Here is a 115,343-nt window from a genome sequence, read left to right on the forward strand (position 1 = left end):
GGAAGAGACGCCGCTGATCCTCAAACAAGCGACAGACTGTGATGTGCTTTTATTTACAGGAATGTTGCCTTATTTTTTCGCAAAGCAAACCATTCGAGAAGTGGACATTCCGGCAGTTTCCATTCCGTTTCACGAAACGATGGTCACGTTGTCGCTATTCCACATTTATTACCACAAACGCGTACCGCTTGCAAGAATTTCCATCGATATACCAGACCGACAGTACGTCGATCGCGTGTTGGCTGAACTTGATATACAGGAAACACCCTTACATGTACAAGATTACAAGTGGATTTTTGACGACCGTGCGACAGGGCGATTGTTCGACGTGGATCAGTTTGTGGCCGTCCACGAACGGTTGTGGCAAGCGCACAAAGTGGATGTCGTGCTAACGAGTATCCACGCCGTGTACGACCGACTTAAAGCAAAAGGTGTCGACTGTGTGCGCATGATCGACTCCGAGGAAAACATGATGGCAAGTTTAAAGCGAGCAAAAGCGGTCGGACAGCTAGAAAAAAGTAAACGGGCGCAAATTGCGGTCGGCATCGTCGCGCTCGATCGGACGGCACGTCAGACTGACGACGGTACACAAGCTCATAAAGATACACTAATTAACGACGATATACAATCTCATGACGATACGAAAACTGCCATACATAAAATGCGGCGTGCCCTGGCTCAGTTTGCGAACCGAATGAACGCTTCGGTGCAATATGTCGACGAAGAGAAAGGGAAAATGATGTTGTACAGTACGCGGGGCGGGGTTGAACATGTGACGAACCGCTTTCGCGACATGCGCTTTTTGTACGCGCTAGAGGAAGCGTTGCAAATGACAGTACGTGCCGGGTTCGGCTTCGGGGTGACGGCGAAGGACGCCGAAGAGCACGCGCAAATTGCGCTAGCTCACGCGAGACAGACAGAAGGTATGAGCAGCGCCTTTATCGTGACGGAAGAGCAACTCGTCATCGGGCCACTCAATGTCACACGCGAGGTGGATCGAAAAAAATATCACTTGCGCACCGTAGACAAACACATCCAGCGCATCGCGCAACAGACGCGGTTAAGTGTGTCCAATGTGACGAAAGTGTTAGCGTTCAACCGCGCGCGGGGCGGGGAGCGCTTTACATCCCATCAGTTAGCCGATTATTTAGGCGTCAGCCGGCGGACGGCAGAACGTATCCTAAAAAAGTTACACGAAGAGCGGTTCGTTCACGTCGTCGGGGAGGAGCAACCGTACCAGCACGGCCGACCGCGCGCTGTCTACGAGCTAGCCGATGACACGATGGCTTAAAACGTATGTGCGGCAAGCGAGACTTCAGACAGCAGATTGACCGGGGGAAGTTTTCAGATGAAGTTTTCAGATGGCGACAGCGGCCATGGACAGGATCGCCATGGCCGCATCATTGTCGTTTGATTTTGTATATTGACTTGAGACCAATATTCGCTATATTATAGAAGACAATTAGCGACTATAAAGCGACAACTATTAAACGTATGGGAAGGATGAAGTTGTTTTGCACATTACTGCAGTTAGTATTTTTGGTATCCGCTTACCGTTAAAAATTCCGTTCGTCGTCAGTTATGAGTCGTATGACGTTATGCCGTCGCTCATTGTCAAAGTCGAAACAAACACCGGCTTGTATGGGTACGGAGAAGCCGTTCCCGACGAACACGTTACCGGGGAGACGTGGGAAGGGACGTATGAAGTGATTCGCCACACCCTCGCGCCAGCCGTCCTCGGCAAAAACCCGTTTGACATCGAAAAAATTCACGCGACGATGGACAGCTGCATTTACAGCGCCCCTGCAGCAAAAGCGGCGATCGATATCGCCTGTTACGACTTAATGGGTAAGGCGGTTGGACAACCTGTGTACAATTTAATCGGTGGCCAATACCGCCAGCGGTTGGCGGTGGCGAAAGTGCTCTCCATTCAAGAGCCGCACGAGATGGCGGAAGAAGCGACGGCGGCACTCGCCTCAGGTTACCGGGTGTTAAAATTAAAAGTCGGTACGGACAAAGTGAAAGATATCGCCCGCATTAAGGCGGTACGGCAGGCGGTCGGCACAGATGTCCCGCTGCGCGTCGACGCCAATCAAGGATGGGAAAACAGTGCCGACGCGCTGTACGCGCTCGCGCGCATCAAAGCGTGCGACATTGCATGGATTGAACAGCCGGTCGCCGCGGACGACCTCGATGCGCTCCGCGAAGTGAAACAGCAGACGACGGTGCCGGTAATGGTCGACGAAGGGGTGCGCGGCTCGCGCGACATGCGGGAAGTGATCGCGAAGCGCGCCGCAGACAAAGTGAACATTAAGTTGATGAAGTGTGGCGGCATTTTTCGGGCCGTACAGCTGACACACCAAGCGGAAATGGCCGGGATGACGTGCCAAATCGGATCGATGGTCGAGTCTTCGATCGGTTCAGCGGCTGGCTTGCACGTGGCGACTGCGAAGAAAAATATTCGCAGCAGTGAGTTAACCGGGCCGCTTCTGTTTAGTCGCGACGTCGGCAATTTGACGTACGAGCTTCCATACGTGCAAATGCGGGAAAAGCCGGGCTTAGGCGTGGATGTTGACAAGGGTGTGTTGGATGAGTTAACAGTGATGCGTGCGACAGTGGGTAGCTAAGCGAATCGTTTTAAGCGAATAGTCTAGAACCAACCAATAAGATCGAGGTGACGTTATGCAAACGACTGCGCAAACTAAACAGGCAACTACAAAAAAGAGATTCAAAATTCCGCACACGTATGCGATTTTGTTCATCATTATTGTGTTAGCGACGGTCGCGACGTATGTCGTTCCCGCCGGTGAATACGAGCGGGTTGAAGAAGATGGCAAAACAGTCGTCGTCGGCGATAGCTACCACGCGGTGGACAGTTCCCCTGTCGGCTTGTTTGACTTGTTTAAAGCGATTCCACAAGGGATGGAAAAAGGGGCAACGATTATTTTTTACATTTTTCTCGTCGGTGGGGCTTTCGGTATTATTCGGGAAACGGGGGCCATCGAAGCGGGAATTCAAAAAGCTGTCCACCGCTTGGAGAATCGGGAGAAGTTACTCATTCCGGCGACGATGTTCGTCTTTTCGATTGGTGGCGCCACGATGGGGATGTCCGAGGAGTCGATCATTTTTGTGCCGATTGGGATCGCTGTCGCACGGGCGATGGGGTTTGATGCAGTGACCGGCACGGCGATGGTCAGCTTAGGGGCTGCGAGCGGATTTATCGGCGGGATGATGAATCCGTTTACTGTCGGCGTGGCTCAATCGATCGCTGAAGTGCAGCTTTTTTCCGGGATCGGCTTCCGTTTTTGTGCCTATATCGTTTTTTTATCGTTCGGCATGTGGTACGTGACGCGTTATGCAATTAAGGTGAAACAGAACCCGTCGCGGAGCGTTGTTTACGACATCGAACAGGCCTATAGAAGCGAGCGGGAAACGAGTACCGCTACAGCAGTTGCCACTAAGCTCAATTATCGCCACATCGGCGTATTTTTGGTGATCGTTGCCGGTTTGGCCTTTAACATGTACGGAGTGTTTGAGTGGGATTGGTTTTTGACGGAGTTGACCGCTTCTTTCATTATAATGGGCTTCGTGTCGGGACTCATCGGCGGCCTCGGCGTCAACCGTCTGTTTGAGTCTTTCGTCAGCGGGATGCGTCTCGTGGCATTCGGCGCCTTAATTGTCGGCTTCGCGCGAGCGATTCTCGTTGTATTGGAGCAAGGGAATATTATCGATACGATTGTGTACTCGCTCGCTTCGACAATTAGTCATCTACCGGGGACACTTAACGTGATCGGCATGTACGTCGTACAGACGCTGATTAACTTTTTCATCCCTTCCGGTAGTGGGCAGGCGGCAACGACGATGCCGATCATGACCCCACTCGCAGACTTGCTCAACATTGAGCGCCAAGTGGCCGTATTAGCGTTTCAGTACGGCGATGCGATTACGAACTCGATTATTCCAACCTCGGCGGCGTTAATGGGCTATTTGGCCGTTGCCGGAATTCCGTATGAGCGCTGGGTAAAGTTCGTGTGGAAGTTAATTGCTGGTTGGATCGGGATCGCGACGGTGTTTCTCGTGGCGGCTGTTTTGCTCGGCCTATCGTAAGCCGTTGTCAGTTCCTCCGTGTCATGGTATTCTTATTGAGGTAGTTTCCATATTTTGTGGAGAAACAGAAAGATACTTTTGAGAGGGGAAGTTGCTAGTTTATGAGTAAGTTACGTCGCATCGCGTTGACAGCATTGTGCTGCTGTGCGGTCGTCGGGATGACTGCGTGCAATACCGATTCCGAGACGAAAGGTGGAGACGGTGGCAAAGCGGCGCAAGCGAATGAAAAAAGCGGGCAAACTGCCAAGGGGACAAAACAAGATAAAAACAACGGCGCCATAAAAGGCGATAACGAAGACAAAGCGAACGAAGGTAAGCAGCAAGAGGCAAGCGGTCGCGGAGGGAAGAGTGCGGATTACCTTGCGGAGACCATCGATAAAGACGGCGTCGTCACGAACCCTGACGACTTGTTGGTCGTGATGAACAAGAAGCGCAGCCTCCCGGCAGACTACGAGCCGAAAGACCTCGTCGTCCCGAATGTGCGTTTTCCGTTCGAGGAAGACTTGCCGCAGAAAAAAATGCGCGCCGAAGCAGCAAAAGCTTTGGAAAAACTTTTTGCAGCGGCTGAGAAAGACGGGATCGCCCTATTCGCTGTCTCGGGGTATCGGTCATACGAATACCAAGAGTCTATTTTCGCTTTTAACGTCGAGCAAAAAGGAGAAGAAGAGGCCAACCGCGTCAGTGCGCGTCCCGGGCAAAGTGAACACCAGACCGGATTGACGATGGACGTGTCGTCGGAATCGGCCGGTTTTGACTTGATCGAGGCGTTCGGTGAAACGCCAGAAGGAAAATGGATTGCCGAAAACGCGGCTGATTTCGGTTTTATTTTGCGCTACCCGAAAGGGAAAGAAGACATTACGGGGTATGTGTATGAACCGTGGCACCTTCGCTACGTCGGCAACAAAGAAGTGGCAAAAGAAGTGATGAGCGAAGGGTTGACGTTGGAGGAGTATTTTTCGGGAGAGTAACGATTTCTGACGGGAATGAAAGTACTTGTTATCGGTTGTGGTCGGAACGATCGGAGCGAGTAGGTGAATAGTTCCCGTTTACTGATAGCGAGCGGGGAAGTTGACGCGGACGATTCCCAGTGAGGGAAGTCGTCCGCGTTTGTATATGTGCTTAGGAAGTAGGAAGTGTCGTTGCTGGTGTGACTGGGCGTGGTGTAACGATTTTTTGTTAGAAGGGAAGATGTGATCATGCCCTTTTTTTATTGCAAAAAAGACGAAAAATAGGCTATAATCCCGGTAATTAATGTAATTTTATCTTAGCAATACAGGGGAGCTAACAATTGTGAAGAAATGATTTTGACTCTTATAAGGCTACGATTTATGTGATTAGAAACGACGGCATGGTTGATCAGTCCAATAGGCTTTGAACAATCACCTTCACAGTCATTCTAGCGCTTCAGATACAGCTATATTCTAATACACTTAACTCGATCGTTAACTTCACGATGCATCTGCTTTTCGGAAAATAAACATTGTAGTCAACGATACGCTATAATAGCATTACGATGATGATAGATTACAGCGGGGGATTTTGTGTGAAAACGAAGATCGGAGTCATTTCGCCCTCTCCACAGTTTACGGCGCTTGCTCGGAAGGTGTCGGCGCAGCTCGGCATATCCGTGTTAATCGAGGAGGGGGCGCTAACGCGTGGCCTAACGCGCGCAAAAAAAATGATTGCCGTAGACGACGTCAACACGATCGTCGCACGCGGTAGCACGGCGACGCTGTTAAAAGAACATCTCGACATTCCCGTCGTCAAAGTAAACGTCACAAACTTCGACCTATTGAAAGCGCTACGCCAGGCGAAGAAAGACGCGGACGAAGTCGTGTTGCTCGACCACGTCAGCCACTGCCACTTGTACGATTTGCCCTTTATCGAAGAATTGCTTTCCATGCGCATCGTGCACGAGTCGTTTCACGATGAAAAAGAGATCGTATACATCATTAAACAGCTGGCGCTCGATCAGGCGAAAGATATGATTGTCGGGACGGCGCAATGTTTGGCCAACACGGCAATCAACCGAGGCATTCGCTCCCTCGTCGTTCCTTCTTCGCCGGAGGCGATCGTGGAGGCGTTACAGCGTGCTCAGGAGATATCTGCTGTTTACGAGGAAGAAAAATTGCGGCAGCACCATTTGGAAACGATCATCTCCTATGTGTTTGACGGTGTCATCGCTACCGACCAAGCCGGAAAGGTGACGGTGTTTAATGACTTAGCGGCAAAAATGCTCGGTGTACACCGGGAAAGTGTGCGCGGCGAGTACCTCCACAACGCACAATTTCCACAAATAAAGAAGTTGTTAGGCGATGGTTCGGAAGCGCGGGAGAAAATTGTGTCGTTAGGTCGCAGTCAATTAGTCGTCAATCGGATCAAGCTAAAAGGGCAAGGTGACAGTGCGGTCATTACGTTCCAAGAAGTGGACGAGGTGATGCAGCAAAACGCCATTTTGCGGAGTGAACTGTACAAACGGCGGTTTTACGCTAAGTATACGTTTGACGACATTCGCTGTGCGAGCGGGGCGATGCAAGGTGTGATCGCGATGGCAAAAAAATATGCGCAAAGCGACAGTAACGTGCTCGTCACCGGTGAAAGTGGCACCGGAAAAGAGCTGATGGCGCAAAGCATCCACAGTGCGAGTGCCCGCCAGGCCAAGCCGTTCATCGCTGTCAACTGTGCGGCCCTTCCCGAAAACCTACTAGAGAGTGAACTGTTTGGCTATGAGGAGGGGGCATTTACCGGGGCAAAAAAAGGTGGCAAACCAGGTCTGTTCGAGATGGCGCACGGCGGTACCGTCTTTTTGGATGAAATCGGCGATTTGCCGCTCGCCCTCCAAGCGCGTTTGTTACGCGTGTTGCAAGAAAAAGAAGTGATGCGTATCGGCGGCGACCGCATCGTCCCGGTTGACGTGCGCGTCATCTCGGCGACGAATAAAGATCTTATCGAAAGTATGCAGCAGGGTAACTTTCGTGTTGACCTGTTTTACCGACTCAACATTTTACAAATTCATGTGCCGCCGCTACGCGAGCGCAAGGACGACATTCCGCTACTCGTGCAGCAATTTCTCGCTAAAAATGGGGCTCAAGGCGATGTCGTCGACGAAAAGCTTATGCAGGTGTTTACGCGCTACGATTGGCCGGGGAACGTACGGGAGCTGGAAAACGTCGTCGAGCGACTCGTCGCACTAGACGGGACGGCGGTGCCGGACATGGAGAAGATGTTGTTTCCCTGGGAGATCGCCCTGACGGAAGGACGGGTAAGTAACGGAATAGCGACCGAGGAACGGGTGAGCAAAGAAATAGCGCGTGAAGAACGGGCGAGAGAGGATGGTGCGGAAAGTGAATACCCGGGACGTGAGCGGGGAGTATCGGAGAAACCGATGAATGCCGAAGAGATTACAGTAAAAATCGGCACGCTTAAGGAGATGGAGCAGCAAATCATTCGCCATTTGGTCGCGCGGTTCGGACAAAACCGGCAAGTGCTAGCCGATCAACTGGGGATCAGCCGCACGACGTTGTGGAAGAAAGTAAAGACGAACGCCTGAGCGTAGCAGTGTAATCGTCGCACCACCTCAAAAAACGCCTAGGTTCATCTGCTACTGTATCCTGTGAACCATAAATCATTAGGTTCACAACTTAACTATCATGTTTAAATATTAAACAATCTATGTTTAAAAATCGAACAATGCCTTGTCGTTCCGATCTTCCGTCCGTTGTGAACAGCGGCGCGTTGTTCACTGTAGCGCTTTATTCGCCTATACCGCTATATACATGAAAAACCTTACAGTGTACGAAGCTTTGCCATCTCTCCTTACTGGAGATGGGGGAGCTTCTTTTTTTGTACGTGCACTTATTTGTGGCAGTTGGCACAGTTGTTGCTTATTGAGAAAGGGGGAATGGACAAAACAGTTTTGGAGGGAGCGCAGGTGGATCATTATTTGCAACCGACACGGCCACACTTTCAATACGTGACCTATGAAAAAAACGCTCACATCTGCACGATTACAATCAACCGACCGGAAGTGTACAATTGCTTAAACTTCCACACGTTGCGGGAAATGACGCGCGCCTTTGAATTGGCGTCGTGGGACGACGACATCGGAGTCGTCGTATTGACCGGTGCGGGGGACAAGGCGTTTTGCACGGGCGCTGACTTGAAGGAGCAAAACAACGAAGTGATCGATCGCCCGCGCAACTACTGGAAATGGATGGGTGCCTTCATCGAGGCGCACGAGAAGTTGTTAAACATCGGCAAGCCGACGATTGCCCGTTTGAACGGCATCGTCGTCGGCGGAGGCAACGAGTTTAACATGAACTGTGATTTGGCGATTATGGCAGACCACGGGTACATCCAGCAAGTGGGCAATTCCCACGGCAGCGTCGCCGCGGGTGGGGCGACGCAGTGGCTACCGATTACGGTCGGCGACCGGCGGGCGCGGGAAATTTTGTGGCTTAACGAAGAAATTAGCCCACAGCAGGCACTCGACTGGGGACTCGTGAACGAAGTCGTCCCGCTGAATGAACTCGATCAAGCGGTGCAGCGTATGGCGGAAAAGCTGCTCAATAAGCTGCCCGAGTGTATGCGCTATACGAAGGAACAGACCAACTTCTGGAAAAAGTTTTCCTTAAACATGACCGTCGGCCATGCGCGCGACTGGCTCACTGTGCACAGTGGTGCCTATGAGACGTATGAAGCGATGCGCGCGTTTAACGAGAAGCGGAAGCCGGACTATGCCGCCCTGCGCCAGCGGATGGCGACAGGTGGCTCCTATGAACACTTGTGGGGGGCGCCAATGCTCGACTGCCAGCAGTGTGGGGCGAAAGATTTACCGGAGCACTTCACCCATTGCGGTGTGTGCGGGGCACCGCTAGCTAAGTAGACAGTTCTTCACTATGCTGACAGATCGCTTTCGTTGCGTTGGCGGAGATGCTAATCACGCGGATCCCGCCAATACGGAATAACATTGTTGCGCAAAAGTGGCAGATTGTTAAACGAAACGAGAAACGGAGGCTAAATTGAATGAAAGACGTTAAACAGTTATTAATCGTCGGCTCCGGCGTTATGGGGCGGGGGATTGCATACGCCAGTGCGCTGGGCTGTTTTCAGACGACGGTGCAAGACGTGTCCGAGAAGGCACTTAAAAAGGCGCAAGCAGAAATCGAGCGGTATGCGGCAAACGGCGTGTCGCGCGGGAAAATGACGGCGGAAGAAGCAGAACAACTCAAAGCGCGCATAGCGTATACGCGCGACTTGGCAGAGAGTGCCGCAGCAGCCGACTTTGTTATTGAAGCAGTGCCGGAAGTGATTGACATTAAGCGCGATGTGTTTGAGACGTTAGATGCGCATGCGCGTCCAGAAGTCATCTTGGCGACGAACACGTCGACGATGAGCCCGACGGAAATTGGCTCTTTCACGAAGCGCCCGGAGCGCGTCATTGCGATGCACTTTTTTAACCCGGTGCCGAAGATGAAACTGGTGGAAATTATTCGCGGTCTGGAAACGAGCGATGACACGAGTGCCGTCGTTAAGCAGGTCGCTGAAGCGATGCAAAAAGAAACAGTCGTCGTGAACGAATTTCCCGGGTTTGTGACGAGCCGCGTAAGCGCCTTAGTCGGTAACGAGGCGTTCCACATGTTGATGGAAGGCGTCGGCACACCGGAAGAGATCGACAAAGCGATCGAACTCGGACTGAACTATCCGATGGGGCCGTTTAAGCTGGGCGACCTCGTCGGGTTGGACACGCGGCTTAATAACTTACAGTACTTGCACGAGACGCTCGGGGAGCGCTTCCGCCCGAGTCCGCTACTCGTGAAATATGTCAAAGCGGGTCGTTTAGGGCGGAAGACGGGGAAAGGTGTTTACGACTATACAAAGCAGGAAGAGGGGTAGGGCAAACTGGATCGGCAGGAGAGAGCCATCGCGGGAGTCGTGCGGGGGCACACGAGAACACGTACCGTGTGATCACGCGCCCCCTACTGTGTACGCCCACTGCACGACGCACCATCGACACGAGTGAATGTATACGGAGTGCAGATTAAGTGGCAAAGCAAAAAGCAAATTGAAGGAAATCGATTGAGGAGGAGACGCCAATGACTTTTAACTATTTAAGAGTTGACATAAAAGATTGGATCGCGACGGTGACGATTAACCGTCCGGAAAAAAACAATGCGATGAACCCGGACAGCTGGGCCGAACTAGGGGAGGCGATTAAGCAACTAAACGCAGCCGACGATGTGCGGGTCATCGTCATTACCGGTGCCGGAGAAAAAGCATTCGTCGCCGGAGCCGACATTCAGTGGCTACACGAACGAAAGCCACTCGACATTTACGGACTCGCGGTGCAGGATGTGCTGCAAAGTGTGTTTCGTTCGTACAAGCCCGTCATCGCGGCGGTTAACGGCTACGCCTTAGGCGGTGGCTGTGAACTCGCCCTCGCCTGCGACATTCGCCTTGCGAGTGACAATGCGAAAATGGGGCAGACGGAAATTAAATTAGGTATTTTACCAGCGGGCGGCGGCACACAGCAACTGACGAAAATTGTCGGTTTGGCCAAAGCGAAGGAACTGATCTTGACCGGGGATATCGTCGACGCGGCAGAGGCAAAGGCGCTCGGTTTGGTCAACCACGTGTATCCGCAAGAGGAATTAATGGATCGCGTGTACGAGTTTGCGCAAAAAATCGCTAGCCGACCGCCCGTGGCGGTGCGCATGGCGAAAATTGCCTTAAACGAAAGTGCCACTGCCGATTTGGCGAGTGGTCTCGCCTTGGAAAAGTCGTTGCAGGCTTATCTTTTCAGTACAGCAGATAAACAGGAAGGTACGAAAGCGTTTTTAGAAAAAAGAAAACCGAACTTTACGGGAGAGTGACACACATGATGCGGAAGGAAGTTGTCATTGTCGACGCGGTGCGGACGCCGATCGGCCGCTACCGGGGGGCGCTGAAAAGCGTACGGCCAGACGATTTGGCGGCGCTCGTCATCCGCGAGCTGCTGAAGCGCCAGCCGGAGGTAGAGCCGGCAGACGTGGAAGATGTCATTTTTGGCTGTGCGAACCAGGCGGGAGAAGATAACCGCAACGTGGCGCGCATGGCGGGACTGTTAGCTGGGTTACCACTTGCAACGGGGGGCGTTACCGTCAATCGGCTGTGCGGATCGGGCCTCGACGCCGTCAACCAAGCGTATCGCGCGCTCGCGCTCGGCGAAGGTGACGTGTATATCGGCGGTGGCACGGAAAGTATGACGCGGGCGCCCTTCGTCATGGGAAAGGCGGAAGCGGCCTTTCCGCGCGGCGATGCACACCTATTTGACACGACGATCGGTTGGCGCTTCATTAACCCGCGCTTGGCGGACATGTACGGCACGTTGAGCATGCCGGAGACGGCGGAGGAAGTGGCGCAGCGGTTTGGCGTGTCCCGGGAAGCACAAGATCAGTTCGCCTTCGCCAGTCAGCAAAAAACGGCCCGGGCGATGGCGAGTGGTCGCTTTGCCGACGAAATCGTCCCGGTCGAAATTCGCGACCGCAAAGGCGAAGTGCGTGTCGTCGACGAAGACGAGCACCCGCGTCCCGAGACGACGCTAGAAAAGCTCGCGTCGTTAAAACCGCTCTTTCCGGATGGGACAGTGACGGCGGGGAACGCCTCAGGCATTAACGACGGGGCATCTGCCGTGTTGCTCATGACGGAACAAAAAGCAGCAGCGCTAGGCGTGAAGCCGCTTGCCCGCATCGTGACGACAGCGGTGCAAGGGATAGAACCGAACATCATGGGGTTAGGTCCGGTCGGAGCGACGCGTAAGGCGTTAGCTCGCGCCGGGTTGACGGTGGACGACCTCGGGTTGGTCGAACTGAACGAGGCGTTTGCCTCCCAGTCTCTCGCTTGCATCGAACAGTTGGAACTAAATTCAGAGAAGGTGAATGTGAACGGCGGGGCGATTGCCCTCGGTCACCCGCTCGGCGCCAGCGGGGCGCGCCTATTGACGACACTCGTGCACGAAATGAAGAAGCAGGGCGTTCGCTACGGGTTGGCGACGATGTGTATCGGCGTCGGCCAAGGCATTGCGACGATTGTGGAAAAAGTGTAGCCGTAGCGTGGGGTATACGTATGTCTATCGTTAGTATACGCTGGTTTCCGCGGATCCCCTACAAGGGCTTCAGTGATCGGCAGCAATGGCCAAGGCCATCGCGCAATCGCGTATAACTAACGGCACGAGGGAATACACCTTTATTTGCAAGGGATACAGTGTATTCCCTCTTTTGCTGAACGAGATAAAGTTCTGTATTGCAATCTATATAACGTTATAATATAATAACGTTAAAATAACGTCATATATTTTAAGGTGGTGTTAGACGGTGGCACAAGTGACACAAGCGGCACAAGTGGCAGAAGTGCCGTTGACGACAGAAGAAAAAAAGGCGCAGTTTTTGGCGCGTATTGACCGCGGCGAAAAAATCGAAGCGAACGATTGGATGCCCGACGACTACAGGCAGGCACTCATCCGGTTGATCGCCATGCACGGCATTAGCGAAATTATGGGAGCGTTTCCGGAGAAAGAGTGGGTGCCGAAGGCGCCGACGTTGCACCGCAAACTCGCGATTATGGCGAAGGTGCAAGATGAGATGGGGCACGGGCAACTGCTCATCCGCGTGGCGGAAGACTTGATGAGGCCGCTCGGGAAAACGCGAGAACACATTATGCAAGATTTGTTCGCCAAAAGGCAGCGGTTTCACAACGTGTTCCATATGGAGGCGCCGACATGGGCCGATGCGGCAGTGATCGCGTGGCTCGTCGACGGGGCAGCGATTCTCACCCAGACGATGTTACTTGAAGGGTCTTACGCACCGTATGCCCGCGCACTGAAGCGCGTTGTGCAAGAAGAGTCGTTTCACGCCAAACACGGGGAAAGCCTCGTCTTAGCGTTGGCGGAAGGGAATGAGGAACAGCGAGCCATGCTACAAGAGTCGATCAACCGCTGGTGGGAACCGTTGTTAATGTTTTTCGGACCAGCCTCGAAAAAAGAAGTCGGGACGACGCACCAAGACATTAACACCCGCTACAAACTGCGCAGTAAGTCCAATGAAGAGCTAAGGCAGGAGTTTTTGTCGAAGTATGTCCCCCACATTTGGCAAATGGGGATGACCGTTCCTGACGAGGCTCTCCGTTACGACGAGAAAGAAGGCGCTTGGCATTACGCGCAGCCGGATTGGGGAAAATTCCGGCAAATCATCGACGGCAATGGCCCGTGTTCTGAAGAGAGAATCCGCCTGCGGCAAGCGTCTTACGAATACAACTGCTGGGTGCGGGAGGCACTCGGAGCGGAAGCAGACGTCAGTTGAGTGAGTGGAAAGGAGTAGTCGCGATGAGCACAAACGCAGAGAAGTTTTACGAGGTGTTCGAAGTGTTTGCACGCCGCGAGCCGACAGCCCCGATGCGTCATTATTTTAGTTTATTGGCACCGAACCACGATATGGCTGTCGTGATGGCGAAGGAAAACTTTTTTCGCCGCGAAAAGATTTTCGACATTTGGGTCGTCAAACGTAGGGACATCCGCATGTTGACGGAAGAGGAACGGCACATGTTGCCACGTTTGGACAAGCGGTACCGCGAGGCGGGCGGTTACTCGGGCCATGCGAAGCGGTGGCGGGCACTCGCAGCAGAGACGGCGGGCGAAGGAGGTCAGAAGAATGGGAGCTAATTTAACGGAAGCGACGGCGCTTACCGACTTGCTGTTCCAGTTAGCCGACGACGACTTTATTAACGCGTACCGCGGCTCGGAATGGCTCGGATTAGCCCCGCACATTGAAGAAGACGTGGCGCTTTCGTCAATTAGTCAAGACACGATGGGGCACGCCGCACTTTATTACGGCTTGCTGGAGAAGTTGGGGCTCGGGAACGCCGACGATCTTAGCCACTTGCGAGAGGAGGCTCAGTTCAAGAACGCGATCGTGTTGGAGTGGAAAAACGGGCCGGGGAAGTACAACGACCAGCCCCAGTACGACTGGGCATTAACCGTCGTTAGGCAGCTTATGTACAACATCGTAAAAAAGATAAGGCTTCGCGCATTGCGACAATCGTCGTACGAACCGCTCGTACACGCAGCAGTGAAAATAGCGACGGAGCATACGTACCATCTGATGCATTGGGAATTGTGGTTTAAGCAGTTGATGACGAGCACGCGTCAGGCGCGCCAGCGCATGGAACAAGCTCTTGCCCGCGTCTGGCCTGAAGTCGGCGGCCTGTTGACCCTCGGGCCAAAAGGCGAGGAGATGGTGAGCGCCGGGCTAATCGAGAGCGAAGCAATGATGAAACAGCGCTTTATGAAGGAAATCGAGGCAGTTTTTAGTAACGTCAACTATACGCCCGACGGCGAACCGGGCTTCTCTTCCGGAGACGGGCGCCGTGGGGAGCATACAGACGATTTAACGGAGGCGTTACAAACACTTTCGGAAGTGTATCGCATCCGTCCACTAGCGGCGAGTTGGTAATGGGAGTCGAATCGTCTGCGTATTAATAGTGACGATCACTGCTGGAATTGTCACGACACGATAAAAGTCGGCTATTAAAGGGGGTGGTCGCGGTGACCGTGCAACAGCCAGCTGGAAACATGGCGATGAAAGCCACTGTAGAAAAAGCTATTGCGGAAAAAGTCGGCGAGTCACTTAACGACGTGAAAGACCCGGAGATCCCTTCCGTCAGTATCGCTGAGCTCGGGATGGTTCACCGTGTCGACGTGCGGGACGGTGTCGCCTATGTCGAACTACTACCGACGTTTAGCGGTTGCCCCGCGTTAGGGATCATCGAGCAAGATGTGAAAGATGCCGTCGGTTGCGTCGACGGGGTGTGCGATGTCACTGTGCGCTTCGTGTTCCACCCGCCGTGGACGACGGACCGCATTACCCCGGAGGGACGGGAAAACCTGAAAGCGTACGGCATTTCTCCCCCGACGGCTACGCAGCGAGAAGGGGAACCGTGGACCGTCGACTGTCCGTACTGCGGTTCACCGTACACGACGCTGGAAAACATTTTCGGTCCGACCGCCTGTCGCAGTTTGCTCTACTGCACAAATTGCAAAAATCCGTTTGAAGCGATGAAACCGGTCGCAACTTGGCATGCACACAAATAAGGATTGTCACGCATCAAGACTAGCATGCACTCAAATAAGGATTGGCACGGATCAAGTATTGTCATGCACTCATTGGGACTCATCAAGTATTGACCCGCGCGAATAGATCGGAATAGGCATTGCAAGTACTCAAAATGAGGAGAGGATGGTTGAAATGGTAAAATTGATTGCCCTGTACAAACAGCCGGAGGACAAGGAAGCGTTTGACAAGCACTATTACGGCCCACACACGGAGGTCACGAAGAAAATTCCTGGCCTGCGCAAAATGAAAGTGACGAAAGTGATCGGCTCGCCAATGGGAAAAAGCGACTATTATTTGATGTGTGAAATGTATTACGACAGCCTTGAAGCGTTTAAGGAAGCAATGAAGACAGACGAGGCAAAAGCATCGGGCAAAGACCTCATGTCCTTCGCCGGAAATCTGGTCACGTTGATGATCGGGGAAGAAGTCGATGACGAAGCCTAACTTTATTAAAACGTCGGTAGATGGCGGGATCGGGCGGGTTGTCCTTAACCGCCCGGAAGTGCTCAACGCGCTCAACCGGGGGATGGTGACGGAAATTGTCACTGCGTTGGAAGCGTTTGACCAGAATGACGACGTGCGCGTCATTGTGCTGTCGGGAGAAGGACGCGCCTTTGCCGCCGGGGCAGACATCGCGGAGATGGCGGCGGAGGATCCGCTCGATTTGGAACTGGCCGATCCGTTTGCGGTGTGGGACCGCATCGGCAAGGTGAAAAAGCCGCTCATTGCCGCAGTGCACGGTTTAGCTTACGGCGGCGGCTTTGAACTCGCCTTAGCATGTGACCTCATTTTTGCTGCACACGACGCCAAATTTGCTTTTCCGGAAGTGAAGCTCGGCGTCATGCCCGGCGCCGGAGGAACGCAGCGGTTAACGAAAGTGATGGGTAAAGCGAAAGCGTTGGAATGGCTCTGGTTAGGTGAACCGATGTCTGCAAAAGAGGCGTGTCATTTCGGGGTCGTCACTCGTGTCGTCGCGGCCGAAGGGCTCATGGACGAAGTGCACGACTTTGTCCGCCGTTTAACGCAGCAAGCGCCTTTGTCGTTACGCTTAATTAAGGAAGCGGTACATAAGGCGATCGACTACCCCCTCGACGAAGGGATGCAGTTTGAACGGAAAAACTTTTACCTCCTCTTTGCTTCTGCGGATCAAAAGGAAGGCATGCGCGCCTTTCTCGAGAAGCGCAAGCCGCTGTTTAAAGGGGAATGAGCCGGTTAACGTTAGCTTCCTCCTCCGCAGCGGTACGATTTTTTTAAAATGGGCATCTTGCAGGAAAAGAGGGAGAGGATGATAGAGGCGTTGAAGGGGAGCAGATAGCAGTTCGTGAAATGGAAAAGAGGGAGGGGGGAATAACATGTTTGCAACGATCCGCTATACGGTCGATAACAACGTTGCCTGGATCGCGCTTAACCGTCCGGAGACGTTGAATGCGTTCACGGCCGAGATGAATCGCGAGATGACGGCAGCACTAAAACAGGCGGGTAAAGACAGAACGGTACGCGGCGTCGTCCTTACGGGTGAAGGGCGAGGGTTTTGTTCGGGCCAAGACCTCGCCGACGTGCAAGATGTGGACGATTATGCCGTCGTGTTGCGCGAGCGATACAACCCGATGATGACGGCGCTGGCGGCTCTAGAGAAACCCGTCGTCGCCGCCGTCAACGGAACGGCGGCAGGGGCGGGCATGAGTCTCGCACTCGCCTGTGATTTTCGCTTGCTGTCGGAACGAGCGAGCTTTATTAACGCGTTTATTCACGTTGGGCTCATCCCCGATTCGGGCAACCTGTACTACTTGACCCGATTAGTCGGACAGGCGAAGGCACTTGAGTTAGCAATGCTCGGCGAGAAGGTGAACGCGGAAGAAGCGCTGGCATTGGGGCTCGCGACGCGCGTCGTCCCTGCCGAAACGTGGGAAGCGGACGTACGTGCATTTGCGGAGCGACTGGCGAGGATGCCGACTAAAGCACTCGGCCTCATTAAGCGCTATGTGCGGCTAAGTTGGGAATCCGATTTCACGGAAATGCTCGTTCATGAAGCAGAGGCACAGCGCATTGCCGGACGCTCGGCTGATCACAAGGAAGGCATCCAAGCGTTTCTGGAAAAGCGCAAGCCGCAGTTTAGCGGCAACTAGCTTTTTTCAGTAAAGATTTTGTAGAGGACGTAGTAAAAGACTTATAGGTTACGAGAATAGTTGTTAAACATCATCATCACCATCTATAGGAGTGAATCCATTGAATGAAGTAGTAGAAAAAGCACCTGACGTACAACCGATGAAACGCGACGCGTACAAAATGATCATCGGCGGGGAATCAGTCGACGCGATCTCCGGCGAGACGTTTACGACGTACAATCCCGCTACAGGGAAGGCTCTCGCACAAGTTCCACGTGCAGACAAAGAAGATGTCGACCGCGCAGTGAAAGCGGCGCGCGACGCGTTCGAAAATGGCAAGTGGCGCCGTTACCCCGTTGGGAAGCGGGCGCGCGTCATGAACAAAATCGCCGCGATGATGCGCGCCCGTTTCGATGAACTCGTCGAACTGGAAGTGTTGAACAGCGGCAAAACAGTGACAGCGGCACAAGGGCAAGTCATGCAGGCGATTGAGAATTTCGAGTTTTTCGCAGGAGCAATCGTCGGCTTTCGCGGGCACGTCAACAACATGCCGGGTCCTTTTCACAACTATACGTTAAAAGAGCCGATCGGCGTCGCGGGGCAAATTATTCCGTGGAACTATCCGTTCATGATGGCGGCGTGGAAAGTGGCGCCAGCGATCGCTGTCGGCTGTTCCGTCGTGTTAAAGCCAGCTAGCCTGACTCCGATTACAGCGATCGTAATGACGGAAATATGCCATGAAGCCGGCGTGCCGGCGGGGGTCGTCAACATCGTCACCGGGCCAGGTTCTAGTATCGGTTCGTACCTCGTCGAACACGAAGGAATTGATAAAATCGCCTTTACCGGGGAAACGGAAACCGGTAAGGACATTATGGCACGCGCCTCTAACACCCTTAAGCGCGTCACGCTCGAACTCGGCGGCAAGTCGCCGAACCTCATTTTCCCGGACGCCGATTTGGACGGCGCCGTCGACGGGTCGATCTTCGGCATTTACTACAACACGGGGCAGTCGTGTGAAGCGCGTTCCCGCTTACTCGTGCACGAAAGTATTTACGACGAATTTGTCGAGAAGTTCATCGCCAAGACGAAAAAGTTAACACTCGGGAACCCGCTAGCGAAAGAAACGCACGTCGGGGCAGTGATTAGTCAAGGGCAACTCGACGTCATCGACGGCTATGTGCAATCGGCGAAAGAGGAAGGAGCGACGGTTGCCGTAGGCGGTCGCACGGTGAAAGTGGACGGATTTGAAGGTGGCTACTGGTATGCCCCGACGGTCATTACGAACGTGACGCGTGACATGAAAGTCGTTCAAGAGGAAATCTTCGGGCCGGTCGTCGTCGTCATGCCGTTTAAAGATGAGCGCGAAGCGATTGCATTGGCGAATGACACGAAGTACGGATTAGCTGCCGCGATTTGGGCCAAAGACCAGGGGCTCATCCACCGCGTCGCCGGTGGGATTCAGGCGGGCACGATTATGGTCAACTCCCCGTTCTCTGCGTTCCCGGGCACGCCCTTCGGCGGGTATAAACAGTCGGGCTTTGGTCGCGAGCTATCGATCGAAGCGCTCGAGTTGTATACGGAAACGAAGAGCATCCTCTCCTACACGGGGCGGCGCCCGCTCAATCCGTTCGGCATTGAGTGAGTGGGTCGCGCGCCGTAATAACGATCCGAAGCAGGTGAATCGTGTGGATAAGTTAACAACAATTTTCCAGCGGGACCCGTATGCGCAGTTACTGCGTATGGAACTCGTCCGCTGTGAACCCGGCTATGCAATGACGCGTGTGACAATTACAGATGACATGCTGAACTTCCACGGTACGGCAAACGGCGGGCTCATTTTTTCGCTCGCCGACTATGCCTTTGCCGCTGCGAGTAACGCATACGGGCAAACTGCGGTCGGCATTAACACACACATGTCTTATCACGCTGCGGGAAAGGTAGGCGACGTACTTACGTGCGCCGCCCATGAAGTGAAGCGGAGTCGCCGCCTCGCCGTATATGACATGCGTACGATCAACGCAAAGGGTGAACTCGTCTCGACAATGGAGGGCACGGTTTATATAAAAAATGAACGCGTGACAGGCGAGACGTAGGCAGTATGTGACAGTCGATGTAGGCCGTGTGATGCAGTCGATTATAATAGGTGAAGGAAAGTAACGACCTACGGCATGAGCTGTAAAGTAGGGGGTTGAAGGAGGCGCGCATGCTAAAAAAATTTACTGTTACCGATTTACAAAATGTCGCGAGGGGGGGAATGGCGCCTCCACCTTGCGACGACACGATGCAGCTTACTGTCCACAGCGCGGAAAACGGCGTTGCGAAAGGGACTTGGTGCGTCGATCGGAAGTACATCAACGGATTAGGCGTCGCGATGGGCGGGTTTTTATCCGCAGCTGCCGACATTATGATGGCCTACGCCATCTCGTCGATGCTAAAGGAACCGGAAGGGTTTGCCTCGATCGACCTAGATACGACGTTCCACCGCCCGACGTTCGAAGGAGAAGTAGCGATTGAGGCAGTCGTAGAAAAGCGCGGCCGGAAATTGGCCTATGTCGTCGCCGACTTGACGCAGAACGATAAGTTGGTAGCTACGTGTGTGTCGTCGATCCTTATTCATGGCGGATGATCACGTGGCAAATTGATTCTGGACAAGTTGAATGTGCGATGTCCGGCGGTTAACCGTAGCGGTTCTGCACGGATGTGCAGCATACTTTTTTTACAGTTCAATTTCAGACTTTATGAACAAAAAAGTTTTGTTAGTTAACGTGTGTAAGGGGATTCGTTAAATTAAATGACTATTTTTATACAAGGAGTGACGAAAAGTGATTTTCAATGAAACGATCGAGACGATGTCACCAGAGGAGATGAAAGCGCTACAGACCGAGCGTCTGAAAAAAACAGTGGCTACAGTCTATGAACGCGTCCCTTTTTACAAGCAGTTGTTCGATGAGTTAGAAGTTAAGCCAGAACATATTCGTTCGCTGGACGACATTCAAAAGCTGCCGTTCACGACAAAAAAAGACTTGCACGCCAATTATCCGTTTGGGTTGTTTTCGGCGTCGATGAATGAAATTGTCCGTGTGCACGCCTCGTCGGGAACGAGCGGTAAGCCGACCGTCGTCGGTTATACGCGCCACGACCTCGACGTGTGGGCAGAAGTAACTGCGCGGGCGATCGTCGCTGCAGGTGGTCGGCCCGGAAACGTGCTCCACAACGCTTACGGTTACGGCTTGTTCACAGGAGGCATGGGTTTGCACTACGGGTCGGAAAAATTAGGCATGGTCACGGTGCCAGTATCGGGTGGGAATACGGAGCGACAAATGTTACTCATCGAAGACTTCAAACCACAAGTCATTTGCGGGACGCCCTCGTACATATTGAATATCGCAGAAACGATGGAAAGTCGTGGGAAAGATCCGCGCGACACGAGTTTGCAGTACGGCATCTTCGGAGCGGAACCGTGGTCGGAGGAACTGCGTCGCACATTGGAAGAACGGTTCGCGATTAAAGCTGTCGACATTTACGGTTTAAGTGAAGTGATGGGGCCCGGCGTCTCGATCGAATGTCACGAAGTGCAAGACGGGTTACACATCGCGGAAGACCACTTTTACGTGGAAGTGATCGATCCGGAGACGCTGGAACACGTACCGGAAGGGGAAGACGGAGAACTCGTATTTACGAGCCTGACGAAAGAAGGCTTCCCGATCCTTCGTTACCGGACGGGCGATTTGGCGTCGATTACGCGAGGTAAGTGCGCGTGCGGACGGACGACGGTGAAAATGTCGCGCGTCAAAGGCAGAATTGACGACATGCTCATCATTCGCGGGGTGAACGTATTCCCGTCGGAAATTGAAAACCACTTGCTCACTGTGGAAGAAATTGAACCGTTTTATCAAATTGTGTTGAGCAAAAAAGGGCCACTCGACCAAGTGGAATTGAAGGTCGAATTGAAGGAGCTGTTCTTCCAACAAATCGGACAGTCGCTCACTTCCGATGCAGTCATCGCATTGCAGCGTAAAGTGGGGCGCATCATTCAATCGAAATGTCTCGTCTCGATGCGCATAAGCATTAACACGCCAAAGTCGCTCCCACGCTCTGAAGGTAAAGCGGTGCGCATCGTCGACTTGCGCAATACGGCCGCGATGTAAGCATAAACTCTTTTCGGGTGTACGGATCAGCGGGGGACTATGCGCGTCGATGGAGACGACCGGTTAAGCAATGGTGGGCGCGTGCTCGTCGATAGAGACGTGCGGCTAATCAATGGTGGTGATCACTGATTAATGTGACGAACTGCAAAATGTCCCCCGCCTGCGGCGCATGCCGGTTGATTAACCGTTGTGCCGGGGCGCGGCTTTGGTATACTAGATGGCAGGTGTCGTCAAAAACGATACGGGTGCACAGTATGAGATGCCTTAAAACGACTCACTGTGCGCAAAGAAATACCTTCTAAAAAAAGGGATGTGACGTATGCCTGCAAAGAGTTTAAACACGCGATCGATGATTTTTACGCTTTACGGCGATTATATTCGGCACTACGGGAACGAAATATGGGTCGGTAGTTTGATTCGGCTACTCGAACCGTTCGGCCACAATGAACAGTCGGTGCGTGCAGCCGTTTCACGTATGAGCAAGCAAGGGTGGATCGCCGCGCGGCGCGAAGGGAACAAAAGCTACTACTATTTGACGGATATTGGGGTCAAACGGATTGACGAAGCAGGAAAGCGCATTTTTAAACTGCGACCGACGCATTGGGACGGCAAGTGGCGCATGTTGATTTACACGATTCCGGAAGAGAAGCGGCACATACGCGACGAATTGCGGCAGGAACTCGTTTGGAGCGGGTTTGGCATGTTGGAGAGCAGCATATGGATTACGCCTAATGCGTTAGAAAAAGAGACACAGGCGATCATCGACCGTTACGAGATTGAACCGTATGTCCACTTTTTCCAAGCGGCGTACAACGGGCCGTTATCGAACGAGCAACTCGTGCAAAGTTGTTGGAATATTGACGACATTAGTGCTCGCTACAATGCATTTATTCAAGCGTACAGCAAGAAGTATGTCGTCGATAAAGAAAAACTGAAAAATCACGTGATGAGTGACGAAGACTGTTTTGTCGAGCGGACGAAGTTAGTACACGAGTACCGCAAGTTTTTGTTCGTCGATCCCGGCTTGCCGGAAGAGTTGTTACCGGAAGAGTGGATGGGTAAACACGCCGCCGCCCTTTTTGCCGACTATTACCGACTGTTGGCGGGTCCGGCCAACCGCTTTTTTGAGAAAACTTTTGCCTCTGAGAACGATTTGTCCCACCGCAGTGAGGCGTACGACGAGTTGGACCATCCGTATATGGTTTGAACGGTATTGTCCGTGACAATCGGGGGATTTTGCTTCAGCGAGGCAACCTCATTTTTGCGGAAAAGGGTGCGTGATGAGTGGCATACCTTCTTTCGGCAGTGGAAACGCGCGGTCGATCTCGGCAGCATCGGCCGCGCGCAGTTCAAAGTCCACGGCAGTTGCGTTCGCGGCGAGGTGGGCTCTCGTCCCAGCTTTCGGGATGGCGATGAGAGACGGTTGCCTGAGCAACCAATTGAGAGCGACTTGGTGTACCGTTTTGTCATATTTGTCGCCAATCGTTTGCAACAGCTTGCGTGCGTGTGCACTGATATCATTGAACGTGCCTTGCGCGAAGGGCGAGTAGCCGATCACAGAGATGTCGTGTGCGGCACAGTAAGGGATGACGTTATTCTCGATGGCGCGTTTTTGTAAGCTGTAAGAGACTTGATTCGCCACGATGACGTTGTCTTGTAAGTAATTGGCCGCCTTAGTGAGTAACTCCGGCGTAAAATTGCTAACGCCGATATAGCGAGTGAAGCCTTCGCGCACAACGGCGTCCATGGCGCGCATCGTCTCTTGGAGCGGATGCACACTACTCGGCCAGTGCACGAGGTAAAGATCCGCCGGCGTGCCGCCTAGGCGCTTCACACTGCGCTCGGCTGCCCGCAGCACGTTGTCGTATGCACTGTTCGTCGGCCACACTTTCGTCACGACGAACACGTCGTCTCGGCAGTCGCTAATCGCCTCTCCGACAATTTCTTCCGCCTTTCCGTCGGCGTACATTTCGGCCGTATCGATTAACGTCATCCCTTGCGCGATGCCGTAGCGGATCGCTTCTACTTCTTCCGCAGCGCGAGAAGGGTCTTGTCCGAAACCGTATGTGCCTTGTCCGACCGCAGGCACTTGCACACCCGTATTTCCTAACGTCCGATACTTCATCGTAATCACCTCTTCGCTAAGTTACTTGGTACTGTTATAAAAAAACCGTATTTTTACAAGCTAGTGGATGTCATTTATTACAAACGCCGTTCATTACAATGGATAACGACATTACGATGATTTAAGTTTTATACTTTTTTCGCCTGCGTGCGCATGAAGGCATAGACGCCGATGAGAATAAGGGTGCCCCCGATCCACTGACTCGTAGTGAGCGTTTCGTCGAGTATATAATACGCTAAAACGGCTGCGCCGATCGGTTCGAGTAAAATGCTAACCGAAACGGTAGCAGCACCGACCCACTTTAGTGACCAGTTGAGCACCGTATGGCCGAGCAACGTTGGAAAGACGGCTAAGCCGACAAACACCCACCAGTCCTTTGCGGCGTAGTTTGTGAACGAGGCACCCTCTACAAGGTTGTACGCGAATAGCGTGACTGTGCTCGCGGCGTAGACGACAAAGGTGTACACCGCTAGGGACATCGTTTTGCGCATTTGTTGCCCGAACAGCCAGTAAACCGTTACTAACGCGGCAGCGAGCAAGGCGAGTGCGTCGCCAAAGAAGGCCATACCGCCGATGTGGAAATCGCCCCAGCCGATAATCGCGCTGCCGCCGACAGCGATCGCTGTGCCGATTAACGCGTGTAACTTCGTGCGTTCCTTAAAAAAATAGTAAGCGCCGACGAAGGCGAACAGCGGTTGCAAGGCGACGAGCACGACCGAGCTGGCGACTGAGGTGTAATTTAACGAAGCAAACCACAAGATGAAGTGGAAAGCTAAAAATACGCCGGAACAGACCGCGAAGAGCCAGTCTTTTGCGCGCAAACTGATTAACTCGCGCCAGTAGTAGACGGCGATCCACGGCGACATCGCCAAAACAGAGAAAAGCAACCGATAAAAAGCGGAAATACCGACGGGCGCATCGGTCAATTTAACGAATATGGCCGAAGAAGAGATAGCGATGTTTCCGAGAATTAAAGCGATGTAAGGTTTTACAGAGCGGGTTTCTACCCCAGTCTGTGGCATCGCCGTTTGCACGCGCTCCATTCCTTTCATTATAATTTCCTTTCATTATAAGAAGTCATAACGGTGACAGCTGAAGTCAGAGGGGGATCGCCGTGAGGCGTTGGCGCGGGTAACGTGGAATGCGCTCTTCCCTCATGATACAATAACATAGATTACGTTCCTTTCGTGCGATTATGTCGTTCTTTGCACGTAAAAAAGTTGTGCGCCACGACTATCCCTAAACGTTCTCTTTCGTTCGCACGCGTGAAACATTTTGCCGATAGCGTGCGATTTTTATAAGTGGAGGCTAATAATTGATGAACAAACTGATGTTAATCGACGGGAGCAGTATTGCGTACCGGGCGTTTTACGCTTTGCCGATGTTGACGAATGCTAGCGGCGTGCCGACGAATGCGGTATACGGTTTTTCACTCATGTTATTGAAGCTATTAGAAGAGGAACAGCCGACTCACCTACTCGTCGCCTTCGACGCAAGTGCGAAAACGTTCCGGCACGACGACTACAAAGACTATAAAAGTACGCGCATGAAGACACCGAGCGAACTTTCCGGCCAGTTTCCGCTCATTCGCGAACTGCTCGACGCGGCGAGCGTACCTTTTTTTGAATTGGAAAATTACGAAGCCGACGACATTATCGGTACGTTGGCTAAACAGGCGCAAGCCGCCAACTTGTCGACGCGCATCGTCACCGGAGATAAAGACTTACTGCAGCTCGTGGCTCCGGGAGTGGAAGTACTGCTCACGCGCAAAGGGGTAACAGAAGTCGACGCGTACACGGTAGACGCTGTGCAGGAAAAGTACGGCATCACCCCGTTGCAAATTATAGACTTAAAAGGGTTGATGGGTGACAACTCCGACAACATCCCCGGTATTCCCGGCGTCGGGGAAAAGACGGCGCTAAAGCTGCTGAAACAGTTCGCCTCGGTGGAAGAAGTGCTCGAAAACGTCGACAAACTATCTGGTAAAAAACTACAGCAGAACGTCCGCGAGCACGCTGACATCGCCCGACTCAGTAAACAGTTAGCGACGATTTACCGCGACGTGCCGATGGACATGGCGGTGAGTAACTTAGCGTACGACGGGTTTGAGCGGGAGACGCTGGCTCAGTTTTTTAAAAAATGGTCGTTTAAAACGTTGGAGCAGCGGATTATGGGCGATGAGGCCACCCAGTCGACGGAGACAGAAGCGATTGAAGCGACAATCGTCACGGTAGACACGGTGGACAAATGGGCGCGAACGCTAGGCGAGTTGAAAACTCCGCTCGCTGTTTACGTCGAAACGGAAACCGGTCCATATTTCGACGCGGAGGTGCTCGGGATCGCTGTATCGGACGGCAAGCAGCACACGTACGTGCCGTTTGCGCTTGTACGGGAGAGCGAAGCGCTGTTAACGTGGCTCGCCGACGACAGCCGTGAAAAGCTCGGTTACGATGTGAAAAAAGCGACGGTCGTCTTGGAAAAAAGCGGCGTACCCATGCGAGGCTTTACTTTTGACGTCATGCTTGCCTCTTATTTGCTCAACCCGACAGAAACGGATCACGCGTTAAGTGAGATTGCGCAGCGGGAGATCGCCTATCCGTTGCCGCACGACGACGAAGTGTACGGTAAGGGGGCGAAGCGCAAACAGCTTACCGGTCAGCCGCTGGCTGAACATTTGGCGCGCAAAACGGAAGCGATGCACCGCTTGCGCGAGAAGTTGGACGAAGCGCTAACGGACAGCGGCATGCACAGTTTGTATTACGACTTGGAGTTGCCACTAGCGCTCGTGCTCTCCGACATGGAACTGGCAGGCGTAAAGGTTGACCCCTCGCGCCTAAAGGCGTTAGGCGATCAGTTAGAAGCGCAACTCGCACAGTTGACGGCTGACATTTACGAACTAGCTGGTACACAGTTTAACATCAATTCGCCGAAACAGTTAGGCGAAATTTTGTTCGACAAGTTAAACCTCCCAGTCATTAAAAAGACGAAGACGGGTTATTCGACGAGTGCCGACGTGCTAGAGAAGTTAGAACCACAGCACGAGATCGTCGGAAAAATTTTACACTACCGGCAAGTCGGTAAACTGCTTTCGACGTACGTCGAAGGGTTGTTAAAAGTGATTCAGCCGGAGACGGGTAAAATCCATACGAACTTTCAACAGACGGTGACAGCGACGGGACGGCTTAGCAGCACCGATCCGAACTTGCAAAACATCCCGATTCGCCTCGAAGAAGGGCGGCGCATTCGCGAAGTGTTCGTGCCGTCGCATACCGGGTGGAAGATCCTTGCAGCGGACTACTCCCAGATCGAATTGCGCGTGCTCGCTCATTATTCCAGAGACGAGGCGTTGCTCAAGGCGTTCCACGACGGCATGGACATCCATACGCGGACGGCAATGGATGTATTCGGCGTAGAGGCCGTAGAAGTCACGCCGCTCATGCGCCGTACGGCAAAGGCGGTCAACTTCGGAATCGTCTACGGGATAAGCGATTACGGTTTATCGCAAAACTTGAACATCACGCGCAAGGAGGCGGCACAATTTATTGCGAAGTATTTTACCAGCTTCCCCGGTGTGAAGCGGTACATGGAAGAGATCGTCCAAATGGCGAAAAAACAAGGTTACGTTTCGACACTGTTACAGCGGCGGCGTTATTTGCCAGACATTAACAGTAAAAACTTCAACCGCCGCAGTTTTGCTGAACGGACAGCGATGAACACGCCGATTCAAGGGTCGGCAGCCGACATTATTAAACGGGCGATGGTGCAACTTGCGGACAAGTTAGCGGCGCAAAAGCTTCAGAGCAAGATGATATTACAAGTGCACGACGAACTCATCTTTGAAGTGCCGCCGGAAGAGCTCGCTGTGCTCGAGACACTTGTCACCGAGACGATGGAACAGGCATTGGCGCTCGACGTCCCGCTGAAAGTGGATGTGAATGTCGGCGATACGTGGTATAGTGCTAAGTAGTTATTACTACTCGAAGTCACGTCATTCGTTCGTCGAATATCGTTTACTCGCTTATAGTGCATAAAGGTAGAAAGAGGAGAAGGCTTTGCCGGAATTACCAGAAGTAGAAACTGTCCGCCGTACGTTAGAAAAACTCGTCGTAGGCAAGAGGATTGCCCGCGTATCGGTGCACTTGCCGCGCATCGTACGCGAGCCGGCGGACAGTGCCCAATTTGCGCTCATGTTGCAAGACGAGACTATTCGCGCCGTGAGGCGTCGGGGGAAGTTTTTGCAGTTTTACTTTGACAATTACGTCCTCGTTTCCCACTTGCGCATGGAGGGACGCTACAGTGTCGCTCCGGCGGAAGAGGAGATGGAAAAGCACACGCACGTCGTGTTTCACTTTAATGACGGGGAAGAGCTGCGCTACCGCGACGTGCGCCAGTTTGGCACGATGCAGCTCGTGCGGCAGGACGAGATCGAGACGAAGACGTCGATCGGCAAACTCGGTCCCGAACCGCTGACAGACGACTTTCACCCGGATTGGTTGACGACCGAACTCGGGCGGCGGAAGAGTCGGTTAAAGCCGCTGCTGCTCAATCAAGAATTTATTGCCGGACTGGGGAATATTTATGTAGATGAGGCGCTGTTTACGGCGCGGTTGCATCCGGAGCGTCGAGCTGATAGCTTGACTAAGGCGGAAGCAGAGCGTTTGTACGAAGCAATTAACAAGGTGATTGCACGGGGGATTGCAGCAGGTGGGGCATCTGTCCGTTCCTATGTAAACGGCGAAGGGGAAATGGGCATGTTCCAACTGCAGATTCAAGTATACGGGAAAAAAGAGGAACCTTGTCCGGCTTGCGGGGAACCGATTGTGCGAACCGTCGTGGCGGGACGAGGCACTCACCTTTGCGAGCAGTGTCAAAAGTAGCTTCGTCACTTACAGGTGCACGTAAAAGTAAGGTAACCGAAGTAAGGGAAATCGCAGCGAGTATCAATAAATAAATATCAATAAATAAAAGGAGGCGTCAGTGTGCGCGTCGGTTTGACGGGGGGGATCGCCTCCGGAAAAAGCACTGTCCTCGCCCACTTTAAAAAGTGTGGCGCTGCCGTGATCGATGCAGACGTTATCGCACGGCAAGTGGTGGAGCCGGGGACAGAAGGGTTACAGCGGATTGTGGAAGCGTTCGGTGCAGCGTACGTGCGTGGTGACGGCACACTCGACCGCGCCAAGCTAGGGCAACTCATTTTTGCTGACGAGGCGAAGCGCAAGGCCTTAAACGCGCTGTTGCACCCGCTTATTAACGCGGACATGCGTCGGCAGATGGTAGCCCACGAACAAGCGGCTCCGCACGTTCCCGTTCTCGTCGACATTCCACTCTTGATCGAAAACGACTTAATGCACCTTTTTGAACGTATCGTGTTAGTGTACGTACCTCTCCACGTACAGCTTGAGCGTTTAATGGCACGCAACGCGCTTAGCGAAACGGAAGCAAGGCAGCGCATCGCGGCACAAATGTCGCTCGACGAGAAAAAACCGTACGCCGATTACGTCGTGGACAACTCAGCAAACATAGCCAATACGAAACGACAGGTGGAAGCGATATGGGATTTTTTGTGCCGAGAAAGCGGACAAGTCGAGTAACGTTCAAATGGTCGTGGAGAACTGCCTTTCTTCTGCTCGTCGTCATGTTGTTCCTGCTTTTTTTGCTCATTCAATCCCCGTTTGTCCAAAAGACGATGTATCCTGTCGAATATACGGAAGAGGTCGAAATTAGTGCACGCGCCTTCGACGTCGATCCGTTCCTCATTTTGGCGATCATCCGCGTTGAAAGCAATTTTAGTCCGGATGTGAGCTCGCATAAAGGCGCACACGGGCTCATGCAGCTTATGCCCGAGACCGTGGAGTGGATGGTTAGCGACGGGCACTTCGAGCGTTCGTTTTTGGATCGCATCGGGGAACCGGCCGCCAACATTCATATGGGCAGTTGGTATATCGGGCAATTAATGCACCAGTTTAAGGGGAAGCCGATCGCAGCGATTGCTGCGTATAACGCCGGTCCCGGGCGTGTGGCGACGTGGCTGAAAGAGAAGCGATGGGACGGCGAGGAAGAGAGCATTAAGGCGATTCCGTTCGGCGAAACGCGTAAATACGTGAAGAAGGTGTTGTACTATTACGAGAAGTATCGCGAGATACACCATGAACTGGAAATAGACTAGCGACGGGAACTGTATAAATTAAGTCATATAATGGTACCCGTTAAGGATCGAATGTGTTATACTAATTGTGATGATACGCGTATTAGTGTATGACATTCGGGAAGGTGACAATAAATGACAGTACGTGTGGCCATTAACGGGTTTGGCCGAATTGGAAGAATGGTATTTAGACGGTTATGCGAACAAACTGTGTCCGAAGTTGTTGCGATTAACGCGAGCTATCCCGTCGAAACGTTAGCCCACCTAACACAGTACGACACGGTGCACGGTACGTTTCGCCATCCGGTCACTGCCGACGGCGAATTTCTGTGTGCAGGTGGGCAACGTGCGCGCATCGTGAACGAACGCGAACCGGATCGATTGCCGTGGAAAGCGTTAGGCGTCGACGTCGTGATCGAGGCGACTGGACAATTTCGCACGCGTCAAGGCGCAGCTCGTCACCTCGCCGCCGGAGCAAAAAAGGTGCTCATTACAGCACCGGGGAAAGAGGAAGACCTAACCGTTGTCGTGGGGGTGAACGACCACGCATACGACGACAGTAAACACCACATCGTTTCGAACGCCTCGTGCACGACGAACTGCTTAGCGCCAGCTGTGAAAGTGTTACACGATTCGTTCGGCGTCGAACAATTAATGATGACAACTGTGCATGCGTTTACGAGCGACCAACGCAGTTTAGATAATCCGCACAAAGACTTGCGCCGTGCCCGAGCCGCGACACAAGCGATCGTCCCGACGTCCACTGGAGCGGCTGAGGCTGTAGCGAAAGTGTTGCCGGAACTCGAGGGGCGTTTAACTGGAATGGCGCTGCGCGTACCGACCCCCAACGTGTCAGTCGTCGACGTCGTCGCCGATTTGAAGCGCGACACCGACCTTACGGAAATCGTAAACGTTTATAAACAGGCGAGTGCAGGCGAAATGAAAGGGATCGTCGATGTATGTGAAGCGCCGCTCGTTTCGACCGATTTTGTCGGCAACGACCATTCGGCCATTTTAGACGCTGGTGCCAGCATGATGTTAGGCAAGCGCAAAGTAAAGTTACTCCTTTGGTACGACAACGAATGGGGCTACTCTTGTCGCGTCGTCGACATGGTACAGCGCATGGCCGGCAACTGGAGCAGCCATTCGGCTAGTTCGACCAGCTCAATAGGTTCGAGCGACACTTCCGATTCAATCGACTCGACTGACCGTGCATCCGGTACGTGCTGCCAGCAAGCGCAGCGCGAAGAAAAGGTGCCCGTCACGACGTGAGGCGAATAAGAGGATTAGTCACTTCGTAACCGCTCTCCAAAACAGTTTCTGATCGTTTTTCGTATAGCTAAAGTTAAAAAAAGCCGTCCGTGCCTATAAGACTGCAGGGGCGGCTTTTTTCCTTTTCTTAACTACTTCTCAATATTCGCCGAGCACGGACTGGGCGATATTCATGGCGTGGTCACCGATCCGTTCCAAGTTACTGATAAAGTCTAAAAAGATGACGCCGGCACTGCCGTTGCACAGTCCTCGTTCCAAGCGACAAATGTGCGATTTGCGAAATTCCCGTTCCATTTTATCGATTTGTTCTTCGTTTTCTACGACGCGGCGAGCGAGCCCTTCATCGAGTGTATGCAGGGCTTGTAGTGACATTTGAAAGGTTTCCATCGTCACTTGAAACATGTTGCTAAGTTCGTTCGTCGCCTCTTCAGAAAAGGCGACTTTATGCCGTTTGCGATGGTCGCCGAGCTCTTTAATGTTGGTGGCGTGATCGCCGACGCGTTCAATATCGTTGATCGTTTGCATCAGCGTCGTATGTTTTCGCGATTCGACGGGAGAAAAGTTACTCGTGGAAATATTTGTTAAATAATCGGTGATTTTTTCTTCTAAGTCGTTAACAACTTGTTCACACTTGGCAACCATTTCCGCCTTTTTGCTGTTGCCTTCGAAAAAATACGTGGTCGCATAATCAAACGCCTGTTGTGACAAGTTGCCCATGCGGTCTAATTCTTTACTCGCTTGTCCGAGGGCGACCGAAGAGTTGGCCAAGAGGCGCACGTCCAAGTTTTTGGCGCCGTAAGTGATCGCCGGTTCCTCACCGGGCATAATTTTTGTCACGAGTAGCGCCAGTAGGGAGACGAAGGGCAGTTGAATGAGTGCATTGCCAACGTTAAAGAACCCGTGGGCATAAGCGATTTGCATGCGTATATCGGCACCAGTCGCGTCCCCTAACCAAGTGACGCCGATCGCGACGAGTGGCAAGGCGAGCATAAAAATAACTGTCCCGATGACGTTAAAGATGACGTGAGCACACGCGGCGCGGCGGGCGGCGAGGGAAGCGCCAATCGACGCGATGACCGCGGTTATCGTCGTCCCGATGTTGTCCCCAAACAAAATCGGCAGTGCCGTGTGTAAATCGATGCCGCCGTTTTCCGCTAACTGCTGCAAAACGCCAATCGTTGCACTACTACTTTGTACGACGACGGTGAACAGCGTCCCGGCGAGCACCCCTAAAATCGGCTGCTGCCCGAGCGTCGTCATCATATCGTGAAAAAAGGATAAGTCTTTCAACGGTTTAAGACCGGATCCCATCGTCTGTAACCCTAAAAAAAGTACCCCGAAGCCGAAAATGATTTGTCCGACGTTTTTGACGCGCGGTTGTTTTATAAAAAAGAGAATGATTGCCCCACAAGCAATAATTGGTAAGGAATATTCCTCAATTTTCACCCCAATAATAAACGACGTTACCGTGGTGCCGATATTTGCCCCCATGATGACGCCAATCGCTTGTCGCAGCGACATGAGACCAGCGTTGACGAAACCGATGACCATGACCGTCGTGCCGGAGCTCGACTGAATAATTCCAGTAACAAAGATGCCGACGAGTACGCCCATGACGGGATTTTTCGTCAAGCGGTCAAGAATTTGGCGAAGCCGATCGCCCGCCGCTTTTTCTAGTCCGTCCCCCATGTACTTGATGCCAAATAAAAAAAGACCTAAGCCACCGAGGAATAGAAAAATGACTTCGCGTATGGAAATGCCGTCCATTACGATCCTCCCGTTCATTCATAAAATAGTTAGAGAACTAACGGTACACATAAATAAGTAAAGAACAAACCGAATTAATTATACCTGTTACAAGGTGTAAATGAAACAAGCATTCGATGATGTTTATGGCCATTTTTTATTATTTTCTTGCAAAACGCTTACATTTCCTTTTTGTGGAATATACCGTGCTGTTTTTGTGGAAAAGCCGCTAGTTTTTCGATACAATAGAGAGAAATCCTAAAGTCTAAGAGACTCCTATGAATGGATGTGTTTCGAGTGCGATGCCCTTATTGTGACCACAACGGGTCGCGAGTGCTCGACTCGCGGCCGGCTCACGAAGGCAAATCGATCCGCAGACGGCGCGAGTGCGAAGCGTGTAACCGACGGTTTACCACTTTTGAGATGGTGGAACAGAAGCCGTTAATCGTCATTAAAAAAGACAACTCGCGGGAAGAGTTCAGTCAGGAAAAGTTGTTGCGCGGCCTCGTGCGCGCGTGTGAAAAACGACCGGTGCCGTTCGCCGAGTTGGAAAATCTCGTGTCGCGCATCGTCCGCGACTTGCAAGGATCGTCAGAACAAGAAATTTCCAGTCGGAAAATTGGCGAGATGGCGATGGAAGGACTGTACCCGTTGGACGAAGTCGCGTACGTCCGCTTTGCGTCAGTGTACCGCCAGTTTAAAGATATTAGTGTGTTTATGAAAGAGTTGACGGACTTACTCGATAAAGCGAACGGACAGTAGCGGGACAGATGCTACTAAATCGTTTCAGGGACGCTTTCTAGGTGGTTAACGTCTGTCATTTTCAACTAACGTTTCAAATGTGGAGGGCAGCAATTGATGAGTTGGGCATGGCAAGAATTGAGCCCGGGCGACAGTTGGACCGTGAAAACGCACCGTCCGCTGCAAGCTGCGGAGATCAGTGCGCTGATGCATTTGTACCAACCGATCATCGGGGTCGAAGCGGCCGCCCTATACATTACGCTTGCACTGCAGGGCAGTTTTTACGTTGCCGCGGAATCGCCTGCGCATACACACCGTTTTTTGCTAGGACTGCTAGCATTGCCCCTAGACCGCATCCTCGCAGCACGCCACAAATTAGAAGCAGTCGGCTTACTCAAAACGTTCAAACGGGGTGAGGAATTAGGCAATCACTACCGTTATGTCGTGATGCCACCGCTCGAACCGAGCACTTTTTTTAAGACAGACGTGTTAAGTATTACGTTGTTGAACCGGTTAGGCAAAGAACGTTTTCGCTTTTTGCGGGAGCAGTTCACAGCGGGGGAGCAAGCGGAAGGGGAAACAGAGGCACAAGAAGTAACGAAAAAATTTGGCGAAGTGTTTACGAGCATTACGCCGTCCGAATTAACCGTCGGCGAGGACAGCGAGTTACAGCCGCTCGTCGCGCAGTTGGAAACGGCCGCCGCTACAGACGTTGAAACGGGGCCGAATTTTACAGGGGATACGCTAGACTGGTCGTTTTTAGAGGCACACGCCGCTGCCGTCGGGTCGCTTGAGGCATTGACGGCGGAAGAGCGAGACATCATCGCCGGGTGGGCTTTTTTTTATCAGTTGGAGGAAATAGAACTGGCTAAGGCACTGCAAAATCCACGCCTATACGATGAAGCAAACACGCTTAAGCTAGACCGCCTACACGCATTCATTAAGCAGGAGTATCGGTTTCGTTACGGCGTGGCGCCCGATTTACGCGTGAAGCAACCGATGGTGCCCGCTGTAGAGCCGTTGCCTGGGCCTACCGCTGATCGATCGACTGATCAAACGAAGAATCAATCGGCTGCCTCCCATCCAGCGAATCAACCCGCTGCTTCTCATCCAGCGAATCAAGCGGCAGCTTCTCCCGACAGCCAAGCGGACGGCGGGCGCGGGACGGGTGAAGGTGCGCAAGGCGGGGAGCGACAGCCGCGGGAACAACAGAGCGTGGAAGACATGCACCGTCAGTGGTTGTCCAAACTGTCGCCACTGGAATTGTTGGAACGATATCAGCGCGGAGGAAAAATCCCCGAAGCAGACATCGAACTCGTCGAAGCGCTGTACGAACAGTATGGCTTACCGACGGGTGTCATTAACGTGCTCATCGAGTACGTGCTCTTGACCAACGAGTATAAACTACCGCGTCCGCTCGTAGAAAAAATGGCGGGACATTGGCGCCGCGCCAACGTAAAGACGGTGGAAGAAGCGCAGGCATTAGCGCTACGGCAGCAACAACAGCCGCGGACTCGCGCAGGGCGGGACCCGTACACAAAGGCGCGGAAAGGGCCGTATGCGACAAAGGCAAAATCGCGCGGTACCTCCTCCGCCAGCCGCTCAACCGGGTCGCGGCGTGAACAGGCGCGCAATCCCGCGCGGAACGAAACGGAAGAAGTGACCGCAGAGGATGAGGCGCAGTTTGCGGCCATTTTGCAAAAGCTGCGGAAAAACAGAGGGGGGTAGAAACCGATGCATTCGTTTCAAGATGCGGTGCGTTCACTGGCCGAACAATTGCCGCGTAAGCGAGGGGACAGTGCGGAGGCGCATTTACAAACATTGTTGCGCCACCCGCTCGTGCAACAGTTTCGGCGCGAGCACCCGGAACTTACGCGCGACGCATTCGAGCGCTCGCTCAACAGGATTGCGCAGTATGTACGAGAGCGGGATCATTGTGATCGCTGTCCAGGGCTAACGCAATGTCCGAATGTCGTTTCGGGGCACCAGCCTACTCTCGTGCCGTATGCCGGGTACATCGACTTACACGTGCAGCCTTGTGCACTCAAACGGCAAGAAGAGCAGGAAAAAAAGCGCCGGGCGCGCATTCGCAGTCACTACGTACCGGCAGACGTCTTGGCCGTAACGTTTGAAACGCTCGATTTTGACGGCGCGCGCAAGGAGGCGATCATCGCCGCATCGACGTTCGCGGCGAGTTTTCAACCGTCAGAGCACGCACGCGGTCTTTACTTGTACGGCGACTTCGGCGTCGGAAAAAGCTGTATCGCCGCAGCAATGGCGCACGAGCTAGCGCAACGGGACATTTCTGTATTTATGGTTTACGTGCCCGAGTTTTTTCGCGAGCTCAAAGAATCGCTACAAGATGGGTCCTCTGCGCACAAAATTGAGGCAGTCAAAACGGTCGACGTGCTCATTCTCGACGATCTCGGAGCAGAAGTGATTTCCCCGTGGGTTCGCGACGAAGTGTTGGGCAGTATTTTGCAATATCGCGTAGCCAATAAGTTGGCGACGGTGTACACGTCTAATTTGTCTTACGAAGAACTGGAAGAGCATTTGGCGTATTCGCAAAAAAATGGGTTCGAGGCGTTGAAGGCGAAGCGCATCATGGAACGCATTCGCCACGAAACGGACGCGTACTACGTCGGTGGTCCTAACCGTCGCGGCGGCGCATAGCGGCGCGCAAAGAAAAAAAGATTGTCCTGTCGTAGCAGATGGTTATGCAAAGTAGATCTGGTATACGCCGATGGCGATAAGCAAGACGCCGGCAACGAGGTTTGAATAACTACCGAACAACGTCTTGACTACCTTATTGCCGAGACTGGCGCCACCACCGAGAGCAAGCAATGAGAAAGCACCGGCTGCTAGCGTCGTCCAAAGCGGGGAAAGGCCTGCGGCCCCGGCGCCGATTCCCATGGCAACATTGTTTAAAGCGAGTGCTGTACCGAGCAAAAACGATTCTTTCCAAGAAATAACGGCGTTCGCGTCGCGGTCGGCAGTCGCGGGGTTGCGCAGCACGCTTGACAGTGAAGCTGGGACGTGGCTTACTGTTAAGGCGGTCATTTTTTTGTGCACGTTACTAATGATCGACCAGAGCCCGATCGCGACGATGAACGTTCCGCCAGCGGTCTGAGCCCACCTCTCCGGAAGCAAATGGGTGAAAGTGTTCCCCGCCACTAGGGCGACGTAAGTGACCGTCATCGTAATCGCGGCAATAATCGCGTTGGACAAGAGCGGAATGTGCGTGCGGCGGATGCCGAAGGAGATGCCGACAGCTAAGTTGTCTAAACTGGCGGCGGCAGCAAATAATAAAATGGTTAACGCGTTCACCGGGAAGACCCCCTCCGCAAGCCGTCAATCTCGTTACGCACCTAGAATATGCGGTAAAGACGCGATGCGTTCGCTGAAATCGCGTCACGTGGGGGACACGGTGGCTTACAACACTTGGCGTATTGATTACTAAATGAGGGCAGAGGTGAGCGCGCAATGTGTCCCGAGCAAAGTGAGCAGCGCAACATCGATCAAAGTGAGAAGTGGTCGCCGTTATTAAAAGGCGATATTGGCAAAATTGCCGCTATGACCGCTCTGTTGCTGGGCGGCAACAACGAGCAACAGTTAATTGACGCTGTTAGAAAAAAAGGTTATTTAATTGTTACCGGCCATGTCGGCGCGATGGAATCACAAAAAGTCGTCGGCGCGATCGAGTCGGCGGCAAAGCGTTCGGCTCTCGTCGACAGTGACTTGTACCGGGAGCAACACGCGCTATACCACGCCTTGATGGAGGCGCTCTCCGGCATTAGTCGCGGGCAAATTTCGTTTGGCGGCGTCCTTCGTACAGTCGGTTTACGCTATACCGTCGTGCGCGGTTTAAAGTCGCCTGCTGCGCGTGCGGAAGGTGAGTGGATTGCCGTCGCTCTTTACGGCACAATCGGCGCGCCGATTAAAGGCGCAGAGCACGAAGTGCTCGGCCTCGGCATCAACCACATTTGAATAAAAGAAAACCTCCAACTCCGGGCAAACGGAATTGAAGGTTTTGTGCGGGTACTTGCCACAACTGTCGCTACATCACGATCGGATAAGCTTCGCCGAACAAATAATCGGGAGTCCGCAGCACGAACAGAATAGCGGTCACGATACCCACTAACATATTCGCCATTAAACGATACCTCCTTCCAGTAAGCTTTCTTTTTCAATCGTGTAAAGTTCATCCGTATACTTGCGGAACTTCTCCTTATCGCTTTTCTCGTACAGTTGGGCCAACCAGACAGTCGCTTCCCGCAGCTCTTTTGTAAAGGAGTGCCTTTTCGCAAAACTGTAGGCGGTTTCCAAGACGTCTTTGGCATTGTCTGTCTCTTTACACGTCAAATAAACTTTCGTCAAAGACAATAGCGACTCCACTAAATACTTTTGGTTACCTGCCTTTTTGGAGAGAGCGATCGCCTCATGCAAGTACGTTTTCGCTTGGCTGTAATTGCCCCGCTTGGCGCAAATTTGTCCGAGAAACATATAGGATCGAATGAGAAACTCGTCTTCCAAATGTTTTTGCTTGATCGCGACCGACGTTTCAAAGCACAGTTCCGCCATGTCGTAGTTGCCGAGCAAGAAATAGTTCTCCCCGAGGTTGTTCCACACGATACCCGTCAGTTTTGGGTCATTCGTCAAGTGCAAAAACTTTTGCGCTTCCTTGAGGGATTCGAGTGCGTCGTTAATGTTGAAGTAGTTTTGTTGAATGATCGACTTTAAAATGTACACGTTAATCATGCTGGAATAGTCGCCGTTTTCTTTAGCGATGGCGAGTGCTTGCGACGTTAATCCGTACGCTTTATTCGCTTTCCCCATGCTTTCGTAAAACAACGCTAAATTGTACAGTTGACGCCCTTTTAAATAGCGCCGTTCCCCGGTCGCCTCGAAGGTGTGTAACGCTTTGTTCGTGTGCTTAATGGCGTTGTTGTAGTTGCCTTGGTGGTAAGCGATGTAACCTAAGTTACCATAAGCTTCGGACACGAGGTTACTGTCCGACGGTACGTCGAACTCTTCGCAGCGGCGGATGACATTGTGAAATTCCCACTCAGCGCGGTCAAACTTTTTTTCGTACATAAACAGTTTGCCGCGGTACAGACTGAGGCGGCACGTATGCACGGCATTGCTCATTTTCTTCACTTCTTGCTCCAATGCTTTCAGACGCTCGTCGGCCTCGTCAAAACAGTTGTTCAAAATTAGGGCGTTCACTTGATTTAGTTTAACGGTAAAAAAGTCTTCGAGCTCGGATTCCTCCTGCTCGACATCGAGCAACTCAGCTAAATTTATGCCAAGTTTGTGCAAAATGTAATCCAGCTTTTTTTGCGAGACGTTGCGGGTGATCCCGCGTTCGATATTGCTGATCGTCGGTACGGACAACGTCGGACCAGCTATATCTTGCAACGTTAACCCGAGTTCTTTTCGCTTCCGTCGAATGAGTTCTCCTACATGGTGCTTCACCGCATATCTCCCCCTAAGCAATTGTTTTTTCCTGAGCAGCGACTACCGAAACATTCCGCTATTTATAAACAATTATAAAGAGAGATGCACCGTTTTGTAAACTAAATTTTTAGCTAAATTAAAAGTGTCGCTGTGCTGAGGAGAGGGTTAGCCAATACTGACAAAAGATTGTATCCGTTTACAAGGCAGGTCGCGGCGTTACCCGTCTCGTAAACGAGCGACAATTCGCGCTGTACCTTTACAGTATGGCGGCTTCTTGTCATTTATTCCGATTTGTCGCTATCATTTTATAGATGGACAGAAAATAATTGTCTTAACAGAGCACTTGCCTCATTAAACGAAAATAATTAAAACCTAATGAGTAGGATTAATTGTAACGAGGCAATTAAATACGGTACGTTAAATTTGTCTAAATGGTGACAATGAGTCGTCGTGGCGAGTTAAACTACAAAGCTGTCTGTTTTTTTGATAGGATAGTAATATATATGGAAAGTATGAGTTCGTGTGGAGGAGGATCATCAGTGCGGAAAATCGCCCTAATGTCTTTATTGCTACTTTTGCTTGCGACCCCCGTGTTTGCCGCCGAACAGAAAGCTTCGCAGCAGCAGGCGCAAGACTGGAACAAATTAGTGAAGGGGCAGTACACGAGTAAGTACAAGGGAGACGACAGCTACGACGAAAAATACGTTAGCATTAGCAATTGGACGCTCATCGATGTCGATGCGTCGCCGTTAAAGGCAGACGATCAGGAGCAAATTGAAAAATTAAACGGCGAAATAGAGAAGGAGCGGCCAAAGGAAGAAGTGGCTCAGAAAAAAGTCGACGACCTGAAGGAGCTCGCCCGGAAAAGCTCTGACGACAACGCAAAAAAAGACGTCGAGTCGCTCTTGAAGAAGACGGAGAAAGATTTAGAGAAAGTCCAAAAAGAAATTAAAGGGAAAGAAGATCAAGTGAAAGAACTAGCGGAAAAGGAATATCCGCAGCAAGTTGCCGTGGCAGTCGCCGATGTTAACTTCGGGGGGAACACGCTCGGCACGATGACGAAAAGCGAGTACGTGTTCGTCAGCCCAGCCGACAACCAACAGTTAGAAGATTCCGCGGGACAACAGTTCGCTGAAGTCGCCGACTTCTTGAAGAAAAACCCGATCGAGGCGCAACAGTACCACCACGAAACGTTAGGATTTGGGATGCTCGTGCTCGCGCTCGGCGGCTGGTGGGTCGTCAACCGCAAGTTGTAAGTGGAAGTGACTGTGTCATCACATCCAGCATGTGGTTTGGCATGTTGTTTAGTATCCAGTTTAGTATCCGGGCGAAAGTTCTTTTCGGATGAAGGCGACGATTAGTTTGTAGGCGAAGATGAGCCCGTCGTCATCTGTATGAGCTGTACGGCTAATGTTAATAATTAGTCTTACAGAACGAAGGTTGACGGAAGGAATAGACCTTCGTTACAATAGTGACTAATATGAAGAGCGATAGATGTAAGCGATGAGAAGGACAACGGTGTGGAAGCTCCGGTTGCCAGAGAGAGGGATCGCGGCTGCAAGTCCCTTAACACGGTTCCCACACTTACCCCCTTGGAGCTGCAGTAGGAAAAACTATGGCACTTCGCGTGAACGACTGCGCGGGGAGTCGCCTCGGCTCATGCGATCTGTCGCATTGGTACGGGTGACTGTCCGCTTTGGCAGACGGTGCCGGTCGCATCGACAGACAGACGGTGCGATGAAGGTGGGGCGATGCACGTGGATCGTGCATGTAGTCTTGGCCAGCGACGCGCAAGTGCTTTCGATAGTGAGTAACTGCTGCCGGTGTAAACCGTTAGAGACGATTAGAGGGCTTGCCTGACCGTGACCGATGACGGTATGTTAGGCATGCTGAATAAGGGTGGAACCGCGACGCACACGTCCCTTGCCGGGATGTGGTGCGTTTTTTTATTTTTGAATCTAACGATCGTTTAAGGAGTGGAAAGACGAATGAGTATTGATATACAACTGCCAGACGGTTCAGTCAAACAGTATGACTCCACGGTAACCGTCGCCGATGTGGCAGCTTCGATTAGTAAAAGCTTGGAAAAAAACGCGGTGGCCGGGGTCGTCGACGGAAAAGTGGTCGATTTATCCCGCACGATTGACGCGGATGCCGCCGTCAAAATAGTGACGACGAACGACGAAGAAGGGCTCGAAGTGCTCCGGCACAGCTGCGCCCACTTGATGGCGCAAGCGATTAAGCGGCTCTATCCCGAGGTGAAACTCGGCATCGGTCCGGTGATCGAGAACGGATTTTATTACGACATCGCTTTGCCGGAACGACTGACGCCGGAAGACTTGCCGAAGATCGAAAAAGAGATGCACAAAATCGTGAAAGAAAATTTGCGGATTACGCGTAAAGTCGTCTCGCGGGAAGAAGCGCTCGCGCTGTACGAGGAAGCGGGCGATGAGCTTAAATTGGAACTCATTCGCGAATTGCCGGACGAGGAAGAGATTACGATTTACGAGCAAGGCGAGTTTTACGATTTGTGCCGCGGGCCACACGTGCCGTCGACGGGTAAGTTCAAGGCGTTTAAGTTACTCAGTATCGCTGGCGCGTACTGGCGCGGTGACAGCGACCGACAAATGCTCACGCGCATCTACGGGACCGTCTGGCCGAAAAAATCACAGTTGGACGAGTACCTAAAACAACTAGAAGAGGCGAAAAAACGGGATCACCGCAAACTCGGTAAGCAGTTAGGCATTTTTACGCTGTCGCAAGAAGTCGGGCAAGGATTGCCGCTCTGGTTGCCGAACGGGGCGACGGTTAGACGAGAGATCGAGCGGTACATCGTCGATTTGGAAGAGCGGCTCGGCTATAAGCACGTATATACGCCGCACTTGGCGAGTGTCGAATTGTACAAAATCTCCGGACACTGGGATCATTATCAAGACGATATGTACCCGCCGATGAAGATGGACAACGAAGAGCTCGTACTGCGCCCGATGAACTGTCCACACCATATGATGATTTACCGTAACGACATGCGCAGCTACCGCGATTTGCCGTTGCGCATCGCCGAGCTGGGGATGATGCACCGCCACGAAATGTCCGGTGCGCTCACTGGTTTGCAGCGCGTGCGGGCGATGACGCTCAACGATGCCCACATCTTTTGCCGTACGGAACAGTTAAAGGATGAATTCAAGCGCGTCGTGGAATTGATTGCGCACGTGTATCGCGATTTCGGCATCGAGGATTACTATTTCCGCTTGTCTTATCGCGATCCGGAGGATAAGGAAAAGTACGTACAAAACGACGAGATGTGGGAAAAGGCACAAGCGATGTTGAAGGAAACGATGGACGAGATGGCGCTCGAGTACGTCGAGGCAGAAGGGGAAGCTGCTTTCTACGGGCCGAAACTCGATGTGCAAGTGCGGACGGCGCTCGGGAAAGACGAGACGCTGTCGACCGTGCAGTTGGACTTCCACTTGCCGAACAAGTTTGATCTCGAATATATCGGCGAAGACGGACAACCGCACCGCCCGGTCGTCATTCACCGCGGCATCGTCGGCACGATGGAACGGTTTGTCGCGTTTCTGCTCGAATATTACATCGGCAACTTACCCGTGTGGCTGTCGCCTGAACAAGCGCGCGTTATTCCGGTCTCCGACCAATTTCTCGACTATGCGAACGGAGTGGAAGATTATTTGCGCGAAAAAGGCATTCGCGTCACGGTCGACCGCCGCGATGAAAAAATGGGGTATAAAATTCGCGAAGCGCAAATACAAAAAATCCCCTACATGTTGATCGTCGGCGGGGAAGAAGTGAAAAACCGTACGGTTGCGGTGCGGGAACGGTCGGAAGGGGACGTGGGGGCAAAAGCGTTGGAGCAGTTTGCCGCAGAAGTTGCGGCACAAATCGCACGGCACGAATAAGTGATTGAATAAGTAGAACTATAACCGGCACCAATAACAACTTAAGATGATCGCGCGATGAAAAGGACACGAGGACCAATGGATGGTTAGCAGAGAGAGGGTTCACCGGCTGCGAGACCCTTAATGAGAAATTGGCCCTTACCACCTTGGAGCTGCAGCAGGGAAAGCGTGAAAGTGCACACTTAGTGTACGGGGAAGTTGCACAGGGAAGGACCGTACGGGAAGGATGGCACAGACAGGATCGCACAGGGAAGTATCGGACGGGTGATCTATGCGCGAGTATGTGACCTACGCGAATTTTCCTTACACCCGCAAGTAACTGCTGCCGGTTAAAGACCGTTAACCTTGTCAATGAAGGGCCTCCCATTCATACGATCGATATTAGGTTCACGATCTATATCAGGTTCACTGTACAAAAATACGACCTGTATGAGGTTCGTCTACCGTACGAAAGTGAGATCCGTACGCTGTTAGTCGACTGTACGAATGTACGATTCGTATGAATGACCTGACCGTACGTATGCGTGATCTGTATTGAATGCTCCTACCGGTACGTAAGCGAAGTGCGAGTATTGGTAAGGGTGGCCGAATTAGGGTGGAACCACGACGCTCACTCGTCCCTAGAGGATGGTGGGCGTTTTTGTATGTTTTTAGACATGTTTTTAGGAACCGATTATTAAGACCCGTATGACTAACTATTTGTGAAACAGGAGTGATGGCACCATGTATGTACACGTTACGTTGCCGGATGGGGCAGTTAAACAGTTTCGCTCCGGCACGACGGCAGGAGAAGTCGCTGCAGCGATCAGTAAAAGTTTGTCCAAGGTGGCAGTAGCGGCCAAAGTTAACGGCGAACTCGTCGATTTACAGACGAAGCTTACCCAAGATGCACACGTAGCGATTTTGACGCTCAAAGACGAAGAAGGGTTGGAAGTGTACCGACATAGTACGACCCACTTGATGGCGCAAGCAGTGAAACGGCTGTACCCTGGGGCGAAGTTAGGTGTCGGTCCGGTCATCGCTGACGGTTTTTACTACGACATTGAGCTGCCACAGCATGTGACCGAGGAGGATTTACCGAAGATTGAACAGGAAATGGCAAACATTGTCCAAGAAGATTTGCCGATTGAGCGGCACGTCGTTTCCCGGGAGGAAGCACTCTGTTTGTACGAAGAAGCCGGTGATCCGCTCAAGCTGGAACTCATTCGCGACTTACCGGAAAAAGCGGTCATTACGATTTACCGGCAGGGAGAGTTTTTTGACTTGTGTCGCGGGCCGCATGTGCCGTCGACGGGGCGGATCAAGGCGTTTAAGCTGCTCAGTATTGCCGGTGCCTACTGGCGCGGCGACAGCGAGCGGCAAATGCTCACGCGCATCTACGGCACAGTCTGGCCGAAAAAAACGGATTTAGACGCGTATTTACAGCGACGGGAAGAGGTGAAAAAGCGCGACCACCGCAAACTCAGCCGTCAACTAAAGTTATTTATGTTTTCCGACCAGGCGCCGGGCATGCCGTTCTACTTGCCCAACGGGATGGTCTTGCGCAATGAGTTGGAACAATTATCTCGCGAACGACAAGCGCGTGTCGGATACGAGGAAGTGCTTACGCCCGTCATGATGAACCGCGGCCTGTGGGAGCAGTCGGGGCACTGGGACCACTACCGGGAAAATATGTATTTTACGGAAGTGGATGCGACAGCTTTTGCACTGAAGCCGATGAACTGTCCGGGGCATATGCTCATTTTTAAAAATGAGCGGCGTTCGTACCGGGATTTGCCGCTGCGCTTGTCCGAGTTTGGCCACGTGCACCGGCACGAACTGTCCGGGTCGCTCAACGGGATGCTGCGGGTACGCGGCTTTACGCAGGACGACGCGCACATTTTCGTCCGTCCGGATCAAATTGAGGCAGAAGTGGCCCACGCGATGGCGCTCGTCGACGATATTTACCGTGTGTTCGGCTTTCCGTACGCGATCGAACTGTCGACGCGGCCGGAAGATTCGATGGGCGACGATGCGCTCTGGGAACAGGCGGAAACAGCCCTACAGCGCGTACTCGAGGCGCGCGGGGTCCTGTATCGCGTCAACGAAGGAGACGGTGCCTTCTACGGTCCGAAGATCGACTTTCATATCGAAGATGCGATCGGGCGTAGCCACCAATGTGCGACGATCCAGCTCGACTTCCAAATGCCGCAGAAGTTTGACCTCACATACGTCGGGGAAGACAACGACCGCCACCGTCCCGTCGTCATTCACCGCGCCATTTTTGGCTCGCTTGACCGCTTTATCGGCATTTTGGTCGAGCATTACGGTGGGGCGTTTCCGACGTGGCTCGCACCGGTGCAAGTGAAAGCTTTGCCGATTGCCGACAACTACGCCGGTTTTGGGCAGGACGTTGTCAATGAGTTAACAGCGGCAGGCATACGCGCCGAGTTGGATGCGCGTGACGAGAAGATCGGGTACAAAGTGCGCGAAGCAGAAATGCAAAAAGTGCCGTACATGCTCATCGTCGGCCAAGCGGAAGCGGCGAGCGGCACGGTCGCGGTACGGAAGCGCGGTGTCGGCGATCAGGGGGCGCTGCCGGTGGCTCAATTTGTCGCTGATGTGCGGGCGGAAGTTGCTACGCGGGGTGCAGTTGGCGTGAGCGTGACTGATGCTTAAACCAGGGATTTATGAAATAGCATGTCCATGAAGACGGTAAATAGTAGGACTTGATCAAATAGTATTGCATCTACTTAATATTTCCGTTACAATACTCACAAAGACTGTCCGTCACTTTTTCACTGCAGGGTGACAAGACGACAATATGACAATATCTCTAACGAACAACACTTTTTTTCTTTCCACGAGTTCATCCCTTGACAGCTGCCACCCCGTATGATACATTTAATCAGGTGACTATGGTTGTCTAGGGGCGATTGATTCGCTCGTTGCAAAAAAAGTCGCCATAATAGTTGAATACAGGACTGGTTTTAAGTAGAAGCGCCCGCTTCTCACCTTGTCGACGCTGTTTAAGCACCCCTCGATTTGACGTGCTTTAAGGTTGTTGGCAGGTTACGAGTAATAATTTTTCACTGCATATGTGTGAGGAGACGTGTGGGCGATTTCGTCCGCACTTTTTTATTTTTCTAAAAAAACGATCAAGCCAATGTGGAGGTGGCGCACTATTAGCAAGGATATGTTAGTTAACGAGAACATACGGGCGCGGGAAGTGCGGTTAATTGGTCCGAAAGGTGACCAGTTGGGGATCCGGTCGTTGCGCGATGCGCTGCAACTGGCACGGGAGTCAAACTTAGATTTGGTCAATGTCGCACCGAATGCGAGGCCACCTGTATGTCGGGTAATGGATTACGGGAAGTACCGCTACGAACAATCCAAGCGGGAAAAAGAAGCGCGTAAAAAACAAAAGGTGATTTCCCTTAAAGAGGTTCGCCTCAGTTCAACAATCGAGGAACACGACTTTCAGACGAAACTCCGCAACGCGAAGAAGTTCATCAAAGCTGGGGACAAAGTGAAATGCTCCATCCGCTTCCGCGGGCGGGAAATTACGCACCAAGACATTGGGCGCGAAATTTTGGGCCGCATTGCGGAAGAGTTGAAAGATGAGGCGGAAGTCGAGCGCCGTCCGAAACTCGAAGGGCGGAGCATGATTATGATTTTAGTTCCTAAAACACCAAAACAGTAGGAGGGCGTTCGTTATGCCAAAAATGAAAACACACAGCGGTGCAGCAAAACGATTCCGCAAAACCGCAACGGGGAAAATTAAACGTTTCAAAGCATACAGCAACCACAATTTCGGTTGCAAAACGGCCAAGCAAAAGCGCAGTTTGCGCAGTTCGGCGATTATGGCCAGCGGCGATGTGAAACGTACGAAGCAATTGATCGCATATAAATAATTATTTTTGCGTAATTTTTTAGGAGGGAACGACTATGCCGAGAGTAAAAGGTGGCCCGGTGACGCGTCAGCGCCGCAAACGGGTATTAAAGCTTGCAAAAGGATATTACGGTTCAAAACATAGCTTGTTTAAAACAGCAAAGCAACAAGTGATGAAATCTCACATGTACGCATACCGCGATCGTCGGGTGCGCAAGCGCGAATTCCGCAAGTTGTGGATTACGCGTATTAATGCAGCTGCGCGTTCGAACGGATTGTCGTACAACAAATTAATGCACGGTTTGAAAGTGGCTGGCGTCGACATTAACCGCAAAATGCTGGCGGACTTAGCCGTGTACGATGAAAAGGCGTTTTCTGAACTCGTCAATCTTGCAAAAGCGCAAGGTAACGCGTAAGTAGGCTGACTGTGAACGTGGTTTGTGACACAGTGAACTAGTAGGCTGTCGCCGTGTACCACTACGACGTGTGGCTGGCCTTCGGCATGAAGCAGTAGAAGTGTACGACTACGGGATGTGGGCACCGAACGATATATGACGTATGAAACAGTGAAACTAGTCACGCATTCACTGGACGTTCACCAGTGTTTACTGGACGTTTATGCTGATGCGGACGCCTTCGCGTGTCGATTTGTTGCATGGTGATATTTCTAATGTTTTTTAGATAATTTTACTGACGGGTATGTCAGTGAAAAAAGAGCTAGGTGGGACATTGCGGAACATATGTTTCGCAACGCGTCCTGCTTGGCTTTTTATGTTTATACAACCCTTTTTACGTTTATTATTCATTTTTTCCCCGTTTCCCTCTTCTTTTCTCTGTTTTCCTCCTTTTTCCTCTGCTTTCCCCATTTTCCTCCGTTTTCCCTCGTTTTCTCCCCCAATTCCCCCCTACTTAATGACAGAAACGCTTTTTTGCGTTAAACTAGCATATAACCTTTTTACGTCTTTTTTTGGTACGATGAATGGTCATCTTTGTACGGTCAAAAAAGCGACTATTTTAAACAGAAAGGAAACGAGGCGGATGTCAGACACAAAAGAGACGAAAGATTTGCGAATCAAAAGCCGCGTCATTAGTGAAGGGGAGCAGCGCACGCCGAACCGCGCCTACTTACGCGCTGTCGGTTTTAGTGACGACGATTTTAAAAAACCGATGATCGGCGTCGCCAGTACGTGGAGCGAAGTGACGCCTTGCAACATGCACATCGACAAGTTAGCGCTCGAGGCGAAGGCCGGTGCGCGCGACGCGGGTGGGGCGCCGCTCGTCTTTAACACGATTACAGTATCAGACGGGATTTCGATGGGGACGGAAGGGATGCGTTACTCGCTCCCGAGCCGCGAAGTGATCGCCGACTCGATCGAAACGGTCGTCGGCGGGGAGCGGCTGGACGGGTTTGTCGCCATCGGCGGTTGCGACAAAAACATGCCCGGCTGTATGATTGCCATCGGCCGTTTGAACTTGCCGGCCGTGTTCGTGTACGGCGGGACGATTAAACCCGGAAAGTTGCACGGTAAAGACATCGACATCGTTTCTGCTTTTGAGGGAGTCGGGCAGTACAACAGCGGACAGATCGACCGTGCCGAATTGCACCAGATCGAGTGTCACGCTTGCCCAGGCGCCGGTTCGTGCGGCGGGATGTATACGGCGAATACGATGGCGTCGGCGATTGAGGCGATGGGGATGAGCTTGCCGAGCAGTGCCTCTAACCCTGCCGAATCAGCGGAGAAGGTGGACGACTGCCGCAAGGCGGGCGAAGCAGTGCTCGAGCTGTTGCGCAAAAGGATTACGCCCCGGGATATCATGACGAAAGAGGCGTTTGAGAACGCGATTACGGTCGTCATGGCGCTCGGCGGGTCGACGAATGCGATTTTGCACTTAATGGCGATGGCACACGCTGTCGACGTCGACCTGCAATTGGAAGATTTTGAGCGCATTCAAAAACGGGTACCACACCTCGCCGACTTAAAACCGAGCGGCCGCTATGTGATGCAAAACTTGCACGAAGTAGGTGGCGTGCCTGCGGTAATGAAGCTATTGCTTGCAGAAGGGCTGCTACACGGCGATTGCTTGACGGTCACCGGCAAGACGTTGGCAGAAAACTTACAGGGGCAGCCGTCACTCAGTAAAGGGCAAGATGTCATTCGTTCACTGGACAACCCGATGCGGGAAGATGGGCCACTCGTCGTTTTGCGCGGGAATTTGGCACCGGAAGGCGCCGTCGCCAAAGTGTCGGGTTTGAAGGTGCCATCGATCACCGGACCGGCGAAAGTGTTTGACACCGAGGAAGCGGCGACCGAGGCGGTTGTGAATGACCGCGTCCAAGCGGGGGATGTCGTCGTCATTCGCTACGAAGGGCCGAAAGGCGGTCCCGGTATGCCGGAAATGTTGTCACTGACGGCGATTCTCGTCGGCAAAGGGTTAGGGGAGAAGGTTGGCTTAATTACGGACGGTCGTTTTTCCGGCGGTACGCACGGCCTCGTCGTCGGTCACGTCGCGCCGGAAGCGCAAGTCGGTGGGCCGATTGCGCTCCTCCGCGACGGCGATCTCGTGACGATCGACAGCGACAAACAACAACTGTCCGTTGCCCTAAGCGAGGAGGAGCTCGCCGCGCGGCGGAAAGAGTGGCAAGCGCCGCCGCTGCGCTACGAGAAAGGCGTGCTGTACAAGTATGCGACTCTCGTCTCTTCCGCGTCGAAAGGAGCCATTACGGATTAAGACGTTCGACGGATCGCACGCGTGCGTCGCATGTTTATAGTGCATGTTTATAGTGCATGTTTATCACGCGGATTGGAGGGCATGTCTTCGCCCTCCAATCCCACGTGTAAGTTTTTCGTTTTCGTTGTGAACTCGTGAGCGTGTGAAGCCCCTTCTGCACTAGCCTCTTTTTACAGAAAGCGCCAGATGTGTTCGTGTATCTTTATACAATTATATGCATATATTCCAATGATAACGTTTCCACCCAGGAGCGAAATTTTCCCGTCGTTATTGCGATTGTGCCTAATTCCGCATGTAAGCGCTTATACAAAATTTATTTATAAAAACCTATTGACACAAGTGGTGGATACCGCCTATAATAGCATCTAAATAAATTCAAAAGGTAATTGTTTTCAGACAACACACGTTCGCACTTTAATGCGTGTTTGTAACAAAGCGAATGTGTTCGTGAAAAAATAATATCGGGTTGGAAAAGAGTCGCACCGCCGATACCGGAGGTTATGGATTAACCTGTAGCTGACTAAGGCGTAAACGGCGCTCACGTTATCGCCTAGACTTCAGAAAATTCCAACCCAAGGAAAAAACGCGATGATGGGGACATAGACATTGGAATGCCGGTGCAACAGAGAATCCTGGATGCTGAGAACAGGATCACCGCTTCAATGATCTGCTCACCTCGGAGCATTCCGCTGAACCGATAGGACGAAGTAGGCTGTGAACGGGTCGTTCCCGATATGAACGAAAAGTGCGAGATTGCACTTACCGAGGTCACGTCCGCAAGGGTGTGGCGAAATTGGGTGGTACCGCGAAATCCTTCGCCCCAATCCGGAAACGTATGCTGTTTTCCGGAGGGCGTAGGATTTTTTTATTGGCATTGCAAGTCTGGGATCACGTGAACGTAAAGGAGGAGACGAACATGAGTGCACAGGCTATGCCAGCCGAAAATTTTTTGGAACGGATTAAGGAGGAACAGGGAGAGGAGCTAAGCGGAGCGGAAATTTTACTGCGCTGTCTCATACAAGAGGGCGTGGAGCACATTTTCGGATATCCGGGTGGGGCGGTTCTGCCGATTTACGATTCGCTGTACGCAAGTGCACTAAACCACCTCCTCACTCGGCACGAACAAGGCGCCGTGCACGCTGCCGACGGTTACGCGCGCGCCTCGGGTAAGCCGGGGGTCGTCATTGCGACATCGGGTCCGGGGGCGACTAACTTAGTGACGGGCATCGCCACGGCGCATATGGATTCGATTCCGCTCGTCTGTATAACCGGGAACGTGGCGACGACGGCAATTGGCACGGACGCGTTTCAGGAGGCGGACATTACGGGTATTACGATGCCGATTACGAAACACAGCTATTTGGTGCGCGACACGCGCGACTTACCGCGCATCGTGAAGGAAGCTTTTCACATTGCGACGACAGGAAGGCCCGGTCCGGTGTTGATTGACATTCCGAAAGACGTCGCCAACAATAAAATTCGCTTCCAGATGGAGGAGCGCGTCTCGCTCCGCGGATACAATCCGACGACGAAGCCGCACCCGCTTCAAGTCGAGCGGTTGCGCCAAGCGGTTGCTGAGGCGAAACGGCCAGTCATTTTGGCTGGAGGCGGCGTCATCACTGCCGGCGCCGATGCGGAGTTGGTCGCTTTTGCCGAAGCGGCGCACATTCCGGTGACGACGTCGTTAATGGGGCTCGGCGGCTTTCCCGGGCAGCACCCGCTATTTTTAGGGATGCCGGGGATGCACGGCACGTACGCGGCGAACCAAGCGCTACTCAACTGCGATTTGCTCATAGGCATCGGGGCGCGCTTCGACGATCGAATTACGATGGGGCGTCTCGACAAATTTGCGACTAAGGCAAAAATTGTCCACATCGATATCGATCCGGCGGAAATCGGCAAAGTCGTCGAGACATACATCCCGCTTGTCGGCGATGTGAAACGCGTCTTGCAAGCTGTGAACGAGCGCGTACCGCAAACTGAGTCGGAGGACTGGCACGCCCAGATTAACGCGTGGAAGCGAGAGTATCCCCTTTCGTACAAAAAGCATCCGAATACGTTGATGCCGCAGTGGGTGATTGAGCATTTGTATGAATCGACAGGTGGCGACGCGATTGTAGCGGTCGACGTCGGGCAGCACCAAATGTGGGTCGCGCAGTACTTTCATTTTGCCAAAACGCGTTCGCTATTATCCTCTAGCGGCCTAGGGACGATGGGCTTCGGCTTTCCGGCAGCAATCGGTGCGCAAATGGCAAACCCCGGGAAAACAGTTATTGCCGTAACCGGAGACGGCGGTTTTCAAATGAACGCCCAAGAGTTGGCTATCTGCGCAATTCACAATATACCGGTAAAAGTGGCAATTATTAATAACCAATGTCTCGGGATGGTGCGGCAGTGGCAAGAGTTGTTCTATGAAAATCGGTACAGTCAGATCGATTTGTCCGGTAGCCCCGACTTCGTTAAGTTGGCCGAAGCGCACGGCGTACGCGGCTTCCGGGCGACGACGGAGGAAGAAGCGGCCGACGTGTGGCGGCAAGCGCTCGCCTTTCCGGGACCAGCCGTCGTCGACTTCCACGTCCGTCCGGAAGAAAACGTGTATCCAATGGTGGCGGCGGGCACCGGCCTCGACGAGATGATCATGGGGGAGGATGACGAATGAAACACGTGTTATCCGTACTCGTCAACAACACACCTGGGGTGTTAGCACGGGTCGCCAGCTTGTTTGGCCGGCGCAACTTCAACATCGACAGCATCAGTGTCGGCGAGTCAGAAGAATCCGGACTGTCGCGTATGATCATCGTCTCCGACGGGGACGACCAGACGATGGAGCAAGTGAAAAAGCAGCTACACAAGCTCGTCGACGTCATTAAAGTGCTCGATTTAAGTGAAAACCCGATGGTGGCGCGTGAGTTGATGTTGCTGAAAGTGGACGTCGCACCGGCGCAGCGCACCGAGGTGAACGGCATTTTAGAACCGTTCCGCGCCGCTGTCGTCGATGTCGGGGCTCATTCGCTTGTCATCCAAGCGACTGGCGAAAGGCAGAAACTCGATGCCCTCGTCGAATTAATGGCTCCGTACGGGGTGAAAGAAATTTGCCGTACAGGCGTGACAGCAATGGCGCGAGCGCCGCTAAGTCGGTAACTCGTGCGGCAGGCAGAGTGCAAAAGGCGACATCAGACATTATGCGGTAGAACCCGTCCAGCGCTGTCGCCATTGACACGAGACATTATTACCTTGCGTCAGTCACACGATGCAACCTCAAAGGCGTTATTTTGATTTTTAACTAACTTTTCTTAATTACAGGAGGCACACACAATGGTAAAAATGTACTACGAAAACGATGCAGATTTGAATGTATTGCAAGGGAAGACGGTCGCGGTCGTCGGTTACGGGAGCCAAGGACACGCGCACGCACAAAATTTGCGCGACAGCGGGGTGCAAGTGATCATCGGCGCGCGTCCCGGAAAATCGTGGAAACAGGCGGAAAAAGACGGCTTTACCGTTAAAACGGTGGCAGAGGCGACCGAAGCGAGTGACGTCATTCAACTGTTGTTGCCGGACGAAGTGCAACCCGACACGTACAAAGAAGCGATCGAACCGCATTTACAGCCAGGAAAAATGCTCATGTTCGCGCACGGCTTTAACATTCACTTCCAACAAATCGTGCCGCCGGAAAACGTCGACGTCGTACTCATCGCGCCGAAAGGTCCGGGTCACTTAGTGCGTCGCGTGTACGAAGAAGGGTTTGGCGTGCCAGCGTTAATCGCGGTTGAACAAAATGCGAGTGGGCAGGCGTTCGAGATCGGTATGGCTTATGCGAAAGGGATCGGGGCGACGAAAGCGGGCGTTTTGGAAACGACGTTTAAAGAAGAGACGGAAACAGACTTGTTCGGCGAGCAAACAGTGCTGTGCGGCGGTGTGACCGAACTCGTCAAAGCCGGGTTCAAAACGTTAGTCGACGCCGGTTACCAACCGGAAATCGCCTATTTCGAATGTTTCCACGAGTTAAAGCTCATCGTTGACCTCATGTACGAGGGCGGACTGAGCGGGATGCGCTACTCCATTAGCGATACGGCCGAGTTCGGCGACTACTCGAGCGGCAAGCGCGTCATCGGGGAAGCGTCGAAGCAAGCGATGGAAGACGTATTGAAAGACATTCAAAACGGGACGTTCGCCAAAAAGTGGATCGAGGAACATAAGAGTGGTCGGCCAAACTTTAACCGCATGAGACAAGAGGATCAAGATAGCCAATTAGAACAAGTAGGGAAAGAGTTGCGCGACATGATGTCGTGGATCGAGAAGTAACGGACACACATAAAGTCGCAAATGGTCGGCGTCCCCGGCGAGGCGTTGAGGGAGTTGAGGGATTAAGGAAGGCATTAACGGTGGACCCGGGGACGCCGCAGCAAGTGGATACAAGGCAAGTAATCATACGGAGGAGGTAACAACGTGCGAACGATAAAAATATTTGATACGACATTGCGCGACGGTGAGCAGTCCCCAGGGGTCAACTTAAGCCAAAAAGAAAAGGTGGAGATTGCGCTCCAACTCGAGCGTTTAGGCGTCGATCTCATCGAAGCGGGGTTCGCGGCGGCCTCACCCGGTGACTTCGCCTCGGTTCAAGCGGTCGCCAAAGCTGTGAAAAACTCGAGCGTCGTCAGTCTCGCCCGCTCGGTAAAAAAAGATATCGACGCGGCGCGAGAGGCGCTTAAAGATGCCGAACACCCTTGTTTGCACATCTTTCTCGCGACGTCGCCGATTCACCGCGAGTACAAGCTTTGCATGACGAAGGAGCAGGTGCTGGAACAAGCAGCCGAAGCGATTGCGTACGGAAAGAAGTTTTTCTCAGAAATTGAGTTTTCCGCCGAAGACGCGGGACGTACCGAATTGGATTTTTTAGTCGAAGTGGCGCAAATGGCTGTTAAGAACGGTGCGACCGTCCTTAACTTGCCTGACACCGTCGGCTACTTAACACCGGCAGAGTACGCGCACATTTTTAAATATGTCGCCGAACAAGTGCCAGACCTCGGTAAGTTGCGCCTCAGCGCCCACTGTCACGACGACTTAGGGATGGCGGTTGCTAATAGCTTAGCCGCGGTTGAAGCGGGCGTGGGGCAAATCGAAGGGACGATTAACGGCATCGGTGAGCGAGCCGGTAACGCGGCGATCGAAGAAGTAGCCGTTGCGATAGAGACGCGCAAAGATTTTTATCCGGCTGCAACTAGGCTCAATTTAAGGGAAATTGCCCGCACGAGCCGCTTAGTGAGTAAGTTGACGGGGATGTTCGTCCCCGGGAACAAAGCGGTCGTCGGTGCGAACGCATTTGCCCACGAATCGGGTATCCACCAAGACGGCATGTTGAAAAACGAAGCGACGTACGAAATTATGCGTCCGGAATTGGTCGGACACGATCGGACGAATTTGGTACTCGGAAAACACTCGGGACGGCACGCCTTCCGCGAACGGTTAAAAGACCTGGGCTATACGCTCGCCGACGAGCAAGTGAATCAACTGTTTGTCCGTTTCAAAAAATTGGCCGACCGCAAAAAGACGATGGATGACGACGATGTGATTGCGTTAGTCGAAGAGCGATTGGACGATAGTGCAGAAATATTTAGCTTGGAGTACTTCCATTTGTCTTACGGGACACAATCGGTACCGACAGCGACGGTACGCGTCACCTATAAAGGTGAACAGGTGATCGGGGAAGCGGCGTGTGGCAACGGTTCGGTTGACGCCATTTACAAAGCGATCGACCGCGTCGTTGGGGTCGACGTCGAACTCGTCGATTACAAAATCGCTTCCGTGACACACGGTAAGGACGCGCTCGGCGAGGTGTTCGTCCAGCTGCGCAAAGACGGTGTCACGGTGCAAGGGCGCGGCGTCAGTACCGATGTGCTCGAAGCGAGTGCCCGTGCCTATATTGAAGCGGTGAACCGTTTGTTCGTGCGCCTCGGCCACGACAGCCGTCCAGCCGCAGTTGGCGCTGTGGCGGGTGCGAGCGCTTTGGGAAGCTAAACGGGCGAACGAGGCACTCACTCGGGCGAATTCAGCGCAAACTGAATGCGAATTAGGCACCAATTCAGCGCAAAGACGGCGCGAACGACGGCCAGCGGCAAACGGCGAGTAGCGACATGCTGCCGCTGGCCTGCCGCGCGAGCTGCAGCAATGGCGCAATGGACTGAGAAGCGAACGCTGCTAGCGAATAGACAGCAGGTGAAACAAAGATGACATCGTATACGGAAGGGTGCACGTGTAGTGGCGAAAGAGAAGCGAATCGCAGTATTGCCCGGTGACGGGATCGGGGCAGAAATAGTTGCAGAAGCCGTCAAAGTACTGGAACGTGTGGCAGACATTTTTGATTACGAGTTTACGTTTGATTACGGCAGCATCGGCGGTGCGGCGATCGATGAGACGGGCGCCCCGCTCCCCGCTGAAACGTTGGAACTCGCTAAACAGGCGGACGCGGTGTTGCTTGGCGCGGTCGGCGGTCCGAAGTGGGATCAGTTGCCGGGTCATTTGCGGCCGGAAAAAGCGCTGCTCACCTTGCGCAAGGAGCTAGAACTGTACGCCAACTTGCGACCGGCAGCGCCGCACGAAGAACTCATCGCCAGTTCGACGTTAAAAGAAGCTGTCGTGCGCGGAGTCGACTTACTCGTCGTGCGGGAGTTGACGGGCGGCCTATACTTCGGGGAGAAAAAGCGTGAGCAGTCGGCTGATGGCGAAGTGGCGATCGATACGCTCGTATACAGTGAACGCGAAGTGGAACGCATCGTGCGCAAGGCGTTTGACATCGCCCGCTTGCGCCGCAAGCACTTGACGTCGGTCGATAAGGCGAACGTGTTAGAGAGCTCGCGCCTGTGGCGTTCCGTCGTGGAACAGGTCGCGCCGGATTACCCCGACGTGACGCTTGAGCATATGTTAGTCGACAACTGTGCCATGCAACTCGTACGCCGACCGAAGGCGTTCGACGTCATCGTGACTGAAAATATGTTTGGTGATATTCTAAGCGATGAAGCTGCAATTTTAACAGGATCGATCGGTATGTTGCCTTCTGCCAGTTTAGGTGTCGGCAATCGCGGACTGTACGAACCGGTACACGGCTCTGCTCCCGACATCGCAGGGCTGGGAAAGGCTAACCCAATGGCGACCGTCCTGTCCGTTGCGATGATGCTCAAGTACTCGTTCGGCGACGAGGCTGCAGCAGACGCGATCGAACGAGCGGTGGCGCGCGTTCTAAGCAGTGGATTGCGTACGGCCGATCTCGTAGCACCGGGGCAAAAGGCGCTCAGTACGGAAGCATGTGGCGACAAAATTGTCGCTAATCTAGAACAGTAACAGCGTGGTTAAGTGGAAGTGTGCTAGAATATAGCCGCTAGCTGGGTGTAAATTTCTTCCTCACTCACTGTGAGTTTGTGCGTTGCAGATTTGTCTACTGACGGCTGTCGCCGTTGTTTTCGCTTTGCTCGTCCAAACATCGCTTAGCCGCAATGTTGTTCCGAACGGCAATTTAGACTCCTCTTAGCGGGCGTGCGTCCATTCCCTCCCCCTATCTTCACCATACGTTAATTAAGAGAAGGGATCGGGAAGGAGGGAGTACCTTGCCTGCAAAAACGAAGGGGGGCTTCTTCGGAGGATTCGCCTGGTGGTGGGTCCTGATCATTTTATTTTTTTTCTTCCTCGTTTTTTGGTGGGGCTGGTGGGGCTTCGGCTGGAATGGATACGGCTATTACCCTTACGACGGATACGACGGTTTCGATGGTGCCGACGGTTACGGCGGCTACCCGCCAGTATACTAAACAAAGTTGCGCCAAAAAGAGCTCCCTGTCCGATAAACAGGAGGGCTCTTTTTTCTATAAAAAACAACTTGGGTGTGTACGCGGTACACGTCCTCTTGCGGCGGTGAATACAATGTGGAAAAACTGTTCCTAGGGGTGGTGTGCGTGCCCAAACTAACGCCGTGGTTTTCTTCTCCTAACGACATCTTGCGCATGTGGCGCGATATGTTAGGCCACGCCTTTTCCCAGTCGCTAGAACTGCCAGCGTGGCTAAACAGCGATACGTATGAGACCGATTCCGAGTGGGTGTGTATGATGGAAATTCCCGGGCTCACCCCGCAGCACGAAGTGGACGTGCGCGTACAGAACGGGTCGCTCGTCGTAACCGGAAACAGCCAGGACGTTCGGAAAAATGCCTTCGACTGCGGAAAAACGCATTACCAAATGGCGATGTCGTTTAGTCAGGTGATCCCGCTTCCTAATCATTTACAGGTGGAAAAGCTTGCAACTGAATTAGACGGCCAGGTACTTACCGTACGCATTCCGAAACGGCATAGGGGAAAAAGACATCGCCGCATGCACGGCCGTTGAACATAAAGAGTTACGAAACGCTAACAGTTGCAGAGTAAAAAAGTAAGCCTCCCTTGCCGCAAACAGTTGCACAGTAAAAAAAGTAAGCCCCCCTTGCCGCGTTGCGATATAATAAGAAAGTAGCTATTTTCGTTAGGGGGCTTATACATAGTGGGAGAGCAATGCGAGAAAGAACAACAGACGTTAAATTTATACCGGCGCTTAACGGAAGCGCCTGGCGTTCCCGGGCACGAGGCACCGGTGCGTCACATCATGAGCGAGCTGATGGCGCCGTACGCGGACGAACTGACCGTGGACAACTTGGGTAGCTTGATTGCGCGCAAGCAAGGTGAGGCGAACGGACCGCGCATTATGTTAGCCGGACATATGGACGAGGTCGGCTTTATGGTCACGCGCATTACCGAAGGAGGGTTCCTGAAGTTTTTACCGCTCGGCGGCTGGTGGAATCAAGTCATGCTCGCGCAGCGCGTACGCGTACTCACGCGCAAAGGTGAATTGATGGGCGTGATCGGTTCTAAACCGCCACACGTGCTACCGGCAGAGGAGCGGAAAAAACCGGTCAAAATCGAAGACATGTTCATCGATGTCGGCGCGTTAAGTAAAGAAGAAGCCGAATCGTTCGGCATCCGTCCCGGCGACTCTGTCGTTCCAGACTGTCCGTTTACGGAAATGGCCAATCCAAAAATGCTGATGGCAAAAGCGTGGGACAACCGCTTCGGTTGTATCGTCGCCTTGGAGGTGCTGCGCCAACTGCACGAGCAGCAGCATCCAAATACCGTCTTCAGCGTCGCCACAGTGCAAGAAGAGGTCGGCCTGCGCGGGGCGCAAACGTCGGTTCACACCGTCAAACCGGACATCGCCTTTGCGATCGACGTCGGAATCGACGGCTCGACCCCGGGGATGAAGCCGGACGATTCGCAAGGGGAAATTGGTAAAGGACCGCAAATTACGCTGTACGACGCGACGATGATCGCACACCGCGGCTTGCGGGAATTCGTCATTGAAACAGCGGAAAGCGAAGGCATTCCGTACCAATTTGAAGCGATGCCAGGCGGCGGCACAGACGCCGGGAGATTCTTTTTGCACGGTCAAGGCGTACCTTCACTCGCCATTTGCGTGCCGACTCGTTACATTCATTCGCATGCGTCGATCATTCACCGCGACGACATCGACCATACGGTGCGTCTACTCGTCGCTCTCATAAAGAAAATGGATCGCCAGGCGGTCGACCACATTATGAATAACCCGCATTAAGCGACAAATATCTTTATACGATCCCTGTACAGGGTGAGCGTTATATCCTAAACTAAAACGGTTTTTGTGGTTCCTGCGGCAAATGTTCGTGCAGTGTCTCGATCATTTGCCGCTTGTTTTCAGTGTCGCTGTTTTGCCAAATGAGTTCAAACACGACTCCTAGGCCAGGTAACAGTTTTTCCTCGTGCTGTTCGATTGAATCGACGACCATCTCGTGCAGCTGTTTTTCATCCATTTCGTAAATGTTGTGAATGACTGCCTGACGAATATCGATACTTTCCAGTCCCAAGGTAAAATCCTCCCTTACGTTTGAAGTTCTCTGCTCGTTGTCGTTGTTAAACCTTGCTTAGTATGCCACGGGCAGAAGAAAATATGAGCATCTTGTCATCGTCCCCCGCTTCGACTACACTTAAGAAATGAACGAACGCACGAGGGGTTGGACGACCTCTTTCGTGGAAAAAAGGGGAGCGCATCGTGAAGAAACAGTTCGCCGTCATCGGCTTAGGTCGCTTCGGGGGGAGTGTCGCCCAGACGCTCAGTGACATGGGTTACGAGGTGTTGGCAATCGACCGAAGTGAGCAGCGCATACAAGACTTTGCCAACGTCGTGACACACGCCGTCGAAGCGGATTCGACGGATGAGAACGTATTAAAGGCGCTCGGCATTCGCAACTTTGACATCGCCGTCGTCTCGATCGGCGAAAATATTCAAGCGAGCATTTTAACGACACTCATATTAAAAGAGCTCGGCGTTGGAAAAATCGTCGTAAAAGCACAAAACGACCTTCACGGTAAAGTGTTGTTTAAAATCGGCGCCGATAAAGTTGTCTACCCGGAACGGGATATGGGCATTCGCGTCGTACACAATCTCATCTCGCCGAACATTCTCGACATCATTGAACTGGCAGACGACTACAGCATCGTAGAAATAAGTGCTGGCGATTTTTTTGCGGGAAAAACGTTAATGGAATTAGATATCCGGGCGAAGTTTGGCTGTAACGTGATGGCGATTAAGAGCGGCGATAACATTAATATTGCGCCGCTGGCGACAGATGTGATACAAAAAGGCGATGTGTTAGTCGTCATCGGACACAATAACGATTTACAACAACTGGAGGAGCGCGCATAGCGATGCAAGTCATCGAGATAACTTCACCACAGAACGACAAGCTGAAACAGTGGCGTAAATTGCAGCAAAGCCGCAAAGAGCGATACCGCCGAAGGCAACTCCTTGTCGAAGGGGACAAGCTGCTCGCCGAGGCGCGGGCGAGCGATTGTGCGTTTCACGCTGTTTTATGCGACGCGGACGCAGATCAGTCTCCCGTGCGCGACTGGCAACAGTGGGCGCTTAGGCAGCACATCCCGTTTTACCGCGTGCGCGGCGCCCTTTTTCGCCAGCTAATGGAGACAGACACGCCGCAAGGGATCGCTGCCGTCATCGACATGCCAGCAAGGCCGCGTTTTCAACCGGATCGCGTGCCATCGCTCGTCTTGCTGCTCGACCGCATTCAAGATCCCGGTAACCTCGGCGCGATTTTGCGTACTGCGGACGCTGCGGGCGTATCGTTTGTCGGCCTCGGAAAAGGAACGGTGGATCCGTTTAACCCGAAAGTCGTCCGTTCAGCCGCGGGCGCACTGTTCCACTTAGCTTTCGATACCGTCGATCTGCCGCAGTGGATGGCGCAGTTTCGCCAAGCGGGCGGCACCGTCTTCGGGACAGAAGTGCGCGAGGGGGACGTGCATTACCGCGTACACTACCCGTTGCAGACGGCGATCTTAATGGGGAACGAAGGGCAAGGGGTCGCGTCCGGCTTATTGCAGTTAATCGACCGCAAGGTGCGGATCCCACTCCCTGGCCGGGCGGAGTCCCTTAACGTGGCGACGGCGAGTGCCGTGCTGTTATACGAAGTCGTACGGCAGTGGGATAAGATTTAAGATCGCGGCCAATTTTTATGGCGTCACTTGCATGTTATGGAAAATTCGCTTATACTGGTAAACAAACTTTGCACATGTTCATTCGTGTTCAACTATCTTTAAACGAGGCGGCTTTGATCCGCTAGTTTGGACACACTAGTCTAACCAATTTTAATACGTGTAGAGCGACGAAGGAGAAGGGTGCCGGTACTTACTGTCAGGGACGGGATGTCTCAGACTGGAAGCATTCCGCAGAAAAAGGCCGAACACGTTCACTCCGGAGCTGTCCCTTGAACGGTCGACAAGGCGATTGGATTTGGAAGTGACTGTAACCAAGAGCTGTTCGATCAGTAGGGGGGGAACCGGTAATTTTACCGTTATCTAAAAGGAAGTGTCTGCGCACGTGGCCCGATCACAGTGTCCGTGCGTTGGAACAAGGGTGGTACCGCGGCTTTTCGCCCCTTACTGGGACGGAAGGCTTTTTTTGTTTTGTAAAAGTGGACCGCGTAAGAAGTGTGTCCATATGTGTTTGTCAAGAACATACGTGGAACAAAGGAGGACATTAGTATGCGCGAGCGACTGTTAGCGTTGAAGGACAAAGCGTTAGAGGCAGTGCAACGCATTAGTACGACAAAAGAGTTATCCGATTTGTCAGTGAAATATTTAGGAAAAAAAGGCGACCTCACGCAACTGATGCGGCAAATCGGCAAGCTGGCTCCCGAGGAGCGACCAGCGATGGGGCAGCACGTGAACGACGTGCGGCGTGCAATGGAACAGGCTTTTGCGACGCGAGAGGCAGAACTGAAAGAACGGGCGTTAGCGGAGCAGTTGGCCAAAGAGGAGATCGACGTCACCTTGCCGGGGCGCGCCTTCGACTTGGGCAGTATCCATCCGTTAACGGGCATAATTGAACAAATTGAAGACATTTTTATTGGCATGGGATTTGAAGTTGCCGACGGACCGCTCGTCGAGTGGGACTATTACAACTTTGAAGCGATGAACATGCCGAAACACCACCCAGCCCGCGATATGCAGGATACGTTTTACATTACAGAAGACATCTTGCTGCGGACGCATACGTCGGCGGTACAGGCGCGGGTCATGGAGAGCCGCAAAGGTGAAGTACCGGTAAAAATTATTTGTCCTGGATTCGTTTTTCGCCGCGACGACGATGACGCGACCCACTCACATATGTTTACGCAAATCGAAGGGTTGGTCGTCGACGAAGGGGTTTCGATGAGCCACTTAAACGGCGTGCTAGAAACGTTTGTGCATAAAATGTACGGCGAGGAACGGCGCGTGCGCTTCCGGCCGAGCTTCTTCTCCTTCGTCGAGCCGGGGACAGAAGTCGACGTATCGTGTGCCAACTGCGGCGGCGAAGGATGTCGCATCTGCAAACATACCGGATGGTTAGAAATATTAGGTGCGGGAATGGTTCATCCGCGCGTACTCGAAATGTGTGGCTACGATGCGGAAAAATATACCGGGTTCGCCTTTGGCATGGGCATTGAGCGCGTGGCGATGCTCAAATACGGTATTGACAATATTCGCGATTACTTTAACAGCGACCTGCGCTTTTTGCGGCAGTTTAGTACTCTATAACGGATCAATGGCACGCGGTAGCACGTGGAAGCGAATGGTGTCAGAACGAGTGCCAGCAGTCGTTCGGAGATCAGTCAAGAAACGATCAGTGAAGAAATGATCAGTGGAAAAACAGTGAAACGAAAAAAGATCGTGCAAGAAGGAAGATCGTGTCAGAGTATAGATCGCCCTAAGTAGGAGGAATAAAAAGATGCTCGTTTCGATGGAATGGTTAGCGCAATACGTCGACATCGAAGGCCTAACGGCCCGCGATATTGCCGACAAGCTGACGCTGGGTGGGGTAGAAGTCGACCTTATCCACGCGCGCGATACCGGGTTAAAAAATGTCGTTGTCGGCTACGTCACCGATAAAGAGGCACATCCGAACGCGGACAAACTAAGCGTGTGCCAAGTGGACATCGGCGAAGGAGATCCGGTGACGATCGTTTGCGGGGCGCCGAACGTGGCGCAAGGGCAGTACGTTCCGGTAGCAAAAGTCGGCGGTGTACTACCCGATATAAAAATAAAAAAAGCGAAATTGCGCGGCGTCGAGTCGCAAGGGATGATATGCTCGGCGCAAGAACTCGGACTCGATGAAAAAATGCTCAGTAAAGAGCAGGCGGAAGGCATTCTCGCGTTGTCGGGGACGCCGGAAGTCGGTACAGACATCACCGACCATTTGGGTCTCAACGATGAAGTGTTGGAACTCGATTTGACCCCGAATCGCGCCGACTGTTTAAGTATGATCGGCGTCGCTTACGAAGTGGCGGCTTTGTTTGACCGGGAGTTAAAGTTACCGGAAGTGGATCAGGAAAGTCAAGGTGAGCCGCAGTCTGTAACGGAAGGTACCGGTGAGGAGTTGCCGGCGGCGGTTCGCTTGGAAGCGGGTGACGACTGTCCGCTGTACGCATTGCAAGTGGTGAAAAATGTGAGCCTCGGGCCTTCACCGCAATGGATGCAAAACCGGTTGACGGCGGCCGGCATTCGTCCGATCAACAACGTCGTCGACATTACGAACTACGTCATGCTCGAATACGGGCAACCGCTGCACGCTTTTGATTATGAAAAAGTGACGAACGGAACGATCGTCGTGCGACACGCGGCGGATGGGGAAACGTTCGTCACGTTGGACGGCGTCGAACGCACCCTGGGCGCATCGACAGTACTCATTACTGACGGCGAGCGGCCAGTCGCCATCGGCGGTGTGATGGGCGGGGAAAACTCGGAAATTACGTCTGATACACATACGGTGTTGCTTGAATCGGCCTATTTTAACGCCCCATCGATTAGTAAAACGTCGCGGCAGCTCGGCTTACGGACAGAAGCGAGTGCGCGGTTTGAGAAAAAAGTCGACCCGGAGCGAGTGCTTCCGGCGCTACGGCGGGCGACGGCGCTCCTTTGTGCGTACGCCGGTGGCAAAGTCGCATCGAGAGAAGTAAGCGAACAAGTCGGTGAGGCCGCACCGAAGGCGGTGAGGCTCAGCTATAAGCGGATGGAGGAACTACTCGGGACGGCGATTGCCCGAGAACAAGTGAAAGCTATTTTTGATCGCCTGCGCTTCTCGTATGAGGAACAAGGGGATCATCTACTCGTGACGGCACCGACGCGGCGGCCGGACATCTCCATCGAAGTCGATCTTATCGAAGAGGTAGCGCGCCTGTACGGTTACGATAACATCCCGAAAAAGCTGCTCGAAGGGCGTGGCACGATCGGACGTTTAACGGGTGAACAAAAAGTGAAGCGGAACATCCGCCGCACATTGCAAGGGCTTGGGCTTAACGAAGTCGTCACGTACGCCTTGACCTCCCCGGAAAAGGCGCAAGAAGTCGCTTCGCTACACGAAGACGTGCGCCCGGTGCGCCTACAGTTGCCGATGAGTGAAGCGCGCAGTGAACTAAGGACGGGACTCCTTCCACACCTCATCGAAGCGGCTGAATACAACGCGCACCGCCAGCAAGAGCGGGTCGCCCTGTTTGAACTGGGGCGGACGTTTACGACCGAAGAAGAAGAGCTGACGGAGTTGCCACAAGAGACGGAAGAGTTGGCTGGTATCTTTTACGGTCCGCGGCAAACGCCCGACTGGTTGGAAAAAGAGAAGCAACTTGACTTTTATGCGGTGAAGGGTGTCCTCGACGCGCTGTTTGCGCGATTAGGGATCGAAGGAACTAGTTACGTCACGCGCGAATACAGCGGGTTCCACCCGGGGAGGACGGCGGAAATCCGGCTAGGAGACACTTCTCTCGGCTGTATAGGGCAACTTCATCCGCACGTTGCTGCGGCACACGATTTGCCGGACTGTTACGCCTTTCAGTTGCAGCTTAAGCCGATCTACAAGGCGGCGACGGCCGATACGGTCCGTTATGCGGCCTTGCCCCGTTACCCAGCAGTGACGCGCGACATGGCTGTCGTCGTCGACAGAGGTGTCCCCGTCGCCGCACTTGTCGAGACGATTAAACGTACGGGGCGGCAATTAGAGTCGGTCGCCGTGTTCGACGTCTTTACCGGCATCCAAATTGGCAGTGACAAAAAAAGTGTCGCCTTCTCCCTCGTTTACCGCGATCCCGTACGGACGCTCACCGATGACGAGATTAGCGCACAACATAAAGAGGTCGTTGAGGCGCTTCGAGCGCAGCACGGGGCGAAGCTTCGCTAACGGCTCTGACGTGAGTGCGTCCTAAAAAGTGAGCTCGTCTTCAAAAAACGCTAGCACGTCACTCGTAGTTATATCTGTCCTCAGTCGTATATATAGAGGGAAAATAGAGGAACAGTGACGATAGAGGCGTTTCGCTTTCGACTTGTTCATCGACACTGTAGAGACCGCTGGCAGGGGACAGCGGTCGTTTTTTATTTAGCAAAATCAGTCGCTTCTTCCTTGACGAACAGTAAGAAATTGCATAAGGTAATAACGAACTATTATTTGTTGCTACTCGTCTTAGAGCGAGAACGGAGGGGCAGCGGTGGGAGAAGGAAAAAAAAGGTTGACGGTAACGATCTTTGGTCAAAAATATACGCTAGTTGGCAGTGAAAGCCCTGAATATATGCGTGCGTTAGCGAGTTACGTCGATGAGACGATGAATCGCATCGGACAAGCAAATGCGCGTTTAGATACGGTGAGACTTGCAATTTTAACCGCGGTGAACATCGCCGACGACTATCAACAGCTACGACTTTATTGTGAAGAATTAGAGAAACAACTTGCTGCTGAGCGCCAACAGAAACAAGAGAACCATACGAATAAGAAAAAACATCCATAAGGAGGCGCCTTAAAACTGAACGTATTAGACGTTATTATTATCGTTATAATAACAAGAACGGTTTTAGTAGGAGTCCGGCGCGGCTTCATTTTGCAGGCCGCTCGTTTACTTGGTTTTTTGTTAGTCATTTATGTCGCCTTTACCTATGGTCCGTCTCTTGCAGATTTTCTATCGAAGTATATTCAGTTTCCGAAGGCGACGACCGAGTCTACGTCATGGTTTGCCGGGCTACCGACCGACGCACTGTTAACACGGCTCGTGGCTTTTGCCATACTCGTTTTACTTACGAAATACATCGTGAACTTACTCGCTAACACAATGAACAAATTTATGAATTTGCCTGGTTTAAACACTGTAAACCGGGTAGCCGGTGTCGCGCTCGCCCTCGTACAAATGACCATTATTCTTTTGCTAGTGTTGAACACGCTCAATTTACTTTCGGGACCGAAAATGGAGTCGCTGCTACACCATTCGTTTATCGCTTCGTGGCTCCTCGCCATCTCCCCGAAAATTTCCGAGTGGTTGATTCAGTGGACGACAGGGTTGCCGTAATCCTCGCGCCAGGCGGATCTTTCGGAGCTTAATTACAATGGAAGAGGTACGATGGAGGCGAAGAGTGTTGCTCAGTAATCGGGATGTGGCTACGATCATCTTTACGTTAGCAGACTATATGGAAGTCGACGGCGCGAACCCGTTCCGCGTGAACGCTTACCGGCGCGCAGCGCAGGCGGTTGAAAATTTGAAAAGCCCATTAAACGAGCAACTGGACGAATTGACGTCCATCGAGGGGATCGGCCGAGGAACTGCCGCCGTGATTCGGGAAATCGCCCTAACGGGTGAGTTGCAACTGTTGGACGAATACAAGGCGAAGGTGCCCGCGAGTGTGATGCAATTACTACACATTCCCGGCCTTGGACCAAAAACGGTGAAAACAGTCTTCCAAAAGCTAGGTGTTACCGACATTCCTTCTCTCAAACAGGCGATTGTGGCAGGGAACGTGCGTAAGTTACCCGGGTTCGGCCCGAAGAAAGAGGCCAACATCTTAGCGGGCATTGAGCGGTTCGGTAAGCGTCCGGAACGGTTGCTGCTCGGACAAGCGTTGCCGCTTGCGGAAGCGTTGCACGCGCACATTCAAGTAATCCCCGGGGTGGAAAAGGCTTGCTTGGCGGGAAGTGTACGGCGCATGCGCGAGACGGTAAAAGACGTCGACCTGATCGTCGCGACGACGGATCCGGTACGCGTGGCGACTGCGATCGTCCGGCTACCAGATGTTGCGGAAGTTATTAGTCACGGGGAGACGAAGGTCACGATTTTGTTCGATAGTGAACAGCTGTTGCAAGTCGATGTGCGACTCGTGAAGCCCGCGCAGTTTGCGACGACGTTGCACCACTTCACCGGTTCGAAAGAACATAACGTGCGCATACGGCAACTCGCTAAGCAAAAAGGGTGGAAGGTGAATGAATACGGTGTGGAGCGACAGAGTGATGCGGAGATCGTGACGTTCCCATCGGAGACTGCTTTTTACGAACAACTCGGTCTCCCTTATATACCGCCGGAATTGCGGGAAGGGGAAGCTTTACCTGATGACGTGCCAGCACTCGTGCAACTTAGCGACATTAAGGGCGATTTGCACATGCACACCGTGTGGAGTGACGGTCACCATTCGGTTCGCCAGATGGCAGAAGCTGCGCGGGCGAAGGGTTATAAGTACATTGCGATTACAGACCATTCGCGATCGTTGCGCGTTGCAGGCGGACTAAGTATTGAGGAGCTACTCGCGCAACGAGAAGAAATTGTTGCGGTAAACCGCGAACTAACTGACATTCGCGTACTTGCCGGAGTGGAGATGGACATTTTAGCCGACGGGCGACTCGACTACCCGGACGACGTCTTGCAATCGCTCGATTACGTCATCGCGGCCGTGCACAGTGGGCTGCAACAAGATGCGCGCACGATGACGAGGCGTTTGTTAGCAGCGATCGAAAACCCGTACGTGCACCAGATCGCCCACCCGACGGGCCGACTATTGAACCGGCGCGACCCGTACGCTTTCGATGTGGAGGAAGTGTTTAGACGAGCTGGAGAGACGGGAACAATTCTCGAGTTGAACGCCAATCCGAACCGCCTTGACTTGAACGATCGCTTACTCCGGCGGGCGACCGAAGATTTTGGGGTAAAAATTGCCGTCAATACGGATGCGCACCGCGTGGAAAATTTAGATTTGATGCGTTACGGCATCGGCACCGCCCGCCGCGGATGGCTCACGGGCGCCGACGTCGTCAACGCGTGGTCGCCTGACAAGTTGTTCGCTTATTTACAAAGGAAGCGACATTAAACGAGGTCGCGCGTCGCAAACCGCGTTGCTACGATAGCCTAATTCGAGCAAGGGCCGTGCAGCCACACAAAAAATAGCGCATAGTTACTCCGTCGACTAGGGATAATAGGGGACAACATTAGGTGTACTTCTATTCCCTAACGAGAGAGGTTGATGTGAGTGAGTAAGCGCAACATTGTGCTCGGTTTGGTGTTGCTCGCCTTTTGTGCCGCGTGTGTCATTAGCGCTTACGCTGGTGCAGTAAACACGGCGCAAGCTGTCGGCACACAAGCGACGAAACAAATGTTTGCGAAACGAGAAACATTGAGCCGACAGACGTCGCAGCAAGCGTTTGGCAAACACACGTTGAAAGTCGGCGCGCGGGGGGGGGACGTTTACGAATTGCAAGGCCGGTTAAAATTACTCGGTTTTTATACCGGTAAAATCGACGGCATTTTTAGTTGGCGCACGTACTGGGCCGTCCGCCATTTTCAATATGAGTTCCGCCTTCGGGTGGACGGGATTGTCGGTCCGAAGACAAAATTAAAACTGTGGAAGGCAACAAAACATTGGCGTCCGGGACCTTCGGCGCGGGGGCCGAAGGTCGTACCGCGAAAAGGTGCAAGGCGGGCGGCTCCGCGGGTGACTGCTTGGACAAAACGCAAGACGGTGATTCAAAACAGCAATGGATTTTCGAAGAACGACATTCGAATCATCGCCAACGCGGTACACGGAGAGGCGAGAGGTGAACCTTATATCGGGAAAGTGGCTGTTGCCGCCGTCATTTTGAACCGCATCGACAATAGTCAATTTCCGAACACGCCATCACAAGTCATTTTTGAGCCGCGTGCGTTTACTGCTGTTTCCGACGGACAAATATGGTTGGCACCGAACAAAGAGGCGGTCAAGGCAGTGCGCGATGCGATCAACGGATGGGATCCGACGGGTGGCGCACTGTACTACTACAACCCGGCGAAGACGACGAGTATGTGGATTTACAGTCGTCCAGTCATTAAACGGATTGGCAAGCACATTTTTGCCCACTGACGGAAGGTTCCCGTTCAGGTTAACATGTTTCTAATGGCCAGTCGCATCGAGGTGCATCTTTAACTAACTGATTGTTTTTTACAGGGCTACAGGGCAAGAGGACACGGTCGTCATTCCATGTCCTCTTGCTGTCTGTATCTTATCATTCACTGATACGAATATTCACTGATCTAATGTAGATATTCGCCAACGTGAAAAGCGAAGGCCACGTCTGAGATGAGATGTGACCTTCGCTTGTTTAACGTTTCACGCGATTCATTTAATCTCTGCGCCCATCTTCATTTCGATCTGGGGTAGCAAAGACTTTGGTCGGGATGAACAAGTCGACTACTCCGATGGCGAGCGCCGCGAGTAGCGCGCCGATGACGCTGGCGCGAACACCTCCGACGATAAATTGGGTAACGTAAATGACAGCTGCACTAACTAAAAAACCGACGACTCCGCGGCCAAAAGGGGAGATGTCCCGTCCGGCGATCGCTTCGACACCCCAACCGATCGCGGCGATGACTAGCGCGGCGAGGAGAGCGCTCCAAAAGCCGGATACTTGGAAGCCGGGTACGATAAAACCGACGATCCATAGCACAATAGCTGCCACGGCAAAGCGGATAATGTGGCGGACAATGGTCACAGTTTTTGTCCCTCCTTTAAACTGTTAATATGTATTAGCTTTACCTAACTACCTGCGAATTATTATTTCCGTGGTATAATATGCCTAAGGAGTGACGCATGTGGAATCGCGACTGTTTAGCACGTTAGAATACGATAAAGTTTTAAAGCAGCTCTTGCCTTTTGCCGCTTCGCGGTTAGGTAAAGAAAAAATTGAACAGCTGCGGCCAGCGTCCGATTTAGTGGTCGCACAGGACGCGCTAAAGGCGACGGCAGAAGGCGCGGACGTACTGCGTCTGAAAGGTGGCGCCCCTTTCGGAGGCATTCGCGATTTGCGCCCAGCGCTGAAACGAGCAAAGATCGGGGCGACGTTGTCGATTGGGCAATTGCTAGACGTCGCTGGTACCGTGGCGAGCGGCAGACGTTTAAAGCGGTTTTTGGAGCGTGCGAGCGAGGAAGAGACGCTGAAAATCCCGATTCTCGCCGCTTGGGCGGCGCAAATTACAGGATTAAAGGAACTGGAGCAAGCCATTTTGCGCGTCATCGACGAAAACGGCGACGTTCGGGACGGGGCGAGTTCAGAACTGAGGCGCATTCGCATGGGCGTGCGACAAACGGAGCGCGACATTAAAGCGAAACTGGAGCAAATCGTCAAGGGCAGCCGCTTTCAAAAAATGTTACAAGAAGCGATTGTCACCGTGCGCAACGACCGGTACGTCATTCCAGTCAAGCAAGAATACCGTGCCCACTTCGGCGGTGTCGTGCACGACGAGTCGGCATCCGGCGCAACGGTTTTTGTGGAACCTGAGGCGATTGTCGCCCTCAATCACCGCTTAAATGAGTGGCAGCTGAAAGAAGAGCGCGAAATCGAACGATTGCTGGCTGAATTGTCGGCAGAGGTCGCTTTGCACGTCGATGCGCTACAGGACAACTTGACAGCGATCGCTGAGTTGGAGTTTATTTTTGCCAAGGCGGGGTATGCCCGTCACATTGAGGCGACGATGCCCCGGCTGAACGATCGCGGTGTGATTGAATTAAAGGCGGCGCGCCATCCGCTCATCGCGCGCGAGCACGTCGTACCGATCGATGTCATACTCGGGGCCGAGTATTCGACTCTCGTCGTCACCGGTCCGAACACGGGCGGCAAGACGGTTACGTTAAAGACGATCGGGTTACACGTGTTAATGGCGATGTCCGGACTGTTTATTCCGGCTCAGGAGGAAAGCGAAGTCGCGGTGTTCGAGAACGTGTTTGCCGATATCGGGGACGAGCAGAGTATTGAACAAAACTTAAGCACGTTTTCCGGTCATATGACGAATATTATTCGCATTTTAAGCCAATTAAGTGCGAACAGTCTCGTGTTACTCGACGAATTAGGGGCGGGGACTGATCCGTCAGAAGGTGCGGCCCTCGCCATCGCGCTGCTCGACGACATTCACCGCCGCGGCTGCCGCGTCGTGGCGACAACGCACTACAACGAACTGAAGGCGTACGCTTACAGTCGCGACAACGTGATGAATGCGAGTGTCGAATTTGACGTCGAGACGCTCAGCCCGACGTACCGCCTGCTCATCGGCGTCCCGGGACGTAGTAACGCCTTTTTGATTGCGCAGCGCCTCGGTTTGTCCGCAGAAATTATCGAGATTGCCAAAACACATCTATCGACCGAAGAGAACCGCGTCGAAGATATGATCGCTTCCCTCGAGGCCAATCGAAAAGCGGCGGAGAGGGAACGGGAAACAACGGCACGCTTGCGGCGCGAGGTGGAACGGTTGCGCGCGGCGGCGGATCAGGAACGTGAGCAACTTGAACGGGAGAAGACGGCATTAAGGCGGCGCGCGGAGGAAGACGCGCGGGACATAGTGGCGAAAGCAAAGCGCGAGGCAGAGACAATCATAGAGGAATTACGCAAAATGCAAGCGTCGCAAACGACGGTTAAAGAGCATCGTCTCATCGAACTGAAAAAGCGCTTGGACGAACAGGACTACGCGCCACACGTCTGGAAAGGTACAACTGGGGTGCATAGTGAAGGCGAGGCAAAACAACCACAGCGAACGATGCGCATCGCCGACGTACCCGTCGGTGACGAAGTGTTCGTGCAGTCGTTTAACCAAAAAGGTGTCGTCGTGGAAAAAATGAACGACAAAGAGTGGCAAGTGCAGGTTGGGATGATGAAAGTGAATGTCCCGGTAAGCAGCTTGGAGCCGATCCCGACAAAACGCACATCGGAAGCGCCCGTGCAGGCGCCAGCGACTACGGTGAAGCGGGCGAAGACCGATGTTGGTCTCAGTCTCGACTTGCGTGGGCAGACGATCGATGAAGCTGTGCTCGAGGTCGATAAATATTTGGACGATGCCGTCTTAGCCGGTTTGAAGCAGGTGTCTATCATTCACGGGAAAGGTACCGGAGCGCTGCGGGCAGGCATTCACCAATTTTTGCGCCGTCACCGGAGCGTAAACGGTTTTCGTCTCGGCGGGCAAGGCGAAGGCGGTTCCGGTGCGACAGTCGTGGAATTGAAATAACGTTAACGCTACGAAAAAGGTGAGATGGTTCAATGGAGGCGTTTTGGCAAAATCCTTTTATAAAAACAGCTGGTTTTTACGCGGTCGCTGTCGTCGCGATTATCGTGTTTCTCGCCGTATTTGAACTCGTCACGCGATACCGCAATTGGCAGGAAATAAAAAGAGGCAACGTCGCGGTCGCTTTGGCAACCGGTGGAAAAATTTTTGGTATCGCCAATATTTTTAGTCACAGTATTGCGCATAACGATACGATGTGGGAGGCGCTCCTCTGGAGTGGCTACGGGTTTATTTTGCTGCTCATCGCATATTTTTTATTCGAGTTTTTAACACCCGCCTTTCACGTCGATCACGAGATTGAACAGGGTAATCTAGCCGTCGGGCTCATTTCGCTGCTCATCTCCGTCTCCCTCTCGTTTGTCATCGGGGCAAGCATTACGAGCATGTAGATTGGCAGTCGTTTTAAGGGGGATTTTTTTGCCCGGTCCGGCATCGTTATCATCCTAACGAAAAGTATGTAGCAGAAAGGCTGGCGATTGGCGATGAAACGGCTCCCTCGCTTGCTAGGTCTGATTGCACTGATTTTTTTAATCGTCGGCCTGGCATACATGTTTCTTGCATAAAGACTACTCGTGCGGTTCATACTAACGTGGATTGTTTTTCCAGGAAGTGGGGGAACACCTTGAACCGCGAACAGAACCAAAAGCTTACGCAGCAAAACATTTCAACCGATCTCGCGGCTAACGTCGAGTTACTGAACGAGGTGCTCGGAGTCGGGAGCAACTATGACGTGATCTATCGGCCGCTCAAGTTTGCGAAAAAACCGTTTGCGATGTACTTTATTAACGGGTTTATCGATTCGCACACGTTGGACCTCGTCAACGCCCACTTGAGTGAGTTGAAGCCGGAACAGCTAACGCACGACACGATTGTGAAAATGCTCAAGACGTATTTGTGCCACAGTCAAGTGGAACTGGTCGAGAAATTGAGTGACGTCGTCGACAACGTGTTAACTGGGCCGCTCGTGATGCTGATGGACGGCTCGGAGCGGGCCTTCGTCATCGATGTACGCCATTACCCGGGTCGCAGTCCGGAGGAACCGGACATCGAGCGCGTCGTGCGCGGCGCCCGCGATGGGTTTACGGAAAACATCGTCGTCAATACGGTCTTGACACGTCGGCGCCTGCGCGATCCGTCGCTACGCTTTGAAGTGCTGCACGTCGGTCAGCGCTCGAAGACAGATGTCGTCCTCGCGTATTTAAAAGACGTGGCCGACCCCGATCTCGTACACCTATTAAAAGATCGGATCGATCGCATCAGTATCGACGGACTGCCGATGGCTGAAAAAAGCTTGGAAGAATTTATTTTTAAACGCAATTGGAATCCGTATCCGCTGGCGCGTTACACGGAGCGCCCCGACGTCGCGGCGGTACACTTGTTGGAAGGGCACGTACTCATGTACGTCGACACGTCCCCGAGCGTGATGATTACGCCAGCGACGTTGTTTCATCACGTGCAACACGCGGAAGAGTACCGGCAAAAGCCAATTGTCGGCGCATATTTGCGCTGGGTGCGTTTTTTTGCCATGTTGTTATCCCTCTTTTTATTGCCTGCTTGGTATTTACTCGCAAGCCACCCGGGAGGATTGCCGGCGTCGCTATCGTTTGTCGGGATCGAAAAACCGACGCCTATTCCGCTCATGGCTCAGTTTCTACTCGCGGAGGTCGGGGCCGATGTGTTGCGCCTAGCGTCCATTCACACCCCTTCACCGCTCGCTTCGGCTCTCGGTCTCGTCTCCGCCATTTTAATTGGACAAGTGGCGGTTACCGTCGGGTTATTCGTCAATGAAGTCATTTTGTACTTGGCGATTGCTGTCATTGGACAATTTGCGACGCCGAGCTACGAATTCGGGTTAGCGAACAAATTGGTGCGTATCTTTTTTCTGTTGTGCGCCTGGGCTGGCGGTTGGCTCGGGTTTGTCTTTGGGGTCGCTCTGTGGATTGCGTTGCTATTGTCGATGCGCTCCTTGAACGTGCCGTATTTGTGGCCGCTTATCCCCTTTAACGGCAGTGCCCTGCTCGACGTCCTCGTGCGTTCGCCGATTCCGATGCAGAAAAACCGACCCAGCGCACTTTCTCCGCAAGATGTCACAAGACAGTGAACAAAAACACTATCTTTATTCATCGTTTTGCCATACAATAGTAGAATAGTGAGGTGGGATATGTCTACAAATGAATGAGTAATCATTCACAAAATAAGGAGGGGGTAATGCATGTTAGGGGTTCAAGCTCCGTGGACAGTGCATTACGAAAAAGAGGTGCCGCATGCGCTCGACTACGCACAAGTTCCTTTACATTCCTTTCTAGAAACTGCGAGTCGAGACTATGGGGCGCACCGCGCCTTACATTTTATGGGCAAAACGATTACCTACAGCGACTTGTTTCGCGCGACGGAAACTTTTTCTCGCGGGTTACAACAGTTAGGGATCGAAAAGGGAGACAGCGTCGCCATTATGTTGCCGAACTGTCCACAGGCCGTCATCGCCTACTACGGGGCACTGCAAGTCGGCGGCGTCGTCGTACAGACGAATCCGATGTACATGGCGCGGGAATTGGAACACCAATTGGTCGACTCGGGCGCAAAAGCCATTGTCTGTATCGATTTAGTGTATGAGAAAGTGGCCACTGTTTTGCCGAAGACTGCCATCGAGCACGTCATTGTGACGAGCGTGAAGGATTACCTTCCGTTTCCGAAAAACATTTTGTATCCGCTTAAACAACGCAAAGAAGGGATGCGTATAGACATCCCGAAAAGCGATGTGACTGTTCACTGGACCGACCTGATGCGCCGTGCGCTGCCTCCGCTGCAAAAAGTGGACGTCGCCGCGGGCGATTTGGCGCTTTTGCAGTATACAGGCGGCACGACGGGACTTTCCAAAGGCGTGATGCTCACGCACGAAAACCTCGTCGCCAATGCGGAACAGCTAAAAGCGTGGTGTTACAAAGCGCAACCTGGGAAAGAACGTTTTTTAGCGGTCCTGCCGTTTTTTCACGTGTACGGGATGACAACGACGATGAACTTGGCCGTGATCCTCGCTGCGGAATTGATATTGTTGCCTCGCTTTGAGGTGACAGAGGTGTTAAAAACGATCAACAAGCTCAAACCGACGTTTTTCCCTGGCGTGCCGACGATGTATATCGGCCTGTTGAACCATCCTGAACTTCAAAACTACGATATTGGCTCGATTGAGGCATGCCTCAGCGGTGCTGCACCGCTACCACTCGAAGTACAGCAAAAGTTCGAGCAACTGACCGGGGGAAGTCTCGTCGAAGGGTACGGCTTAACGGAAGCGTCACCAGTGACACACGCCAATCCGATCTGGGGAAAACGCAAAAGTGGCAGTATCGGGCTCCCGCTCCCGAATACCGAGTGCCAAGTGATCGATCTAGAGACAGGAGAGGCGCTATCGCAAGGCGAAGTCGGCGAGCTGGCCGTGCGCGGACCACAGGTGATGGCGGGTTATTGGCAGCGTCCCGATGAAAACGCTATCGTGTTAAAAGATGGCTGGCTCTTGACGGGTGACATGGCGCGTATGGACGAAGACGGGTATTTTTACATTGTCGATCGCAAAAAAGATATGATTCTCGCTGGCGGCTTTAATATTTACCCGCGGGAGATTGAAGAAGTCCTTTACGAACACGAGGCAGTTAAAGAGGCAGTTGTCGCAGGGGTACCTGACCCGTACCGCGGTGAGACGATCAAAGCGTACATCGTACTAAAAGAAGGAAAAAATGTAAGCGCTCAGCAGTTTGAAACGTATTGCCGCGAGCGGTTAGCAGCATACAAAGTTCCGCGACTGTACGAGTTTCGCCAAGAACTGCCGAAAACGCTCGTCGGAAAAATACTCAGGCGCGCACTCGTCGAAGAAGAGATAAAAAAAGAGAAGCAGGGTGAAGCGGAACCGCCCGATACAGAAGACAAGTAATGCAGCAAAGCAGTCGTTAATAGACGGCTCGGAGCGAGTATGCGCTATTACCCGAGCCGTTGCCGCACCTACGTGAATCTCGTGATCAGGAAATTGGGCGCGCAACTTACTGTGTGCCTTCTCGCGAATTTGTTTAGCAACGCAGTTGGTGTAAGAAAAAGTGAACAAAAACACTATCATTATTCATTGTTTTGCCATACAATAGTAGAATACAGAGAAAAACTATACCAAAAAATGAATGAGCAATCATTCAAAAAAAAGGATAGGAGGGGTAATGCATGCTAGGGGTTCAAGCTCCATGGACAGTGCATTACGAAAAAGAGGTGCCGCATTCGCTCAACGACGTGCAGGTCCCTTTACATCACTTTTTAGAAACGGCGAGTCGAGAGTATGCATCGCACCGGGCCATCAACTTTTTAGGCATGTCAATGACGTACAGCGATTTATTTCGCGAAACAGAAACTTTTTCTCGAGGGTTACAACAACTAGGGGTTAAAAAGGGCGATCGCGTCGCCATTATGTTGCCGAATAGTCCGCAAGCCGTCATCGCCTACTACGGGACGCTGCAAGTTGGCGGCGTCGTCGTGCAAACGAATCCGATGTACATGGAACGAGAGTTGGAGCACCAATTAATCGACTCCGGTGCGACTGTTATTGTCTGTATCGACCAAGCTTACAAGAAAGTTGCCGACGTCTTGCCTAAGACGGCTATTGAGCACGTCATTGTAACGAGTGTGTATGATTATCTTCCGAAACACGTCTTGCAATCACTCTTACAACGCGAAGAAGGAGAGCGCAAAGGAGGAGGACTTGCGAAGCTTAAAGAAGGTGGAAAGTTAGGGGTAGACATTTCGCAAGGGGACCGAACGGTTCACTGGAAACAGTTTATGTGTTCCGACCAGCCGCCATTGCAAAAAGTAGACGTCGCCGCGAACGACTTGGCTTTGCTCCAGTATACTGGGGGCACGACAGGACTGTCTAAAGGCGTCATGCTAACGCATGCAAACCTCGTCGCCAATACGGAACAGATCAAGGCGTGGTGTTACAAGATGCGTATGGGCGAAGAGAAGTTTTTAGGCGTCCTGCCGTTTTTTCACGTGTACGGGATGACGACGACGATGAACTTGGCGATCCGCCTCGCTTCAGAATTAATTTTGTTACCGCGTTTTGAAGCTACCGACGTGTTGAAAACGATTCACGCCTTCAAACCGACGTTTTTCCCCGGTGTGCCGACGATGTATATCGGTCTGTTGGCCCATCCCGAGTTTACAAAGTACGACACCAGCTCGATTGAGGCATGCATTAGTGGTGCCGCTCCGCTGCCCTTCGAAGTGCAGCAAAAGTTTGAGCAACTGACCGGTGGGCGTCTCGTCGAAGGTTACGGCTTGACGGAAGCGTCCCCCGTCACACACTTTAACCCGCTGTGGGGAACACGCAAAGCCGGTAGCATCGGCATCCCGCTATCCGACACACAATGCAAAATCATCGATTTAGAGACAGGAGAGGCGCTCCCACAAGGCGAAGTCGGCGAGCTCGCCGTGCGCGGACCGCAGGTGATGCAAGGGTATTGGCAACGCCCGTATGAAACCGCTGTCGTATTTAAGGACGGTTGGCTGCTCACAGGAGACATGGCGCGCATGGACGAAGACGGGTATTTTTACATTGTCGATCGCAAAAAAGACATGATTCTCGCTGGCGGCTTTAATATTTATCCGCGCGAGATCGAGGAAGTGCTTTACGAACACGAGGCGGTCAAAGAGGCTGTTGTCGCAGGGGTACCTGATCCGTATCGGGGTGAGACGATTAAAGCGTACATCGTACAGAAGGAAGGAAAAAATGTAAGCGCTCAGCAATTTGAAACGTATTGTCGCGAGCGGTTAGCTGCGTATAAAGTCCCGCGGCTGTATGAATTTCGGGATGAACTGCCGCAAACGCTCGTCGGAAAAATACTCAGGCGCGCACTCGTCGAAGAAGAGATAAAGAAGGCACAGCTGGCTGAAACGGAACCGGCGCCGCCGACAGAGAAGTAACAAGGCCGAACGGTCGGGAAAAGCGGGGTTGCCACATGACCGACTGTCGCTTGTCTAGACGGTTGATCGAGTACAGGTGTGTTCACATGAGAAATAGTGTATAATAAACATATAAAACTGGCGACATGGCAGACGATTTTAATGCACATAAACGGTGAAAGTGTGTGTCTCCTTACGACAGTAAGGGGATTTTTTTCGAGTAGCGGTGCATTTTTCGTTTGACATTCTCGTCAGACCGTACTAAACTATAAATGAATGAACGGCCATTCACTACAAACCATGTTCACACGACTGGCGTGCGGACGTCTAAGCGACCAGACCTGCACGTGTTAAGGACGTTTAGTCGTTTAGATGTTCGGACGTTGGGGTGTTTAGATGAATTTGTATGTGCCGTGGGGTCTGTATACCGCGCTGACAACGGCTGCGGGGCTTAAGACAGAGAAATGAGGATCGTTATGGCGAAACGTACTGGAGAAAAATACGAGGCAATTATTGATGCCGCTGTGAGAGTGATCGCGCGCAACGGCTACCACAACGCACAAGTGTCCAAAATTGCCCGCGAGGCAAATGTTGCCGACGGCACGATCTACCTTTATTTTGAAAATAAAAACGACGTGCTCATCTCGTTGTTTAAAGAAAAAATGGGGCGCTTCATCCAAGATATGGAGCGAACGATGATGACGATTGCCAATCCGGCGGAGCAGCTAAAAACGTTGATCACTTCCCATTTCCGCTATTTAGAGACGGATGGGGAGCTTGCGATTGTGACGCAAATTGAGTTGCGGCAATCGAATCCGGAAGTGCGGGAAGAGATCGGACAAATATTAAAGTCGTATTTGGGTGTCATCGACGAGATCGTCCGGGCAGGGCAAAGAATCGGCATGTTTCGGCAAAACCTTGACGTGAAGTTAGCGCGAAAGATGATTTTTGGTACGCTAGACGAAATTGTGACCTCGTGGATTATGAATGGGTGTAAGTATTCGATCACAGAGATGACCGAACCTGTGCACGATTTGTTTTTACAAGGTTTAAAAGCTTAGCGTTAATTGGTATGATCATTATATAAATAAAGTGATTAGTAGCGCCGCAACTTGTGGCGCTCGCTATCACGTAACATTGCAAGGAGGGAGAGTGTGAACGACCTTATTCGGTTGGAAGTCATTCATCGCGTCGCTTATATCGCCATCGATCGACCCCCGGCCAATGCGTTAAGTCGGTCATTACTCGTACAGCTGCAGCAAGCGGTTACACGCGTAAAAGATGACAGCGCGATCAAGGTAGCTGTCATTAAAGGTTCTGGAAAAATGTTTGTCGCTGGTGCCGACATTAAGGAGATGGCTGAGACAGCGAATGCGGCCGGCAGCGAACTGGCGAAAGGCGGCCAAGCTGTCCTAAACGACATTGAACAATCGCCGAAACCGTTTATCGCCGCACTCAACGGGCACTGTCTCGGCGGGGGATTGGAATTAGCGATGGCCTGTCATTTACGGTACGCCGTGGAGGGGGCAAAGCTTGGTCAGCCAGAGATCAATTTAGGGCTCATCCCCGGTTTCGGTGGCACGCAGCGCCTCACGCGTCTCGTCGGGGAGACAGTGGCGATGGAGATGATGTTAACGGGCGCACCGCTGTCAGCAGAGCGAGCGCATTCACTTCGCCTCGTCAACCGCGTGTTTCCCGCGGCGCAACTCGATCCGGAAGTTCGGCGCATTGCTGAGCTGATCGCCGGTAAAAGCGCAGTCGCCACGAGAGAAATTGTCGGCGCTGTGCGGGCGGCAGGTGACGTACCTCTGGCGGAAGGCCTTGATTTTGAGGCAGATGCGTTTGGTCGCGCGTTTGCTTCCGACGATAAGCGGGAAGGTATTGCAGCTTTTATCGAAAAGCGCGAACCGCATTTTAAGGATAAATAAGGAGGATTTATTCATGAATATACTCGTGTGCATTAAGCAAACGTTCGACACAGAAGAGCGTATCGACATTCAAGACGGTCAAATTAGTGAAGACGGGGTAGAGTTCGTCATGAACCCGTACGACGAGTACGCGGTCGAAGAAGCGATTAAGTTGAAAGAAGAACACGGCGGAGAAGTGACGGTCATTACGATTGGTCCCGACCGCGCTGAACAGGCCCTCCGCACCGCGCTAGCGATGGGCGCCGATAAAGGGATCATCGCCAGTGACGATTCTTTGTTCGGGGACGAGTATACGACGGCGAAAGTGTTGGCAGCGGTCATTAAAGACCTCGAATACGACATCATTCTCGGGGGTTACATGGCTGTCGACGACGGTTCGGCACAAGTCGGGCCGCGCCTGGCGGAGGAATTGGGCATTCCGCACATTTCCACCATTACCGAACTCTCGATTGACGGTGACGAAGTGAAAGTGGCGAAAGACATCGAAGGTGATGTCGCTTACTTGAAGACGAAGCTACCCGTCCTATTAACGGCGCAACAAGGGCTCAACGACCCACGCTATCCGTCGCTACCCGGCATTATGAAAGCGAAACGCAAACCGCTCGACCGCTTAGACGCTGACGACCTCTCTCTCGACGCGGACGCCATCGCGGCGAAAACGGAGGAACTGGACGTTTTCTTACCACCGGAAAAAGCGGCTGGGCGCATTTTAACGGGTGAGTTGGACGAGCAAGTAGACGAATTGTTAGAGCTGCTGAAAAACGAGGCGAAAGTCATCTAATTGGTTTGTTACCACACATGCGTGCGGAGCAGTTAGTGAACAAACGCGCATGACGCTTTTTGAAGGGGAAAACTAAGGAGGGAACCGACTTATGAGTCGAAAAATATTAGTTTTTACAGAGCTAAGGGAGCAAACGCTCAGGCAAGTATCTTTTGAGGCACTCACGGCTGCGCGGCGGTTAACGGATGGGGGGACGATCACGGCGGTTGTCACAGGAAACGGCCTACCGGACGTTACCGCGGAATTAGCACGCTACGGCGCCACAGACGTCGTTTACATCGATCACGAAAGTTTACAGGACTATTCGGTGGACGCTTACGTGCAAGCGTGGGCGGACGTGATCGAAGGAGAGGCGCCAGACGTCATCTTAGCACCGCACACAGCGATCGGCAAAGATGTCTGCCCCCGGCTCGCGGCCAAGTTTGAATATGGTCTCATTTCCGATTGTACCGATGTCGAAGATGCCGATGGACGCGTCGTCTTTACGCGACCGATCTACGCGGGGAAAGCGTTCGTCAAAAAAGCGTTCAAAGACGGCAACCTCGTCTTTGCCACGCTGCGGCCGAACAACATTACTGCAGAAGAAGTAGCTGATGCGCCTGAGGCTGCGCGCAGTGACGCCACACCTACTATCGCAGCCGATTCGCTGAAGACGATCGTCGAAGAAATTGTACAAAAGGCATCGTCCGGAGTCGACCTTTCCGAAGCGCGCGTCGTCATCGCTGGCGGCCGCGGCGTCAAGAGTGCCGACGGGTTTAAGCAGCTGTACGAGTTAGCCGACTTACTCGGTGCCGCCGTCGGTGCTTCGCGCGGGGCGTGCGACGCCGACTACTGCGATTACTCGCTGCAGATTGGCCAGACCGGTAAAGTCGTCACCCCCGATCTGTACATCGCTTGCGGCATCTCTGGCGCCATTCAACATTTGGCTGGTATGTCTAACTCGAAAGTGATCGTCGCGATCAATAAAGATCCTGAGGCGAATATTTTTAAAGTGGCCGATTACGGCATCGTCGGTGACCTGTTCGACGTCGTACCGAAGTTGACCGAAGCGTTTAAAAAAGTGCTCGCTTAGGTGTAAGTAATAAGCCAGGTGATGCACGAGGTTCACAATAGGACAAAACAAGCCGAAACCCCTTAGATTGAGGAGTATCGGCTTGTTTTTCTTTTTGCCCCCTATTGGCTATATACTTACGCCATGAGTTTTGTGTGAGAAGTTACTCGTACGGTCGGCAAGTAGGCGCGCAGTTTCTGCTCGCGAAACGGTTATAAATCGTACCAGTTTCGGGGATTCTAAACTTGATTGTCATATTGTGTGCGCAATAGGTGGCAGCAAACGTTATCACAGATATATAACAGATTATGTTTGAGGTATAGAACAGCAGGGGCTTTCTTTTTGAAACAAAAGGGTATATAATAGTGAATGCGAAGAAACACCAATAGAAACTTACCTTTTTATCGCTGCGTTAGTTTGTCATCACACGTTTACGCAAGGAAGATAAAATAAACAGAGTGAAATCTTCATATAGAACAGTTTATTTTACCCTTTTCTTGCAACAAGCGTTTATTACTGTATGCGAGGTGGTTACTGTGGACCTAATCAGTCCTGATTTGAAAGTTGAGATGCAGCAGATTTTATCCGAGGACGGAAAAGTTAATGCTGGGCAAACCGTTCCGGATCTTAGCGACGACGAATTAAAAGATATGTATCGCTGGATGTTGCGGCTACGCGTATTCGACGGACGCGTCATTAAACTGAACCGACAAGGCCGATTGGGCTTTTATGCACCGCTCGGCGGACAAGAAGCGTGTCAAGTGGCCAGTATGGCTGCCCTCAGGAAGAGCGACTGGCTGTTGCCGAGTTACCGCGACATGGGGGCATCGATGTATCACGGGATTCCGCTTGAGCAAGTGTTTTTGTATTCCCGCGGGCAAAGCGGCGCCGGACGCATTCCTGACGATGTAAATATGTTCCCGCCGCAAATTATTATCGCTGCGCACTTGTTGCACGCATCTGGCATCGCGTGGGCGTCGAAGCTACGCGACAAAGACGATGTAGCGATTTCGTTCTTCGGCGACGGCGCGACGTCGCAAGGTGACTTCCACGAAGCGTTGAACTTTGCTGCCGTATACAAGTTACCTGCCATTTTCTTCTGCCAAAACAACCGTTACGCGATTAGCGTACCTTTGCATAAACAAATGAACAACGAGACGATTGCGCAGCGGGCGCTCGCCTACGATATGGCTGGCATTCAAATCGACGGAAACGACCCGCTCGCCGTTTACCAGGCGACGAAAGAAGCGGCTGACCGCGCGCGCAAGGGTGAAGGTCCGACGTTGATCGAAGCGTTGACGTACCGCCTTGGGCCGCACACGATGTCCGGGGACGATCCGAAGCGTTATCGGGAAAGAACGGAAGAAGACGAGTGGCGCGAACGCGACCCGATGACTCGCTTCCGCAACTACTTAGAAAGCAAAAACCTCTGGAGCGACGCTGAAGAAGAGGCGACTGTGAACGAAATGAACGACGAAATATCGGCGACGATAAAGAAAGTGGAACAAATGGATAAAGGGTCGATCGCCGAGCTGCTCGATACGGTGTACGCAGAGGAGCCGAAAGACTACACTGCCTTTAAACAAGTGTTCTTGCAAAAGGGAGGGGAAGCCTAATGGCTAAAATGACGATGGTACAAGCGGTTTGTGACGCGATGCGCGTCGCGCTGAAAGAAGACGACAATGTCGTCGTGTTCGGGGAAGACGTCGGTGAAAACGGCGGTGTGTTCCGAGCGACAGACGGCCTGGCAAAAGAGTTCGGCGATCACCGCGTCATGGATACACCACTCGCCGAATCGGCAATTATCGGACACGCGGTCGCGATGGCCGCTGTCGGGATGAAGCCGGTCGCTGAAATTCAGTTTATGGGCTTTATTTTTGAAGCGATGGACCAAATTGCTTCCCAAGCGGGGCGGATGCACGCGCGCTCCGGCGGACGCTTCAACGTGCCGATGGTGCTCCGCACGCCGTTCGGCGGTTACGTCAAAGCGCCGGAACTGCACTCGGATAGCTTAGAGACGTTGTTTTGGCACAGCCCGGGTTGGAAAATCGCCATTCCGAGCAACCCGTACGATGCGAAAGGGATGCTGCTCGCGGCGATTCAAGATCCTGACCCCGTGTTGTTTATGGAGTCGATGCCGCTCTACCGCTCGGTAAAACAAGACGTGCCGGAAGGTTCGTACATCGTACCGCTCGGTCAAGCGAATATCGTTAAAGAAGGTACCGACGCGACGATTTTGACGTACGGCAACATGGTGCGCATTTCGCAAAAAGCAGTCGAACAGCTTGAAAAAGAGCGCGGGGTTTCTATAGAAGTGATCGACCTCCGCACGCTGTCACCGTTAGACATGGAGACGATCACCGCTTCTGTCGAAAAAACGGGACGCGTCGTCGTCGTGACAGAACACGCGCGTACTGGCGGGGCTGCATCGGAAATTATTACGCGCATTAGTGAACAGTCGATCTTACATCTAAAAGCACCGATTGGACGGGTGACCGGACCTGACGCGCCTTTCCCGATTGCCATGATGGAAGACCAGTGGCTGCCGACGCCTAATCGGGTACGACAAGCGTTAGTCGAAGTATTGGACTTTGATTGATAGCCAAAAGGAGGCACAACAGTGGCTTACGATTTTAAACTTCCGGATATCGGCGAAGGAATACATGAAGCAGAAATTTTAAAGCTATACGTTAAAGTAGGCGACGACGTAAAAGAAGACGATGTGCTCGCTGAAGTTGAGACAGATAAAGCGGTCGTTGAAATTCCAATTCCAGTTACCGGGAAAGTGAATTCGTTAAATGCGAGCGAAGGTGATACAATAGAAGTTGGGCAAGTGCTCGCTACGTTTGCGACCGACGACGACCCGGCGGGAGATGCTGGTGCGGACGACGCACAAGCGCAACCGTCTGCTGCGGCTACGGAAGAAACCGCACCGGCTGAGAAGGCGCAAGCAGGACAAGCTGCGGCAACAGATGCGCCGCCAGCGGTAGATGCGGGTGCCGATCGCGAGGCAGCGAAGAAAGTACTCGCTATGCCTTCCGTGCGCAAGTTAGCGCGCGAACTAGGCGTCGACATTACGCAAGTACCGGCTACCGGCAACAGAGGTCAAGTGACCGCGGCCGACGTGCAAAACTTTAAAGCAGCACCGCCGGCAGCGCCAGAAGCTGCAGCACCGGCTGCACAAGCAGGTGGAACAGCAGGACAAGCAGTAGCGCGCACCTTCGAACCGGGCAGCGAAGAGCGTATTCCGCTTAAAGGCATTCGCAAAGTGATCGCCGAGCGCATGGTCGAGTCGAAGTTCACCGCCCCGCACGTGACGGCGATGGACGAAGTTGACGTCACTGAACTCGTCGAACTGCGTCAGTGGGCAAAACCGCTCGCTGCAGAAAAAGAGATCAAACTGACGTACTTGCCGTTTATCGTGAAGGCGATTATTGCCGGGTTGCGCGAGTTCCCGACGCTCAACGCATCCATTGACGAAGAAGCTGGCGAAATCGTCATTAAGCACTACTATCACATTGGCATCGCCGCAGCGACGAACGAAGGGTTAATGGTGCCCGTCGTCCAACATGCGGATCAAAAGACGATGTGGGAGTTAGCGGACGAAATTAACGACTTGGTGGCGCAAACGCGCGATCGCAAAGTTGCGCCTGATAAGTTGAAAGGCAGCACGATCAGCATTTCCAACTTAGGGTCGGTCGGTAGCGGGATGTTCTTCACCCCGATCATTAACTATCCTGAAGTAGCGATCGTCGGTATCGGTACGATAGCTGAGAAACCTGTCGTACGAGACGGTGAGATCGTCATTCGGAAAATGATGGGATTCAACGTGACGTTCGACCATCGCCTCGTCGACGGAGACGTAGCAGCCCGCTTTATGCGGTTAGTCAAACATTACTTAGAGAATCCCCGACTTTTAATGATGGAGATGAAGTAAATGGTAGTGGGAGATTTTGCGAACGAAGTCGATGTACTAGTCGTCGGAGGCGGACCGGGTGGCTATGTCGCTGCCATCCGCGCCGCCCAACTGGGCCGCGACGTCACCTTAGTGGAAAAAAGTGACTTAGGCGGCGTCTGCTTGAACCGCGGCTGTATTCCTTCGAAAGCGATCATTACGGCGGCAGAACTGTACGAAAAAATGCAAAACGCTGGTGACCTCGGATTAATGGCGGACAACGTGTCCGTCGACTACGCGAAAACACAAGCGTGGAAAGACAAGGTCGTTTCCCAATTGACTAAAGGCGTCGGCTCACTGCTTAAAGGGAACAAAGTGACGGTAATCAAAGGGGAGGCCTATTTCTCCGGCGAAAACCAAGTGCGCATTGCGACGGAAGACGACAGTCAGACGTATAAGTTCAATGACTGCATTATCGCTACCGGTTCGCGTCCCTTTGAGCTGAAAGGACTTCCTTTCGACGGCAAGCGGATCATCTCTTCGACCGAAGCGTTAAGTTTACAAGAAGTACCGGGTAAATTAATCGTCGTCGGCGGCGGTTACATCGGCCTCGAACTCGGAACGGCCTATGCGAAGTTAGGCAGCGACGTGACAATTTTGGAAGGGACCGACCAACTGTTACCCGGAACCGATAAGCGGATCGTCCGCTTCATCACGAAAAACTTGAAGAAAAACAAAGTGACGTTTAAGACGAACGCCCTCGTGCAAAAAGCGGAAGCAAGTGACGACAAAGTGACCGTCACGGCGGAAATTAAAGGTGCGGAAGAAACGATTGACGCCGACGTCGTCTTAGTGGCCATCGGGCGCCAGCCGAACACAAATGAGTTAGGCTTAGAGCAAATCGGCATCGCCTTGGACGAGAAAGGTTTCGTTAAGGTGAACGAAAAAATGCAAACGTCCGTGCCGCACATTTACGCCATCGGCGACATCGCCGGCCAGCCGCTTCTCGCGCACAAGGCGAGCTACGAAGGGAAAGTCGCTGCAGAGGTAATTGCCGGCCAGCCGAGCATCGTCGACTACCGCGCCATGCCGTACGTCGTCTTCAGCGATCCGGAAATTGCCTACACCGGCATGACCGAAGACGAAGCGAAAGCAGAAGGCATCGAAGCGACCTCGTTCCGCTTCCCGTTCCCGGCTAACGGACGCGCCCTGACGATGAACGCCGCAGACGGCTTCGTCAGCGTCGTCGCCGAAAAGGAAACGAAACGCATCCTCGGCGTACAAATTGTCGGACCGGAAGCTTCCTCGCTCATCGCCGAAGCGGTAACGGCGATCGAATTCGGCGCGACGGCGGAAGATATCGCCCTGACGATTCACGCCCACCCGACGCTGCCTGAAGCAATTGCTGAAGCGGCAGAAGGCATTATGGGACACGCGATCCATACCGCGAACAAGTAAGCAACATTCAGCGCTAAATTGTAAATACAGTTGCCAGCATACTGACTCGTGCTCAGCCTATGCACAATAGGCGTCCATGCTGCACGAAAGGGCTCCGTCGCGAAAGCGGCGGGGCTTTAACTATGGCGTGGCACCTTACTATGCGTCGGGGGTTGCTACTTCTTACTTCCGTCCCCGCAACTCCCTCAGTTCGGTCAAAATGCCTTCGATTTCCATCATCGACAGCGACTCCCGCTTGGCAACCAACTCGTAAATGTCGCGTAACTCGGCGTAATCTTCGAGGCGAAAATCGTCGGGATTGATCAAAGAGTCGTTAACCGTTTTAAGACGCTTTTTTAGATCCGTAATCATAAAGGCCATGTTTTCTGAAGTCGCTTCTTGTAAATTCAACGATGTTCACATCCTGTTCAGTCAAAATTGTTTAAGAAACTCGCCCTGCGCAGCGGTCGCCCCCTATTATAAACGATTACATGCGTTTGTACGACTAGCAAACCCGCGAATAATATGAAAAATGCTGTAGCTAATAACCCACTTATCCCGTAAAATAAGAAGCAGCTCGGCATTTGGCAACTAATTGGAATTGGCAACAGCCGAAAGTGTTTTTTAAAGGTTTGTAGGTGCGACTTTTAGCTGTTTCGTACGTCTATTAGAGTAACGAAACGCCTCTGATTGTCGCAGGGAGGGGCGAGATGGAACGCATTGAGGAACTATTCCTGCAATACAGCCAAGACGTGTATCACTTTTTAGTTTATTATACGAATAACGTCGATGTCGAAGACATCCTACAAGATGTTTTTATAAAGGCAATCGAACATATCGATACGTTTCAAGGTCGCTCGAGTGCAAAAACGTGGTTATTGTCGATCGCCCGTAACCTCGCCATCGACCGCGGGCGGAGGAAAAAAGTTATTCAGTTCGTTCCGGAAGAAGCGATTGAACAGCATACGTCAGCTGAGCGTACGCCGGAGGAGCGCTTGCAAATGAACGAAGACGTTCGCGAACTGTACGCGTCTATTAATCAATTGCAGCCGAACTACCGTGAAGTCGTCATTTTACGCGGTATTAAAGGACTATCGGTTAGTGAGACAGCAGAAGTGCTCGCTTGGAAGGAAGGAAAAGTGAAGTATACGTTTCACCGCGCCATCAAAAAGCTCAAACGGCTTTACGAGCAAAAGCGGAAGGAGGGTGTTCCATATGAAACGGAACAAAAATGAGCGGTCGATCACGGAAGAAGAACTGTTGGAGCAACTTGACCGTATGCCGCGTCCGCGTTTGAGCGAGGAGAAACAACAGGAAATGTTACAACATATATGTACGCGAGCCGAACAGATGACTGCTGCAAGAGAAACTGCTACACAGGTAACTGTGCAGCAGGGCGACGTTGTTCGCGAGCAAGTCGAAAAAGCGGGGCGATTGAGCGACGAAGTGAGGGGGGGGACGGTTGACGCGCAAGACGAGGCAGTTGCCGTCGGAAGCGGCGTCCGGTGGGTAAAGCGGCGTAAACGGTGGCGCAATTTGTCGCTCGTCCTCGCTGCTTCCGTCCTCGTTTGTTTAGTATACGTCGTCTACGGCGCGCCGTTCGGAACGCCGTCAGATTTCACGGGAGAGGACCTAGGGGAAGAGGAGATGGTGGGAAAGAGAATTGGCGAGAGCGAGTTAAACGATCAGATCGGCATGGATGCGCCGAATGGCCCAAGCGAGTCAGATGCAGCGAACGAGACGAGCGGTCAAAAGGAATCTGGTGCAGCGGACGTACGAGATGGTTCGAATGGCTCAAACGGTTCGAGCGGTTTGAGCGGTAACGGAAAAAGTGATGCAGGTGATGCGTACAAAGGTGGGGGGCACCGCGATAAGCAGTTACAGCAGGAAGGAGGCGATTCGGCCAAGCCTGGCGGACGGGAAGAAAGGTCGTCTGATCACAAAGAGGGACAACAGTCTGCCACAACAGACGGAAGGGAGCACAAGCTTTCACACGTCACGCCGCAAGAGGGCATGGTCGTCTTCCAAACGGCGGCAGATGGTGAAAAACTCGTCATTGACCCTAATGTCAAGACTGATGCTGTGTCGAGGGGCGCACTCCTGTTGGTGAAAAACGCATCGAATGGGCAACTGTCCGACGGACAACCGGACGGGGACTTCAGCAGTGCTACTCACACGGTGTATGAAGTTGTCGCATTACCGGGTGAGACCGTGAAAATCGTGAACAGCAAGGTGTTGGTGGACGGCGAAGAAATAGCGGACTTTCCGAATCGAGAATTGTCAGTGCCGAATGTGCGCGGTAACGAATCGGGGGATGCTACGTACGAGTGGCGAATGGCTGCAGAGAAATTTTTCGTGCTCCAAGATCGCACACACGACGGTGCACACAGTGGCGATCACCTCGCATACGGTCCCATTTCGGGGGCGCAAATCGTAGGGAAAGTTGTCGGTTACTGTATCGATTGTGCGGCGACAGAGCAACAATAGCTGACGCGTTGAAATTTCATACGCTGTTCGTTGCAACAAGTAATAAGTAATAACTTGGAACGCAAGCCGGGTAGCCAAGGAGGCTCGCTATACTAATAAACGAAACGGATGTCAATTGAGTGTAATGGATATAAGTACCTGTACAAAAGTTTTTTAGCGGGAGGGATTGGCGTGAAATGGTCGCAATGGTCGCTACCGGAAACATACCCAACGTTGTACAAAGCGTTTCTTTACTATTTTAATATCGAGCGGGATTATTACGAGTGCCACGAAGTGTTAGAAGAATTGTGGTTGGCAGAAGGGCGCCATCCTTTGTACCAAGGTTTGTTGCAAGTTGCCGTCGCCTTGTACCACTTCGGCAACGGCAATGTGAACGGGGCGCGTAAACTGTTTCGCGGCGGCTTAGAGAAGCTGGCGCCGTTCCCTGACGATTGTATGGGGATTGACCTCGGAAAATTAAAGCGGGAGGCGCAGCAGTACTTGGAGAAGTTACAAGCGTATGAAACAAAGCCGTTCGCTTTTTACGATTTGACGATCGACATAAAAGATCGCTTGCTGCGGGAGCGCGTTGCAAGTGGTGGCGACGTTTAAACTATCACTTTCGGTCTTCCACTTGTTCGGACCATTGATTGGCCCACGTTTGCCACTCCTGTTCGGTTTCCAATTCCATCATCTCTTCGTACAATTGCTTCAGTAACGCCTCATCGTCTGTCGGAGGTGCTGGTGCGTCATCCCCTTGTAGTAAACGAGCCATGCGGTGAATGTCGGCGAGTCGCGCTCGGTATTGGGGCACGAGCGGTCGGCCATACGTGACGAGGGCCTGCCATTCCACTGCTGGGTCACGCGCGATTCGCGCTTCAAATCGTTCAATATATTCTTCTTGTGTTAGTGTAGGCGCTGCTTCCTGCGGTTTGCCTGTGTATAAAATTGCGCGTAGCTGTTCAAGCTGTTTGCGAAGTTGCACCGTTTGTCACCTCGAGAAATAATCAGTTAATCACTGTCACCAGTGTAACATACGTGTGCGCAAGAAAGACATTTTTTCGTTTCGCTTATGGACGAGCGTGCTTGTTTTGGCGCTCGTACAACACGATGAACGGTTGGCATGCACCGTTTAACAAATTCTAAAAATGTTGTCTGAGAAGATTATTTTTTATAATACGGTTAAAGGGCATACCTTTAAGAAAGTGGATTTGATATAGTTATAAGTGGATAAAGAAAAGGAAGGAATGAAGTGAATGGAGATGAAGCGGGCGCGTGAAGTGGCAATCGCTGTCGCCCGGGAAGCAGGGCAGTTCATCCGCAGCAAAGTCGATCGCATCCAACAAATTTCTTATAAATCGTCGGAGAGTGACCTAGTGACAGATGTCGATCAAAAGGCGGAGGAGATCATTCGCGAGCGCCTTTTGGAGGTCTTTCCGGAGCATGCGATTTTAGGTGAGGAAGGAGTAGAGCCTGGTGCTGAAGCCGCGAAGCGGGCGCTCCGAGTCGCGGCGCGCGAGGAGTATTTGTGGATTGTCGATCCGATTGACGGCACGACTAACTTTATTCACGGCATTCCTTTTTTTTCGGTATCTGTTGCGTTCGCAGTCCGCGGCGTGGTGCGCCTCGGAATCGTTTACGACCCGATGCGCGACGAGTGTTTTATCGCGGAGAAAGGGTGTGGCGCGTCGGTAAACGGCATGCCGATTTACGTATCAGAGGAGCAGACGCTGGCTGAATCCGTCGTGTCGACCGGTTTTTCCGGTCTGAAAAAACATCATTGCGAGAGTAAAAAGAAAGGTGTTTTTGCGTTAACGGGTCAAGTGCGCAACATGCGTAACCTCGGTTCGGCAGCGCTGGAGCTCGCTTATGTTGCAGCGGGAAGAATGAGTGGTTACTGGGAGATCGATTTGAACGCATGGGACGTGGCGGCGGGCGGGTTGCTCGTAAGGGAAGCGGGAGGGCGCGTTAGCGACACGCTTGGGGAGCCGTTTGACTTAAATGTGCGGAATGTGCTCGGCACGAACGGCCACATTCACAAACAAGTGCTGCGTACGTTGCAAGAAGTAGGCGCTACAGGTTATGAAAATAGTACAAAAAAGGATACACATATGAAAGGAGACTGACTCGTATGACGGTAAATTGGAAAAAAGAAGCGGAAAATCGTAAAGAAGCGTTTGTCGCGAAGACGAAAGAGCTACTTAGTATTCCGAGTGTGTACGATCAGACGACAGCAGAACCCGGGAAGCCGAGCGGTAAGGAAGTGGCTAAAGCGCTCGACTTTATGTTGCAGTTTTGTGAGGAAAGCGGGTTTAAAACACATAACGTCGATGGTTACGCCGCGCACGCCGAGTATGGCGATGGGGACGACATTATCGGCGTTCTTTGTCACTTAGACGTCGTTCCCGCGGGCGATGGATGGACGAGCGATCCGTTTCAACCGGAAGTACGCGACGGGAAACTGTACGCTCGTGGAGCGATCGACGACAAAGGCCCGACGATGGCGGCCGTCTTTGCGTTGAAAATGGTTAAAGAACTCGGTTTGCCGCTGAACAAACGAGTCCGTCTCATTTTTGGAACGGACGAAGAGGTCGGCGACTGGATCGGGATTAAGAAATATTTTGAAGCTGAGCCAATGCCGCTCATGGGCTTTGCTCCCGATGCGAATTTCCCGCTCATTAACGCTGAGAAAGGTATCTTTAACTTTCACTTAGTACAGCAGCCGGGCAAAGTTTCCACCGAGCGACAAGATGGCTGGCGCCTACAGTCTTTCACGAGCGGCAACGCCACGAACATGGTGCCTGATCTAGCGGAAGCGACACTAGTCGGCACGAGCGACGTGTTTGCGGTGAAGGAACGCTTTCAGTCGTACGTGATGGAACACGGTCTCGAAGGAAAATGCGAAGAACGCAAGGGGCAACTGTATATTAGAATTAAAGGCGTATCGCACCACGGAATGGAACCAGATCAAGGGTTGAACGCCGGCCTCACGCTGGCACGCTTCCTTAACGTGCTCGATTTAGACGCGCGCGGGCACCAATTTATCGGGCTCGTACACGACTACTTCGTGGACAGCTTCTTCGGCGAGAAGTTAGGGATTGCGTTTTCGGACGAAGTGACTGGCCCGCTTACTGTTAACGTCGGTACGCTTAACTACGCGTACGACGGTGAAGCGCGCCTCGGCATTAGTTTGCGCTACCCTGTGTCGGACCGCTCAGAGCGCTTCGTACCGGCGATCGAAGCTGCAGGCGAGCGCTATGGTTTTGCGCTCGGTAAGGATGTGATGGATCAAGTGCCGCATCACGTCGCGAAAGAGCACGAGTTAGTCCAAACGCTATTGAAAGTGTACAGTGAGCAGATGGGCGAGAACGCCGAGCCGTTGTCGACTGGTGGCGGGACTTACGGTCGTGCGTTAGATGTCGGCGTCGCTTTCGGCGCCCTCTTCCCAGGTGAACCGGAAACGGCGCACCAGCGAGACGAGAACGCCGACGTCGACAATTTGTGCCGGGCGATGGCGATTTACGCGCAGGCGATTTACGAACTGGCAAAATAAGTATTCCGTTATGGGGCTACACCAGACGTCACTGTATAAGTGGCAGCGGAGGTAGCCCTATTTTTTTGCCAAAGGTCGGCATGGCGGGTAAACAAAACGCCAAAGGCGAGAGGCGCTTGTGTAAAAAGTATTTGACACCCATGTGAGATGATGTATGATTGAGGTGTAAAATACTTTTTACACTTGGAGGGAATGCGATGGGAGCTAGCGTTGTTTTGCCCAATATTGTCGGTGGCTTAATAATTGGGGGAGCAATTTTTTATTGTATTTATTTATCTGGAGGCAAAGATGCGAAAGGCGATGAGCGACAGAAGGAAATTCGGCGACGGGCGACGCTTTCAAGTTGGATAGTGATAATTGCGTATTGTTTGCAACGAGGGATCCTCGCGATTCCGTGGTTTGGCGAAGCGCAGCGGGGGTCGCTCGTGAGCATTCCAGCGCTCGTCCCCGAGCAGGTGGGCGACTTCTTGCGGCACGGATTCGACGTCGTGATCGTAGGTCTCATCGCTTATGCCATCTTTTTCGTCGTTGCTCGTCGGCGGTTAACATAAGATGGAAAACAACATCCGGACGTTGCGTAAACAGGTGAGTCTATCACAAGGTCAATTAGCAAAGCGCTGCGGCGTCACTAGGCAGACGATTAACTCAATTGAGAACAACAAGTACGATCCGACATTACAACTCGCCTTTCGTCTCGCGGAAGTTTTGGGTGTAACGGTTGACGAATTGTTCGTCTACAGACGATAGCGGTCCATTTCCCGGGGAATACTAACTATTATTCGCACAACAGTGGCTCGCACAGGTTCACATTAAGGCGGATAGTGTTTCTTGCAGTGCAGGGGAAATTCGTGTAAGGGGGGACAGACGGTGGGTAACCATGAGACTTACAGTTCTGACGATCAGCCAAATGGATACATAGATGCTACTGTCGTCGACGGGTTCGACGTGGACGACGAAGACTGCATGCGTTGGCCGTATGTGTCAATGCCGAAAAGGCAGATCGGACGCCTAACATTTACAGAATGGCGGAAAAGATAAATAGGCAACAGTCGCGCGCCGTATCCATAAAATTGAAGGGGGCAGAAGCGAAACTTCTGCTTCTTTTCTCCGTATAATATATGTAAGCGATTCGTGTAGGGCGATGACACGTTTAACAATCGCCCATGCCTTCATTGTGTCATTGTACTGTACGACGAAACGATATCTTCTAGAGCCGCCAGAAGGTGTATACTGAATATGAAGAGGTATTATGTTTGTAACAAAGGAGGTTCGGCCGCTTGTTAGAAGTCCTGACGGGAACGACGTGGGGAATCCTGTTACTCGCATTTATTGGAATTGCGCTTATCGTTACAGAATTTTTAGTAAAGGCAAAAGGGATTGCCGGAGTGATCGGACTTGGCTCGTTAGCTATGTATTTTTACAGTACGACAGGAAATAGTGACTATTCTTCTTGGATGCTCGGTTTATTCGTCATCGGTCTACTATTAATGGTCGTGGATGGCAAGCTTATTCAAGACGGTACCTTAGCTACGGTCGGTGTCGTATTAATGTTAATCGCGATGGTCGTACCGACAAACGATCTCGCACTCGGAGCGGGAGTCGCCTCTGCGGTCATTTTAGGGCTCTTAACGAGCATGCTGTCGTTTCGCATTTTCCCGAAAAGAGATATGTGGGAACGGATGACGTTGCGCGATCGCCTGACGAAAGAGAAAGGGTACAGTACGATCAATGAATCGTTTACGTCGCTCGTCGGAAAACGTGGTGTCGTCACATCGACGTTACGCCCATCCGGCATTATCGAAATCGAAGGCAAACGGTATGACGCCATTTCCAACGGTACGTGGGTACAACAAGGAACGGCAATCGAAGTTGTGTCGGTCGACGGCACACGAATTTTAGTCAACGAGTTAGAAACAGTGCAAAACGGTTAACGAAGTATTTTATGGGATTTTTCAGCTGTAGTCGTAGGGACAATCGGTCGCTAGTTTGAAGCGATCCTTCCCCTGCGCCATATTAAATGGGAAAAATACCGCATTTATCAAACACCGTTGTAACACGAAAAAAAATGCGAATGTGCATTGACAAGAACGACAAGCAGTAATATAATTGTATTTGTTCGTTGAAAAAAAGTGTGCGCGCGTGAAACATTTGGCGGCGTAGCTCAGCTGGCTAGAGCGTACGGTTCATACCCGTGAGGTCGGGGGTTCGATCCCCTCCGCCGCTACCATTATTCGTTCACTTTTTTGCGAAGCAATTCACTTGAAATGCCGTCCGAATGGGCGTATAATGAATAATAGGTTATGGGGCTGTAGCTCAGCTGGGAGAGCGCCTCGTTCGCAACGAGGAGGTCGGCGGTTCGAGCCCGCTTAGCTCCACCACAACGGCGGGAAAGCCCGTCATATAAACGTTTTAAGCCCGTTGGCGAAGTTTGCCAACGGGCTTAAATATTGCATACAACAAGCTACAACGAGGCAGTCCCGCAAGCTACAACGAGGCGCCCTTGGTTTCTGCGGAGAAGTGCCTCGTCGATGAGCGTCTCTTAATATTGATAGGAGGCGTTTTTCTATGTCTATAAAACGAAATTCTGATGAGTCGATTGTCCGTATGAAAGTTGCTCTGTAAAGTATGTGTAACATTTCTCTCGAAGGGTTTTAGCAGGAATTTGGAGGGAGAATATAGAAAAGGAAGACCTAAATAGTACTCCTAACCACCACGAAAGGAGAGGTCTTCCTTGAAAACCATTATACCAGAAATCGCTACTATCTTGGAACAGTCTACAGATATGTTGTCGTTTTGGGAAAGCTTACGTATTCGCCTGATGGAAGTGATGGCTGATCTGTTCGGAGAATTTTTGGAGCAGCTCGATCAGATGATGACGACGCATTACAAGGAAAAATACGGTTGGAAAAGTGAGCGATTGGACAGCCGGGAGTTCACCAGTTTTTTTGGGACAGTGTCCTATAAACGCCACTTGATGTACGACCGAAACGGAAACGCACATTACCCTGTCGATGAGGCAATCGGTTTAAAACGCCGTAAAAGATACAGCCCAGACCTTATGATGCTCGGAGCAGAGTTAGCTGCAGCGCCGGGAATGACCTACCGCCTCGCCTCAGAGGTCACGCAAAAACTTGCCGGTATAACGATCAGCCATACGACGTTTCAGCGCTTAGTAAAAGAAGCAGGTGAAGCTCAAGCTGTCATGGATGCTGAAAAAAGGGATCGAATTTTTGAGGATACGGTAATTCCTAACTCTCCGTCCGTTAAGCACTTATATTGCGAAGCAGATGGCTTATACGTCAAAGGGAGAGGCAAAGGAATAGAGATCAAAAATATGCTTGCCTATACCGGGTGGGAGCAAAACGGACAGCGTGTCTCGTTAACAGATCGTCACGTCTTTTCTACCGTTGAATCGGTGGATGACTTTTGGGAAATAGGTTATGCAGCGATTCGACATCGTTGGGATCTCTCACATACACATGTGGCGACTAATGCGGATGCGGCTTCATGGATCTCTGAGGAACGCGTTCAAAATACCTTTTCTGAAGCGACATCGGTTGTCCGCCAATTGGATCCTTTTCACGTAAAGAGGAGTATTCGTCGCGGGTTGAGCCGCCAGCCAAGGCTCATTCCTCAAATTGAAAAGGCAATATCCGAAAAAAATAAGGATAGGTTTAAAGCGGTGATTGATACGGCACAGGGAAATGCAGAGACGGAGCGAGAGGAAAAGCGTATCGAGAACATGCAGAAGTATCTTGAAGGGCACTGGGAGATCCTCTGCGACTGGCGTGAGGTTAGTCCAGACGTGCCAAAAAATGCTCGTAGGATGGGATGCATGGAATCGAACCAGAGACGTCTGGCATACCGCATGAAACGTCGTGGCATGTACTGGAGTGAAGAAGGGGCTCAAGCCATCGCCAAAGTACAACAAGGCGTTACCAATGGGACGTTGAGACAGGCATTATTAACTGTCTGGCCCAACCGCCAAGTGACACAAAAACTAAAACGCCATGCGAGGCGAATAGGTAAGTCGGATCACATTGGGGTTCAAGTTGGCAGGATCCAAGTAGGTGCCGCATCAGCTTCAAGTGCTATTGGGTATTTGGATAAGGTGGTTAATCGCCGTCCTTGAAGAGTTAACTCCTCAAGGGCGGACAACAAGTGAACGTTAGGGAATGACATATTTAGGTCTTTAAATCCTTGATCCTGTAAGGTCGTCGAGTAAAGCTTGACACATACCTCTGTAAATGAGTGTTTGTATTTATGATTATAATGATATACTATGGATTACTTGTCTTTCATCTTCCTCAGACAAGAATCATTAATTGTGCAAACTATAATTATTATAAAAAGGATGACTCCATGTGACATACGAGTTGATCGCTTTAGACTTAGACGGCACATTACTAACTGACGAGAAAGAAATAACGCGAGAGACGAAGCAACTATTACAACGTTTGCGTCAGGAAGGAAAATATATCGTGATTTGTACAGGGCGTTCGACGCAATCGGTTCGGAAGTTGTTACAAAACACAACCTTCGCTTCCCACGTCATTACAAATAACGGCGGGACTGTGATCGACGCCTCCTCTGCTGAGACGCTGTACACGGCGACGATCCCGCGTCGCTATCTAGGGATCTTTCGGGATATATGCGATGAATACTCGGTTCACTGTGACTTGACTACGGAAAAAAATATGTATGTCGAACAGATGGCGCCCGAAATGATAGCCCTGTATGAGCGATATCATGTCGCACCGTTCGAGATCGGCGATTTCCGCGACATTCCCGAAGAGGTGACGAAGTGTACGCTTTTCAGCGAAAAGGAAAAAACGATCGAACAGTTAATCCCTCGCCTGACCGAACAATACGGTAGTGATTTAACAATCGTGCAGAGCGGTGAACATTTCATCGACATTATGAAGCGCGGGACGAGCAAAGGCGAAGCGCTGCGCTGGCTCGTGCCGCAATTAAACTTGCAGGCGGCCGACGTCCTAGCAATCGGCAATTATTATAACGATGCGGAAATGTTGGCCTACGCCGGTTTAGGAGTTGCCGTCGCTAACGCCCCCGAAGAATTACGGGCTGCGGCTGACGCTGTTACGGCGTCAAACAATGCGGATGGGGTACGGTTAGCGCTCGAGAAATACGTTTGCAGAAAACATGTGTGAGGTCCAAAGGGGGCTCGGTAGGATACCTTCGAAGTAACAGGACGGTTAGCGCAAGGAAGTGATCTGGTAAGTAAGGGAAATTTTCCTTTTTACGTGTGAGATTGACGCGTTAGGACACCTTAACAGTTGAATCTGCAAATGTAGGAAGGTACGTGTACCGAAATGGGTAACTTCTTTGTACGACGAAACGTTAAGGTGTTTATCGTTATTTTCGCAGTAGTTTGTCTCGCCTGCGGTTTTGGCTGGGCAATGCCGGTAGTGAAGACCGCGGCAATGCGAGCACCTGCTGGAGAGACGGTAGCGACAATAGGTGTAACCGCAGGAGAGTCGGCAGTAGCAATGAGGACAACGACAGGAGAGATCGCACACGTCGCTGCTGACAAGCCCCGCCTGTCGTTCGCCGTCATGAGTGACATCCATATTTATGAAGACAACGAGGATGTGCACCGCCGCTTTACGGCAGCGTTACAAGATTATTGGCAGTTAAATCGGGAGATCGGGCTACTTGCGGTAAACGGCGATTTAACGAATGGCTTTCCCGAGCACTTTACGATTTTGCGGCGCTTAATAGAGGGAACACCGCATGCACCGTTACATTTTACCCTTGGTAATCACGACTTTTACCGCATGCGTTACAATGACCGCAAGGAAAAAGACTTGCGTCACTTTCCGAACAGTTGGTCGAACGAGAAGGCGCTGCAGCTGTTCCAGCGGTTTACCGGTTATGAGCGTCCGTACCACGACGTTTGGCTGAACGGATACCACTTTATTTTCATGTCGCACGAAAAATACGTGAACAGTCGCTTGACGCATGGTCGCAACGGCTTTATAAGCGACGCGCAACTTATGTGGCTACGACAGAAGCTGCAGGAGCGGCAGCCGCAGGAACAGACGCGGGAACAAAAGCTACTGGGGACGCGAGGGGCTGGGGGTAGCAAGCGGCCGACGTTCGTCTTCTTTCACCATCCGCTGCCGAACACGTTGCCGGGATCGGAAGGGGAAGCGATGATTTGGCAACACAAGGAATTACGAAATATTTTAGAGGAGCACCCGGAAGTCGTCTTTTTTTCCGGACATACGCACGCCGGCTTAAAAAAAACGAAACAAATGCACGCGAACCGTTTTTTGATGCTCGGCAGTTCGTCGATTATGCGTCACGGCGAAAGTGTATACGTTGAGGTGTACGACGATTACCTAGACATTCACAGTCGCAATCACTTGCAAAAGGAGTGGATCCCGGAACGCTCCTTTCGCTACGATCTCAAGCATTTGTCTGACAATAGTTAGGTTCAGAACGGTACAGATCGGCATGTGATAAGGAAATACCGTTCCCGGCCAATATAGACTGGCTGGGAACGGTACTTTTTTACTTAAGGTATGTTAACCTAGGGAATATGAAGCGCATGCGTTGTCGTTTTTATTTTTGTGCAAACAGGGCGACGAGTCGGTGGTTAATTTGTTCTTCCGTGTAGTCGGGGAACAGCTCTGCTTCCGTAACGAGGTCGTACAAGCGCTCCATCGGTTCGCGTTTGTCTGCTTTTTTCTGTTTTTTATCTTGCAGCAGTTGCCACGTGCCGACGATGAACTCACGGCTGTCGAGCGACTCCTTTTTGCAAAAGTGCTGCAGCTTCTCTACGTCTTCGTAAAAGTTAGCGCCGAAGCGCTGCTCGGCATTGTCGGAGAGGAGCGCGATTTCTGCTTCGTACATCGGGCGCTGCCTCGCTTTTTCTTTGCCGATCCACGGCGTTTCGAGAATGATTGGGATGTCTCTCACGACGTCGTGATTGACGATGTCGTAAAGGGCATGGAAGCCGATGAGCCCCGAACCGAGGGGGGCGTGGCGATCTTTCGCGGCGCCGCGGAAATTTTTACTGTCGTTGACGTGTAAGACGGCTAGCCGCTCAAGGCCGATGATGCGGTCAAACTGTTCGATGACGCCGTCGAAGTCGTTCACGATGTCGTAACCGGCGTCGTGCACGTGGCACGTATCGAGGCAAATCGTCAGCTTGTCGTTGTGCGTCACTTTGTCGATAATTGCGGCCAGTTCCTCGAACGTGCGTCCGATTTCCGTTCCTTTGCCTGCCATCGTTTCTAAGGCGATATTAACCGTCTGATCGGAAGTGAGCACTTCGTTCAGCCCTTCGGCGATGCGGTCGATACCGTACGCCGCGTCTTTGTCCGTATACGCGCCCGGGTGAAGGACGATGTTTTTCACTCCGATAAAAGCGGTGCGATCGATTTCGCTTTTGAGAAAGTCGATCGCGAGTTGGTACGTGTTCTTTTTGTAAGAGCCGAGGTTGATGATGTACGGGGCGTGTACAACGATATCGTCGATCCCGTTGGCCTTCATCAGTTCGAGTCCTTCGGGGACGTATTGCTTCTCCATCGGTTTGCGGCGCGTGTTTTGCGGTGCACCGGTATAAATCATAAACGAACTCGAGCCGTAGCCGAGTGCTTCTTCTGTCGCGTTGAGTAGACCTTTTTTGGAAAAGGAGACGTGTGATCCGATTTTTAGCATTGAAAACCACTCCCAATTAACCTAGGTACAACTATTGTAACAGAAAATGAAGGCGAGAAGTATCGCGGCAGACAACAGTCGATTGGCCCTTGTATTTAATAAATGGAGAGGCGGCAAACAGCATGATTCGGGCACTTGATTTACATAATCGTCGGGAAGCGTTAGCTTTATTGTCGGTTCAAATGGCGGCCTATCTCGTTGAGGCGAAGCTGCTCGGCAGCGACGAAATTCCACTGCTGCGCGATTCGTACGACAAATTGCAACAGTGCGGTGAACAGTTTTACGGATATTTTGACGGGGAGCGGCTAGCGGGGGCGATTTCGTATAAAACGAAGGACACTGTACTCGACATTCACCGCTTAATGGTTCACCCGGATTATTTTCGGCAGGGGATTGCGAGTGCGCTTTTGCGGTATGTGGAGAAGCAGCTCGCCGCGGGGGCGGCTGCGACGTTAACGGTCGCAACGGGGGCGCGGAACAGCCCGGCTATTCAGTTGTATAAACGGCACGGGTTTATCGAAATAGGAGAGCAGTTAATGCCGCAAGGGATTGTAATGACTTACTTGGAGAAAGGTCTCGACTAGCCAATTTCTGATAAAGCGCTTTCCCTCTAGGCTCGTGTCGTGGTATAATACATCCCATCTAGGAGGGATCTGCACCTTATGGGGAGTAAAAGGGGATTGTTGTTAGGCGTGGTATTTGTTTTGTTTACGTTGATTGCCTGCTCACACAACGAAAAGGACCCGAAAAAATATGTGCGACAAATTGTTAAAAAGATGGAGAAAAAATCTTACGATTTTGATAGCAAAATCCAAACGCAAGCGGCTGCAGATGCGCCCGCAGAACTTCTCGTGTTGGAAGGAGCGTACGTTGCCGATCAAGGTTACAGTATGCAAGCAGTGGTACAATTACCCGGATTTGAAAGTACCGGTAACATTCTAGCGGTAAACGATCAGCTGTACTACAAGCTGACGGGCGACAAACGGTGGAAGTTGACGACGGCGCAAGATTTACGGATGTTGGGCATCACTTACAAAGATAGCCCGACGGAGATGTTGCTCGGGATGGCGGACAGTGTGCTCACGATTAATCCTAAAGGAGACGGCCAGTTTCAAGTGACGCTCGACCGCAAGAAATACGGCCTGGAGTCGCGCGCAAAAGTGAAGCAACTGCCGCAAGTCGACATGAGCGGTACGACGTACAAGTTACGCGATCACCCGGTTGTACGCGTCACTGTCGACATGAAACAGCAGGTTATTCGTTCGCTGACGCTCTCCTATCGTTTAGAGGCAAAAGAGAAAGGCAAGAAGGCGCGCACGGTTAAGGTGACGTACGAAGTGAATATGCATAATTTTAACAAGGGACAGACGCTTCCGTCGCTGTAATCGGAAGCGACGTGTGAAAAAGGGGTAAGACCGAAAAACGAAGGTTGCTTTCGGTCACCCCCGTATTTATTTATTGTGATCGCGTATGGAGGCGCAAGTGCTTAGGTAGGTGGTTTTTCACTTGGGTGCCGTCTTGTTTGCCCCAGCCGAGCGGGAAGTGGTCGGCGGTGACAAGCACCCATCCTTTGTTTGACTGCTCCGCGGAGAGCGTTTCCCCGCGCAAATAGGCGTCAATGTGTTGGCGTTCTTTTTCGGTAAGGGCGACAGTACGCTGCACGTCTGTCGCTTTGAGCGCCATTGCCCACGCGTGGCTCGGTTCGAAGCGATTTTTTTTGAACTCGCCTAAGTAAAGCCCGGGGCGCACCACTTTAATGCCGTCGAGCGGAGGTAAGTCGGACGAAGTGGCGTACAAATGGTTGCCGTACAGCACGTAATTGCCGGTGCCAGCGGGCACTTGTGTCTGACGTATCCCCGCTTGTGTCTGACGTATTCCCTCTTGTGTTTGACGTGTGCCCGCTTGTAACTGTAGAGTCTCGCGGATGAATGTGTCAAGGAGCTGGCGCTGGCCGCGATCGAGTGTGCGCCCCGACTTTGCTTTTTTCTTGGCCTTTTGTTTGTGCTGACCACGAGTGGTACGACTGGACTGAAGCTGTTCCTCTCGTTTTTCAAACATAGCGACGAAGTGACCTTCTCCTCGCAAGTGATGTGGCCAGAGGCGGAACACACAGCCATTCTCAGGTGACTGCCCCATGACGAGTGCATGACGTTCGATGGCGGCGCGACTGTCGTTTGTTTGGTCGGCGAATGGCGCGCAAGACTCGCCGAGCAGGCGTAGTTCCGGAAACTGCTGCAGCAAAGTCGTCACGACACCTTCGTTCTCGCGGTCGTTAAACGTACACGTCGAGTAGACGAGGCGACCGCCTGGGCGCAACATCGGCAGTGCGGCACGCAGGATGTCGAGTTGTCGCTGCACGCAGTGGTCAACTGCCTCCGGCCCCCATTCGCCAATTGCTTCCGGGTTTTTACGAAACATGCCTTCGCCGGAACATGGGGCATCGACTATTATGCGGTCAAAATAGGCGGGGAAACGGTCTGTTAATTCGTCTGGCGCGGCGTTTAATACGGTGGCATTCGGGACACCGCACCGTTCGATGTTGTCGGCGAGCACTTTGGCGCGCTGCGGGTGAATCTCGTTACTCACGAGCCACCCATCTCCCGCTAATTTTGCCGAGATATGGGTCGACTTACCTCCGGGCGCGGCGCATAAGTCCAATATTTTTTCCCCTGGGTGAGGATCGAGCAGTTCGACGACGGCCATTGCACTCGGCTCTTGGATGTAGTATACGCCGGCGTGGTGGTAAGGATGGCGCCCGGGGCGATCCGCCTGCTTGTAGTAAAAGCCCGTCTCGCACCACGGGATGGGCTTAAGTGCGAATGGAACCGCATTTGTAAGCGCGGACGGAGTCGTTTTTAACGTATTGACTCGTAGGCCGCGCGTTGCCGGTTCACTGTACGTTTGGAGAAACGCGTCGTACTCGCGTGGCGGTAGCATGTCTTGCATTTGACGGCAGAACGCATCTGGCAAAGACTGTTGTAAAGTACGAGGTAAATGGGACATAGACGGATGTTCCTTTTCTAATGATGTAGTCGTTGACGGAGTTGTTCGTCATTGGTTGATAAGTTGTGTTCACTTGTTAGCTGTTTTGAGTATAGCTTATTTGCCTGGAGAAAAGAACCGAGCGATGTGCGGCATAGCTGTCTCGGAATGTTGTTAATCCCACGTTGCTAATGACGGGGAGGTACTAGTCGCACGGTAGGCACATATCTTGGTACAAAAGATGGTTAAACAGCTGAACGGTTGGTTCAGACCGAACGGACGTACAGCTGCGTGATTGTACGGATTGCTCAACAGGTGGGGGGGAGTGTCAGATGCAAGTGTGGCCGTATGTCGTCCGTAAAAGGGATACGTTGTTGCGGATTGCGAAGCGGTTTGCGGTGAATGAAGTGGCGCTTCTCTGTGCGAATCCCGCGTTGCGCAGCGATGCACGGCTTGTACCGGGAGAGATCGTCTACATCCCGCGTGAACAACTGCGGCAATACGTCATGCAGCCTGCCGACACGATCGATCGGCTTGCGGGAAAATTTAACGTATCGTCTCGCGACATTATTGCTATAAATCCACACCTGCGCGCTGTAAATCCGCAATTTAGGACACACCTGCTGTACCCAGGGCAGGTGATCGCCATTCCACTGGCGCTGGCAACCGCACGGATTGTGCATGCGGATCAGGAGTACGGGTACGAGGAAATACGTACCGATTTACGGCGGTTGCAGCGACGGTACCCTTTTTTATTTGTAAAAACGATCGGCCACTCGGAGGAAGGGAAGCCCTTGTTGGCGATTCGTCTCGGGGACGGTTCGAAGGAACTCGGTCTGTTTGCGGCCTCGAGCGGAGACGCGTGGTGTACGACGCTACTTTTGATGCGGTTTGTCGAGGACTGCTGTGCCGCGTTCCACAATGGCACCCGGCTTGTGGGGTATAGCATGGCAGAACTGTTTCGGCAGACGGCGATATGGCTCGTCCCGCTTGTCGCTCCGGACGACGTCGAGCGAGCAATTGCGGGGGGAGATGGCGCTGGGGAAAATGGGCGTACACTGTCGGAATGGCCGCAGTTTTGGACGGGGAGTGGCCAGCGGGGCGGGTACGCACAAGGGGGGCTGTCGATGGATTTGGCTGAGCGGATGGGGACGCCAGACCCGGCCGTGACGCCTAATCCGGCCGGGCTTGTGGCGGAGGTCGTGGCGAGCCGTGCAACTGTTGCCCACTTAGCAGAGGGTGGCGGTCAAGTGGGCGGTCGGGAACGAGAAGGGGGGAGGGAAAAGGATTGGGATGGGCAGAGACGCAGGCACTCGTCCCCAGTTTCACAGCAAGCGTCGTCCTGTACACCAAGAGCCGTTACCAATTTTATAACCCGACACAACTTTCGCCTCGTGATCTCTTTCTGTCGCGGAAGTGACCACATTAGTTGGGGCTATAACGGTTTGGAACCGCGCGAGGCCGAGGTGATCGCTAATCGTTTGGCACATGTGAGCGGGTACACATCGGCACGGTATACGGACGGTGAGTCGGCACTTAAAGATTGGTTCATCCGCACCTTCCGCCGTCCGGCGTATACGGTCGAAGTAAGTATGCCTGCCTTGGCACAGTTTCCAGCGCTGTATGAACGGCAGTTGCGCCTGTTGTTGTACGCTGCGAGTGTTTACGTTTAGATGATGTACAGAATGTCAGCTGAAAATAGTATAACGATGTCGTCACTAGTCATCGATGTCGTCACTAGTCATCAACCCTCTAGCCTGTCCCGTGCGTTATGTTTGACGTGCCTCTCACTCCTGCGTCTTCTGCTCCCACAGATCATTCAGCTTTTTGTATGTAGCGGGATAATTTGCTTCATATTGTAAAAATTGCGGAATCGGATAGCGCACGCCGCCGCGGTGCGTCCCTTGTAAACCGACGAGAAAATCGTCCACGTGCCCGAACGGTAGTGTAAAGGCCATTTCGTGATCTTGTGTTTGGCCAAAGACGCGGTCGCCGTAGCACGGCAAAATGACTTGTGGTTCGTTGCTCTGTTTCGTCTTAATGATCATATCGGCGCAGTCGGCGCGGGCAGAAAATGTCGAGGTAAGGGCGCCCCCTTTTTTGTACAAGGCGGCAGCGACCATGCGCATCACTTGTGCCGAGTTTCCGTAAACGATGACGAGGTCTGGCTCGAACGTGGTCCGGGATAACGGTGCGATCGCGATGATGCCGCTTTCATCTTTAGCAAACTTAGGTACGGCTTCCTCCGTTTTGACGCCAGCCTCGACCGTCTCTGTGTACATGCCGCACGCTAAGTGGCCGTCGGTGTAGTAATCGACGGGCTCTTCGAAGTGAAACACTGCTTTGGCAATCGGACAGGACACGTCTGCGCCCCCTAAGGCGATTGCCCAGCCGTACGTGCGCGCCATCGTCACCCCTTGACAAATGCTTAGTTTGACCCCTAAATCGCGGTGCGGGCGCTTTGCGCGCGGGGGGAGTGGCTCATCTTTTTTTAAGACCCGTACGGCTAAGGGAAACGTTGCGGGGCGTACGTAGTCAGTAAGATGTTGGTCTAGTTGCTTCATTTGTTCCTGGATTTCTGGCACTTGTGTGGCATGTTCTTGCATCGCTTGCTCGCGCATCGTTTGCTCTTGCATCGTCAATCTCCTCCACTTGTCATTTTTTTGTCTAATGTTACTCATTACATTACCATACGGTGAATTTGCGGTCTACTTGCTCAAGGTGCGAGATTGCATCCGAAGTGGCCCGCAAAACGTTAATAGCGGAAAAACACCCCTTCACTCGAGTACGAGCTATAAGGGGTGTTTGCCGGTTATTGTTGTAAAAGGTTGTCTATTTCTTTCTTCTGGCGTAAGTGGTGACGGAAATGCATTTCGGTTAGTTGAAACCACTCGTGTGCGTTTAAAGCGCCAAACCCGGGGTGCCGCACCTTGCCGCACGAGGATACCGTCTCAAGTTTGTCGGCGATGGTACGCGCTTGCGTCAATACTGCCGTCATACCTGTGTGCAATTCATCTTTGTCCCCGGGGTTTTGCGGTGTGTATGCCGGTGAAGGGGGCACTTTAATTTTCGTCGGCGGAAAGGCATCGTTCCGGAAAATTTGTTCTCCTGCCGCTGTCTTTTCGCCATCGCTTGCCTCTACTAGTGCACACTGTTCAACGGCCGGAAATTGCATGTAAAGTGCTGACTTGATCAGGTGGTTGTACATTTGTCCGAGCGACCACTGTTCCGGTTGCGGTTTGTACGTCAGTTGTTTGAGGGTGTAGTTGTCCAGCTCCTGCACATAATGTTGAATTAACGCCTCAAGTTCTTGTAGCGTCGTCTGTGCGCTTCTTGCCTCTGTCGTGTGTTTCATCTCGTCATCCCCCTTGTGTTTATGGGTGGCGGGTTGAACGCTCGGTAGATTTACCATTCACTGCTTAAATATTTTTGCGGTAAATGACATGTCGTTCACCCGTCCATAACCATCGTACGCAAGTGCTCCTGACACCATTATGTCAGTAGTTTTTAAGGATATACACGCGCTATCGCCTGTATTTCTTCGCGTATAGTCTCTTGTAAGGACTGGGGCTCGAGCACGAACGCACGACTTCCCCAACTGAGAATCCATGACAAGACTTCCCGCTCGTGCCGTGCGCGCAACGTGACGTACAATCCGTCGCTACGTTCTTCATACGTGTCAATGTAGTAAAAACGGGATTCTAACACCGCAGGAGCGATCGACGGGGAAAAACGTACGACAATTCGTAACCGACGATCGTCCGGCGGCGAGTAAGTAGATAGTGAGAAATCTGCGGGTAGCTGAAAGTTCTCAGGTAGTCGTTTCAACTTGCGCATGCGGTCTAAACGGAAATGGCGGATCGCTTCCCGCAACGAACAAAAAGCGATTAAGTACCACGAATCCGTTAAATGAACGAGGCCGTACGGATAGACTTTTCGCTCTGTCTCGTCGTCTGTACCGCCTGTGTGCTTTTTCCGATACGAAAATGTTACAGCTTCACAGTCGGCGATTGCTTTGCGCAAGGTGGTTAAGTATTCATTCTCGCGTTCGCTCATGACGTGTGCACGCAGCGGGGCGGAATGGACATAGCTGTCGGGCAAAAAACGGATCATTTCCCGCAATTGTAGTACTTGCATGCGCTGGCGTTCGCTCAGGAGTGCCTCGATTTTAGCGTGAGCGGAACGGTTGTGACGCTGCCATTCGGCATCGAGTTTATGAGCCATCACTTCGCTACCGCAAAGTAGCGCAATGGCCTCTTCAGGAAGGAAGGCGACCGGTGGCAAAAAGTACCCGTCTACGAGGGAGTACCCTTGTCCGGGGACAGCGGCGATCGGTACACCTGCTTCGCAAAGCGCCTGAATATCCCGATAGACGGTACGCACACTAATTTCGAACAACGCTGCTAAATCTTCCGCCCGCGTCTGTCGTCGACGTTGCAATTCGAGCAAGATGCCTAACAGCCGATCCGTACGATTCATAGTGACCTCCGAGTCGTTTGTCGTATATTGACGATTATAACATGGCAGGGGATTAGGGTTATTGGTACTTTAGTTATAAACGGTTGTGGGTAACTCACGTGTCAAGCTGCAGAAAAACCATGTGATTTAGATGTGAAAAAGGAAGAACAGAAAGGGCGAAAGCGCCATCCCGCTAAAGATATAAAAATAGATCAAAATAACCCTTGATTCCATAATAAAAAATAGTCATAATCGTACATATAGAAAAGGTGAGCGAAAGATGAAGGGAGTTACAATTTTGAGACATCCCATCTGTGCCGTCTTCATTAGCTTACTTTTAGTGCTAGGGGGTTGCCAAATGAATTATCAAAGTAAAGAACACGACAAAATGAAAGGGATACCAGAGGGCGAATTGCCACAAGTCACGGCTTTTCAGGATGAATTCACTCGCAAGTTTATGGACTCTACAGAACCTGTGCAGGAAGGTTATTACTTATTCCGTTCGGGGGTTAACGGTTTTACGATGTTATTTCCAGAGAATGCGAAGATGGCGGATAAGGTGTATTCAGCACCTGGTGATCACTATGAATATACAAGCTTCGGTGGTGACTACGGTTTAAAGGAATCGAACGAGGTCTATTCAGTCGATATTAAATACCAGAACGATGTATATGCAGACCATGTCGACAGTCAGTTAAATAGTCTGCGTCGGTTTTTAAAAGATGGTGAATTTGAAGAGATAAGCATGTCAGGTAAAACGATCTATTACGGAAGTGGGAAAAAGGAATTCGAACATGAAAACGATACAGTGTATGCCTTTTTCAGCTACATAAAAGCGAAAGAACGCCACCAAGGAATTAGATTTATGTACAGTGCCACCTGTCAAGATGCAGAGAAGCCCTGTAATTTAGATGTGGAAAAGGAAGAAGAGAAGGCGAAACGGTTGATGGAGTCCGTGACGTTTATTGATGCCGATTTGGAAGAAAGGAGTGATCAGGATGGCGAATGAAGAAATTTTTAATACACCTGAGTTAAGGCTACGTATTTCTGAATTAAGTTATGAAGATCTTAAGGAGGCGGGTTACGAAAAGGAAATTCGCAGAATTTATGCGGAAGAGACGGGAAGGGAACTCCCGGCTAACGTCACTATCATTCCTTCGCGAGAAGTAAAAAATGTCAAAGACGAGTCCGGTTATGTCGGAATTGCGATTCACTTTCACGATGAAAAGAAAAAAATTAATCAAGTGTATGTCGTATCCCGCGGGAGTCAGACTATGGAAGACTGGCTATACAATTTTTTTGGTATTTTGAGTGGACAAGATGATAGTCAGTATGTGAACACACGCATATTTGTAGATGAGGTCGAAAAAAGAGCAAAAAAGCTGGCGAAGGGCAAGGAGCCACTGACGATCGGCTTAGGCCATTCACAGGCCGATAACCATCACCTCAATCTTCGATTAGCGGCTAGCGACGACGTTAAACTGTACTTTGATAAATTGTACAGCGTTAACGGGGCACAACCAAACATTAATCTTCTCTGGCTTATTGATGATGATTTCCAGTGGGAAGTGGCTAAAAAATTCAATGTAGATCACCGGGATAAAAACGCCATCTTCACCCTCCCTCCCGTCGAAGTCGCCAAATTCGCAGAAGAATACTACAAAAACAAGAAGGTAGACGGCATTAGTGTCACAGATAATATGGTTCGCTACGTGTCGCGTAACGATCCGCTTTACGGTGTGAGTATCCGGGAGGCTGGGTTTATCGATGTCGGCGAAATGATTTTAATCGAGACAAATCCGGACTATCCCGGTTTACGCGACTATGTGGAGCAAATTCCGGAAGAGGAAATACGGAAGATCCAAGCCCTCTTTGTGGAATATAGGGAAAGTTACAGAAACGGTGGGTTGCAAGCAGTACTTCGGGAAGCGATCGGCATTGACTTGGACCTTATTAACGAGTTAACGGATAATCCAAGCTCGACTATATCAAACCGAAGCGGAGATTTAATCGCAATGATTCAAAGTATGCGCGAGAAATTTCCTAACGTATTGGCTGCGGTCGCTTACATAAGAAAACATGCTGACCCCGTATTATCAGCGTTGGTCGAAGGTGGATACATCGAAGAGGCGCAAAAGAAGGAGGTTACCTCCGAATTAACTGGGCTAGAGGAGGATTTACAAGCGCTGTATCAAGTTGTTGAGGATCTGATTGCGAGCCACGAAAAATTAATTGAAGATATACAGGAAAAGAATTATTTCCGCGGTTCTTGGAAGACAATGTTGTTACCTTCCGAGTACATCAATGCTGTCCGTAAATTGGTTAAAATATACAAACGGGCATCGGGGCGGATTGATACTTTTAGTGAGCTATTAAAAAAATTAGCGCCCATTGAAGCGAGCCACTCTGTTGAGGAAATGCTCAATGCGCTACAACGTGTGAAAGGGAAGGATGAGGGATTGTGGAAAGGCTATCGCGAGGGAGATATGTTGTACTATAAAGGTGGGAAAGGAGGCGAACCGATCGAAGTGAATATCTCCTCAGCTGTGCGCATGCGGATAAACCCCTTAAAACTGGACATACATAACTACAAGCTCACGTTATCTCTGGTTCTCGCTTCCTTTCGTCAATAGAAGTGTAGTCGCTTCAGACCTTCCGTCAAGGGTAAAGGCTACGCCCTCGCTTTCGCTCGCCCTTGACGTCACGTCTTACAGCGGCTGTTGGCTTGGAAGACGAAAGGGAAGGATCAGAGTCGAACGGCTTTCGTGCGCAACGAAGATGTTTGATGCGCATGGAAAAACTGCGCGGGGCTCATGTCCCCAATACTACCGTGTATGCGGCGGTTGTTATAAAAGTCCATAAAGCCTATGACGGTACGATATGCTTCCTCGTACGTCTCAAAGGAATACTTGTTGAAGCATTCGTCCTCAACGATCCGATGAAACGCCTCAATATGGGCATTTTTATTCGGTGTGTTCGGCGGAATACGTTCGTGCTCACAACCGTAGTGTTCACAAGCTTCTTCGAATACTTTAGATACGAACTGTGGACCATTGTCCGTCCGGATGATCGGCTTTTCTTGTGCCTCCTGAAGCCCGCGTGTCGAAAGCGCTCGTTGTAGCACCTGAACAGCGTCTTGACCTTCGCAAGCTAATCCAACATGATAGTCAATAATCGAACGGTCATAAACGTCAATGTAGGAAAGCAGGAAGAAAAAGCGGTTTTCTCCGGCAATGTACCCATACTTGATGTCTGTTTCCCACAGCTCATTCGATCGCTCAACGAGGCGGTTACGTGCAAGGCGCCTAGGGTGGCGGATTCGCTTCCGTCGCTGCGGCAGTAAGATGCCTAACCGTTTGCAGAGACGGTACACTTTTTTCTTATTAATGACTAAATCGTACGTCGAACGGAGCGCCACCGTTAATTTTCGGTACCCATACGCGTAGCCATCACCCGAGACGAGCTCCATAAGCCATTCTTTAATTTGTTCGTCGGACACTTTTTGCCCGCTGTTTGTGAAGGAGTAACCTGGTGCCGGTCTCCCCCCACTTACTTTCTTCTCCTTCACCCGATAGTGTTTCTGATAGTAATAGGTGGAACGCGGTACGTGGACAATCCGTAAAACGGTTTGGATCGGGTATCCCTTAGAAATCCACTTGTCCGCTACTTCAATCTTTTCAGCAAGTGAGGGTGCTGCTTTTTTACAAGATCACGCAAAATGGCAATTTCTAAATCCTTTTCGCCCAACAACCGTTTTAGCTGATCATTTTCCTGAGCAAGATCACTGAATTCGCGTGGTTGGGCGGATTCGATCGGGACGTCCCCGTAGTGCCCGTCCTTATATTCGCGAACCCATCGGTTAAGCAAGTTAGAACCGAGATCATAGCGGCGAGCAACTAGCGCTTGGTTACCAACCTCCATGGCTTCCTTTGCGACTTGGATTTTAAATTCCTTGGTGAACTGACGGCGTTTCATTTGATTCTGCCCCTTTCATCACTAGTATAACTTAAAGTGTTTAGTGATGTCCAAGTTACTATAGGGGCTTAATAGCATGTATCAGAAGGGAATGGCTATTTTTGACGAACAGGAGAGCATTTTGGAGCAGTTTGGCGGGACTCTCCAACAGGTGTTTGTTAATGACTATCAAGCGAGAGTAAAGAGAGTTCGAGATAAGATTAATCACATAGAAGCAAACCCTAAAAGCTTTTATAGCTTAGGAGGGATTAAAGAAAATCAAATGCGTACGTCGATATGGTCATCGAATTCCAGCTTATACGGTTCGACTGAGATCGTGAAAGTATCGGTTAACGATTCCTTCTCGTCGCTAAATATGTCTGATATCGGCAGTGTAGCGCCAACGATTCACAATCAGATTATCGCGGGGCGCCGTTTTGTACGTAAGATGCGTAAGAGCATTGAGGATTTATTTGAAGCGGACAAAAAATTATCCGCAATTTTTGAGATCGGTTAGGGGGAAAAGACTTTGAGTGATACTGATCAAATATCAATTGATCTCCTATTGATCGATGTCGATTTTGAAGAACTTTGGGCACGGAGCAAACCTCTCAACAAGCATATCGATCACCTCGTTAAGAGCAACGAAAAATGGAAACAGTCGATTGACGATGAAGCTGAAAGAAGTAAAGGCAAAATGTTTAAAGAGATTCGTACCAAGACGGACGAAAAAACAAAGGAAAACGTTCATGTTTTACAAAACATAAAAACACACTTAGACAGCTTTGCGAAATCATATGCGAATCAAGTGTTTGCCATTTCACAGCAAGAGGTCTCGATCACTTTTAAGGAGAAAAAATCATGACAACATAGTTATGTATTTTTTTGTATGAGCGCTTTGTTGAAGTGCAAAGTGAAAAACGATACGCTATTTGAATGGGAGTGACACCGAGCAATGAATAATCGGCAGCAGGTGATGAACAACCGACAACAAGATCCACTTTTTTTATTCATTCACGGGGCTAGCGGTTCACGCGCTAAGTGGCGTAAAGTGCTACCTTATATTGATAACCCTTACATCGCAATCGACTTACCCGGCCACGGCGCGCATTGCGGCCGCCCGCTGACAACGGTCGAGGCGCAAGCTGCTTATGTGCAGTCGTTGCTCGAAGGAGCCATAGAAGGGGCGGGGAAGCAGCCGTCCACAGAAGTGAAGGTGCCCCGCGGCGAAGGCATGGGGCAACGGATCGATGAGGAAGGTGTGGCGCCTTACGGCGGGCGATGCGAACGCCGTGCACCAGCTCGCGTGCCGTTGGCAGGACAACCACTCATTGTCGTCGGCCATTCGCTGGGCGGCCTCATCGGCATTGAACTCGCCAAGCGGTCACCGCTAGTTCAGGCGCTCGTCCTCGTTAACAGCCATTTCGAACTGCCGGTACACTCGAAGCTGTTGGCGCAGCTGGCGCAAGGGGAGTATCCGGAGGCGCTCTTTTACGCCTCTTACAGTAAACAGGTAGACGACGCGCTACTGGCAGAAGAGCGCGCGGCACTGAATGACTGCCCGCCGCTGACGGCACATATTGACTTTCGGGCGTGCGACGAGTATAAAAGCGGCGCCGAGGTCGTAGCCAAGCTGACAATTCCGCTCCTAGCCGTGTACGGTAGCGACGACCGTTTACTGCCGCCGCGAGCGAGGGAGGCATTGACCGCGCAAAACGAGAGTGTGCAAACGGAAATTGTAACGGCAGCCGGACATTATGTCCCTTTGGAACAGCCAGCGGCACTTGCGCGCATATTGAAGACATTCCGCCATACCGTACCATCGAGGTGAACGTGTGTCTCACCTCCCACTTTTTTTTACCTTTTTAACCTTCAAGTGTCAAGAAGAAAGGCAGCAAAGGCCAAGTGTAATAATTTTTTAAAGGGGAAATAAGCGGGAACTCACCTATTTGCACCTTGTCGTGTTAAAGATTGCTAGTTAATGGACATATTCCTTAACGGAAAAAAGGCGAAAACGTAGAAAATGCGATGATAACGGTTTATCCGCGAGTATTACTATGAATGAAATAGCCGCTAGTGAAAGAATCCCGCCTCAGCCATGTATAGCCGTTCTTAGCGTAGCAGAGGATATTTGCATGATTTCGGGAAAAATACTAACATTAATAAGTAAAGAAGGCAGGAGGGGTTATTTCTTTTGTTAAAATTTGACCGTGTTTCTAAAATATATTCACGTGGGGTCAAGGCAGTTGACGAATTGACTCTCGATGTTCCGAAAGGTGAGTTCGTCGTACTCATCGGGCCTAGTGGTTGCGGTAAAACGACGACGATGAAAATGGTGAACCGTTTAATCGAACCGTCGCATGGAACAATTTATCTCGAGGGAGAGAATATTCTCGACCAAGACCCGGTGAAACTGAGACGTTCGATCGGATATGTCATTCAACAGATCGGACTTTTTCCACATATGACGATTCAAGAAAACATCGCGCTCGTTCCTAAGTTGCTGAAGTGGCCGGAAAAAAAGCGGCGTGAACGGGCTGAAGAACTGTTGGAATTAGTACAGATGGATCCGCAAAAATTTGCCCATCGCTACCCTCACGAATTAAGCGGTGGTCAGCAGCAGCGCATTGGTGTCTTGCGTGCCCTGGCGGCTAACCCGCCGCTTATTTTAATGGACGAACCGTTCGGTGCACTTGACCCGATTGCGCGGGATCAGTTACAGGAAGAATTTAAAAAACTACAAAAAGCGTTAGACAAGACGATCGTGTTTGTGACCCACGACATGGACGA

The 115,343-nt window shown here is 51.9% G+C and carries 104 protein-coding genes, 2 tRNA genes, 1 pseudogene and 1 other annotated feature (2 of these 108 only partly in view); of the genes and pseudogenes, 89 read left to right on the plus strand and 18 right to left on the minus strand.

Features of this window, described 5'->3' with window-relative positions; genetic code table 11:
• From BN1247_RS01660 to paaX, 21 genes are all read left to right on the plus strand, one after another.
• Positions 1-1,291, plus strand: partial view of a GTP cyclohydrolase IIa gene (locus BN1247_RS01660; RefSeq protein ID WP_054948831.1) — the 3' portion only. It extends 110 nt beyond the left edge of the window; only the last 1,291 of its 1,401 coding nucleotides appear in the window; its start codon lies off the left edge, out of view; its stop codon occupies positions 1,289-1,291.
• A 223-nt stretch (positions 1,292-1,514) separates the two neighbouring features.
• Positions 1,515-2,627, plus strand: a complete 1,113-nt coding sequence (locus BN1247_RS01665) for a mandelate racemase/muconate lactonizing enzyme family protein (RefSeq protein WP_054948832.1) — start codon at positions 1,515-1,517, stop codon at positions 2,625-2,627.
• Positions 2,628-2,682: 55 nt separating this feature from the next.
• Entirely contained in the window at positions 2,683-4,107 is a 1,425-nt protein-coding gene (locus BN1247_RS01670; protein ID WP_054948833.1) for a YfcC family protein, read from the plus strand.
• A 101-nt stretch (positions 4,108-4,208) separates the two neighbouring features.
• On the plus strand, positions 4,209-5,075 hold the full coding sequence (locus BN1247_RS01675; protein ID WP_054948834.1) for a M15 family metallopeptidase: 867 nt from the start codon (positions 4,209-4,211) through the stop codon (positions 5,073-5,075).
• Between the two features lie 575 nt (positions 5,076-5,650).
• Complete coding sequence (locus BN1247_RS01680) at positions 5,651-7,657, plus strand: sigma 54-interacting transcriptional regulator (RefSeq protein ID WP_054948835.1); 2,007 nt, start codon at positions 5,651-5,653, stop codon at positions 7,655-7,657.
• Between the two features lie 330 nt (positions 7,658-7,987).
• Positions 7,988-8,992 carry an enoyl-CoA hydratase/isomerase family protein gene (locus BN1247_RS01685; protein WP_222705234.1) on the plus strand — a complete coding sequence of 335 codons (1,005 nt, stop codon included), beginning with the start codon at positions 7,988-7,990 and terminating at the stop codon, positions 8,990-8,992.
• 140 nt (positions 8,993-9,132) lie between these two features.
• Positions 9,133-10,002, plus strand: coding sequence for a 3-hydroxyacyl-CoA dehydrogenase (locus BN1247_RS01690; protein ID WP_054948837.1), 870 nt, complete (start codon positions 9,133-9,135; stop codon positions 10,000-10,002).
• A gap of 200 nt (positions 10,003-10,202) precedes the next feature.
• On the plus strand, positions 10,203-10,979 hold the full coding sequence (locus BN1247_RS01695) for an enoyl-CoA hydratase/isomerase family protein (RefSeq protein WP_054948838.1): 777 nt from the start codon (positions 10,203-10,205) through the stop codon (positions 10,977-10,979).
• An 8-nt stretch (positions 10,980-10,987) separates the two neighbouring features.
• A complete protein-coding gene (pcaF, locus tag BN1247_RS01700) occupies positions 10,988-12,190 on the plus strand; it encodes a 3-oxoadipyl-CoA thiolase (protein WP_054951440.1) in 1,203 nt (400 codons plus the stop codon).
• 277 nt (positions 12,191-12,467) lie between these two features.
• Positions 12,468-13,442, plus strand: coding sequence for a 1,2-phenylacetyl-CoA epoxidase subunit PaaA (gene paaA, locus BN1247_RS01705; RefSeq protein ID WP_054951441.1), 975 nt, complete (start codon positions 12,468-12,470; stop codon positions 13,440-13,442).
• 23 nt (positions 13,443-13,465) lie between these two features.
• On the plus strand, positions 13,466-13,801 hold the full coding sequence (locus tag BN1247_RS01710) for a phenylacetate-CoA oxygenase (RefSeq protein ID WP_054948839.1): 336 nt from the start codon (positions 13,466-13,468) through the stop codon (positions 13,799-13,801).
• The gene (paaC, locus tag BN1247_RS01715; protein ID WP_054948840.1) at positions 13,791-14,591 is read left to right on the plus strand and encodes a 1,2-phenylacetyl-CoA epoxidase subunit PaaC; all 801 of its coding nucleotides are present in this window, start codon (positions 13,791-13,793) and stop codon (positions 14,589-14,591) included. Before BN1247_RS01710 ends, paaC begins: the two co-directional genes overlap by 11 nt.
• Before the next feature lie 92 nt (positions 14,592-14,683).
• Positions 14,684-15,229, plus strand: coding sequence for a 1,2-phenylacetyl-CoA epoxidase subunit PaaD (gene paaD / locus BN1247_RS01720; protein ID WP_315969582.1), 546 nt, complete (start codon positions 14,684-14,686; stop codon positions 15,227-15,229).
• A gap of 154 nt (positions 15,230-15,383) precedes the next feature.
• A complete protein-coding gene (locus tag BN1247_RS01725; RefSeq protein ID WP_054948841.1) occupies positions 15,384-15,695 on the plus strand; it encodes an EthD family reductase in 312 nt (103 codons plus the stop codon).
• Positions 15,682-16,458 (plus strand): enoyl-CoA hydratase/isomerase family protein, encoded by a 777-nt coding sequence (locus BN1247_RS01730; protein ID WP_054948842.1) that lies wholly within the window; start codon positions 15,682-15,684, stop codon positions 16,456-16,458. The genes BN1247_RS01725 and BN1247_RS01730 overlap by 14 nt, the downstream gene beginning before the upstream one ends.
• Before the next feature lie 145 nt (positions 16,459-16,603).
• Positions 16,604-17,377 (plus strand): enoyl-CoA hydratase-related protein, encoded by a 774-nt coding sequence (locus BN1247_RS01735; RefSeq protein WP_054948843.1) that lies wholly within the window; start codon positions 16,604-16,606, stop codon positions 17,375-17,377.
• Positions 17,378-17,516: 139 nt separating this feature from the next.
• Positions 17,517-18,998, plus strand: a complete 1,482-nt coding sequence (locus tag BN1247_RS01740) for an aldehyde dehydrogenase family protein (protein ID WP_082415997.1) — start codon at positions 17,517-17,519, stop codon at positions 18,996-18,998.
• Between the two features lie 43 nt (positions 18,999-19,041).
• Positions 19,042-19,449, plus strand: coding sequence for a hydroxyphenylacetyl-CoA thioesterase PaaI (gene paaI / locus BN1247_RS01745; protein WP_054948845.1), 408 nt, complete (start codon positions 19,042-19,044; stop codon positions 19,447-19,449).
• Between the two features lie 110 nt (positions 19,450-19,559).
• On the plus strand, positions 19,560-19,982 hold the full coding sequence (locus tag BN1247_RS01750; protein ID WP_054948846.1) for a PaaI family thioesterase: 423 nt from the start codon (positions 19,560-19,562) through the stop codon (positions 19,980-19,982).
• A 223-nt stretch (positions 19,983-20,205) separates the two neighbouring features.
• The gene (locus BN1247_RS01755; protein WP_054951443.1) at positions 20,206-21,504 is read left to right on the plus strand and encodes a phenylacetate--CoA ligase family protein; all 1,299 of its coding nucleotides are present in this window, start codon (positions 20,206-20,208) and stop codon (positions 21,502-21,504) included.
• Positions 21,505-21,823: 319 nt separating this feature from the next.
• The gene (gene paaX / locus BN1247_RS01760; RefSeq protein WP_054948847.1) at positions 21,824-22,711 is read left to right on the plus strand and encodes a phenylacetic acid degradation operon negative regulatory protein PaaX; all 888 of its coding nucleotides are present in this window, start codon (positions 21,824-21,826) and stop codon (positions 22,709-22,711) included.
• Between the two features lie 48 nt (positions 22,712-22,759).
• Here the strand turns inward: paaX and BN1247_RS01765 are convergent, their stop codons facing one another.
• Together BN1247_RS01765 and BN1247_RS01770 are read right to left on the minus strand one after the other, a co-directional pair.
• Positions 22,760-23,629 (minus strand): aldo/keto reductase, encoded by an 870-nt coding sequence (locus BN1247_RS01765; protein ID WP_054948848.1) that lies wholly within the window; start codon positions 23,627-23,629, stop codon positions 22,760-22,762.
• 128 nt (positions 23,630-23,757) lie between these two features.
• Positions 23,758-24,681, minus strand: a complete 924-nt coding sequence (locus tag BN1247_RS01770; protein WP_231633079.1) for a DMT family transporter — start codon at positions 24,679-24,681, stop codon at positions 23,758-23,760.
• 266 nt (positions 24,682-24,947) lie between these two features.
• Between BN1247_RS01770 and polA the strand changes: the two genes are divergently transcribed.
• From polA to gap, 5 genes are all read left to right on the plus strand, one after another.
• On the plus strand, positions 24,948-27,596 hold the full coding sequence (polA, locus tag BN1247_RS01775; protein WP_054948849.1) for a DNA polymerase I: 2,649 nt from the start codon (positions 24,948-24,950) through the stop codon (positions 27,594-27,596).
• Positions 27,597-27,681: 85 nt separating this feature from the next.
• Complete coding sequence (mutM, locus tag BN1247_RS01780; protein WP_054948850.1) at positions 27,682-28,506, plus strand: DNA-formamidopyrimidine glycosylase; 825 nt, start codon at positions 27,682-27,684, stop codon at positions 28,504-28,506.
• 102 nt (positions 28,507-28,608) lie between these two features.
• Positions 28,609-29,220, plus strand: coding sequence for a dephospho-CoA kinase (coaE, locus tag BN1247_RS01785; protein ID WP_054948851.1), 612 nt, complete (start codon positions 28,609-28,611; stop codon positions 29,218-29,220).
• Entirely contained in the window at positions 29,181-29,795 is a 615-nt protein-coding gene (locus BN1247_RS01790; protein WP_054948852.1) for a lytic transglycosylase domain-containing protein, read from the plus strand. Before coaE ends, BN1247_RS01790 begins: the two co-directional genes overlap by 40 nt.
• A 114-nt stretch (positions 29,796-29,909) precedes the next feature.
• Positions 29,910-31,046, plus strand: a complete 1,137-nt coding sequence (gene gap / locus BN1247_RS01795) for a type I glyceraldehyde-3-phosphate dehydrogenase (protein WP_074011029.1) — start codon at positions 29,910-29,912, stop codon at positions 31,044-31,046.
• A 138-nt stretch (positions 31,047-31,184) separates the two neighbouring features.
• Here the strand turns inward: gap and BN1247_RS01800 are convergent, their stop codons facing one another.
• Entirely contained in the window at positions 31,185-32,831 is a 1,647-nt protein-coding gene (locus BN1247_RS01800) for a Na/Pi cotransporter family protein (protein ID WP_231633081.1), read from the minus strand.
• Positions 32,832-33,089: 258 nt separating this feature from the next.
• On the opposite strand from BN1247_RS01800, the gene nrdR reads away from it, so the two are divergent.
• The 3 genes from nrdR (at position 33,090) to dnaI (ending at position 36,206) form a co-directional block, all read left to right on the plus strand.
• A complete protein-coding gene (gene nrdR, locus BN1247_RS01805; protein ID WP_054951445.1) occupies positions 33,090-33,554 on the plus strand; it encodes a transcriptional regulator NrdR in 465 nt (154 codons plus the stop codon).
• A gap of 96 nt (positions 33,555-33,650) precedes the next feature.
• A complete protein-coding gene (locus BN1247_RS01810) occupies positions 33,651-35,261 on the plus strand; it encodes a replication initiation and membrane attachment family protein (protein WP_054948854.1) in 1,611 nt (536 codons plus the stop codon).
• A gap of 6 nt (positions 35,262-35,267) precedes the next feature.
• Positions 35,268-36,206 (plus strand): primosomal protein DnaI, encoded by a 939-nt coding sequence (gene dnaI, locus BN1247_RS01815; protein ID WP_054948855.1) that lies wholly within the window; start codon positions 35,268-35,270, stop codon positions 36,204-36,206.
• A 42-nt stretch (positions 36,207-36,248) separates the two neighbouring features.
• On the opposite strand, the gene ytaF is transcribed toward dnaI, so the two are convergent.
• Positions 36,249-36,860: a sporulation membrane protein YtaF gene (gene ytaF, locus BN1247_RS01820; RefSeq protein WP_054948856.1), complete on the minus strand. Its 612-nt coding sequence runs from the start codon at positions 36,858-36,860 to the stop codon at positions 36,249-36,251.
• Positions 36,861-37,016: 156 nt separating this feature from the next.
• Between ytaF and BN1247_RS01825 the strand changes: the two genes are divergently transcribed.
• Positions 37,017-37,520, plus strand: a complete 504-nt coding sequence (locus BN1247_RS01825) for a HutP family protein (RefSeq protein ID WP_074011030.1) — start codon at positions 37,017-37,019, stop codon at positions 37,518-37,520.
• A 165-nt stretch (positions 37,521-37,685) separates the two neighbouring features.
• Here BN1247_RS01825 and BN1247_RS01830 read toward each other — a convergent pair whose 3' ends face one another.
• Positions 37,686-39,008 (minus strand): helix-turn-helix domain-containing protein, encoded by a 1,323-nt coding sequence (locus BN1247_RS01830; protein WP_054948857.1) that lies wholly within the window; start codon positions 39,006-39,008, stop codon positions 37,686-37,688.
• 521 nt (positions 39,009-39,529) lie between these two features.
• On the opposite strand from BN1247_RS01830, the gene BN1247_RS01835 reads away from it, so the two are divergent.
• The 6 genes from BN1247_RS01835 (at position 39,530) to rplT (ending at position 47,194) form a co-directional block, all read left to right on the plus strand.
• Positions 39,530-40,246, plus strand: coding sequence for a hypothetical protein (locus BN1247_RS01835; protein WP_054948858.1), 717 nt, complete (start codon positions 39,530-39,532; stop codon positions 40,244-40,246).
• A gap of 732 nt (positions 40,247-40,978) precedes the next feature.
• On the plus strand, positions 40,979-42,907 hold the full coding sequence (gene thrS, locus BN1247_RS01840; RefSeq protein WP_054948859.1) for a threonine--tRNA ligase: 1,929 nt from the start codon (positions 40,979-40,981) through the stop codon (positions 42,905-42,907).
• Between the two features lie 723 nt (positions 42,908-43,630).
• Positions 43,631-45,565 (plus strand): threonine--tRNA ligase, encoded by a 1,935-nt coding sequence (thrS, locus tag BN1247_RS01845; protein WP_054948860.1) that lies wholly within the window; start codon positions 43,631-43,633, stop codon positions 45,563-45,565.
• Positions 45,566-45,872: 307 nt separating this feature from the next.
• Positions 45,873-46,032: a sequence feature (ribosomal protein L20 leader region), on the plus strand.
• A gap of 50 nt (positions 46,033-46,082) precedes the next feature.
• Positions 46,083-46,589, plus strand: coding sequence for a translation initiation factor IF-3 (gene infC, locus BN1247_RS01850; RefSeq protein WP_054951447.1), 507 nt, complete (start codon positions 46,083-46,085; stop codon positions 46,587-46,589).
• Positions 46,590-46,602: 13 nt separating this feature from the next.
• Complete coding sequence (gene rpmI, locus BN1247_RS01855; protein WP_054948861.1) at positions 46,603-46,800, plus strand: 50S ribosomal protein L35; 198 nt, start codon at positions 46,603-46,605, stop codon at positions 46,798-46,800.
• 34 nt (positions 46,801-46,834) lie between these two features.
• Positions 46,835-47,194, plus strand: a complete 360-nt coding sequence (rplT, locus tag BN1247_RS01860) for a 50S ribosomal protein L20 (RefSeq protein ID WP_054948862.1) — start codon at positions 46,835-46,837, stop codon at positions 47,192-47,194.
• A gap of 261 nt (positions 47,195-47,455) precedes the next feature.
• Here the strand turns inward: rplT and BN1247_RS01865 are convergent, their stop codons facing one another.
• Positions 47,456-47,644 (minus strand): hypothetical protein, encoded by a 189-nt coding sequence (locus BN1247_RS01865; RefSeq protein ID WP_054948863.1) that lies wholly within the window; start codon positions 47,642-47,644, stop codon positions 47,456-47,458.
• A gap of 172 nt (positions 47,645-47,816) precedes the next feature.
• On the opposite strand from BN1247_RS01865, the gene ilvD reads away from it, so the two are divergent.
• From ilvD to BN1247_RS01890, 5 genes are all read left to right on the plus strand, one after another.
• The gene (gene ilvD, locus BN1247_RS01870; protein ID WP_054948864.1) at positions 47,817-49,508 is read left to right on the plus strand and encodes a dihydroxy-acid dehydratase; all 1,692 of its coding nucleotides are present in this window, start codon (positions 47,817-47,819) and stop codon (positions 49,506-49,508) included.
• Positions 49,509-50,424: 916 nt separating this feature from the next.
• Positions 50,425-52,167: a biosynthetic-type acetolactate synthase large subunit gene (ilvB, locus tag BN1247_RS01875; RefSeq protein ID WP_054948865.1), complete on the plus strand. Its 1,743-nt coding sequence runs from the start codon at positions 50,425-50,427 to the stop codon at positions 52,165-52,167.
• Positions 52,164-52,649, plus strand: a complete 486-nt coding sequence (ilvN, locus tag BN1247_RS01880; protein ID WP_054948866.1) for an acetolactate synthase small subunit — start codon at positions 52,164-52,166, stop codon at positions 52,647-52,649. The genes ilvB and ilvN overlap by 4 nt, the downstream gene beginning before the upstream one ends.
• Before the next feature lie 174 nt (positions 52,650-52,823).
• Entirely contained in the window at positions 52,824-53,813 is a 990-nt protein-coding gene (ilvC, locus tag BN1247_RS01885) for a ketol-acid reductoisomerase (protein ID WP_054948867.1), read from the plus strand.
• A 144-nt stretch (positions 53,814-53,957) separates the two neighbouring features.
• Positions 53,958-55,526: a 2-isopropylmalate synthase gene (locus BN1247_RS01890; protein WP_054948868.1), complete on the plus strand. Its 1,569-nt coding sequence runs from the start codon at positions 53,958-53,960 to the stop codon at positions 55,524-55,526.
• Between the two features lie 64 nt (positions 55,527-55,590).
• Here BN1247_RS01890 and BN1247_RS17885 read toward each other — a convergent pair whose 3' ends face one another.
• A complete protein-coding gene (locus tag BN1247_RS17885; protein WP_187119691.1) occupies positions 55,591-55,761 on the minus strand; it encodes a hypothetical protein in 171 nt (56 codons plus the stop codon).
• Positions 55,762-55,766: 5 nt separating this feature from the next.
• Between BN1247_RS17885 and leuB the strand changes: the two genes are divergently transcribed.
• The 4 genes from leuB (at position 55,767) to BN1247_RS01910 (ending at position 59,131) form a co-directional block, all read left to right on the plus strand.
• On the plus strand, positions 55,767-56,846 hold the full coding sequence (gene leuB, locus BN1247_RS01895; protein ID WP_054948869.1) for a 3-isopropylmalate dehydrogenase: 1,080 nt from the start codon (positions 55,767-55,769) through the stop codon (positions 56,844-56,846).
• Positions 56,847-57,109: 263 nt separating this feature from the next.
• Positions 57,110-57,307, plus strand: coding sequence for a hypothetical protein (locus tag BN1247_RS01900; protein ID WP_054948870.1), 198 nt, complete (start codon positions 57,110-57,112; stop codon positions 57,305-57,307).
• Positions 57,308-57,451: 144 nt separating this feature from the next.
• A complete protein-coding gene (locus tag BN1247_RS01905; RefSeq protein ID WP_054948871.1) occupies positions 57,452-57,877 on the plus strand; it encodes an Hsp20/alpha crystallin family protein in 426 nt (141 codons plus the stop codon).
• A 150-nt stretch (positions 57,878-58,027) separates the two neighbouring features.
• Complete coding sequence (locus BN1247_RS01910) at positions 58,028-59,131, plus strand: M42 family metallopeptidase (RefSeq protein WP_054948872.1); 1,104 nt, start codon at positions 58,028-58,030, stop codon at positions 59,129-59,131.
• Between the two features lie 52 nt (positions 59,132-59,183).
• Here the strand turns inward: BN1247_RS01910 and sspI are convergent, their stop codons facing one another.
• A complete protein-coding gene (gene sspI, locus BN1247_RS01915) occupies positions 59,184-59,420 on the minus strand; it encodes a small acid-soluble spore protein SspI (RefSeq protein WP_074011031.1) in 237 nt (78 codons plus the stop codon).
• Positions 59,421-59,599: 179 nt separating this feature from the next.
• On the opposite strand from sspI, the pseudogene BN1247_RS01920 reads away from it, so the two are divergent.
• From BN1247_RS01920 to sleB, 8 genes and pseudogenes are all read left to right on the plus strand, one after another.
• Positions 59,600-60,259 (plus strand): annotated as a pseudogene (locus tag BN1247_RS01920) (potassium channel family protein); the annotation flags it as partial.
• Positions 60,260-60,261: 2 nt separating this feature from the next.
• Complete coding sequence (locus BN1247_RS01925) at positions 60,262-61,065, plus strand: TrmH family RNA methyltransferase (protein ID WP_054948874.1); 804 nt, start codon at positions 60,262-60,264, stop codon at positions 61,063-61,065.
• A gap of 546 nt (positions 61,066-61,611) precedes the next feature.
• Positions 61,612-62,646, plus strand: coding sequence for a phenylalanine--tRNA ligase subunit alpha (pheS, locus tag BN1247_RS01930; protein WP_054948875.1), 1,035 nt, complete (start codon positions 61,612-61,614; stop codon positions 62,644-62,646).
• A 190-nt stretch (positions 62,647-62,836) separates the two neighbouring features.
• On the plus strand, positions 62,837-65,278 hold the full coding sequence (gene pheT / locus BN1247_RS01935) for a phenylalanine--tRNA ligase subunit beta (protein WP_054948876.1): 2,442 nt from the start codon (positions 62,837-62,839) through the stop codon (positions 65,276-65,278).
• A 304-nt stretch (positions 65,279-65,582) separates the two neighbouring features.
• A complete protein-coding gene (gene zapA / locus BN1247_RS01940; RefSeq protein WP_054948877.1) occupies positions 65,583-65,879 on the plus strand; it encodes a cell division protein ZapA in 297 nt (98 codons plus the stop codon).
• A gap of 36 nt (positions 65,880-65,915) precedes the next feature.
• On the plus strand, positions 65,916-66,431 hold the full coding sequence (locus BN1247_RS01945) for a CvpA family protein (RefSeq protein WP_261796057.1): 516 nt from the start codon (positions 65,916-65,918) through the stop codon (positions 66,429-66,431).
• 64 nt (positions 66,432-66,495) lie between these two features.
• Positions 66,496-68,214, plus strand: a complete 1,719-nt coding sequence (gene polX / locus BN1247_RS01950; RefSeq protein WP_054948879.1) for a DNA polymerase/3'-5' exonuclease PolX — start codon at positions 66,496-66,498, stop codon at positions 68,212-68,214.
• Positions 68,215-68,496: 282 nt separating this feature from the next.
• A complete protein-coding gene (sleB, locus tag BN1247_RS01955; protein WP_082416000.1) occupies positions 68,497-69,240 on the plus strand; it encodes a spore cortex-lytic enzyme in 744 nt (247 codons plus the stop codon).
• 259 nt (positions 69,241-69,499) lie between these two features.
• On the opposite strand, the gene BN1247_RS01960 is transcribed toward sleB, so the two are convergent.
• Positions 69,500-69,868, minus strand: a complete 369-nt coding sequence (locus BN1247_RS01960) for a phage holin family protein (RefSeq protein WP_054948881.1) — start codon at positions 69,866-69,868, stop codon at positions 69,500-69,502.
• A gap of 100 nt (positions 69,869-69,968) precedes the next feature.
• On the opposite strand from BN1247_RS01960, the gene BN1247_RS01965 reads away from it, so the two are divergent.
• The 13 genes from BN1247_RS01965 to lpdA all read left to right on the plus strand — a co-directional run bounded on the left by BN1247_RS01965 (position 69,969) and on the right by lpdA (position 87,472).
• Positions 69,969-72,368: an endonuclease MutS2 gene (locus BN1247_RS01965; protein ID WP_054948882.1), complete on the plus strand. Its 2,400-nt coding sequence runs from the start codon at positions 69,969-69,971 to the stop codon at positions 72,366-72,368.
• 32 nt (positions 72,369-72,400) lie between these two features.
• Positions 72,401-72,814, plus strand: coding sequence for a DUF350 domain-containing protein (locus BN1247_RS01970; RefSeq protein WP_054948883.1), 414 nt, complete (start codon positions 72,401-72,403; stop codon positions 72,812-72,814).
• A gap of 233 nt (positions 72,815-73,047) precedes the next feature.
• Positions 73,048-74,526 carry a spore germination protein gene (locus BN1247_RS01975; protein WP_054948884.1) on the plus strand — a complete coding sequence of 493 codons (1,479 nt, stop codon included), beginning with the start codon at positions 73,048-73,050 and terminating at the stop codon, positions 74,524-74,526.
• 111 nt (positions 74,527-74,637) lie between these two features.
• Positions 74,638-76,350, plus strand: a complete 1,713-nt coding sequence (locus tag BN1247_RS01980; protein ID WP_054948885.1) for an AMP-binding protein — start codon at positions 74,638-74,640, stop codon at positions 76,348-76,350.
• A 278-nt stretch (positions 76,351-76,628) separates the two neighbouring features.
• A complete protein-coding gene (locus tag BN1247_RS01985; protein ID WP_054948886.1) occupies positions 76,629-78,380 on the plus strand; it encodes a long-chain-fatty-acid--CoA ligase in 1,752 nt (583 codons plus the stop codon).
• 455 nt (positions 78,381-78,835) lie between these two features.
• Complete coding sequence (locus BN1247_RS01990) at positions 78,836-79,420, plus strand: TetR/AcrR family transcriptional regulator (protein WP_054948887.1); 585 nt, start codon at positions 78,836-78,838, stop codon at positions 79,418-79,420.
• Between the two features lie 93 nt (positions 79,421-79,513).
• Positions 79,514-80,287, plus strand: coding sequence for an enoyl-CoA hydratase-related protein (locus tag BN1247_RS01995; RefSeq protein ID WP_054948888.1), 774 nt, complete (start codon positions 79,514-79,516; stop codon positions 80,285-80,287).
• 13 nt (positions 80,288-80,300) lie between these two features.
• On the plus strand, positions 80,301-81,068 hold the full coding sequence (locus tag BN1247_RS02000) for an electron transfer flavoprotein subunit beta/FixA family protein (protein ID WP_054948889.1): 768 nt from the start codon (positions 80,301-80,303) through the stop codon (positions 81,066-81,068).
• A 91-nt stretch (positions 81,069-81,159) separates the two neighbouring features.
• Complete coding sequence (locus BN1247_RS02005) at positions 81,160-82,140, plus strand: electron transfer flavoprotein subunit alpha/FixB family protein (RefSeq protein WP_054948890.1); 981 nt, start codon at positions 81,160-81,162, stop codon at positions 82,138-82,140.
• A 515-nt stretch (positions 82,141-82,655) separates the two neighbouring features.
• Positions 82,656-83,735, plus strand: a complete 1,080-nt coding sequence (pdhA, locus tag BN1247_RS02010) for a pyruvate dehydrogenase (acetyl-transferring) E1 component subunit alpha (protein WP_231633085.1) — start codon at positions 82,656-82,658, stop codon at positions 83,733-83,735.
• On the plus strand, positions 83,735-84,718 hold the full coding sequence (locus BN1247_RS02015; RefSeq protein ID WP_054948891.1) for an alpha-ketoacid dehydrogenase subunit beta: 984 nt from the start codon (positions 83,735-83,737) through the stop codon (positions 84,716-84,718). Before pdhA ends, BN1247_RS02015 begins: the two co-directional genes overlap by 1 nt.
• A gap of 21 nt (positions 84,719-84,739) precedes the next feature.
• Entirely contained in the window at positions 84,740-86,056 is a 1,317-nt protein-coding gene (locus BN1247_RS02020; protein ID WP_054948892.1) for a dihydrolipoamide acetyltransferase family protein, read from the plus strand.
• On the plus strand, positions 86,057-87,472 hold the full coding sequence (gene lpdA / locus BN1247_RS02025; protein ID WP_054948893.1) for a dihydrolipoyl dehydrogenase: 1,416 nt from the start codon (positions 86,057-86,059) through the stop codon (positions 87,470-87,472).
• A gap of 162 nt (positions 87,473-87,634) precedes the next feature.
• Here the strand turns inward: lpdA and BN1247_RS02030 are convergent, their stop codons facing one another.
• Entirely contained in the window at positions 87,635-87,862 is a 228-nt protein-coding gene (locus BN1247_RS02030) for a DUF1128 domain-containing protein (protein WP_054948894.1), read from the minus strand.
• Positions 87,863-88,161: 299 nt separating this feature from the next.
• Between BN1247_RS02030 and BN1247_RS02035 the strand changes: the two genes are divergently transcribed.
• From BN1247_RS02035 to BN1247_RS02045, 3 genes are all read left to right on the plus strand, one after another.
• Positions 88,162-88,686, plus strand: a complete 525-nt coding sequence (locus BN1247_RS02035; RefSeq protein WP_054948895.1) for an RNA polymerase sigma factor — start codon at positions 88,162-88,164, stop codon at positions 88,684-88,686.
• Entirely contained in the window at positions 88,667-89,938 is a 1,272-nt protein-coding gene (locus BN1247_RS02040; RefSeq protein WP_054948896.1) for a S26 family signal peptidase, read from the plus strand. Before BN1247_RS02035 ends, BN1247_RS02040 begins: the two co-directional genes overlap by 20 nt.
• Before the next feature lie 171 nt (positions 89,939-90,109).
• A complete protein-coding gene (locus BN1247_RS02045) occupies positions 90,110-90,529 on the plus strand; it encodes a DUF309 domain-containing protein (protein WP_231633086.1) in 420 nt (139 codons plus the stop codon).
• 4 nt (positions 90,530-90,533) lie between these two features.
• Here BN1247_RS02045 and BN1247_RS02050 read toward each other — a convergent pair whose 3' ends face one another.
• Positions 90,534-90,902, minus strand: coding sequence for a hypothetical protein (locus BN1247_RS02050; protein WP_054948897.1), 369 nt, complete (start codon positions 90,900-90,902; stop codon positions 90,534-90,536).
• 271 nt (positions 90,903-91,173) lie between these two features.
• Between BN1247_RS02050 and BN1247_RS02055 the strand changes: the two genes are divergently transcribed.
• From BN1247_RS02055 to BN1247_RS02100, 11 genes are all read left to right on the plus strand, one after another.
• Positions 91,174-92,043 carry an inositol monophosphatase family protein gene (locus BN1247_RS02055; protein ID WP_054948898.1) on the plus strand — a complete coding sequence of 290 codons (870 nt, stop codon included), beginning with the start codon at positions 91,174-91,176 and terminating at the stop codon, positions 92,041-92,043.
• Positions 92,044-92,048: 5 nt separating this feature from the next.
• A complete protein-coding gene (gene pepV / locus BN1247_RS02060; RefSeq protein ID WP_054948899.1) occupies positions 92,049-93,470 on the plus strand; it encodes a dipeptidase PepV in 1,422 nt (473 codons plus the stop codon).
• Positions 93,471-93,667: 197 nt separating this feature from the next.
• Positions 93,668-94,021: a hypothetical protein gene (locus tag BN1247_RS02065; RefSeq protein ID WP_054948900.1), complete on the plus strand. Its 354-nt coding sequence runs from the start codon at positions 93,668-93,670 to the stop codon at positions 94,019-94,021.
• Between the two features lies 1 nt (position 94,022).
• Positions 94,023-94,217 carry a helix-turn-helix transcriptional regulator gene (locus BN1247_RS02070; protein ID WP_054948901.1) on the plus strand — a complete coding sequence of 65 codons (195 nt, stop codon included), beginning with the start codon at positions 94,023-94,025 and terminating at the stop codon, positions 94,215-94,217.
• Positions 94,218-94,337: 120 nt separating this feature from the next.
• On the plus strand, positions 94,338-94,508 hold the full coding sequence (locus BN1247_RS17550) for a hypothetical protein (protein WP_157360841.1): 171 nt from the start codon (positions 94,338-94,340) through the stop codon (positions 94,506-94,508).
• Positions 94,509-94,747: 239 nt separating this feature from the next.
• Positions 94,748-95,401 carry an NfeD family protein gene (locus tag BN1247_RS02075; protein WP_054948902.1) on the plus strand — a complete coding sequence of 218 codons (654 nt, stop codon included), beginning with the start codon at positions 94,748-94,750 and terminating at the stop codon, positions 95,399-95,401.
• 219 nt (positions 95,402-95,620) lie between these two features.
• A tRNA-Met gene (locus BN1247_RS02080) sits at positions 95,621-95,697 on the plus strand.
• A gap of 75 nt (positions 95,698-95,772) precedes the next feature.
• Positions 95,773-95,848: transfer RNA gene (locus tag BN1247_RS02085), tRNA-Ala, on the plus strand.
• Positions 95,849-96,252: 404 nt separating this feature from the next.
• Complete coding sequence (locus BN1247_RS02090; protein ID WP_187119684.1) at positions 96,253-97,602, plus strand: ISLre2 family transposase; 1,350 nt, start codon at positions 96,253-96,255, stop codon at positions 97,600-97,602.
• A gap of 232 nt (positions 97,603-97,834) precedes the next feature.
• A complete protein-coding gene (locus BN1247_RS02095) occupies positions 97,835-98,641 on the plus strand; it encodes a Cof-type HAD-IIB family hydrolase (protein WP_054948903.1) in 807 nt (268 codons plus the stop codon).
• Positions 98,642-98,836: 195 nt separating this feature from the next.
• Positions 98,837-99,928, plus strand: coding sequence for a metallophosphoesterase family protein (locus tag BN1247_RS02100; RefSeq protein WP_187119692.1), 1,092 nt, complete (start codon positions 98,837-98,839; stop codon positions 99,926-99,928).
• A 130-nt stretch (positions 99,929-100,058) separates the two neighbouring features.
• On the opposite strand, the gene BN1247_RS02105 is transcribed toward BN1247_RS02100, so the two are convergent.
• A complete protein-coding gene (locus BN1247_RS02105) occupies positions 100,059-101,159 on the minus strand; it encodes a deoxyribonuclease IV (protein WP_054948905.1) in 1,101 nt (366 codons plus the stop codon).
• A gap of 122 nt (positions 101,160-101,281) precedes the next feature.
• Here BN1247_RS02105 and BN1247_RS02110 point away from each other — a divergent pair, with 122 nt between their 5' ends.
• Positions 101,282-101,743, plus strand: a complete 462-nt coding sequence (locus tag BN1247_RS02110) for a GNAT family N-acetyltransferase (RefSeq protein WP_054948906.1) — start codon at positions 101,282-101,284, stop codon at positions 101,741-101,743.
• Positions 101,744-101,821: 78 nt separating this feature from the next.
• The gene (locus tag BN1247_RS02115) at positions 101,822-102,544 is read left to right on the plus strand and encodes a hypothetical protein (RefSeq protein WP_054948907.1); all 723 of its coding nucleotides are present in this window, start codon (positions 101,822-101,824) and stop codon (positions 102,542-102,544) included.
• A 70-nt stretch (positions 102,545-102,614) separates the two neighbouring features.
• Here the strand turns inward: BN1247_RS02115 and BN1247_RS02120 are convergent, their stop codons facing one another.
• Complete coding sequence (locus BN1247_RS02120) at positions 102,615-104,162, minus strand: RsmB/NOP family class I SAM-dependent RNA methyltransferase (RefSeq protein WP_054948908.1); 1,548 nt, start codon at positions 104,160-104,162, stop codon at positions 102,615-102,617.
• Positions 104,163-104,473: 311 nt separating this feature from the next.
• On the opposite strand from BN1247_RS02120, the gene BN1247_RS02125 reads away from it, so the two are divergent.
• Positions 104,474-105,814 (plus strand): LysM peptidoglycan-binding domain-containing protein, encoded by a 1,341-nt coding sequence (locus BN1247_RS02125; protein WP_054948909.1) that lies wholly within the window; start codon positions 104,474-104,476, stop codon positions 105,812-105,814.
• Between the two features lie 114 nt (positions 105,815-105,928).
• On the opposite strand, the gene BN1247_RS02130 is transcribed toward BN1247_RS02125, so the two are convergent.
• From BN1247_RS02130 to BN1247_RS02140, 3 genes are all read right to left on the minus strand, one after another.
• Positions 105,929-106,777, minus strand: coding sequence for a DUF169 domain-containing protein (locus BN1247_RS02130; protein WP_315969583.1), 849 nt, complete (start codon positions 106,775-106,777; stop codon positions 105,929-105,931).
• Positions 106,778-106,953: 176 nt separating this feature from the next.
• The gene (locus BN1247_RS02135) at positions 106,954-107,496 is read right to left on the minus strand and encodes a DinB family protein (protein ID WP_054948910.1); all 543 of its coding nucleotides are present in this window, start codon (positions 107,494-107,496) and stop codon (positions 106,954-106,956) included.
• Between the two features lie 152 nt (positions 107,497-107,648).
• Positions 107,649-108,620: a helix-turn-helix transcriptional regulator gene (locus BN1247_RS02140; protein ID WP_054948911.1), complete on the minus strand. Its 972-nt coding sequence runs from the start codon at positions 108,618-108,620 to the stop codon at positions 107,649-107,651.
• A 337-nt stretch (positions 108,621-108,957) separates the two neighbouring features.
• Here BN1247_RS02140 and BN1247_RS02145 point away from each other — a divergent pair, with 337 nt between their 5' ends.
• Positions 108,958-109,608, plus strand: a complete 651-nt coding sequence (locus BN1247_RS02145; protein ID WP_054948912.1) for a hypothetical protein — start codon at positions 108,958-108,960, stop codon at positions 109,606-109,608.
• Complete coding sequence (locus BN1247_RS02150) at positions 109,598-111,232, plus strand: DUF6792 domain-containing protein (RefSeq protein ID WP_054948913.1); 1,635 nt, start codon at positions 109,598-109,600, stop codon at positions 111,230-111,232. Before BN1247_RS02145 ends, BN1247_RS02150 begins: the two co-directional genes overlap by 11 nt.
• A gap of 113 nt (positions 111,233-111,345) precedes the next feature.
• Here the strand turns inward: BN1247_RS02150 and BN1247_RS02155 are convergent, their stop codons facing one another.
• Together BN1247_RS02155 and BN1247_RS02160 are read right to left on the minus strand one after the other, a co-directional pair.
• On the minus strand, positions 111,346-112,272 hold the full coding sequence (locus BN1247_RS02155) for an IS3 family transposase (protein WP_054948914.1): 927 nt from the start codon (positions 112,270-112,272) through the stop codon (positions 111,346-111,348).
• On the minus strand, positions 112,263-112,574 hold the full coding sequence (locus BN1247_RS02160) for a transposase (RefSeq protein ID WP_054948915.1): 312 nt from the start codon (positions 112,572-112,574) through the stop codon (positions 112,263-112,265). Before BN1247_RS02160 ends, BN1247_RS02155 begins: the two co-directional genes overlap by 10 nt.
• A 76-nt stretch (positions 112,575-112,650) precedes the next feature.
• On the opposite strand from BN1247_RS02160, the gene BN1247_RS02165 reads away from it, so the two are divergent.
• The 4 genes from BN1247_RS02165 to BN1247_RS02180 all read left to right on the plus strand — a co-directional run.
• Positions 112,651-113,070, plus strand: coding sequence for a hypothetical protein (locus BN1247_RS02165; protein WP_054948916.1), 420 nt, complete (start codon positions 112,651-112,653; stop codon positions 113,068-113,070).
• Positions 113,071-113,082: 12 nt separating this feature from the next.
• Positions 113,083-113,418 carry a hypothetical protein gene (locus BN1247_RS02170; protein ID WP_054948917.1) on the plus strand — a complete coding sequence of 112 codons (336 nt, stop codon included), beginning with the start codon at positions 113,083-113,085 and terminating at the stop codon, positions 113,416-113,418.
• 90 nt (positions 113,419-113,508) lie between these two features.
• Positions 113,509-114,384 carry an alpha/beta fold hydrolase gene (locus BN1247_RS02175; protein ID WP_054948918.1) on the plus strand — a complete coding sequence of 292 codons (876 nt, stop codon included), beginning with the start codon at positions 113,509-113,511 and terminating at the stop codon, positions 114,382-114,384.
• 363 nt (positions 114,385-114,747) lie between these two features.
• Positions 114,748-115,343, plus strand: partial view of a betaine/proline/choline family ABC transporter ATP-binding protein gene (locus tag BN1247_RS02180; protein WP_054948919.1) — the 5' portion only. 553 nt of this gene lie beyond the right edge of the window; the window shows 596 of its 1,149 coding nt (coding positions 1-596); it begins with the start codon at positions 114,748-114,750; its stop codon lies off the right edge, out of view.

The organism is Numidum massiliense (assembly GCF_001375555.1).
Taxonomy (GTDB): Bacteria; Bacillota; Bacilli; order Thermoactinomycetales; family Novibacillaceae; genus Numidum; species Numidum massiliense.

What these genes read in the sequence shown, in the direction of transcription:
- BN1247_RS01670 (WP_054948833.1), top strand. Translation starts at nt 2,683, where the DNA reads ATGCAAACGACTGCGCAAACTAAACAGGCAACTACAAAAAAGAGATTC.
- BN1247_RS01675 (WP_054948834.1), top strand. Translation starts at nt 4,209, where the DNA reads ATGAGTAAGTTACGTCGCATCGCGTTGACAGCATTGTGCTGCTGTGCG.
- BN1247_RS01690 (WP_054948837.1), top strand. Translation starts at nt 9,133, where the DNA reads ATGAAAGACGTTAAACAGTTATTAATCGTCGGCTCCGGCGTTATGGGG.
- BN1247_RS01695 (WP_054948838.1), top strand. Translation starts at nt 10,203, where the DNA reads ATGACTTTTAACTATTTAAGAGTTGACATAAAAGATTGGATCGCGACG.
- pcaF (WP_054951440.1), top strand. Translation starts at nt 10,988, where the DNA reads ATGCGGAAGGAAGTTGTCATTGTCGACGCGGTGCGGACGCCGATCGGC.
- BN1247_RS01710 (WP_054948839.1), top strand. Translation starts at nt 13,466, where the DNA reads ATGAGCACAAACGCAGAGAAGTTTTACGAGGTGTTCGAAGTGTTTGCA.
- paaC (WP_054948840.1), top strand. Translation starts at nt 13,791, where the DNA reads ATGGGAGCTAATTTAACGGAAGCGACGGCGCTTACCGACTTGCTGTTC.
- BN1247_RS01725 (WP_054948841.1), top strand. Translation starts at nt 15,384, where the DNA reads ATGGTAAAATTGATTGCCCTGTACAAACAGCCGGAGGACAAGGAAGCG.
- BN1247_RS01730 (WP_054948842.1), top strand. Translation starts at nt 15,682, where the DNA reads ATGACGAAGCCTAACTTTATTAAAACGTCGGTAGATGGCGGGATCGGG.
- BN1247_RS01735 (WP_054948843.1), top strand. Translation starts at nt 16,604, where the DNA reads ATGTTTGCAACGATCCGCTATACGGTCGATAACAACGTTGCCTGGATC.
- BN1247_RS01740 (WP_082415997.1), top strand. Translation starts at nt 17,517, where the DNA reads ATGAAACGCGACGCGTACAAAATGATCATCGGCGGGGAATCAGTCGAC.
- BN1247_RS01750 (WP_054948846.1), top strand. Translation starts at nt 19,560, where the DNA reads ATGCTAAAAAAATTTACTGTTACCGATTTACAAAATGTCGCGAGGGGG.
- BN1247_RS01755 (WP_054951443.1), top strand. Translation starts at nt 20,206, where the DNA reads ATGTCACCAGAGGAGATGAAAGCGCTACAGACCGAGCGTCTGAAAAAA.
- paaX (WP_054948847.1), top strand. Translation starts at nt 21,824, where the DNA reads ATGCCTGCAAAGAGTTTAAACACGCGATCGATGATTTTTACGCTTTAC.
- BN1247_RS01765 (WP_054948848.1), bottom strand. Translation starts at nt 23,629, where the DNA reads ATGAAGTATCGGACGTTAGGAAATACGGGTGTGCAAGTGCCTGCGGTC.
- BN1247_RS01770 (WP_231633079.1), bottom strand. Translation starts at nt 24,681, where the DNA reads ATGAAAGGAATGGAGCGCGTGCAAACGGCGATGCCACAGACTGGGGTA.
- polA (WP_054948849.1), top strand. Translation starts at nt 24,948, where the DNA reads ATGAACAAACTGATGTTAATCGACGGGAGCAGTATTGCGTACCGGGCG.
- BN1247_RS01790 (WP_054948852.1), top strand. Translation starts at nt 29,181, where the DNA reads ATGGGATTTTTTGTGCCGAGAAAGCGGACAAGTCGAGTAACGTTCAAA.
- gap (WP_074011029.1), top strand. Translation starts at nt 29,910, where the DNA reads ATGACAGTACGTGTGGCCATTAACGGGTTTGGCCGAATTGGAAGAATG.
- BN1247_RS01800 (WP_231633081.1), bottom strand. Translation starts at nt 32,831, where the DNA reads ATGAACGGGAGGATCGTAATGGACGGCATTTCCATACGCGAAGTCATT.
- BN1247_RS01810 (WP_054948854.1), top strand. Translation starts at nt 33,651, where the DNA reads ATGAGTTGGGCATGGCAAGAATTGAGCCCGGGCGACAGTTGGACCGTG.
- dnaI (WP_054948855.1), top strand. Translation starts at nt 35,268, where the DNA reads ATGCATTCGTTTCAAGATGCGGTGCGTTCACTGGCCGAACAATTGCCG.
- BN1247_RS01825 (WP_074011030.1), top strand. Translation starts at nt 37,017, where the DNA reads ATGTGTCCCGAGCAAAGTGAGCAGCGCAACATCGATCAAAGTGAGAAG.
- thrS (WP_054948859.1), top strand. Translation starts at nt 40,979, where the DNA reads ATGAGTATTGATATACAACTGCCAGACGGTTCAGTCAAACAGTATGAC.
- thrS (WP_054948860.1), top strand. Translation starts at nt 43,631, where the DNA reads ATGTATGTACACGTTACGTTGCCGGATGGGGCAGTTAAACAGTTTCGC.
- infC (WP_054951447.1), top strand. Translation starts at nt 46,083, where the DNA reads ATGTTAGTTAACGAGAACATACGGGCGCGGGAAGTGCGGTTAATTGGT.
- rpmI (WP_054948861.1), top strand. Translation starts at nt 46,603, where the DNA reads ATGCCAAAAATGAAAACACACAGCGGTGCAGCAAAACGATTCCGCAAA.
- rplT (WP_054948862.1), top strand. Translation starts at nt 46,835, where the DNA reads ATGCCGAGAGTAAAAGGTGGCCCGGTGACGCGTCAGCGCCGCAAACGG.
- BN1247_RS01865 (WP_054948863.1), bottom strand. Translation starts at nt 47,644, where the DNA reads ATGGGGAAAGCAGAGGAAAAAGGAGGAAAACAGAGAAAAGAAGAGGGA.
- ilvD (WP_054948864.1), top strand. Translation starts at nt 47,817, where the DNA reads ATGTCAGACACAAAAGAGACGAAAGATTTGCGAATCAAAAGCCGCGTC.
- ilvB (WP_054948865.1), top strand. Translation starts at nt 50,425, where the DNA reads ATGAGTGCACAGGCTATGCCAGCCGAAAATTTTTTGGAACGGATTAAG.
- ilvN (WP_054948866.1), top strand. Translation starts at nt 52,164, where the DNA reads ATGAAACACGTGTTATCCGTACTCGTCAACAACACACCTGGGGTGTTA.
- ilvC (WP_054948867.1), top strand. Translation starts at nt 52,824, where the DNA reads ATGGTAAAAATGTACTACGAAAACGATGCAGATTTGAATGTATTGCAA.
- BN1247_RS01925 (WP_054948874.1), top strand. Translation starts at nt 60,262, where the DNA reads ATGCAAGTCATCGAGATAACTTCACCACAGAACGACAAGCTGAAACAG.
- pheS (WP_054948875.1), top strand. Translation starts at nt 61,612, where the DNA reads ATGCGCGAGCGACTGTTAGCGTTGAAGGACAAAGCGTTAGAGGCAGTG.
- pheT (WP_054948876.1), top strand. Translation starts at nt 62,837, where the DNA reads ATGCTCGTTTCGATGGAATGGTTAGCGCAATACGTCGACATCGAAGGC.
- sleB (WP_082416000.1), top strand. Translation starts at nt 68,497, where the DNA reads ATGTTTGCGAAACGAGAAACATTGAGCCGACAGACGTCGCAGCAAGCG.
- BN1247_RS01970 (WP_054948883.1), top strand. Translation starts at nt 72,401, where the DNA reads ATGGAGGCGTTTTGGCAAAATCCTTTTATAAAAACAGCTGGTTTTTAC.
- BN1247_RS01980 (WP_054948885.1), top strand. Translation starts at nt 74,638, where the DNA reads ATGTTAGGGGTTCAAGCTCCGTGGACAGTGCATTACGAAAAAGAGGTG.
- BN1247_RS01985 (WP_054948886.1), top strand. Translation starts at nt 76,629, where the DNA reads ATGCTAGGGGTTCAAGCTCCATGGACAGTGCATTACGAAAAAGAGGTG.
- BN1247_RS01990 (WP_054948887.1), top strand. Translation starts at nt 78,836, where the DNA reads ATGGCGAAACGTACTGGAGAAAAATACGAGGCAATTATTGATGCCGCT.
- BN1247_RS02000 (WP_054948889.1), top strand. Translation starts at nt 80,301, where the DNA reads ATGAATATACTCGTGTGCATTAAGCAAACGTTCGACACAGAAGAGCGT.
- BN1247_RS02005 (WP_054948890.1), top strand. Translation starts at nt 81,160, where the DNA reads ATGAGTCGAAAAATATTAGTTTTTACAGAGCTAAGGGAGCAAACGCTC.
- BN1247_RS02015 (WP_054948891.1), top strand. Translation starts at nt 83,735, where the DNA reads ATGGCTAAAATGACGATGGTACAAGCGGTTTGTGACGCGATGCGCGTC.
- lpdA (WP_054948893.1), top strand. Translation starts at nt 86,057, where the DNA reads ATGGTAGTGGGAGATTTTGCGAACGAAGTCGATGTACTAGTCGTCGGA.
- BN1247_RS02035 (WP_054948895.1), top strand. Translation starts at nt 88,162, where the DNA reads ATGGAACGCATTGAGGAACTATTCCTGCAATACAGCCAAGACGTGTAT.
- BN1247_RS02040 (WP_054948896.1), top strand. Translation starts at nt 88,667, where the DNA reads ATGAAACGGAACAAAAATGAGCGGTCGATCACGGAAGAAGAACTGTTG.
- BN1247_RS02055 (WP_054948898.1), top strand. Translation starts at nt 91,174, where the DNA reads ATGGAGATGAAGCGGGCGCGTGAAGTGGCAATCGCTGTCGCCCGGGAA.
- pepV (WP_054948899.1), top strand. Translation starts at nt 92,049, where the DNA reads ATGACGGTAAATTGGAAAAAAGAAGCGGAAAATCGTAAAGAAGCGTTT.
- BN1247_RS02065 (WP_054948900.1), top strand. Translation starts at nt 93,668, where the DNA reads ATGGGAGCTAGCGTTGTTTTGCCCAATATTGTCGGTGGCTTAATAATT.
- BN1247_RS02070 (WP_054948901.1), top strand. Translation starts at nt 94,023, where the DNA reads ATGGAAAACAACATCCGGACGTTGCGTAAACAGGTGAGTCTATCACAA.
- BN1247_RS02090 (WP_187119684.1), top strand. Translation starts at nt 96,253, where the DNA reads ATGTTGTCGTTTTGGGAAAGCTTACGTATTCGCCTGATGGAAGTGATG.
- BN1247_RS02105 (WP_054948905.1), bottom strand. Translation starts at nt 101,159, where the DNA reads ATGCTAAAAATCGGATCACACGTCTCCTTTTCCAAAAAAGGTCTACTC.
- BN1247_RS02110 (WP_054948906.1), top strand. Translation starts at nt 101,282, where the DNA reads ATGATTCGGGCACTTGATTTACATAATCGTCGGGAAGCGTTAGCTTTA.
- BN1247_RS02115 (WP_054948907.1), top strand. Translation starts at nt 101,822, where the DNA reads ATGGGGAGTAAAAGGGGATTGTTGTTAGGCGTGGTATTTGTTTTGTTT.
- BN1247_RS02120 (WP_054948908.1), bottom strand. Translation starts at nt 104,162, where the DNA reads ATGTCCCATTTACCTCGTACTTTACAACAGTCTTTGCCAGATGCGTTC.
- BN1247_RS02125 (WP_054948909.1), top strand. Translation starts at nt 104,474, where the DNA reads ATGCAAGTGTGGCCGTATGTCGTCCGTAAAAGGGATACGTTGTTGCGG.
- BN1247_RS02130 (WP_315969583.1), bottom strand. Translation starts at nt 106,777, where the DNA reads ATGCAAGAGCAAACGATGCGCGAGCAAGCGATGCAAGAACATGCCACA.
- BN1247_RS02135 (WP_054948910.1), bottom strand. Translation starts at nt 107,496, where the DNA reads ATGAAACACACGACAGAGGCAAGAAGCGCACAGACGACGCTACAAGAA.
- BN1247_RS02140 (WP_054948911.1), bottom strand. Translation starts at nt 108,620, where the DNA reads ATGAATCGTACGGATCGGCTGTTAGGCATCTTGCTCGAATTGCAACGT.
- BN1247_RS02145 (WP_054948912.1), top strand. Translation starts at nt 108,958, where the DNA reads ATGAATTATCAAAGTAAAGAACACGACAAAATGAAAGGGATACCAGAG.
- BN1247_RS02150 (WP_054948913.1), top strand. Translation starts at nt 109,598, where the DNA reads ATGGCGAATGAAGAAATTTTTAATACACCTGAGTTAAGGCTACGTATT.
- BN1247_RS02160 (WP_054948915.1), bottom strand. Translation starts at nt 112,574, where the DNA reads ATGAAACGCCGTCAGTTCACCAAGGAATTTAAAATCCAAGTCGCAAAG.
- BN1247_RS02165 (WP_054948916.1), top strand. Translation starts at nt 112,651, where the DNA reads ATGTATCAGAAGGGAATGGCTATTTTTGACGAACAGGAGAGCATTTTG.
- BN1247_RS02175 (WP_054948918.1), top strand. Translation starts at nt 113,509, where the DNA reads ATGAATAATCGGCAGCAGGTGATGAACAACCGACAACAAGATCCACTT.